The sequence below is a fragment of the Arthrobacter alpinus genome (assembly GCF_900105965.1).
GTDB classification, from domain to species: Bacteria; Actinomycetota; Actinomycetes; order Actinomycetales; family Micrococcaceae; genus Specibacter; species Specibacter alpinus.
In genome coordinates this window covers 169543-283649 of the sequence record NZ_FNTV01000002.1, presented here as the reverse complement: position 1 = coordinate 283649, position 114107 = coordinate 169543, and the positions used below count along the sequence as shown (strand labels likewise).

Genomic DNA, 114107 nt, shown 5'->3' with positions numbered 1-114107 from the left:
CATTCAGCAAGGTGGCAGGGGAGTGGCGACCGCTATCAGCCGAGACCGCAATCGCTTCTGACTGCACTTGGCGAATGGTTTTTTGGATTTTCCGGGCCAGATCCAGTGCCATGGAGTCTTTGAGGCTCTCACCGAGAATCAGCTTGCGCCATCCCCGCTTCGTCCACTGAATGGCATCGTTGGAGAAGAGCGCTCCCTCGGCCCAAGCTCCAGCCGTCTGGGGAAAATCATGGGTGGTTGATCTCGACAGGTGCCATCAGCTCAGGCCCGTCGCCCTTCAGCTGGCCGACTTGGTGAAATTCCAGGGACTCAGCGACCGGCGTAGCTGCAGCAACAGCAGCGTCAATTAACGTCTGGTTCCCGTCCTGGCCGGCATCCAGCCATTCGTCCCAAAGGCTCGGCGGCAGGGTCACCGGTGTGCGGTCATGGAGCTGGCTCACCTGTCCGACCGCTGCGCGTGTCAGGATCGCGGCCGTCAAGGTCCAGTAGTCCTCATGGTCCTCGGGTAGGGACTTGTCCGGCCACCAAATATACAGACCAGCGAACGCCAGAATCTCATCACCAGGGGAGTGGATTGCATACGGGTCTTGGTCTTGCCCTCTGTGTGCCACTCGTAGTAGAAATCGGCTGGCTTATCCGGTACTCGTGCGTCGCTGTCTTTAACGTCTTGGAGTGTGTCATTGGTGAGCCGGACACGATCTTCGTCGACCAGGAAGTTGTCGACCTCGTTGTAGAGCAGCAGCTCTGGCTGAAGGCGCGTTTAGCGAAAACAGGCACCACTCTGGACCCTCCAGACCTATTCGTGCGCACCTACAACAACCTCCGTAGCCAGAATCTGTACCTCACCCACGTCTTGAGGAAACAACTGGAAAAACTTGTTGACCGTTCTCACCTAACGGATGACGCCGGCCGCCCCCTGAATCTGCGCAAGACACATCGCTTCCGCCACACCAAGGCAATCAGTCTGCTCAACGGCGGCGTCCCGCTGCATATAGTACAGCTCTATCTGGGACACACGACACCGGAAATGACTATGCATTACGCCCAAACATTGGACTTCACGGCGAAAGCGGAATTCCTCAAATACAAGGAGATCACCAGCGAAGCAACCCCAGTATCGGTCAACGCGGAGGACCTCTATGACCTGATCCTCTTGGACTCCCGCACTGACAGGGTCCTCCCCAACGGCTGGTGCACCCTGCCCCCAGCGAAAACCTGCGAGAAGGGCAACGCCTGCCTGACCTGCAACCCCTTCGTTACTGACGAACGATTTCTGGACATCCACAAAAGCGAACTCGTCTCCCTGGACTCGCTAATCGACAAACGCCAGGAAGCGCACCGACACCGAACCGGCGAAGCAATGGTCAAAAACCATGTCTGGCTGACCCTGCGGCGCCGGGAGCAACAAGCACTGACCAGCATCATCAATACTCTCGAGAACGACGCTACAACGACCGATGTAGCCGTCGCTGCCCCAGCGGTGAGTGTCCGCACAGCAGGGGACCAGAACACTCGACCAACCCGACAACCTGGGTGGTCCGCATGAGGGGCAACCCAGAAAACCTGCGCCACGCGGCCCGCGCGAAACACGACGCCGCCATACTGCGGGCCGAAAAGGGTCTCAAGGCCGTCCTGCGCGCTCAAGCACCAGTGACGTTTGAAGGTGTCGCCGCCGCCGCTGGCGTATCGAAAGATTTCCTCTACCGGGTTCCGGAACTACGAGCCCGCATAATGAAGTTGCGTGATCAACAATCGCCAATCAGACGTACCGCCATCACCAGCGAGCGGACGGAACTATCGGGTCTCGATACCAGCAGCATCATTCGAACGCTCACAGCCAAACTGGCGTCAGTCACCCACTTGGTATTCGGCGCTGGAGCACTGAACTCCCGTTTGAGATGATTTTCAGCGATCTTACCAACCTGGCCTTTGCAATAGATGTACCGCCGCCGGCTGAGGACCTTACAAATGAGCTTCTCAGCGCGCATCAGTTTCAGCACGGTCTTCTTCGCCACATGCCAGCCTTGGCGCACCAAGACAACGTGAACGCGCCTGTGCCCGTAGCGTATCCGGGCCTGTGTAAGGATCTCAGTGATTCGTTCCCGAAGCTCCGCCTGTGGGTCAGGGCGACGGCGGGCGGTTTGGTGGTAGAAGAATGCGGAGCGGGGCAGCTGGGCTACTTCTAAGAGAAGCTTGAGCGGGTGATAGGCCTTGAGGTCGAGCACGATGGTGGCCTTCAGCGCCGTGCTTGGTTCCTCAAGGCCCGAACTTTTTTAGGTAAGCGTTCTCTGCCTGAAGTCGCTGAATCTCACCACGCAGCTTTTCCGTCTCGTTTCTCTTAACTGGTGGCGGGTTATGGGTATATGGGACGCGGGGCGGCCCATAGGTTTGGGACCCAAGCCCTCCGCACCCTCCTCCCGATAGGTCTTGCCCAATCTGCGCAGAAGCGTCGTAGCACTGAGCTGATGCATCTGGGCCAGCTCAGTCAAAGTCCCTTCGCCCTCGAGGAACTGGTGGACAATCGCTAGCTTGAACTCGAAGGAATACCTCTTCTTAGTCGTCTTATCGATTAATGCTTCCATGCCCCAGATCCGGTACCGGCGTTCAAGCCCGCGAACAGCATGGGCACCTACACCCAGTCTCGCCGATACTGACTTGTGCCCGAAACCCTCCTCGAACAGATCGACAGCAGCCACCCGCTGGTCGGCTGGCATGGAACTTTGTTGCGGCATAGAAAAACTCCCCGAAAGTAAGGAACTGAATTAATCAGTCCAACTTTCGGGGAGCAGTTCAATTCTGTGTGCGCGCCTGTGCGAAGCGTTCTAGCTGGTGCTGATTTCCCCTGCGGGCGGTGCTGAGATGTCGGCAGGAGAGCCGTAGTCGCTGAACGTCATGGTGGTGGAAAGAGCCTGTCCCTGGACCGCCAACTTCTGCGTGAGCTTGACAGGGCGCCCGGACTCGTCAATCCACATTTCGGTGGGGATTGACGTGAGGCCGGCGGCTTCGAGCTGTGTTTTCTCTTGGCTGCCTGCAGGAAGTTTGCTGGGGTCAACGTCAACGATGTAGTGGTTGGTTTTAACCCCGTCCACTACCTCCGCGCCGACGTGAGTTACGGACGATGTAGCCTGGATGAAGTTTGAGTAGGTATCGACGGGTGATGTTTCCAGTGTCGGCTTCAGGCTCGTCCACATCGCGGCTATCGTGGGGTCGCTACTCGCCTCGCTAACTTCAACCCAGGGCTTGCCATCCGTGGTCGCCTTCATGGCTGCGGGGAGCTTGAGGTAGACCTTACTGTCAACAAGGATCATCTCTATCTGCCCTATTTCACCCATAGTTTGGGAGATATTGGCTGCCTCCAACTTCCCGCCGGACATCTTCTGCTGGCCCTTCCCGGAGATGGATTGCCCTGCCGCCGACACCTCCGAAGTGAAGGAAACGGTAGTGATCTTGCTGGCAGCCTCTTGGACTGTTTTAGCCAGGCTGGCAGCGTCTGCTGGAGCCTGCACGGTTGTGGAAGGCGCGGTGGCATTCTGTGATTCAGCTGGCTTGTCTGCTGGTGCGGATGAGCAGCCCCCAATGCCAGCGCGGGTGCTACCAGGAAGATGGCTGCGAACCGAAGGGTTCGACTGTTTGCGAACATGCTTTGAGACTGGGCCATAATTTCACTTTCGGTCAATGGAGACGTGTCAAACAGCTGCCCCTCAGAAATAGGAGAAGCTGCTGCCCTGAACTGCGGGAACACCCCCAACATCGAATGCTCCCTTCATCTATTAAGGAGTATCTTTGCAAAGAATCATGACGTGACAATGCAGGAAGTTGGGTCTGAGGAGCACCGATACGGAAATTCGGGCTTAGAGGATCAAGCCGCCCGGGCCACCGTTGCTCTGAAAGTACCCAGTACCCCAGGAGGAACCTTGACCGGGCTGGACCTCATCAAATGCATCCCGGCTCCATTTTCTTGAGGTGGATCGGTGGTGTATTCCTTTGATCGACAAAGTCGTGGATTCGACGGGCGCCTTTTGGTGCTCTTCACGGGCAACTCTAGGCATAAAAAATGCTCGAAAGTTCGGTTGTATTGCGGTCCAAATATGATTTCTTCAACGGCTTTGCCCCCGTGGGCAGCTTGGGTGGAGGATTCCGACGTCTTTGGCTTGGAGTTCCCTGTAGTCCCAGTTTTTTGAGGACCCAGCCGAACTATCAGGCACAGCGGAACGGTTCCATTGGTAGCCCCGTCAGCGCCGTCAAAGTCTAGGTCCGTCCCGGCGAGGTCGACCGCCCTGCGCCCAATAGTATTCAGTCATTTAGGCCGTCGACCACGATGCCGCGGGATTCGAGCTTTCGTCTTACTGAGGGGCTGAGGAACTCAGCGGGATCTTCAACCGTACGAAGGTTCGGAAATTGATCAAGTTCCTCGTCCGATAGTGTCGTGATGAAGAACTGCTCATCCTCGCCGTCCCATTGCGGTATGAGTTGAAGATAGATGTCGTTTCCACCGTCGAAGGTGAGTTTCTGCACCCTCTCAGCGAGGCGAGCGGGAATAGGGATCCTACGGAACCAGGTGCGAACAGCAGGAATTGGCGAATCGTAAAAAGTATGCGGATCGAAGGAGCGGGCACCCTGGTCTGCGGCGAAATCATTCACGTCGAATCGAGGTTTCAACTCATCCTGCTCGAACATCAGTTCCTGGATGACTGCCAGCCGGAAGGGTAGTTTTGGCAAGGTCAGGACTGGTTCGGTTGCGGCGGGAATCTTCCACTTGCCGCTGGGTTTAGGTATTGGCTTGAAGTACATTGTCACTTCACGGAATGGGGCGAGGCTTGTGAGGAGGGGCGGGACGGTTCCAGCGGCCTCAGTCTTTGCCACTCGATCGCGCCAATCCGTGGCCCCAGGTAGCCGCTGTACGGCGTCGGTGAGTGCGAAACTCACATTCCAGTTCCCTGTTCTTCTTTTTAAGAACAGGTACGCGGCGCGCAGTTTCTCCTCAGGGATCCCATCAAGGGGGGACTTGCCTGCCACGGTAAAAACTCCACTGAAGACTCCACGCGGGCTGTGCTCAGCGAAGTCCCATTTGACGCGGGACTCCCATTCCGGATCTTCTGCCAGCCGAACTGAGATCTCTGTTACCTGCGCTGAACCATTCACCCAGACCATCACACCCGAGGTGTCCCAAATCACCCGAGTCTTTGGTAAGTTTCCGTGAGCATCGGACTCTTTTAAAGCTGGCTCAACCACGCGAGGCTGACCAAGGAAGTGCGTAAACCTAGCAACCGTCATTTCGCCAACCGGGACGCCGTCAATCTTGACCCCGGCGGGCGCTATGTCAATGTCGTGGGAAGCCAGACGGGAAGGGGCCTCCGGGTCTACGGGCGCGCCCACTGGGCGCTGGTGCTGGGGATCTTGCCCAAAATTTTCCACTGATTCGCCGATCTAAAGTTTGGAAATTACTCTTGCGACTCCGCTCATTACGAGGAAGCGCGGTGCGATCGACCTCATATTCCGAGCACGCACAAGCGGCCCATCCGTCATTTTCTCTAACGGTTATTGGCTGATCCGGAGCTAGCGAATAACCGTTAGGAAAGGGCAGCATCGCAATGAAGTTGTGGTTGCCCCTGCCAGCACTAGAGCTGGCAGGGGCAAGGGTGACACAAGTTATTTCAGTGTGACGGTTGTTTCCGCTTTTTCCTTCTTGTCATGATCAAGATCTCCGGTTGCGTCTTGCGGTGTCATGGTCGCCGTGATCTGCGTTTCCTTACCGGCGGTATAGGCAAAGTTCTCAGCGATGTTGAAGGACTCACCTGGCTTCAGGATGAATGGGTCCTTTTCCTTCAACTTCACGCCGGAGCTGCTCAGCCCATGCTTCTTGAACCCGTCACTGCTGGAGTCTGACGGCATGCCGCCAAGGTATTTCCAGTCCGTGTATTCGGCCTTTGGCGTGATCAATGAGTGGCTCAGAGGCACCTCCGCCGATGAGGTGTTGGTGACCACGTAGTTCAGGTACACCACAGGCTCGCCCTTCTTGAGCAGGTTTTCATTAGTTTCCTTGTCCACGAACATGCTGTCCTTAGACGCGACATCCGTGGCTACCTGGTAGATGTCTACGCTAAAACTCTCGCCCTTCAAAGTGCCGAGTTTGTCGCCCGTGTCAGTGATGGGCAGCGCCCAGGCGGCAACCTTATAAGCACCTGAGGAAGTATCTGCTCCCGCCGAGGCTGAAGCGGATGCCGAGGCAGGAGCGGACGCAGATGAGGACGTCGACGGTGAAGAGGCCGACGATGATTCGGAACCACCCGTCGTCGAGTCAGCTGTTGCGCCGCTGCAGGCGGTCAGGGCCAGCAATCCGGCCGCCGCAAGGCCGCTGATCTTCACTACATAATTGATACGCACAATTCCCCCATTGAATGGATTTACCTAGACTTGCAAAGTATTGCATTGTCTATTCAGGACCCGCAATGGGGACAACTCCCCGCAGTTGACCAGTCCGAGGCAAAAGCGGGAAACGCCCGCTCCCTTGCCGAGACGGCACCCGCACGCCTGCCCACCACCGGGATCATCCGTCCGACACTTGGTCGCGCAACGGACGCTCTTTAGCCTGGTGCGAGCCTGCGAGTACCAGGCCGCCCTGAAATACAATGGAAGCTCGCCTCGGATTTGCACCCCCGTGAGGGCAAGAAAAAGGCCCTGCCGGGGTCATAGCGGTCGCCTGGCAGGGCTACGGTTCCAAGCCTACGATGCACGGGACACAGTGCTTGTTATGACATCCTAAACGTGATCGTTTCGGAGTGTTCTGTAGGCTCTTTTTTCATGAATATTTTGGAAATCGATCGAGAATCAGTTATTTCTGACCTGCGGGCCGAGATCGGCCGGCAGCTGGCGTCTCGCGGATACTCGTTCATCGATGAGGCGGACCTGACGGCAACCAGTAACCAATGGCGGCTTGCGGCCCGTGAAAGTGCAGCAGAGCAGGACCGTCCCATGAAAACAACCATCGTGCGTGATCGTGTCTTCGCGGTACTGATGGACTGGCCCCGTGCAGGGGAACTGTGCGCCTATCCGCCAGAGACCGCCGAGGTTCAAAACGGTGACGAGTTCCTGCGCGCGCTGGGCAGGATTAAGGGAAAAAGGAATCGTCAAGCATGGCTTCCCGAGGGCTTACTGGGCTAGAACAATGGAGGCGCGTCAGGATCTGCCCCGCTCATCAACGGACCCAGAATCTCCAAGCCCCAACCGTGTTCCAAGGCAGCGTCCCGCAAGGCACATGAACGGGCGGCAAAGATCTCCCGCCCCACACCTCGCCACCGCCAGGTGGCGCCGTTGGCGTGACGGCCATCCCACACGCGGTCAAGCACGTTCTCCCGCTGCATGCCGGCTATCAAGTGTCCCGGGTCCGGGCGGACACAGATCGGGATATTGCACATATGCCGCAACACCTCACCCTCACCCAAGCGAACACCTATGGCCAGCTCATACGCGTAGCGGTGCGGACGCGCAGAAGTGTCGCACCCGTTCTGACGCAGGAAATAGCGGCCATAACCATCGTCAGCAACGGCCCCAAGGAACAGCCAGTGTGCATCTGGACCAGGACCCTTAAGGACAATGGACCTAAACCGATCTACGGCAGATTGCTGCACATGATCAGCTGGCTACTTGGTGCATCTGCAGGAGCATGTGCACGGCTACACGCACTAGGGCGCTTTCGCTTTCGCCGGTGCGTACTTCGAGCTGTTCCAGGGCGGCATATTCGTGCTCGGCAATGCGTCCGCGCACGGTAGGGGAGGGGCCACGCTTGGCCTTGTCGCTGCCATACTCACCCAACAACATGGCATGTCCGGCGGCTGCCGCTGCGTGTCCGCGCAAGGTTTCCCCTACGCCGGTGATGGGTTCGTCACCGTGTAGGCGTTCTATGAGCGCCTCGTAGTCAATCATTGTTTCAGTCATTTTTGGTTCTCCTCTCGCAGTCGTCGGAATATCGGGCTTGGCTCCATGGCGTGGCAGATCTCCGCCTCAGGACTGGTGCCAGGGTACTCATGGACGAGAATTTCAAGCTCCCTGTCGGTCTGCGCGTGCGCCGGACCAATGTAGAGCATGATGCGGCCCGTCGTCGCTTCGCCAGCGAGTTCCCAAATGAAGTTCGCGCCCAATGCCCCGTTAATCTGTCACCCTTAGGCACCTCATGTCGTGCGCTTGAATCCAACCATATTTTGCGTCGCTAAAGTGTAGCCGCTTTATGAGGCACGTCTTTTTGTCGTTAAAAGTTATTACGTCGACCGAAAATGATTGACTTATAGGCACCGGGACATCCGTTAGTAGGGATTGTCTACGAAGCACAGTAGGGTTTCCAGCCTTGGATCCGGAACCTGCCCTTGGAAGTACGCATCATTCGGGGGCGCAAGAGTCGCAGATGCCGCGACTTGGGGCCGGGCAATCATGGAGGCAATAAACCAGCAACTGGTCTCACTGCGGTCAGTCATGTAGTCGCCACTGGGAAGTGTTGATTTGACAAATATTCGAAGATATTAACGGGAATTGAGAATGAAGTAGAGACCCCGAACGAGCAGCGAAGCATCTCGGCCAGGGCAAACCCCGCCCAGAAGAATCTTGACCGGTGATCGATGAGTTGGCGGACGAACTGTGGGAGGCGGACATCACCGAGCATCCACGCGGGAAGGCAAATCCATTGCTGCGCCCCTATGACTCTGCCTACTACCGCTATGGGCACTGCTACCCATAGCGGGTCTCGCCTGGTTTCCTTAGACTCGCAGGGAGACCCTATTGGACTTTCCCTTTCTTAAACGTCAACAAGGAGTTCCGCATGAAAAATGCATCTTTCAGGCAGCGCCTCTTTTCAATCATCTTGGCTTGTGGCATTCTGCTCGGCCTGAGCGTGGCTGTCGCCCCCGCTTCCTCCGCAACTCCGGCAGGGTTCACCGCCTACGCCAAAGTCTCTTCCAACGCTTGCTATTACTGGAAGGATCAATACGCCAAGAAAGGTTATCTCACCTTGCCCTGCCACCAGTTCCCTAACGGCGACTGGAGTTTCGATTACAAGCGACAACTGGCGTAAAAACCCCATCGACACAGCCCTAAAGTGGCCTTCCGCCACGAAACAGTTTCCTTGATCCGGGCTCGCTACATAAAACGAGCAATATCGTGTCACAAAGCCTCGACCATCGAAAACGACGGGTAGAAACCCAATTCGCGTCTCGTCACTACATCTGGCTCGCTTGGCCGTTAACACACTGCCGAATGCATCGAGGAACTACCAGGAGCAACGACTTTATGACGGCATCTGAGATGAAAACGATCACACGCGATGTCGCGGGAACACGGCTGACGGCGACGGCTGCAGCAGAGCTGCAGCCGATGATCGATGGGCTGCTCGGCGAGTTCGAGCGCCTGCGCGCTGACTGGTTCGATGGTTACGAGCTCTGGCTCGGCTGGGGGCCGCTCTACCTTTCCGAGAGAGACGGCGGTTTCGTTGTCACGTCGCCCGACTACGCCAGAAACCCGCGGACGGACCGTTCGGACGTCATCACGGCGGCTATAGCGCTCACTGTCGGTCAGTCGAGCATAATCACCGCCGCTGAGGTGCAACCCGAGGACGTGGGGTTCGACGATGCCGTCATCTGCGTCAGGGAGTGGGAGGCCGAATCCATGCTGTCGATGTCGCGTATCAGCTCGACCACCCCGGGCGACAGCGGCTGGTTCATCGAGCCCTTCCCGCCGGCGGACCGCGCGAAGTCGTGGCAACCCGACGAACTCGTCCGCCTGCCCGCATGGCGAGTGCTACAGCTTCGGGCAGCGGTCGCACGAGCGCTGCCACTTCCCGTCGGAGTCTCGGCCATCATAGACGGCGACCGAGTGCGCGTCGTCATCCGCGACAGCGAGATCCTGGCGAACGGGCCGCTGTAACCCCGTGCCCGGAATCGATCGAGTATCCACGAAGGAACAGAAATGACGACCATCTCCGGCGATATCGCGACATTCCTCGATGCCCTTAGGCACAGCCTGACCTCGCCCCGGGGCCTCGCCGTCATCGCACTCGTCGGGCCACGGATGGAACGAGAAGACGTCGTTGTCAACGGCGTACCGAGCACCCACATCGCGTTCCCGGACGCCGGAACGACGCTCCTCTATCAGAGAGACAAACTCGTCTCCGCGCTCATCTACACGACACGTACCGACGAGCACGAGCAGTACTGGCAGCTCGGCGACCTGATCGACGGCGTCCAAGTGCGCAGCGACCGCAAGACCGTCGTCGCGGCCCTCGGAGCACCCAGACGCGCCAGCCAAGACTTCGACCTGTACCTCACCGACTACGGCTATATCAGGCTCGACTTCGAGAACAACAAGCTGACTGCCGTCGGCGTCGCGCAGGGTGACGGTGCTGATGTTGATGACTCACCAGACGGCGTCCCTACTGGGCTGACCCTGCCTGAGGCGGCGCCGGTATCCTTGCCCGAAATCGTCACCGACGCGACGGGCGACATTGAGATCTTCGCGGCCGCACTCGGCACCAGCCGCACTTCTCCGGAAAACGCGGCGGTAGCCGCCTTCTTGGGCGGCGAGCCCAAGGTGGATAAGAAAAACTATGGCGATACACCTGCCGAATACCTCATCTTCGCGACATCGGGCGTGACCCAGCTCTTCAAAGACGGCGTCGCAACGTCTATCTTCATCAAGCCTGCGGGCGATAAGAAGAACGCTCCCTACCCCATCCCGGACGCGCTCATCGACGGACTCTCACTCACCGCCACCCGTGAGGAGATCAACGTCTTCTTCGCCAACCGAATCCGTTCTGGGGAGGCTTACAACCTCTTCCGCGTCAACCGACGGATGCTCCACTTCGAGTTCGATGCGACGAATGCGCTGCGATTGATCACCATCATGCTCACGGACGTCCTCCAGAGTGTGGATGACGGGACCCGCCGGAGGGCATCTCTACTAGGCTGACCGTGCCCGAGGCCGCTCCTGGAATTGTCACCGACGCGACGGGCTGCATTGAAATCTTTGCGGCCGCACTTCTCCGGAAAACGCGGCGGTAGCCGCCTTCTTTGGCGGCACTCCTGAAGTCGCCAAGTTCGACAACAGTGGTACGCTCACTGTCTATTTATCCTTTGCAGATGTGGGCACAGAGCTGCTCTTTGAGAATGATATCGCGGTCTAGGCCCCGGTCTTCCCAGTCGGCGGCGACGATGAATACGCCCCATACCCGAAATTGAACTGCAGCCCCCAGGCGTAGGAACTTACCGGTCATTTCGATTTCTCGATCGGATCGGAGCTTGCGATAAGCGTAACCTCGTCCGAATAACACACGTCTGCGCCTATTGTGGGGCGTATGGGGAAAAAATATGATCACCGGGAGCGCCACGTTCGCGAGCTGGCATCCCGGAAGCGCAGACAATTCGCCACGTACATCGGCCTTGGGCTTCTTGTCGTGGCGGCGGGGGTCGTGACGCTCTACGCCTTGGCGTAGTAGATTCCGGAGAACACGCCTCCGGATTGGTAGGTAGGTGCCTCGAGCAATCCAACGGAACTGGATCAGCCGTCTGAAAATCCATCCCTGCGCACCGCCCGCCCGGTGTGTAAACACGCGGCCAGATCCCGGTTCAAGGCACCCCCGCCTGGACATACAAGGACTCGTAGATGGTCTCCGCAGACACTCAAGGGGTTCCCACCCCGACGGGGGAGGGCTAAGGCATGGCGGAACCGGACTGGTTTAGCGTGGACGAGGCCGCACGGGCGTTGAAGGCGTATGACCAAGGCACGGACGTTGAGCCGGAGGTGTGGGAGCACGACACCCCGGATGCCGAGGTCAGGACTACCGGCGCGAAGTTGCACGCATCGCCATTGTTTTAGACATTCTCAGAAAGAAGGAGCAGGCATGAACGCCGCACGAGTTTTAGAAGTAACAGCAGTAAAAGAGGGAAAATGGTGGACGATCACCATCCCCGAACTTAACCAAGTCACGGCCACGAAGAAGGCCAGCGAGGTGCAAGAATACGCCGAGAGTTTGGCCGCTGTCGTCCTTGACGTCCCAGAAGATCAGGTGACGGTCAATGTGAAATTTGATCTTCCACCCGCCGCCGCCGAAGCATGGTCGGCGGCCCGGCTGGACACGCTCAAGGCCAAAGAAGAAACCATGAGCGCAGCGGCAAAAACTAAAGCCGTGATCGAGGATCTACGCGGCAACGGAGCGTCATGGGCCAGGAACTAACGCAGCGCATCAAAGAGATTTTCCCAGATCACGCGCGAGTGATTGAGAGCGCCGAGTCGATTGAAGATCCACGGGACGGCCATTCAATCGTCTTCGTCAAGCTAAGCGGAACACGCGAGCAGTTGGACGCCTTCCATCGCACGTGGGACGTGACAGACACGGGTATGCACATCATGACCAACGAAACCGTTTCGCTTCCTCACTTCAGTTCATAGACGGCAAAGAAAAGACGAATGAGCCACGCCCTAGAGACAATCTCAGAAAGAGGCAGTGATGACACGGTACACAGTGACAGCGGAAAGAATCGATACGTGGTGGTCCCTGCAATGCGTAGAAGTCCCCGGCGCTATTAGCCAGGTGAAGAACCTGGCGGATTCCGCCATCATCTCCGAGGCAATCGCCTATGTGGCAGACGTCAACGAATCCAACGCAACGCTGACCGTCCAACCCGTTCTACCGTTCAGCATCCGATAGGAAATCATGCGCGATATTCCCTATGCCGGGCCGTCGGACACGAACGACTTCGACAGGCTAAGCCCAGACGAAATGGCCAAGGCCATGTACGAATACCAGCTGTTGGGGGAGTGCTTTGAAACGGTTACCGATGAGGACATGATGGGGCGAGGCTGGGCGATTGACAACCCGCTCATTCTTGTAGAAGGCCATGCGGACAATCTGCGTCGCGCACAGCGCGAGCTAGCCGCCGCCGTGGCCCTGGCACGTAACCAAGGTGAGCCATGGGCAGCCATTGCTGACGCCTTGGACGTCACCGAGAGTGACGCGAGAAGCGCCTACGACCTTCGGCCCTAGGCGCTTCATAGGTGCTGGTTTGAGCTGGTGTGAAACTTCTTTTTCCCCGCGCCCACAGGTGCACGGCAAAAGATAAAGCCCTTCAGTCTTTTGCCGCACACAGATGGACGCCGGGACCCAGCTGACCGCCTGCACACATTCACCAGGTCACCGACACTATTAGAGGTCGCCACCGGTTACCGGTGAACATGCACAGCCTCGATCCGCTTGCGGCTTGGGGACCTTGAGGAGGGCCTAGGTGAGCGTGAGGATGGTGTTGTAGAGAGCGGTGAGAACGTCGGATCGCGGATGGTCGATACCGGCAACGCGGCGGCATGGTTTCCCAGGGGAGAATCGACCCCTGATCAAGTCGATGACTACGAGCAGATGAACAAGATCGCCATGGACCAGAAGAAGGGTGTCTATGGACTCTGTGACATTGTGGGCCCCTAAGGGCATTCCACGCGTATCGCTTGAGTGAATAGACCCACCTTCACACGAGCTCGTGCAGCGGATCGGGGACCATCGAGCGGAAAAGTAGCGTGAGTGGACGGCAGTGTTCGAAACTCGCGCCCATTCATTCAAGCTATGCTGGACCTTGGCGAACAGAGAGTGTTGCTGGGGGAGAAACCCCACAGCGAACCCCTAGCAACATGCCTGTTTGGTTAGTTCAATTTCCCGTAAAAAATTGAACGAGCGCCCCGGATTGAGACCATGTCTCTCCGGGGCGCTCACCTTTTAATGCAGGATCGTTCGTGACGATCCTACAAGCACCGGACTCACCGCGGTTTCTAGAAAACATGCCTCCGAGCGACTCCGGTACACAGCCTTGATGGGCCAGAAATCCGAGGGCATCAAGGCTGTGTCCTTTGGGGGAAATCGCGGTCCAGGGACACTAGTACCGGGCCCGTCCAATACCGCGCGGATTCTTATGCCAATTCCTTCTCAGAGGCATCCCCGGCATCTTGTGGACTTGGTAGCAATGGAACGGAATTACACGATAAGCCACTCAAGAGCCTGCTGACGGGCCAGCTGGTGGGTTGATATCAGCTAAATGCCACCCCTCCAAGGACCTCAACTCATCAGAGTGGAGACGACATTGAAGGTTCATCGAGGGACCGCTGCATTGCTAAGGTTTTCGGTTCAAAATGAATCATTAATGCATGATTCCGAAACCGTAAGAGGTTGGGCCACCGTTGTATGCAGGCTTTAGCTTGTAGGCGCAGCCCGCGCGGGTGTCATATCCGGCATTCGAATGGCTGACGTAGGCGGCTTTGCATTGATCTAGTGAAGGATAGTACTTGATCTGATAATAGGACTTCGCGGCTTGAGCAGGAGCCGCGCCCACAATCCCTCCGGTAAGGCATGCTGCCGCAATTGCTGTCGCCAATACTGCCTTTTTAATATTCATCTCGCTAGCCTATCCGAGCGAGCAGAGTTACGCTACCAATTGGATTTAAACCCAAAAGAGCGAAAGAATCTGATTTTCATCCGCCAATTCACGCGATCCCCTTCGCACCCCGTGCCCAGTCGATGCATCGCTCGTGCGGTCCGCCCTGTGGCGCCGGTCGGTCGCTCGGTGCCTTCCAGTGTCCGTTCCCCGTTTCCAGAAATACCCGCCCAGGAACCGCCCGAACGCCTCCCCTTGCTCATCACTCAGAAACTAGACTGGCATGAACCAAACCTACCCAACAGAACAGCATCAGTGGCTTATCATGTAATTTCGCCCCATTACTACCAAGACCCCCCTGTTCACCTGATTCTTCGGGTATCCGCCAGTCTCATCATCGTGACTACTCAAGGAATTTCCCCTTACTACTCACTGTGGTGGGTGGCAGTACTCAGTATTTGTACGGAGCTACTCACCGGTAGCTATCGCGGGAAATCTGTTTGATTCACTTGGAATGTCAGCCAAGCAGATCAAGCGGATTATCGGGGATGTAACATATGGGCCATCGTAAGAACGTTGGGGGCCGGGCGCTCTCACGCCGTCGTGTACGTGGTTTTAGGCGTCTTCGGCTTCTTGTCTTTACTGCGGCGATAGCGCTGGTTGCACCGATTGTCGTTGCCACGAGTGCGCAGGCAGTCACTCACACTTTTACTGTCAATTCCTTGGATGCGTCCGTTAATGCTCGTGATGCCAAAGTTGGGGATGGGGCTTGTGCCACGGCGGCTGGGACCTGCACGCTGCGTGCTGCCTTGGAGGAATCCAACGCGCTGAATCTGTCGAAGGATTCGATCTTGATCACGGTCGCGGACGGTTTCGCGGGTAACATCAACCCGGTCGCCACTACCAGCACTTGGATGTCCACGACAACCTTGACGACTGTCGGGGATACCGGTGCCCACTTCGTGGTCACTGCACCGGTCACCATCGACTTCAAGAACCAGGTGACAATAACGGCCAGTACGGACACCATCGCGGCCGTGTTCCACGTCAATGGTCCAGACATTAGCTTCTTGAACATGTCGCACATTCTTTCGGGCGAGACCTCGATCGTGGCCGGGCCAAACGCCAACGGATTCCTGCTCGACGGCGGCGCAACCTCGACTGACACGAACTATTTCCCGGAGCGGTTTATGGTGTTGCGTGAGGGAGCCAAGAACATTACGGTGCAGAACTACCGCCTTCAAGGCTTCTACTACTATGCCAACCTGACGGCTCTATTCCTCTTCAACGCACAGAACAACACCCCGATCGAGAACGTCACAATCGACAACGTCAAGATCACCTATCCGACCGGCACCACCTGTAACTCGTCCAACGGGTCAGGATGTCAGACCGACATCATCCAGTTCTATCCGCGCAGCCAGAGCTCGGTGCTGAACGGCTTCACGTTCACCAACTCATCCGTTTCCAACTTGACCTCCCGTGACGGCCTCGCCTTCAGCCGCGGCACCGCTGCCACGAGCGTGCGCGCCTCCAACATCAACATCTCCAACAACAGCTTCATTAACATGCAGGGCTCTGGAACAGGCGCGAACAATGCATTCATCACTTTGCCTTATGGTCCTCTTGCTGGCAGCAACCGCATCTCCGGCAATGAGTTCGTGCGCGCCACGTCGGGCCAGACGTACGCCGTAGCGTGGAACGGCAACACGACGAGCGGGAGTGCGGGTGAGCTTAGCATCGAGGATAACTATTTTGACGGCTACTCCTTTACCTCGGTCTACCTGATCAACACAGGGGACGTGAAGGTCCAGAAGAATACCTTCGGCGCCCGCAGCGCAAGCCAGACCCGTCCGGGAACAGCGGAGGAAACCCGCGACCGCACCTCGCTCCTTCTCGATAACGACTTCAACGCCAATGGTCTGGTAAACACTTGGTTCCCTGCGGCGAACGCGCAGGTTCTCGCAGGTGCCATGCCCGCCCAAACCATTCCAACAGTCAGCTCGCTGTCTCCGGAGACCAGCACCTGTGTGGCCACGCTGGATGTGTTGGCACCGACCACAGCTCCCCTCCCGGCCAGCACTGTAGATCTGGATGTCTATTGGACCGCAGATCGTACAGCGGAAGTCTACCTAGGCCGCGCCGAGGCTGTCACTGGCACAGGCGCGAAGCTTGCCCTCAACTTGCCGGTTGGCCCGCAGTCGTTTCCGACCACGGAGGTTGGTGGCAGCCACAACGTCACGATCGTAAACGAAGACACCGGTGCTGCCAGCGGTTACCTGCGTGTACAGACGATTGCACACGGCTCCAAGCAGTCCTCGCAGTATTCCCGTCTCGTTGGTTTCAGCGGAAACTGTCGCCCGGAGCTCACCATCAACCAAGCTGCTGATCAGAACGACCCCACCGTGGCGCGCGATTTACACTACAAGATTGTCTCTTCGCTGCCTCTGAACCCGGAATCAGTGACGGCTGCCGTTGTCGGTGTGAGTGCCGTGGGCACAGCTGCAACCATAGATGCTGCCCGCCTGAATCCCCGCTCAGTCTCAGTGACTCCCATCGAGGGGAGCGCCAATCGCGAATTTGATGTGGTCGCCCGTGTGGATGACTCCGCCGTCGTCACGGCCACTGTTGCTGCTGGAAAGGTCATAGGCTCAGGAGGTCTGACCAACCGCGCCTCCGCGACAAGTACGGACAACAATGTCACCTTCTCCAACCCCGTGTCGGTGAAACCTGACTCCTTTACCCTGGTCAAGGGCGAACCGAGCGGCAAGGATTTCTTCTTCCAGCTGGGTGCCGGCGCACCGTCGCCGAGTTCAGAGTTGCGTTTCGCCTCGACTGTGGACACTGCTGGCGTGCAGATCGGAGTGAAGCTCTCCACAGGCGATTCTGTGATCGGTGCAGGAGAGACCACCTCGGGCAAGGTCAGGGCAACCGCCTCGGCAGGTGACGTCCCGGCGAACACCAAAGCTGTGGTCTCCCACGCGCTCTCCTCCGATGACGTCAACTACGACGGCCTGGTGGTGAGGTCGGTGCAGGTCAAGCTCTTCTCCACCGACCCCTCGATCCAGATTACCAAGCGGGCGTTCGTGGAGGTGAGTGACAGCTCCACGCCCGAGCGGATCATGGCCACGGGCGACGAGGCACTGTCGGGCACCCGTCTCACAGACGGCCAATCGGTCTGTTTCGTTTACACGGTGAAGAACATTTCCTCGGACGACTGGGCCACGGCCCTGACTGACGTCGCAGTCACCGACTCCGACACCAGGCTGGGTACGAACGGCGTGATCGGGTCAATCGGGGCCCTGCCCATAGGGCAGAGTTCCATGCTGTCCGCCTGTGGCGCGTTGATTCCGGGCGACACGACAGTGGGAGGCGGGAAGTGAGCCCGGCAGCAACACGAGTTGCCGCACGTGCCACGGGCCGACGACGCCAGTTCATCGTAGGTGCATCGACCGTGGCCGTGTCTGCCCTGCTGATCGGTGGGGCCACCTGGGCTTTGTGGCAGGCACAGACCGGCTTCTCCGGCGGTCACGTCACGGCTGGAGATTTGAACCTTGAGCGCGGCACCGGAACCTGGCACCAGATCACTCCGGGGGTCACCGCCCCGGCCTACGGGAGCCTGGACACCGCATCGGAACCGTTCGTTTCAATGCCGGGTGATGTCATCGAATTCGTGGTACCCATCACCACAACTCTGCAGGGGGAGAACCTGAATGCGGCACTCTTGGTTGATGTTGGGAGTGCGGCTTCGCAAGAGCTTTCCTCAGGACTCATCACAGCAAGTTACCGGGTCGAGAACGCGCAGGGCGAGCAGCTCGCCCCGGCAACCGGAGGAGCCGAGCTCGGGGAGCCGGTTACGCTGCCCGGATTGATCGGCAGCAACGAGGGAGTCAGCACGGATTGGACGGTGGTGGTCACGGTCAACGTTCACGGCGACTACCGCTGGACGGAGCAGGAACCGCTTCTTGATCTGGGTTCTTGGACGGTGGACGGCATCAAAGTCGGCTTAGATCAGGTTCGCGGCGGGGAAGCATCCGCCAGTGCGAGGAGGGGATCATGAAGACATGGGCACGGGGCACGATCGTTGGCGCAATGGCGCTAGGGCTGGCCGCGGGAGGCTTCGGCATCGCCAACGCGTTGTGGAGCACATCCGTATCGATCTCGGCCCCAGAGATCTCAACAGGTTCCGTACGGTTCGCAGCTCAAACCGGGCACGAGGGTGCTGTGCCGGTCTTTTCCGATGGCGGTACCGCAGTGACACTGGCTCTACCCGGGTCCACTGTCATCGAAGTATTGGGGCAGGAAGCGGTTGACCCTGCACCTGTGATTTGGCGATTCACGGCCAGCGGCTCCGCACTGGGAATCGCGGGCGTGGACTACACAGTCTCGGTGCGTGAACAGAATTCTTCAGGTACTAGCCACGATCTCAGCTCCGGTCACGCCATGGCCGACACAGTATTGAAGGGATCAACCCTCAAGATCTACCGCGCCGCAGCAGGCGGAGACTGCTCGGCGGTACCGGCAACACCGAACCCTGTTGAGGGGGAAGAAGCGCGCAACGTCTATCTCTTTGAGGCTGACGGAGTTCAGCTGCAGGCGCCGGGAACCGCACAAGATGGCCGGGTTAGCGAGCAAGAATGGTGTGTGTCCCTGCAGTGGAATGCGGAGCTGGACGGCTTGTACGTCAATGATGTCCAAGTCACCGGCACTGCCGAGGACGGCAGTACCAATGGTGCGATGGCCAGCTGGCACGCACCCGTCGGGTTCCCACCGTCACTGGACATGCTCGGAACCTACCGCAATCTCGGTCTTGCCGAGGGAACGGCCGAAGACAGTACCTTGGCCAAGGCGAGCTCGGAATGGTTCGCCGATGTGTACCCCGATCCTTCAGGGGAACCGGACATCGTGATTGCCCTCGATCCGATCATCACCAACGCCAATCCCGCGGTTAACGCGCGCGACTGACCTACACAGACCAAAACTTCGGCCCAGAATGGCGAAGATAACCAACCCCGAGCGCTCCAAGTTTTTGGCGCCCACATCTAATTAGGAGTTTTATTATGGCTTCCATGCCTAACCACGATCAGATCATTGTTGTGACTGAGAACAAGCGCCGCAAGGGCCTCATTTGGGCGGCTGCGGGTGCCGTCGTGTTGGTTGCCGGCGGATCAACATTCGCTTTGTGGTCAGCTCAGGACACTTTCTCTGGCGGAACGATCACCGCCGGTGACTTGAACATTACCCAGCTTGCCGAGACCTCATTCTGGGATGTGTCCAATGACCGCAAAGATGCGGTGGACACTGTCGGTGCCAGTGACGGATCGCAGCTGGGCCACTTGGTCGATGATGTCAATACCTGGCGCATTGCCCCCGGTGACAAGCTGGCAGCATCCTTCGAGGCCACGGCCACCCTTGACGGCGACAACCTCGTGGCACGCCTGGGAGTAGACGGCCTAGATCAAGTCACTTCCGCTATTTCTGGCATCAGCTACAGCTACGAGGTCTACTACGGCGATCAACTACTGGTGAGTGAGACAGCCCTGCCGGCCGATGCTGACGCTCCATTGCTATACCTCTCAGCTCCTGGCACCGGCCAGGACGCAGGACTGGAAGACGCAAGCAACGGCATCCTCGGTGACACAGCCACGGTCGTCACTGGTGTTGCCGCGCAGAGCGCAGTCTTCGGCATGCCGAAGACAACGGCCGACCTCAACGTGGTCATCTACGCATCGTTCTACAACGACGCCAACGGTGACTTCCGCTACCAGGCTACCGATGGCACAGTCTCTGACCGGACGGACGTAAAGCTGGCCGACACACTGGCGGACCTCACCGTGTCCCTGGAGCAGGTACGCGACACCGGCGTTCAGTTCAACTAACACCCAAGGGCACGCGCCCCAACCTTTGGCAACACCACCATCCCCAAAAAATTAGGAGTTTTATTATGGCTTCCATGCCTAACCACGATCAGATCATTGTTGTGACTGAGAACAAGCGCCGCAAGGGCCTCATTTGGGCGGCTGCGGGTGCCGTCGTGTTGGTTGCCGGCGGATCAACATTCGCTTTGTGGTCAGCTCAGGACACTTTCTCTGGCGGAACGATCACCGCCGGTGACTTGAACATTACCCAGCTTGCCGAGACCTCATTCTGGGATGTGTCCAATGACCGCAAAGATGCGGTGGACACTGTCGGTGCCAGTGACGGATCGCAGCTGGGCCACTTGGTCGATGATGTCAATACCTGGCGCATTGCCCCCGGTGACAAGCTGGCAGCATCCTTCGAGGCCACGGCCACCCTTGACGGCGACAACCTCGTGGCACGCCTGGGAGTAGACGGCCTAGATCAAGTCACTTCCGCTATTTCTGGCATCAGCTACAGCTACGAGGTCTACTACGGCGATCAACTACTGGTGAGTGAGACAGCCCTGCCGGCCGATGCTGACGCTCCATTGCTATACCTCTCAGCTCCTGGCACCGGCCAGGACGCAGGACTGGAAGACGCAAGCAACGGCATCCTCGGTGACACAGCCACGGTCGTCACTGGTGTTGCCGCGCAGAGCGCAGTCTTCGGCATGCCGAAGACAACGGCCGACCTCAACGTGGTCATCTACGCATCGTTCTACAACGACGCCAACGGTGACTTCCGCTACCAGGCTACCGATGGCACAGTCTCTGACCGGACGGACGTAAAGCTGGCCGACACACTGGCGGACCTCACCGTGTCCCTGGAGCAGGTACGCGACACCGGCGTTCAGTTCAACTAACACCCAAGGACACGCGCCCCTGGGGGCGTGCCCACCGCAAGACTGCGGGCACGCCCCCACCGTCCGCAACACCGCCAGAGACCAGTATGAGGATGCGCTCCCCGCGCACGAGTGAGAAGGAAGAGAGCCATGGATATCCGTCGCATCGCACAGCAGGGCGCACGCCGCAATTCGCGGGGCCTCTGGTTCGAGTCGCCGTGGCGCATCGCTGGGCGCGCCTTCTCAACAGCCCTAGCTGTCCTTGCCGTCGGTGCTCTCCTCGCGCTCGTTGTGGTGCCCCGCATGCTGGGCGGTGATTCACTGACTGTGCTCTCCGGCTCAATGGAGCCTACATTTTCCCCTGGGGACATCGTGGTGGTGAAGGGCCTCGACGAAGCAGGGGTCTGCGCGGACGTGTCCGTGGGCTCCATCGTGACCTTTTTTCCCAAACCGAATGAACCCACCTTGATCACCCACCGCGTTGTGGGCAAGACCATCGGCACATTCGACGACGGTACGCACTGCCGCCTCGTCACCCAAGGTGACAGCAACTCATCCGTCGATGCACCCGTCTCCCCCGCCCAAGTACGAGGGCAATTCATGTTTGGCGTGCCCCAGCTCGGCTGGGTGCGGCAATGGGCCGGAGAAAACACCCAAATTCTTCTGTTCACCGGCGCCGCGATCGTCATCGCCTGGGGACTATGGGGCGCCATCCGGTCCCCCCGCACCACCGTCATGACAGTTCCACGCACTACTGCAGGTTCCCCAGCAGACGTAGCTGCCAGGGATCCGTTCAAAGGTACACCCGATGTTACCGCCGGTACTGGTGAGGACGCGGATTGGGGCGCCAATGAGGGCGAACGTGATCTACGGGAGCGTGAACTTGCCGTTCGGGAACGTGACCTTGAGCTTCGGGAGCGTGAACTGGCCTTCGCTCACCAACGAGGCGCATTGGCCACCATCTACAGTGAATCCGTCACACTCTTGGACTTCCCGGTGCATGTTCCAAACGCACCCCACCCGTCCACCCTAAACGAGGGCCTCCCTGTCCCTCTCATTACCAACCGATTCGAGGCCTGAGCGTGCGCCGTCAGCCAATTCCCAGAGATTCGGTCAGGCAAACCGAAACCCTCTATCTCGATTCGCGGCACGGATTGTCCGGGCGGGGGCGGGCCTTAGTTTGGATTGTCGCAAGCTTCTTACTTATCGGCTGCGCGGTCGGTTTGGTGGCCGCGAATGCTCTGCCGTTCACCGGCAGTCAAACCGTCAACAGGGTAACGAGTGAATTGGATTCGGACAAGGATGCTGGACAACCAGGCATTCGAGGAACGGGGGAGTTCATCGACGCGGTAAATGTTGAGGCCACGGCCATAAAGGCTATGTGGGATGGGCCTGCGATAAACCTCGACTGGTCCGGGGGCGAATATGCTCGCGCCGAGGGCTCATTCATCGGCGACCGGACTGTCTCACCCGGTGATCATGTGGTGCGTTCTCTGAACATCGTGAACGATGGACCTTCCCAGGGTGTTCTCACAGTCGAAATCGACTTTGCTGAAATAGTCCCTGCTGGCGCACTGAACCCCGGTCTGGCCGAGGATGTGACACTTTTTTGGAATGTCAAAGGGGTAACTGGGCAAGAACAGTTTTCTGTTCTTGTTCCCAAAGGCACAGTGAACGTAGCCGAAATCTCCTTACTTAGGGGTGAACAGGTTGCTGTTTCCATCGGCTTCGAAATGGCAAAGAATGTGGAAACGTCCAGGGCATTGGGAGCAGCTTCCACCGTGTTGAACTTCGACGTTGATGTTAAGTTGACTGGGGACACATCTACTCCAGTACTCCCAAAATTGCCCATAACAGGTAGCGCGGGACTTTTGGCATTGCTGGGCATCGCGGTCCTAACCGGACTATTCGGCTGGCTGCTGCTGGCAATTCGGCGCCAACGACGCTGGTGCGATGATTGCGAAGAAGCAATCAAGCGTAAGGACCACTGGGTCAAACACTCCGATTCCCACGGTGCGCGAAAGATCCAGTGCGAACGGTGCTACTTGACTCAGACTGCTCCCACCACAGAAACCTAAAGGCGAGCAGCCGCATCAGGCCTGACAGTAAGAGAAACGGTTCTCGCCTCGGCTGCCCACGTCGCAGGGCCGCTGACAGCCTCGGGCAAGTCGCATGAACCGTCCTAGGCGGGGCCGTTTAGTCTAACTTCTTGCATTCTTGGCCCGCTTCTCGCCGCGGGCCCATGCTGGAATGTCCAACCCGTCTGCGAACAAAAAAGCATTACCTTCGGGGTGCCCTTACCGTCGAACTACGTCCAGAGAGCATAATGAATCTATTCGTGAATGATCGAGCTCCACTGGACCAAGCCCTGGAGTGGGCAGAAGTGGCTGGCGCTCAGATGAGTAGCAATTTGGATCCCGCAATCGTTGCTGCTACGGATTGGGTCAACCTGGGCAGAGACGTCCTTGTCGTCGGGGACGAAGGATCTGGGAAGTCGACCGTACTGGGCAAATTGGCCCAAGAGTCACGTGACCGAAACATCAATGTAGTGACTGTTTCTGGAATTAGAGTGCAGCCCGCCGCACCGCTTGCTCCTTTCCTGTCTCATGAGCTCTTTTATAGAGACCGGCCACAACGTGCGGACCTTGCCAGCATCACCCGAAGATTCAGTCAGGAACTACGGGGACTTAGCAATCTATTGCTTATTGATGATATCGATTGCCTTGACGTAGCGTCGGTGGTGTTAGTGGAACGCATCCTGGCAAATACGGACACCGTATTAATAGCCTCCAGTGGGCGAGGGCTGGGCAGGTCAGCGAACGAGACGGGTCAACCTGCATTGGCACTCTTGGGTATCAGGGCACCTGCTGAGGTCGTGATCGCGCCGTTGGGATATTGGGGGGTGGCAGGACTGATTACCGAACGCCTCGGCGGGGTACCAGATGCTGCTTTGATCGCGTCCATAGTGACCCAGTCCGCTGGAAATCCCAAAACTGCCGGCGCGCTCATTGATGCAGGTCAGTGGAGTCGGGCTCTGGCCATCCGCAACGGGCTGTGGACTGAGATTGGATCCATAGAAGACTCCCCTCACGCTGCCATTGCGCACAGTTTGACAAGCCGAATTAGCCATCCGGCATTTGAAGCGTTGGAGCTATTGTCGTGGACTGGATCCCTGCGATCCAGTGACGTGACAAAACTCGTGGACAGCGAAACGTTGCAGGAACTGAGCACTCTGGAAAGAATCGCATGGCACCGAGGTCGGACTTCCGATGACTATGTCAGCGTGTCACCTCCAGCGCTTTCTCGCGCCTTGCGTGACAGACTCACAGAGCCGCGCCGGCATACGCTCAGGACCCATGTGCAACATGTCTTCGGGGAGGAATTCGTACTTCCACCAGAGTACACAGATGACATCCTAGAGCGTCTGCGTTCCCAACAGCGCTCGGATGTCGATGGATACTGGAAATGGTCTGCAGAACTTACCGGACTGCTCAACGAGCGTGTCGCTGTCCAACAAGCATCCAAACGAGCCACTTGGCATGAAGATCCAAGTGTCGACAACGCATGCCAGTATCTGGAAACTCTTCTGGGGAGCCCGGTTGCCCAACGACTGGAAGAAATATTCCATGGAACCAAATTCGGCGAAAATGACTCCATGGATGTGTGCTCCCAGTTTAAGGTATATGAGTTTCAATGGCGCGTCTGGACAGGGCAGAGCGCCACGCAAATCGAGGATTTCCTCGCTAGGGCTCGCAAAGACATCGGGAAGCACGCCGAGATCACGGAAAAACTCTGGGTTCTCGTTTGCCTCACCAATGATGAACGGCCGCTTAGTCCTGGCCTAGTGAAAGACCTCGTATTCGGCGTTCAAGGTGACTTTCCGTTGGAATGGTCGACGCTTCTAAAAACATACCTCAAGTTAGAAATGGGCCTACCCGAGGAAGCCCTGGAAGTCATCGACGCGCAACCTGTGGATCACTCAAGAAAGCAGACTGCCCAAGCACTGGACTATATCCGCAGCGATGCCCTGATCATGCTTGGACGCCTAAATGACGCGGAACGCTGGTCTAGGCGTCATCTTGAACAGGCATACGACCAGCTGGATAGCAATGGAATCCGAATACATGCACTGGGGCTCGCGGAGGCACTATTCACCCAAGGGAAAACAGCGACAGCATGGCGGGCCATAAGCACCTCGATCAGGCTTGGAAATCCCGGCCCCTTCAACTTTAACTATTCTCGCGTCTTGGCCTTGGGCGCAGTTATTCAAGCCCAAAATGGTCAGACCGAACTCGCCCGGACTCTGCTCCGGGATCTCGAAAAATACCCAGTCCTTTTCAGGCCTGTCCTAGGAACGCTCATCAACCTGGCCAAAGCAGCGATTATGCACGCGGAGGGCGATAGCGTTGAAGCTGATGAACTGCTCTGGTCATCTGGCACGGCAGCCGTTGCGAAGGGCCACTTGGCGACGGCCTTCACCTACTGGACCGCCTATCAAGGTCGCCTAAAGCCACGTCAAGCGGCGGTTGTTCAAGAGATCTTAGACAAGACGGATGCGCCCCACTTTGAAATGATCCTAAACATACATATCGCCTGTGCAAGGGTACAAGAACTACCAATCAAAATCGCACTTGAAGCTGCAACTGTTCCAATACCACCCGGCTTGGCAGCAACGGCGATCAAAGCGATCGAAGCGTCACGTCTCGGCAGCGGAAAACTATCACTGACCTTGGACGAACGCATCGCATTATTTGGAGAAATAGCTAAAACGCTCTCTGCCGACAAGAGAGAACTGCCTATAGACAGTAGTCTCAGCGAACGAGAGCACGAAGTCGCGCTTTTAGCCCGAGCCGGGCTAAGCAACCGGGAAATAGCCACCCGCCTCTTCCTCAGCGTGCGAACCGTTGAGAATCACATGTTTCGAACTCTGCGCAAATTGGGACTCGCAAGCCGAAGCGATCTTGACACCGAGTGGCAACCGGCAGAATAGCCGTCGAGTCCAGACGAAAATTGCAACCAGCTCAGCCCACTGCCGTGAAACTAGGTAAGTCTCACGATGGTGCCGGTCCGCAATTCGCGTCATCAATGAATTTCTGACCCAATTACCATCGACCCCTGACTGAGTATTCGACTTGTTCCATACTCAATCATCTACTCATCGACAGCTGGGGGACCTCCTTCAGTGCGCGAGTACCTGGTCGGTTCCTTCGCAAACCCATGAGATCTTAGTCCGCCAGCGTAAGCGCCTCTGTCGTGGCAGTAACTACTCAATCTATGTCAATGGCATATATTGAGTAGCGGAATTCAACTTCTCAGACGTGAACACGACTATAGTTAATGGAAGTAGAAACATTTTGTGGAAACGATCATTTTTTCATAATGAAAAATTCCGCTAGTCACTGCACAATGTTCGCTACTAAAAGATGCCATCGACAGAAATTTTCTGATATTTATTTTCGATTACTAGTCGATTTCCATAGATGTCGTGTGCTAAGTCCACGACGAGCAGCTTTGCTCCGGGGCAGCACCGGCCCCAGTTCAAGAAATAGTCGGGCCCCACCGCAAGTACGTCGAGCTGTCCACTCGTCTTCTAGCTGGAAAACTAGCCAAATACTGACGGTTCGGCCAATGGAACCGACGAAACTTTCCCCTATGACAGTGCGGCAGGGCGCAGTGATGCGCTTATTGGGGCCCCGAACGCCCCACGATTGATATAGAGCAGAGCGAACTCATCCCGACACGGCGCAGACTTGTCCAAGACTACGGGCCTAACCGTGTCAAGAATCCATCGAAGAAGAGTTGAGGTGACCATAACGATTCGCCACCATCCACGAGATTCAGCGCAAATTGAATTCGCTGCAGGTCAGCCGTCAACCAGTAGGAGATTAGCTAAGTGCTGAGCCATAGCTCTCAAGAGGATCCGACGCAATGCCCCTTGGCAACCTTTTCTCAAACTGGTTCCAGTGACGAAGTTCAAGGCATCCATTTCATCCACTCGGTCGATAAAGCCGTGGCCAATGCAGGCGAAATCCTTACTTTTACAACATGGATCTTGAACGCGACTTCCAAAACCTTGGCAAATGTATGTCTGCACCCACTTTCTTTCACCAATGAGCATATGGAGGCCTTGCGCTACTCCACTGAGCCGCCTAGGGAACATCGTAACGGGCGCGTTCTTGGCCCCCATGGTGCACTAACGTACGCATTCACTTACTTGGTGGCAGAACGTGACATTCATCAATCTGGCTTTATTATCAGCGCTCTTCAAGCGAAGTTGACCGCCCCTGGACTCGGAACTCTCCGCAGTGAATGTGACGCGATCATTTCCACCACCTTGCCTAGGTTCAGTTTGGCATTTCCATCTTCTGCAGTAGAGCCAAGATCTATGACAGTATTTTTCAAGGAATCAGGCCAGCCCATCGACAACACGATGAGACGACAGTGAACAAGCAGATACAGCTTCCCTACAGTGAAGACTTTTTCACCATTGAAACGCAATCGGTGAAGCGACTCTTCAACCTACCGATTGTGCGCCTTTCCGTCCGGGGGCAGACTCTGGCGCTGCCCCCAGACACTGCGAAATTGATCGGTGAGGCCATCTTGACTGTGGTCGGCTCACTTGACGAGTCCGAACCCACCAGTCCCACACCGTGTCGTGGCCGGCGAAGCATTTAGTGCCCCTGCCAGCGTCCTATGTCAGCATTGGACTGCAGTTCGTTCAGCTTCCCGAGTGGTGAAACGAAGTAGATAAGTATTGCTAATGCTGCTGCAATCACTAAACGAGAATTGCTCGGAACGCTATTGGAATTACCAGGAACTTTGATTTCAAGGACCGTTTGAATCCCTCCCAAAATCTTTACTCCCAAGTCACGAAAGAAAACTGAAAGGCAACCTCATGGCATTCGAGCTATCCGACGAACTTGTAGAGATTGGCGCCCGTATTCTAGCCGGCCTCACGAGCGATCAGCTGTGGCCCTTCCCCTTGCCGTCCAGTGACGCACTCGGGCAGGCTCCGGACATGCGCTTCCATGAAGCAATGACCGTGGAATCCACCGCATTTCTGCTTGCAGTCGGACCGCTAATCGCCGCGGCTGGGGGGGCCCCCGGTTTTGTTGAGCCCTTGACCTAGCCGGTCCCACCCAAACTGCTATTCGACACCAGAGTGGTCCCTTATCGGAATGATATTCTCACTGGCATAGAAGTGGCCGTACCGGCTCCAGAGGGGCCAATCTTTGATGATCTGGCGGAGCCGACGGGGTGGCACCGTGACTTTACGAGGGCGGCGTTGCGGTGCGATTCGAACCCTTAGCCGCAGAAGCCTCTGGCATCGCTTCAAGGTGATCTTTTGACTCTGGAACTGATGGAACCGAGCTTGGATCCACCGATACGCAATGGAACGGCCAGCTACGGCCACCACAGCTGACTGGGTAGGACTTTGTCCACGATCAAAGACCTCCCAGAACACGGATTCAACTTCGACGTTGACTTTCAGATGGTGGCGGCCCGTAACCTCACCGACCGCCGCTTCCCATGCAGGGAGCCTGGCAGTGGTGAATCCATTGGACGGCGTTGCCTGCGCGGGACTGGTTCCTTCTTTGGGCCGCTGCAGATAACTTTCATGCACCCAGCGGTAGCCGACTTCCTTATGGATGCCGCAGGCTCGGGCGGAAGAATTGAGACTATTCCCTTGCCGGATTGAAGCAAGAAAACGGACGCCCCCTGGCGACGAAGAACGAAGACACATGTCGAATCACCTTGAAAATTGGTGTTGCTTCAATCGATAGAATCCCGCCACCCCAGCCGGGGAGTGGTCCACGCTACCCAGGCACAGGAACCATTCTTGCGGGGTGGTCATCATACGCAAGTCGATTTCCCGAATTCTGCTGCCCGTTTTGATGCCACGGACACCGGGCGCCATGCAGGCCAAAAACACGTACTTTGGTACATAATCTTGACCCAAGTTCCTTGCAGAATGAGGTAAAAACACCTATTTATTCACGTGAATAAATATTAGAATTGAGACATAGCAACAGCCGAACATAACCAATATTTAATACGAAACGCGGGAGCTGAAACCAATGATTTCTTTCACTATCTACACCAAGCCTGACTGCCCGAACTGCGAGAAAACAAAGGACTACTTCGACCGCAAGGGCATCCTGTACGGCACGGTAGACGTTACTGAGGTTCGCGAAGCGATGGTGTTCATTACCGAGGAGCTGGGCTATTCCCAGGCACCGGTGATTGTCAATGGCTCCGATCCCGAGGATCACTGGTCAGGGCTACGCCTGGACAAGCTGGTCCAGGCGAATATCAACCACCTCAAGGCTCTCGCTGCGATGTCCTTTGAAGACGAGAATGGGGACTTTGACTACGAAGTCCACCACCTGGCAACACAGTCACGAGAGATCGCCGCAAGCCACGAACCCGCCGCGATCGCCTAAGTTCCCACACCATCCTGTGTCCCCGACTTGGGGCGCAGGCACTGTGTCAAAGAAAGAGAGTGCTCTCATGGCTGGCGAAACCACCATTACTGTCATTGGAAACCTAACCTCAGACCCCGAACTCCGATTCACGCCGAGCGGTTCAGCGGTCGCGAACTTCACCATTGCCTCCACACCGAGAACCTTTGATAGTCAATCGAACGAGTGGAAAGACGGAGAAACACTGTTCCTTCGGGCATCGATCTGGCGTGAAGCGGCCGAGAACGTGGCCGAGTCCCTGACCAAGGGCACCCGCGTGATCGTTTCGGGACGGTTGAAGTCCCGGAGCTATGACACTAAGGAAGGCGAGAAGCGCACCGTGATGGAGCTTGAAGTCGATGAAATTGGCCCCTCATTGCGGTACGCCAACGCGAAGGTCAACCGCACCCAACGCTCAAGTAACCAAGGCGGACAAGCGGCACCGGCAGTATCGCCGTCCGCTGGTGGGCAGGGATATGCGGGTTACCAAGCTGCCGGGGCCGGCGCCCAAGGCGGGGGAGGGTATGCACCATCCTCGCCGGCCACCGCCAACGACCCATGGGCCATTCCTTAGGAGCCGAGCAATGGTGGGTGGGGGAGTGGCCCGGACCAGTCCGAACCACCGTTCTAACTGCCATGATTGGTGGTGGCTGCGCTCGTACGTGTAGCCACCACCACTATCTTATCGAGGAACACCCATGACTGTGAAGCCCCGCAAATCACCTAGCTTTAGCTTCCTCGTGCCAGAAGAGACGGCAGACCAGGTGCGGGCAGCGTTTCAAGCTACCGGCGCGTTGGAGGGCTATTCTTCCGTCAATGACCTTCTCGTGGCTGCGACCCTGCGTGAGTTGCGTCGCCTGCAGCGCAAGCACAACGGTGGACGGTCATGGTCCGGGCTCCCTAAGGGTGTGTTGCGGACAGGGATGCGTACCAAGGCTGAGAAGTTATCGACGGTGAAGGGCAAGGGCTGAGTATGCGTCCGCCTTTCCGTACTTCGGAGGCAAACAGAAACTCGCCGCCGAGATTGCTGCGCGCCTGCCCGAGCATTCCTATTATGTGGAGCCTTTCGCTAGTTCTCTCTCGGTATTGTTGGCGCGTGACGTTGTTCCTGTGGTGCGGGAAACGGTGAATGATAACGACAAGGCGTTGATGACGTTTTGGAAGGTGTTGCGGGAACGAACCGATGAACTCGTGTTCCAGTGCTCCCTGACCCCTCATGGTAGGGAGCAACGAGAGGGGGATGCTGTTCTGAATAAGGGGCTTGAAGCGCTATGGCGGGCTTGGGAGTTTCTACGGTTGGAAGGTGCAACTGGGATGAGCGTGTGGTGGCGTGACCACGCGGACCACCACATGTCCGTGCTGCTCTCGGCCGACGGTCCCTTCAAGAGCTGCAGCCCTGACGACGGGCACAAGGCCAAGCTGCTACCGCTGCCCTGCGAAGAACCCCCAGAGGGCCTCTTCTAACGTGCACCTCAGATTCGCTAGACGACATATATGGAAAAAAGTCACGTAGTATCGAAATCTCACAATAGATTGTCTACGTAACATATGCAATAGTTCAACCAGCATGGTATAGGGTATCGACATTGGATGAAATTTGAGAATAACTCGAGAGCGCCTCAAACTGATTGAATCACTGAAAAACTAATTTAGCTACGAATCTCATCCGTAGAATCTTGACGACGTAGAGTCATATGTCTAAATTCGAGTCCTAGAACTTAAACGCCACCAGGGGGAAATTTTGAAAAATCGAAAGATAAATTATCTAAAAAGAAAATCGATTGCTTATTCAAAATCTGTAGCAGTAATCATAAGTCTTGGACTCGCGTTCTCATCATCAACATCGGCGACAGCAGCCAGCGCCGAGTCACCAGGAATTGAATCTAAAGAGATTTCGATGGCAGCACCGCAGGTTCCAGATGGCGGAAGCGGCACCTATGATGAAAGAAATGACCGTCTTTCTGCCATGAACATGAGGATTGATGCTGGCCGAGCAGCAGGATTGGGCTGGAACGAAATCCGGTCTGATCTGGCAAGCTTTGGCCTCCAATTGCCCGCTGAGGATCCTATCCTTACATCCCAGACGATCACGGTACCTGCCCCGACTACCGCTATGCCATCATCGGCGGCTCCAACCTCAGTAAATGAGGCAAATTCCACGGCAGCTGTACCCAATTCCACAGCAGCCGACGTAGATATTTTCGTATTCTCAATTTACGATTCTGCGAGAGGAATTGATATTTTCCAAGGTCAATACAATTGGGAATGGCAGGTCAACAAATGGTACCCCGACACCTCCATCTTTTGTAGATTCGAAGCCGCCCCTTGCGCCATGGGTGGCGAAGAGGCCCTTGGGGTAGCCCTGAGTCACCCTCTTACGATTACTGCTGTTCACGGATGGCAAAGAGGAGACGTGCTCCCCAATCCGGCGGAAGTAAATCAATTTGGAGCAATTTACAAATACCAGGACCATGACTATTACGACCCTGCGGCCACATTAAATAATGGCTACGATGCAACCAGCGCTACTGTCTCAGTAGAAACTGTCCATTCCAGATGCGGGGTGCAAGCTTTTGTAAAGTATGCGCACACTTGGAGTAGTACAGGGATATCTAGCCTGGCTCTGGGCGCTTCTTCTGTGGGAGTAGGTTTCACTACAACAGGTGGTAGTTGGACCGCCGGCGCCTATTCCGCTAGTACAAACTGTTGACCTCAATGAATGAATTACAAGAATTTAATCGAATTAACTCGATTCGAAAATCAAAGACTCTTCTTTTAAAGTCAGCATCATATTTCTTAGCTTTTTTGTGTGCAATATCTTTAGCTTCTTGTACCCCACTACATGGAAATGCTCGATTCGAAGACTCTGGCTACAAAAAGGTTTCGAATGTCGGCGAAGCAAGCATTTGGGTTATTGAGGACAATAAGGATATAAAAATCTCGATTTCCACCGATAAAGAAGAACTGTGTGTCGATGTCGTTGCCCCTCCGCCCGGAACTGAGGTGTGCAATATATCTACACCAAATGGTTCCTTTTTTGCATATTCCGCACCGCGTGATGCGGTAAGCGGAACACTTAATTTCCCTAGTTTCTCAGCATCGGCGACTATAGTTGAAATTGGCTCCGATAATGGCACAAAACTGGCACTGGCATTCTCGTCCGACACGTCGGCGATGACCATGACTTCGGCGATTTACACAACTGAGTCCGGTGTTCTGCTTGATCGAATTGGTAATAAAATAATCTTAGATTAAGATTTCCGAAAATCTTTACTTTTCCGGAGTGATATGTGCAATTTAGTGAAGCCAAATGGTGTCGTTCACTTCCGCATTGCCTTGCTCTTCAGTTGGCCCGGATTTCAAGTCTTCACGCCCATCATCCCGAGAGTCCACGGGAGATCTACCTACTCACGAGAGCAGCAGTCATGTCGGCAACGGCCTGAACATGACTGCTGCTCTCGGCCTACTGTCCCTTCAAGAGCTGCAGCCCCGACAACGGGCACAAGGCCAAGCTACTACCGCTGCCCTAGGAGAAAACCCCCAGAGGGCCTGTTTTAATGCACGCATTAATCTCGCGGTTGCTAATGATGATCCATCCTGACCGGCGCACACTCAGCGAGCTTGCTGACCTTTTGAGCAAGAGAAAAAGGGCTGCAAGCTGGTGGGACCACTCCCACATCACGCGCCGCCTGGCCAGTTTTGAAGACGCCGAAGAATACAGGCGACTACCGGCGGGAAAACGGTACGTGTTACTGCAGGCTGCTCGTTTCTCGGCCCACTATTACTCCGTCGCCACACTCCCGGTGCTGGCCTTGGCTATGGCACTTCTGATACCAACCACCCTCAAACTTGCGGATTCATTGAAGATTGCCGTTGATGTGCAGCTAACTTCTACGGTTGCAATTGTCGTTACGCTGATCGTCTTCGGCATTCTTGATCTGTATGGGGCCAGCCAAAAGGCAGCTCATGCTAAAACATGGGTTTCCGCTTTCGAAGATGCGGAGAAGCACCTACCTCTTTACCCCTCTCGCCCGACTTACCCGGCTCATCCACCAAGAGCGTTAGGCACCGCGTCTGTTGACTCCGGTTTCACCGGCCCACAATAGGAATTATTGGTCGCCGCACCTGGTTATGATTCGGTCATGATAGATGCAAATTTGGCGACACTTCTGGCTGGTCTCATCGGTGCAATTGGTGGTGCTGGCGGTTCGATTGGTGCACAGATTGTCGGCAATCGGTCCTCGGCCAAGCAAGAGAAAACACGCTTGAACTTTGAAGAGGAACGCTTTGATCGAGAAACCTCTGCCCGCTCTAAGGAGCTGGTGTTTGATAGCAAGCGATTGGCCTTTGTCCACGCCTTGAAGCTGACCGGCGAGGCACTTGATTTCATTATGGACGCGCGTCGGAATCTCCAAAATCTCCTCAACGGCAAGCTATCTCAACAGGACCGGCAATACGCCAAACAATGGTTTACCAACTGGCGCACTGCACACGCAGAAGTGTTGTTGCTTGATATAGCCCTCAAACCTGAAATGGAGAACGTTCAGTTGGTTTTCCAGGCATGGATCAGCCAAATGAGTACCGTAAACAATTCAAGGGGCTTGGAACAATATTTGGAAGTCGATAGGGCTATCGAGATCCTGACTGTCTCCATGCAAGCCAGTCTCGCAGGTCCATAACGACACATGCGGTGGTCCTGGGGTTGTTCCTATAGGGCCACGACGAACCACCGAAAACGACCCATATCTTTAGTCCTGCTCCGCCTGAGGCCTCATGGCGCGGCGGATCCCTTGTAGAAAGTGTCCAGAACGTACTTCCGATACCCGGTACCCGAAGGTTGAGGAGGGGAATCGTGATGAACTCGATATTTCGCCGATGACGCTTCCCGAACGGTGCTGACGATAATCAGTACGGAAAATCTCGCGAAAAGTTACGTTGCGGCGCCTGCACGTTTGATGGCGCGGTAGACAGTGGAGCGGGCTACGCCAAAGAGTTCGGCAATCTCAACGGTCGTGTGTGTTCCTGCCTGGTGAACGGAGAACAGGTGAGCCTCCTGCGCCTTGGAGAGCTTGGGCTGCTTTCCGCGTAGGTTGCCCTTTGCTTTGGCGACAGCCATTCCCTCACGGGTTCGTGCACGGATCAGGTCTGCCTCAAATTCGGCCACCATGGCCAGAACATTGAAAAGGAGCCTGCCCACGGGATCGGTGGGGTCGTGGACGGAGCCGCCGATGCTGAGCTTGACCTCGCGACGGGTGAGTTCATCAACGATGTCCTTTGCATCGCGCAGCGACCTGGCCAGTCGGTCGAGCTTGGTTACAACGAGGGTATCCCCGCCTCGGCAGGCTGCTAGCGCTTGCCCAAGCCCAGGCCGAGCCCTGTTGGCACCGGTGAGGCCCTGGTCGGTGAAAGTTTTCTCCTGTGACACCCCGAGGACAAGCAAGGCGTTTTTTTGGGCGGTGAGGTCTTGGTCGTTGGTGGATACGCGCGCGTATCCAATCAGGAGTCCGGTCATGGTTTTGAGTGTAGCGTTTAGCCCCCCATCAACGGGCACTAAGTCGGGCACCCTATACGGGAATCTGACTGCTGCGGAACAACGCTGTTTCAAAAATTTCAGAAGTCGTCTGCACACGCCCCGGTGAGGGACCGGCTTACGGGACAACTGAAGATGCATGCCTGGAACAACCCACTCGGGGGACGGCTCAGAGGAATTGAGGCATAGATTTAAGCTTGAGTCGGTTGATTGTATAGTGGTGAAATGAGTTCTCCCGAAGCATCCAAGGTCGAGCTGCCGGTACGCCAGTAGCTCCAAACACTCCATAGCGTCCCACGCGACGCAAATTTTGGTGAACCCTCCTGTGGGTCCTTGAGCACTGATGTGCCGGTCTATTCCTGACCGCCATTCACTTCGAAGGACTCATAATGCCTTTTCTCATCTTTCTCCTCGCCGCTGCCGTTTTCTCACAAGGCACCTCCGAGTTCATGCTCGCTGGTCTGTTGCCGGACATCGCATCCGATCTCGGGATCGCCATCCCCCAGGCAGGGCTGCTGACCTCAGCTTTCGCTGTCGGAATGGTGGTTGGCGCCCCCTTGATGGCTGCCGTCAGCCGAAGCTGGCCGCCACGCCTGGCCCTCTCCAGTTTCTTGTTCGCATTCATTGCCATGCACGTTGTTGGAGCCCTCACCGAGAGTTTCAGCATTCTCCTGGCCACACGCATCATCGCCGCTTTCACGAACGCTGGGTTTCTGGCCGTGACTCTTTCCACGGTTTCGGCACTCGTTCCGGCAGATCGAACCGCCCGAGCTCTCGCGGTCATCCTTGGAGGCACGACCCTAGCATTGATCGCCGGTGTGCCGGCAGGTGCCACTGTCGGCGCTCTCTATGACTGGCGCGCTGCGCTCTGGGGCGTAGCAATCATCTCAGTGCCCGCGTTGATTGCAGTTGTTCTCGGAACCCCGGCCCGGGCAGCTAGCAATGCTGCAAACGCCGTCTCACTCATGACAGAGCTTCGCGTGTTGCGTCGGCGGGTGCTACTTGCGCCCCTGGCACTCTGTGCACTTGTGAACGCTGCAACCTTCTGCGCCTTTACTTATTTGGCACCCCTGGTCACCGATATTGCCAACCTTCAGGCTGGGTTCGTTCCCGTCGTTCTTGGCGTGTTCGGGATCGGATCGTTCATGGGCGTTTGGATGGCGGGCCGCTTCGGGGATCGCCACGGGTCACGCATACTCATCGTTGGCGGGGCAGGGTTGCTACTTGGCTGGGTAGCATTGGCGGGCCTCTCAACCATTCCGGTTGCGCTCGTTCTCTTGGTGCTGGCGCAGGGTGCACTGTCATTTGCGGTAGGAAGCACACTCATCGCTGCTTCGATCCGGGCAGCCGCTGCCGCGCCCAACATGTCTGGATCGTTCGCCACTGCTTCGCTCAACGTGGGGGCTACTGCTGGCCCAGTACTCGGCGGATTTTCCTACTCATCGGCAGCCGGTGCCACGGGGCCAGTCCTCGTCAGTGCAGGGCTCATACTGGTGGCAGCCATCGGATACATAGTCCTATGCATGGCGAAAGCAAAAATTTGAACATAGAATCAGCCGCATCTTGAACCGACAGCGATACGTCCAGTCGGTAGATCACAGAAGATGCATGCGGTTAAAATTTCGCTTTCAAGCATCGCCCGCAGAGGGTTCCGGTTACGGGCTGGGAAGCTGGCTATGGGATATGACAATCAGTTCGAGGCTTTGTGCGGAACAACAACAACCTGCACCTCATCTTCGTAGATGACCTGGCCGGGGTCATCATTGACGAGTCTCACAACCTGCACGTCATGTCTGATGAGCATTTCCAAGTACGGTTCGATGCGTTCAAGTAAATGCTTTGCAGTGTCCTTGAACCAAGCCGCCGCCTGCGGGTTCACCTGAGGATCATAAACACCGGGATTCGACTTAGATGGATCAGGGTAGGCCAGATTGAACCAGTCATTTCCAGCCCTCCACGCAGCCCGTTCTGTGTCGCTGAGCTTTCCTTCAAGGGCGAGCCCATTGGCAAGCCCAAACACTCCGGTGTGAATCCCCCGGCGGTTGGGAACGCGCGCTTGGTACCTAACAAACACCTGTTACCTCTGTTTTTCATACTCGACTACGTTGGGCACTCTCAGTCAATCAGTTTCATGATTCGAAGCACTGCAGTGGAGCACAACTGCTGACCCAGTTTCAGTTAAGAGCAACAACCTGGCCTCGCCGTCCCAGTGAGCGTTCCCCCTGCGGTCTTGGTATTTGCCCTCGGTGAGTTTTGCGGCAGAACCTGAAACCAGCACCGTGGTCTCTCATCAACCCGCGGTGTTCACCTTCTTGGCGGCAGTCTCGGCGATGCGGCCGCTGATGAGCGTTCCAACGGCAATGACAACAATGCCCGCCAGGGCCGCTGGCTGGCCAAGACGGACCAGGAATTCCGGCCACCCCAGCGCCAGGCAGAGCCCAAACGCCGAGACCACAAGGCCGAGAGGAACAGTAACGCGGGCCGCCGCGGCATGGCCCCTTCTCCACGCCTCGGGACTTAGTTTGGTGGACGGGGTACGAATCCCGATCAGTCCGTTTGGTTTGAGAACGCCAGTGGCAGCCAGAAACGTCATCAGGGCGACGAGAAGGCCTACAGCAACAAGTATCCAAGCAGTGTTCATGATGGTTTTCCCTTGTGTGGTGGTTTGTGGTTCAGTCCGGGTCGGGTGTGAAAATATCCTCGATCGTGCAATCAAACAGGGCGGCGATCCTGAAAGCCAGCGGCAGGCTCGGTGAAAAATGTCCGCGTTCAATGGAAACGATGGTCTGCCGGGAAACGCCCAAGGCGGAAGCCAATGAGGCTTGGGACAGGGCTTTGTCGGCGCGGAGCTGTGGCAGCCGGTTCCGCATCAGAAGCCCTTGCGGCGAAGTGCCAGTAGCCGAAGTGCGCAGTCGCCGAGTGCCGTCAGGAGTAGCGCCACGAGGATGATTCTCATATCGATGGTGCGTAGGACCGAGAAGCTTCCCACTGTCACCAGTGCGAGCACGATGAGGATGTCGGCAAAGGCCGCGGAGGCCGCTTCCCGGAGGCGGTGCCATTCCAGGGATTCCGGATGGTGGGTGGGGCCCGTAGCTTCCGGCGTGCGGGAAAATGCGAGGCGAATCCCGTGGACGAGGAGTACGGCCAGCGCGGTCAGTGCACCGGTGATGGCACCGGCAGTCGCACCGGACCAGCCCGGTTCCTGGTTGGTGATGAGGCCCAACGCGCCGCAAACGGACGTGACGACAATGATCAGGACCAGGAATCCTGAGGTTAGGACAATGCGCTGTGTACCCATGATTGATAGTAAAGGTAACTTGTCTGTAAAGGCAACTTGTCACCACTTTATAGTTATCGTTTGCCGAAGCCTCCAGTCAATCGCGCTTGGTGTCCCAGTGAGGGTTCCCTCGTGCGACGTCATAAACGGTCCTGATATGCCAGCGCGTCACGGAATTTATTCGATCGTTTGCCATGGCTTCGACGACTTTTCACTCGCCTCATCGAGCCAAGACGATCATGGCGGGCTTCTGCACTGGATGAAAAAGTCAGAGACTCATTGGATGGTTCGGTGACGATTTCGTTGCGAAGTCAATACTGTCCTCTAGCGCAAGGGCGCTAATGACGCGCTGCACTGGCTCCACCTTTAGGAGGTGCCAGGAAAGCTCGATCGTAAAGGACTCAATACCCGGGACAGGAACTGGATACTTTAACAGCTGCAAACCGCGCCACACCTTATCCTCAGGTCCACCACTCCATGATCCAGAAGTATGGGGACCGGCATGATGCTCGGGAAAGACGTCGGTATCGTCAAAGTCTTCGAGGCTACCTTTCAAACGCCACCTGCATCGCACCGTCAATGCATCAGGATCTGGAGTTCTAAACGGCATATTGAAGGGCCTACCAGCACTAAGGGCCTCGCCTTGGTTCCTCCAGTCCTCACCGCTGCTAGCAACGACTACTTCCACTTGGAAGCTAATCTCATCAAGCGTTGCAGCCACACCCCTTAAGACAATCCTCACATGATCCTCATCGACAAGGATAGGATCGGAAACCCCCACTGGGTATGGAATGCTAAATCTTTCTACGAAAAGAGCGTTCAAAGCAACTTCCCCTCTGCATCATCTGAAGTGAGAGCCCCAGCCGAAGGCGAGTCCACTAAACCAGACTCTACAGGCACCATCTCACCGCCCAGTGGCCAACCCCACGACGGAACACAGCCACCACCTAACATCGGCAGAGAAGCAATCTGATAGATCTGCAGTGTCCCGCAGACCGTTCCCATAACGAGAATGCTAGCCACGGTCCGGGAAGTCCCCCTCGTAGTCGTTCCACATGCCAGCCAGAGCCTGCATCGCCCACAGCTGCATCTCCACTGAGGCATTCTTACCCTCGAAGTCCATGACGATGTAGTTGACGACGAACCCGTCTTTCACTGAAGATCCATACTCGTCAGCACGCTTTCGGGTATCAAACCGGAAATAGTCTGCTTCTGCAGTGCTGTACGCCTCAACGCAATTACGCGGGGATACACACGCCGTGTCTGTTATGCCTTCCGCCTGTGTCGTGACATCGGGAGCGTCGTACTCGGCGTTCACGACGTCGTGCAGAGTGAGGTCCACCTGTGGATCGAACAGGGAGCACCCGGAGAGACTTGGTGCGGCAAATAGAAGCAAGATGGCAGTGACAGCAACCGAGCGTGAATTCATTCTTCAACTCTGTCAGTCGATGAGGAACTAAGCGCCCCACCCAGGGATGATTTGGCAAACCTCCATGACCGGTGAAGGTTCCCTCTGTCGGGCACCCGTCCGCACACCTCTAACGTCTCGGAGCAACAGGTGCTCTGCCGATCGGCGCCGGATCATTGGGTCAATCGTGAACGATCGCTGCATCGAACCAAATGTCCTCGTAGCCAGGCGCAAGCAGAAACCGCGAACCCGGCGGCAGCGCCAGGTAGTCAATGACTTGCGGGCACCACTTTGCCAAGTGGGAGACATGCAAGGAAACAAAGAAATCACTGTCCTCCGACAGGTCCTCCCCTGCCCAGATATACCAGCCCGTCGTATCACCCACCGGAGCATGCCGCAGGCCATTGATCGGCGCCACGCCGTCTTCCACATTCCGGGAAATTCCGACTTTCAAGTGCACAGGACTAGCCAAGGGTTCTGCACCGACACGACGACAAACTTCGAGCTGCTGGTTGGATATGCCGTTCATCTAATCCCCAAGTTTCGATACAAATACTCGTTTACATTCCTAAGGTTGCCATGTTGATCTCGAACAGAGGCAGGCTCGGTCCGATTCCGCGCAGGAAAGCAGGGCCAGAATGCCATTCGACCACCTAGACCGTTGGACTTGGCCGGCATTGACCCATGCCAAATTGGACGGGATTGGCACTCCAACATGGGACTGTCCCACAGGCCGTTCGTTTTTCGGCGACTGACGAGTGCATGCGCTGCACGCCATGGCTGGGTGTACTGGATTCATTCGAGCCGTGACGCTCATGTCGCAGGGCAGGTGGGCTTAGGTGTTAGCGATTCGCCATTCGGCCCCTGTCATCAAGGGCAGGTATCCCAGGCACTGGTATCTTCTTCGATGAGCAGCCCCTCGGAGGTGTAGAAATCGGCGTTATTTCGATCTACGCCAAGGGCTCGACAATAGTCGTTCAAACGGCTCAGTGGGAATCTTTCTCTAATTTTCTTTGCAGTGTAACTCTCAAGATTCTCGAACGGTAAGGGATCGCCACCGACATCCCACTGCCATCGGGACTGGTAGCTGGCTTGGATGGAACGGAGGGCGTCTTTCCCTGACTTGATCCATAGCGAGGTGTCCCCATAGCTGACGATTTCCTTGTTGCTGGTGATATGACGATCATGAGAACTTCGGAAATGCAGGCAATTCAGCCGGTGTCCGACGACAGTGGCTGTCCCAACATCTCCGTCTTGGCTAAAAACGGCCGTCCACTGATCAGCAGCCGTAGCCACCAACAAGTGTCTCAGCCATCCACTGGCCCCCGTTTCAAAACGGCCGAACATAGTCGGGAGCGGCTCGTCCAAGTGTGTATAGGTGCGGTTCCCGAGCACGTCCAGCCATTCCCTAGTAGCCGTAGCGACTCGGTCGAATGAGGCATTGATGAACCAGATGGGTTCCGTGAACGGCAGGTACGCGCCACCGTAAAGCGATTCCGAGTCGCTAGATTTCGGATCCGATGGTCCAGGGCCTTCGATCTCCGTCAACAGCTCGAAGAGCGCATCGGCCGGCTCTCCGTCCGGAAGTGCTTCAGCCAAAGTCCTAAGTTCCGGCAGCCATTCCGGGGGCGGTCCAATCCAACGTAAGACACCTGCAGCGTCAGCGAGAACATCGTCGTCAGGACCAATGAGCGCACCTTTGATCCAGTCCACCGAAGCTGGGCCGCCGGCCACCAGCCCCCAGCAGGCATACGCGCGTTGGGCGAAATCATTGTTCCGCAACGCTTCTTGATGAAGGCGGATATATCCCTCAACATCATCAGTGAACGTTTTTAGATCAGGGACACCCCGTCTATCCGTTCCAGAAACATCCTGAGGCAATCGAAGCCCCTGAGCGAAGGTCGGCACTGAATTCATAGCCACAGTATGTCACTCCCGGAAACCCGACCCTTGCATTCATCCAACAGGGTTAAGTCAACCCTGTTGATGGACGTAAACGAACGTCCCGCAGAGGGTTCGGCTTGCGGGTAGGCTGCAACCGGCGCGGAAGCCGCCTACCCGGTGCGTATCGATTCGCGAAACTGTGACTCACTGGTGCCGTTGAGTGCTTCTTCGACGGCTTCAGCGAAGAGTCGAATGTGTGGGCTTTCGTGATCGACCCGCCACACGAGCCCTAATGCAGAACTGGGCAAGCCATTCACCGGCACGAACCGTACATCAGAGCGTTGATTGTATGCTGCCGTCGCGGCGCACAAGATGAGGCCACTTCGGCTGGACGCAACCTGGGACAGGCCTTCCTGAACCGTATTTGCCCCGCCTCGCGTTGGAATCCTGATTCCTCCCGGGGTCACTTTTGGCGAGTGTACCTTTCGCCAGTACTGAGGCGCAGGACCGGTGATAGGCACAAGGCTGACCTGTGCCAAATCTTCAGCAGTGACCTTTTCCAACTTCCCAAAGGGGTGGTCAACAGAAACAGCCAATGTCTGGGTCTGTTGAGAGAAAACGAGCCCTACCACCAGTTCGGGTTCTTCGACAGGGAGCAGAACCACCGCCGCATCGACACGACCAGCCAGCACATCACTGAACGGATCACCCAGTGGCAGCTCCTTTATATGAACCAGGGCCCGGGGATGTTGCGACTCGAACTGGGAGATTGCCTTCGCAATCGAATCGTATATTGCGCCCTGGAACCCCACCCGTATCGGAGTCGGTAGATTCCGTGCCCGCATTCGTGTTTCCTCCACCACTCCGGCCAATGCGCGATAGGTAGGAGCCAAGGCGGCCAGAAACTCAGCCCCGAATTCGGTGAGTTGCACCCGGCGACTGGTACGTGCCACCAGAGGCGCACCGATGCGACGCTCCAAGGCGCTGGTCAGCTGGCTCACCCGGCTCTGCGAAATGAACATCCGCTCCGCAGTACGGCCAAAATGCAGTTCCTCAGAGAGAACAAGAAAGCATTCGATCTCACGCATGGGAAGCTCCGACACGTCTCAGTCCACCCTTCTCATCAACTATCGATCAAACCAAATATACCTCATCGATTAATCTGCCTAATAGGTCCATGATCGATTCGCCGTTGATCCGACCCGCTTCGCACGTTTTGCTAGGAGTATGTCTAATTCCACTTCCGTGCCAGAATCACCGCCGCTCAGTTCAATGCACGCCCGCTCGTCAACGCCGTCCGAGCAGCACAGCGAAAACCGGTGGGGCGCGGTTCTCCTCGTGGCACTGGCTACGTTCATCGTCGTTGCCGCCGAGATGATGCCCGTGGGTCTCCTGACACCTATCGGAGTCACACTGGCGCAAAGTGAAGGAACAATCGGGCTTTCGCTGACGATCACCGGTTTGGTGGCGGCTGCTACCGCCCCCTTTGTCCCAGTCCTCACCAGCCGCATCGACAGACGAACGACACTCGTTGTCCTGATGTTCCTCGTTGCTGTTGCGAATTCCCTGACAGCGGTTTCACCGAATTTCGCCGTCATGGCTGCCGCACGCATTCTCCTCGGAATGAGCATGGGCGGGGTCTGGGCTCTCGCAGCCAGCTTGGCCCCCAAGCTGGTCAAGCCTCGATCCGTCGGGCTGGGGACCACCATCATCTTTAGCGGAATCGCCGTAGCCTCAGTTCTCGGTGTACCTGCCGGCGCCTACATTGGCGCCGCTTTTGGATGGAACGCCGCCTTCTGGGTTCTCGCCGCAGCCGCGACCATGATCACTCTGGCAATGATCGTCGTTTTACCGAAAATGCCCCCTGGCGCCGGCGTTCCACTGAGCAGTCTCTCGGCAGCTTACCGGAATCCAGGAGTACGCGTCGGTCTTGCGATCACCGCGTTCATCGTCACGGCTCACTTTGCCGCCTACACCTATGTTCGTCCGGCGTTGGAATCCTTCGCCGGCCTGAACGCGTCCCTCATTGGCACGATGCTCTTGATCTACGGCATTCTCGGTATCATCGGAAATTTCATTGCCGGGCCAACAGCAGCCAAGACCCCAAAGGCTGTGGTCACCATCCTTAGCCTGGGAATCGCTGCTACGCTCGCACTTTTCCCATCCCTGGCAACCAGCACAATCGCAGCCGCCCTGCTCATGGCTGCCTGGGGATTGTTCTACGGAGGCATATCGGTCAGCACTCAAGCCTGGACTGCCCAAGCAGAACCCGCACACCGGGAAGCCGTCGCCGCACTCTGGGTCAGCATCTTCAACGCCAGCATCGCCCTAGGCTCATTCACTGGCGGACAAATCTACGACGGTGCCGGCCCCAACATCGTCTTCTGGATCACCGCGGGAACCGCCACACTCGCGTTTCTCCTTGCGATCTATCCGAAAGTGGGGCCCGGCAAGTAGCGCCACGAACTCCACAACACTGAGGCCCGCCACTCAACACTTCAACGCCCGGCCCACCTGCCGACAACTCATTCACCGAACCCACTGCCTCACAGAGGGTTCCCCATCGGGCAGATGCGGACGTACACACTTCATTGGAAAATGACTCTCGGCGTATAAGTATGGACAATGGCACCATGCGCCTCTATCTGTCTTCATACCAGCTTGGTGACCGTCCCGAAACTTTCACGAGCCTGGTTCGGGGTAAAAGGAACGGGTGGATCATCATGAACGCTCTTGATGGTGCTGACCCTGAGACGCGGCGAGTAGAAACTGAACGCCAGCTCACGAATCTCGCGGGCATTGGACTCACTGCACATGAGCTCGACCTGCGGTTGTACGATGCCGAGAGTCTTTCCGTGAAGTTTGGTCAACCGGACTTTGTCTGGGTCCGGGGCGGCAACGTCTTCACGCTCCGGGCTGCGATGGCCCGATCAGGAGCCGACGCGATCATTGTGGATCACCTCAGGGCCGATTCCTTGGTCTACGCCGGTTTCAGTGCTGGGGGTTGCGTCCTCGCCCCGAGCCTGTTGGGTCTCGAAGAGTGCGATTCAACGGACGATGCTTTGCTCCAATATGGAGCAGTCAAGTACGACGGCCTCAATATTCTCGACCGCCCCTTTGTGCCGCATCTCGGAACCTCGGATCACCCGGAACGCGAGATCCTGACTCAGGTGGCTGCCGCTTACGCTCAAGATGGCAAACAGTACTGGGCGCTTCGAGACGGCCAGGCGTTGGTGGTTGATGGCAGCAGCGTTGCGCTGCAATGAGTGAACACTGGATTGAGTGTTCCGATCAAGGTTCGGCTTATGGGGCGTCCGCAACTGAAACTATGCGTTGCGCTGGAAGAATCCAGTAATACGACGCCGGTCCCTGAACATCAGCAAGGCTGCGATCGCATACTCTGTGACCGACGCTCCACCCATCAACGGAAAAGAAAGCACGAACCATGCCGAACCCTCACCTCTCACTCGACACCCTGCCGCCCCTTTCGTGGATCCCCCTCGAGGGTGAAGCCACGATCGACCAATCCACCCAAACACTCACTATGCGGAGCGCGGGCGGGGTCGATTGGACCAACGACGCGACCGGAGGCGAGCAGCAGCACGCAGCAGCGAGCCTGGCGTTCGTCGCACCACCGACGCCCTTCACTCTCTCGGCCAAAGTGACCGTAGCCAGCGACCGAACCACCTTTGATGCCGGCGCCCTGTCGATCTGGGCGGATAAAGACCATTGGGCGAAGCTCTGCTTCGAGAACTCACCCGATGGCGACACTATGGTCGTCAGCGTCGTCACCAACACGTACTCGGACGACGTGAACTCACACCTCGTAACCGACACCAGCGTCTACCTGCGCCTCGCCTCCCTCGGCAACAACGCCTGGGCCTTCCACTCGTCGCTCGATGGCAAGCGGTGGAACTTCGTCCGGCTGTTCAACCTCCCAACGCCCGCACACACGCCTACGTACATCGGTTTCCTCAGCCAGGCGCCGTTCGGGGAACACTGCGAGGCCGTCTTCAGCGACATCCATCTCAACCACGGACCACTCAACGACACCCGAAACGGCAGTTGACAGCACACTTTGCGCCCAAACCTCGCAGATGCGGCGACATTGGCGATCGTCGCTATGAGGCCACCGGAGTGGATAGCCGCAGCTCCGGTGGCCTCGACCTGGACCAGGAAATATCTATGAGCTTCTTCTGTATCTCGGCGATCTCCGCCGGTCTGATCAGCCAGGTGCACCATATGACTATCACAGAACACCGCCTTCTAGCACTTAGAGCTACTCGATTCCGCACTGTCGGCCTTGCGCAGTTTCATCGCCGGCATGCCGGAATGGGCTGGCGACCGCCGGACGGAGAGTCCCAGCGACGGGTTTCGTCGGCTAATCGTAGAAAGGCGGTCTCTGCAGGCCCACCGCAGTCTGATGTTCGCGTAGTGGGTGAGATAGCTCGCCGCGGTGCTGACTAAGGCGAAAGGATCGGATCCGGGTGCCGCGGAGCCTTTCGTTGCTGCGGCCGCATTGATCACAGTGCTCAGGGCCCGGTTCGAGGCGTTCTTGAACGCGTCCGGTTCCACGTTCGTGATGAACATCCCCCGAATCCTTCGATCAGACACGACCCAAACCCGGCTTGCAGCCAAACATGAACAAACCCTCAGCGGTGTCCCGCGGAGGGTTCGTTCTACGGGCTGCTAAGCGCTTTCAAGGTGGTGGCTACTTCAACACCGCCATCAGGTTTGTTGACCTGCCGGACATTGTCCAGCTTCGTACTCAGCCCGCTTCTTTCGAGCTCTTCAAAGATTTTCATTACCGCTGGGTGCAGGACACCCTCGACAAGTTCTGATTGATCACCCAGCCAGGCCGTGACAATCTCGCGCCGGTGCGGAAGCTCGCCGAGCTCGTAAATAGAATCAACAGAATCTTTGCCTAGCGGTCCACCGACGGCCAGACACAACACCATATCAATCGACTCGCGTTCACCGGATCGGAGGGTCGTCCACAATTCACCAGTCGGCTGCACGCCTAGCTCGTTTGCCGCGGCATACAGCGCACCGAACTCATCGTTCATTTCGGAGTCGCCATTCTCATCGGAATCGTCGATTCGTATGACTGCCCCAATAAATGGTTGTGCCCGAGCCTCACGGACCTGCACTTGTGCCTTCGCTCCAAGCGTCCGGATAACGGCGCTTGCCCGCTCGTGTGCGCGGTCTTGGGCCTCCCGCACTGCTTGTTGATTGGCGTGGTGTCGTTCGAGCGCGACAGTGGCAGTCTCTTCATCCACGACGTCGGCCAGTTCTTTTAGTGGAACGTCTACATCACGAAGTGCTCGAATCAGCAGTGCAGGTCTTAGCTGAGCGGCTGCATAACTTCGATACCGGCTGGAAGGGTCGATTTCTGCGGGCCGAAGCAATCCCACCTCGTCATAGTGGTGGAGGGCTTTGACCGTGATGTTAGTTAGCTGGGCGAACTCGCCGATGGTGAACATACTTCTATCATTGCCCCTCCTCCAACCGGAGGGTCAAAAGCCCAGCTGCCACCTCACCCGAACGATGATTCTCCGGACCGTCGAGACGCGGGCTGGCCCGGCATTTGTGGTGCCCGCAGGACGTTCCCCACCGGGCACAGCGGCAGGTCCGTTAGTATGAGCCGATGATCGTTTGGCTAAACGGCACTCATGGCGTCGGAAAAACGACGACGGCTGCCCTCGTGCAGCAGCTGATCCCTGATTCACGTGTGTTCGACGCCGAGAAGGTCGGCGAGACGCTGATGGATGTCAACCCGGGACTACCGGAGACCGACAACTTCCAGAATTGGCCACCGTGGAGGTCACTCGTCGTCGAGACGGCTCATCGCATCCTCGATTACACCGGAGGCACACTTGTTATGCCGATGACCGTTTTGATCGAGCCCTATTGGCGGGAGATCAGCCAAGGCCTAGCTTCCTACGGCATTCCGGTGCGCCATTTCGTGCTTCACGCCGATCAGGAAACCCTCAGGAAACGGATCCAGGATGACACTATGATGGGTCCCTCGGTATTTCGATACAACTACCTCACTCCCTATGACGAAGCCTTCCACGGCTGGTTGGGGAGGGAAGCACATGTCATCGATACCAGTGCACTCACGCCTGGACGGGCCGCATCCGAAGTCGTAAATTCCCTCAGCGCCGCGTAGCTCCCCAACGTTGGTTGTGGCCCACACCGTTACACGACCGTCCGCTCAGGGTTCCGTATGCGGGCAGGTCCGGACGAGACGCGCTACTGAGCCAGCTCGTGCACCATTTGCCAGCAATGTTGACGTGGCCATGCTCGAGGGCCAGCAACCGGACAGAATCTCAACTGACTTGGCCCACTAGATCGAAGTGCTCACAAATGCTCTCTGCCACTGCTGCCGGACTCAATAACGACGTATCGATGACAAGCTCATCTAGCCCAGCTTGCGCTATGCTCTCGCTCAACTCCTGGAACCGCTCAAGATGCCAATCGAGACTCAGGCCCTGGTCGTTGCTGTATCGAGCAGCAAGACGCATACGAGTAACTTCCTCAGAAGCTACCAGCCGGACCGAGCGGATTCGCAGATCGAATGCTTCCGCATACCTAGCCTGGTCCCTTATTGAGGCGATGACACCAGATACAACCAGATTTCGGGTCCCGGTCGCGCGATAGTTCTGCCAAACCGCCGACATATTCTTCGCTTCAGTAAGAACGTTTGCAGGATCTTCGGCTGCAGGCGGCCACGATCGATGGAACCAGTCGACATCCATCACACTGAACGGCCGCCTAGCAGCTGCCATGAGATCCGCGACATGATCCAAGGCTGAAGATTTCCCAACGCCGTAACTACCGTTGATAAAGACTGCAAACTCATTCCTCGACATACCGACCATCCTCCCCTAACTATTGCTGGGGGGTGGCTAGCTCGAGCGCCCCTGTCCGTGCCATGGATTCCAAATCCCTAGATCTTGCCAACCCAGATCGACAACGCGTCGGACGAGTTCGATGGACACTGCCCAAATCTTCACCATGCGACGCCGCAAAACTGTCCCATGGGAGGTTCCCGCTACGGACAGGCGGTCTACGAGCCGGTTACTTCCAAATGGACGTTGAGAATCAGCGTTTTTCGCGAGTCGCAAGTCCAGGCCGCTTCGAACCTGTGGCCATTCCGAGGCAACGATCGAGAAGATGACGGTATCTCGGAGCGAACCATCGGCCATGCGACTTGTCGCACGCAGCACCCCGTCCTGCTTCGCACCCAATCGGGCAATCGCTTCGCGGGACTGCATATTCATCCAATGCGTACTGAACTCCACGGCAACGCAATTAAGTGTTTCAAACGCATGACCGAGCAGAAGCCTTTTGCTGTCCGGATTCGTTCCGGTTCCCTGCGCACTGGCTGCGTTCCAGGTGTAACCAATTTCCAGGCGTGGCAGATCGGCGTTGATGTCGCAGTACGTGGTCATGCCAATGATCGTGCCTGGATCACCGGTAGCAAGGTCGTTCAAACGAGTCGTAAACGGAACCATCGAGCCATCTTCCTGCATGGCCAATCGACGCTGAATCTCATCACGCATTCCCTCGGGGCGCGGTACCGCGGTGTACCAAAGATTCCACAGTTCGCCATCGGATGCCGCTTCGACGAGTCCGTCGTGGTGGTCCTCGACCAGGGGTTCGAGAGTGACGTATTTTCCACGGAGCGTTATTGGGGAGATCCTAGTCATGTGGAAACTTTATCTTCCTGGCAGCCAACTTCTGCGTAAAGGGATCCCGCCCGCAAGTCGGCCAACAGTTGCGTGACATTTCAGCATCCGGCCAACGAGCCTGGCATGTGTCCCGCAGAATCCGCCGTTCCCCAAAGGGGCTGCGGTGCCGTTTCGTGTGTCCTTTTGTGGTTGACCGCACTGGGGCTTCGGCAATACTTGAAAAAGGCTGAGCATGAGGGGTGAATTGAAGGATGACAGGTAGCGGATTTGCTGAATACCTACCCATCCGACGTCAACATGAAGCAGTGTTAGATGGCCCCGTTGACGTCAGGATGGCCACGAGTGGTGACATCCATGCGATACGTGACATTGACACCAAAGCGGGTCGCTCACCAGCAGATATAGCGGCCATGGCCACGGCAATTCTTGACGAAAACCGACTGGTTGTTGTCGCCTCCGCCGATGGCAACATTGTTGGGTGGGGCAAGACCCACTTCTGGTCTTACGCCAATGGACAGGCACCTGGCGGGCACTACTTGGGCGGAGTGACAGTGCTCCCCGAGTTCAGGCGACACGGGATAGCCAGGGCCTTGACCCAGGTGAGATTGAACTGGATCTGGGCAAGAGCGGACTCGGCCTGGTACATCGTCAACCCATCCAACCAGGCATCGATCGATCTCCATCGTGAGTGGGGGTTCGCTGAGGTTGCCAGGGCTGCGAAGCTTCATACGACCAGCTTCACCGGTTGTGTCGGGCTGCTGTTGCAAGCGAAACGACCACTAGAAGACTAAGAAGTACGATTCACCTGAATCTGTCCCGCAGGAGGTTCCCACATGTGGAACGGCCAAAACCGCCAATCTGAGTTGTGATTTAGCCGCCAACGGAAGCCAACAGTCACAGGGCTGTCACGGAATCCACCTTCCATGTCGCACTTCTCGCGGAACGGGCAGTCGGAATACCTGGGGTTGTAGCCGGTGAGCGTGAGGTTGCCGAGGGTGTGCAGGTAGCGGTCGTGAACAGTTTTCCAGTCCGCGCCCAACGCGTCCTGCCAAGCCGGTGTAAGCGCACTTGACATCGTTTAGAAACGGGGCCCTGATGCGCGGTGATCCCACGATTCTGAGCACGTAGACGGCGGCCGAGTCGGCGGGGGCTGTGGGTGAAGTCAATCCAGACGAGGTACTCGATACGGATCGAGCCACCGCTGACAACGATCGGCAACTGAGCGCCCTGCTCAGCCGAGCGTCAGAGCTCGGCGCGACCATGCCGAAACTTAGCCTTCTTGGCGCGGTTGCCACAGATGTTCATCGAGCACCAGCGCCGGTTGCGCGCTTGGCTCGTATCGACATACAGCCCGCCGCAGTCCGGGTTCTCGCAGGTCTTAACTCGGCTTCGCCGCTCGCCTCCGAGGGCCATGATCGCGTCACGCGCGATGAGTCCGAGACTGGCACGTACCTGATCGCCGCCCTCGGCCTCCCAACGCATGCCGTCCACGTTGAGCACCGGGAAGGTCTGCGTTTCCTGGGCGAGCGTATTGATGAGCGTCATATCGGAGTGCTTGGTCGGGGACCCTGCCGCGATATCAGCTCCAGCGCGGTGGATGGCCTCGCGCAGCCGTCGCGCCAGCGTTAGATCTGAATCGGTGGCGTTATCTGCGCCGAGTCGCAGGTTGTTCATCGCAAACCAGTCGTCCAGACGTCCGCGGTCTGGCAACCGCTCCACGGACTGACCACTGCGGTCACTGAGGGTAGCAGTGAAGCGGAACGCGAGCTGTTCGTTGTCAAGCCGAAAAGCCGGAACCTCAGCCACGTGCGCACCGCTCCGCACATCCTCAACCTTGGCCATGGAACCACTTTAGACGGTTCCACCTAGATAGTCGATGCTACGATGGAACCGCTTGAACAGGTTCCAATGGGAAGGTGGAGGAAATGGTTGTTGATGTGACCGTGGTCGGTACCGGAGGGATGGGCGCGGCGATCGCGCGCAACCTCATTAATGCTGGGTACAGGGTGGCGGTATGGAACCGCGACCACGCCAAGCTCGCTTCGCTGCTAGAAGCCGGCGCTGTCGACGTAGTTCATGCTCGAGAGGTGTTCGTCTCCTCGCCGGTCGTGTTCTCTGTGCTGGCCGACGACCAGGCGGTGCGTGAGGTGATCCTCGACAGCGGGGCACTCGCGGCAGCCCCTGCGGGAGCGGTGCACGTGAATTTCGCCACGATAAGCCCTGCCCTGGCCGAGGAGGCCGCCGCACGGCATGCCGAAAAGCGCGTCGGTTATGTCGCGGCACCGATGTTCGGCGGTGTGCCGGTGGCCCAGGCGGGAAACCTCAACATCGTCACAGCCGGCGAGGCCGAGCTCGTGGAGCGGGTGCAGCCGTTGTTGGACGCGATCAGCGCACGCACGTGGCCGGTCGGGACCGAGCCGCAGCGAGCGAACGTAGTCAAGGTCGCCGGGCAGGTGCTCATCGCCTCAGCGATCCAATCCATGTCTGAGGCGGTCAGCATCGCCGAGCGTGGGGGCATCGATGCCAGCACCGTGGTGGAGCTGTTCACGTCGACCATCACACCCGGCCCTGTCTACAAGAACTACGGCGGGCTCATCGCCGCAGAGAAGTACACACCCGCGGGGTTCACCCCAGTACTTGGACGTAAGGACGTCGACCTCGCCCGCGCGCAGGCCGCATCGACCGCACTGCGACTGCCCGTGGCCGATCTACTCTCCGAGCTGCTGACTGAGGCTGTCGATACGGGGCACGAACGCGATGACTGGGCCTCACTCGCCTACCTCCAGCGCCGCCGCGACCTCTCCGAGACCGACAAGTGAGCGCGGCCATCGACACGACAGTCGTCGTCTCTCCACCCCGGCTGCCCTGGGCGGCATTGCTCGCACTCTCGGCGGCCGGATTCCTAGCGATCTTCACCGAGACAATCCCTGCGGGCCTGCTCCCGCAGCTCGCCGCAGGCCTCGGCATCTCCGAGTCCGCCGCAGGCCAGCTGGTCACCCTCTATGCGATCGGATCGGTCGTGGCTGCGATCCCGCTGGTCGCCGCAACACGACGAATGAGCCGCAAGAAGGTGCTGCTGGCGGCAGTGGCAGGGCTACTGGTTTTCAATACCATCACCGCGATCGCACCGTGGTATCCGCTCATCCTCATCGCACGCGTCGTCGCCGGAGCGGCAGCCGCCCTGACATGGGGGGTGCTACCTGGGTATGCTCGCCAGATGGTGAACCCCGCCCAGCAGGGGCGGGCGCTGACCGCCATGGGGATCGGGCAGCCCATCGCGCTGGCTGCTGGGGTGCCGCTTGGTGCGCTGGCCGGATCGCTGGTCGATTGGCGATGGGTGTTCGTCGCGATCTCCGTCGCCGCGGTCGCGCTGACGATCTGGATCGCCGCGTCGGTTCCCGATGTTCCCGGCCAGGCAGTGGCAATCCGCACCCCGCTGAGTCGCGTCGTGATGCTACCGGGCATTCGTGCCGTACTGGCCGTCGGCCTGGTGTGGGTGCTCGCCCACAACATCCTCTACACCTACATCGCCCCGCTGCTCGACGGAACTGGGCTGCGCCTAGAAATCGGGCTTGCGATCTTCGGCGTTGCCTCATTCCTCGGCATCACAGCGACCGGCGTCATCATCGACCGAGCCTTGCGCTCCGCTGCCCTCGGCGCGCTCGTCTTAATGACGATCGCGAGCCTCACCCTCACCGGTCCCGCTCTCGGAGTGCTCGTCATTGGAGCGGCCGTGGCCGTCTGGGGGTTCAGCTTCGGCGGTGCACCCGCTCTCCTGCAGACCGCACTAGCCGACCGCGCGGGTGATCACACCGATGCAGCACAGTCGGTGTTCGTGACCGTGTTCAACCTCGCGGTCGCCGGCGGCGGAGTCGTCGGTGGAATCATGCTCGCCGCGACCACTACCCCGACCCTGGCATGGACCGCGGCTGCGCTGGCGGCACTCGCCCTGCTCATCGTGATCGCGCGACGCGCCGCATTCCCCAGCGGACACCGCAGGCCCGGAAGCTGATACTAGGGTCGATGAGCTGGATCGGACGCGGACTGCGTGATTCGCGGAGGAAGCATTTCCGCGTCGGGCATCCCAGCTACCTACGTTGAATGCGCCCAGGTACGAGGCTGTGTTCAAAGACCCGATCTCCAGCAATTGCTGGAAACCGAGGCAAGAGCCCTGTGGATCATCCGCGGGGTTCTTTGCTTTCCTTGGCGGGCTGGATCAATCTGAAGGACCGCCAATAAAATTGACAGGCAGAGCAGAAAGAAGCCCCGTCCTGACGCAGCTACTTTTCGCGTTAGTTGAAAGGCAGGGATACGACCTGCGCCTATGGGCATGCTCCTTCACTGAGCACCCATCCAAGCGCGTGAGCCGTCCCGTAGAGCGTTCCGCTTTCGGGCAAGGAACTTTCCATGGATCGTCCGGCTGGTGCGGACTTCCTCACCTCAATTGTTCTTGTTGCTATTACAGTGTTCCTGCCGCGACCGGGACCGTGTCCGTCAGCGGCCGACCAAGAAGTTGTTCCAGATCGCTGCCCGTACCTTTCAGGAATCCGTGTGCAGCGGATGAGTACAGCGAGAGCAGCATGCTTGGCTGAAACGGCAGCAAGCCGCTGGTATTTAGGGTCTTTCGTCGTACATCCAGGGATTCAGGCTTGTAGGGAAGTCCTGCGTACCGGGCAACCTCCTCGGCCGTGACCGCGTGGGATCCCACCAGGTCGTAGATCCTTCCAGCGTGTTCCTTGGGGTTACTCGCCACAATAGCGGCCGCCGCTGCCAGATCGCCCCGGGTCACAACGGCCACACCATGCTTGCCCAGCGGTGAGGTGATGACGCCGTCATCCGGTGCCATCAAAGCACCGAACAGATCGGCGTAGATCCCATTGCGTAGGATCGTCCACTGCACGCCGCTTTCCTGGATACGGCGCTCGGTCCAACGGTGTGCCAGCGCAAAGCCCAGATGGTCACCAGCGGTGGCCAGACTCGTATAAATCAGGTGCTGCACCCCGTCGCGCTGAGCGGCCGTGACAACACGTTCATGGCGGGCAATGACAACGTCATCCTCTGCATAGCCTGCAGAAACGAGCACTAAAGTTTCAACGCCAGTGAAATCAAGGGTGCCAGGGTCGTCAAAATCCACATATCGATCACTGGACCCAACAACAGGACTGCGTGTCCCCGAAATCAAAGGCACGCCTGCCACTTTCAGGGATTCGACGATGGCACTGCCAAGCTGGCCCGAAGCACCGGTAACTAAGATCATGAAGCATTCCTTACCGTGGTTCTGAAAAGTAACTAAGATCATCATCAGCAACCACTGGAGAACGCACAAGGAGGCACTTTGATGTCACAGGGGCACATGGAAGTAACCGCACTGCTCGAACCTTGCGGAAAGGAAGACCATCCGGACTGCGGCATTAGGGACGTGCTGACCCGAGTTGGTGACAAATGGTCGGTCCTGGTGATTGTCGAACTCGCCTCAGGCATCCGGCGGTTCAGGGAACTGCAACGCGCCATCGACGGCATCTCTCAACGAATGCTCACCCTCACGGTCCGCCGACTCGAACGTGACGGGCTGGTCACCAGGACCGTTTTCCCGACCGTCCCGGCACAAGTCAGCTATGAACTCACCGACCTCGGGTCCAGCCTCACCCACCTGGTGAAGCAACTTGCAGACTGGTCTCTCGCACACCGCGACGATATCGCGACCTCCCGCGCCGACTACGATGCCGCCAACCCGGACCATACGATCCACTAGCTCCAATTGCCGATGGACAGCAGGCAGCCGAAATCAGTCCCGGTAAGCGTTCCACATACGGACGCACCGGAGTTGTGCAGACGAGTATTGAAATTTGTGCAGACGACTTCTGAAAACGACACCTGGCGACAACATGCCGCTGAAACAATGTCGAAAACCCGTGCCGAGATTCAACGTCGTCAAACCATGCAGCACCGATATTATCGACACATGTTGATCGGATACGCGCGGGTCTCCACCGCGGACCAAAACCCTGACCACCAAACGGATGCCCTGGCCCGCGCCGGTGTCGACCCGACAAACATCTACCTCGACCATGCCAGCGGTGCCAAGGCCAGCAGGCCCGAGCTCGACAAGGCCCTCGCCTCGGCCAACCGCGCCGGCGACCAGCTGGTCATCACCCGCCTGGACAGGCTCGGACGCTCGGTGCTCCACCTGGTGACCCTCGGTGCGGCCCTCCGGGAGCGTGGTGTGGGATTACGTGTCCTTGAGCAAGGCATCGACACCACGACCGCGGAAGGGCGTGCGATGTTCGGAATGCTCTCCGTCCTGGCCGAACTCCAACGAGAACTCATCGTCGCCAACACCCGCGACGGACTCGCCGCCGCCCGCGCCCGCGGGCGAGCAGGGGGAAGACGCCCGAAGCTGACGCCCGACCAGGCCCACCACGCCCAGCAGCTCTACGACGCAGGGACCCATACTGTCCAACGCATCGCCGACCTCCTCCAGGTCCCGCGCTCCACCATCTACGGGCACCTCGACAAGCCAAGCATCGGACGGCGCCCCACTGCCAAAGCGACCCTGGAGGCTTAGCGCTCAATCCGTCCCCATTACTACCAAGACCCCTTGATGGCCGTTGGAATGGCTCGGCGTCCGCGACGAGTCGGTAGTCCCCTCAGCCGGCTAAACGCATGATGAGCCACACCGCAACTGGCGAACCCGCGGACGGCCCCCGTTTTCTCGATAGTGAGCGAGCGGCGTGATCTATTCGTGGGTGTCTTGCATTCAAGTACCTTAAGTCATTAAGTTACTTATATGGATCTGGCGTATGAATTGCACGACCTCGTCCGCACACTCGACAAGTGGGCGGAGCGGAAGCTGCGGCCCAAGGGGCTGAGCTACAACAAGTACGTCGCGCTCGTCATCGTCTCCGAGCACCCAGGACTCACGGGTCGGAACCTGGCCAAGGCTCTCGGGGTGACGGAGGCCGCAGGCAGCGGAATCGTCCGCTCGCTGCTTGCCGCTGGGCTGATCGTGGACGGAGCGCCATCCGGTGCAGGCAACGTCCGGAGCCTGAGTATCACCGAGCCCGGCGCCACGGTACTCGCCGGGTGCAGCGTGATGCTCGGGTCGTCCCTGGATGACAACGCGGTGGCTATCGGGCTCGATCCGCACCATCTCGCCGAGACGATTCGTGCTCTGCACGACGAGGTCCGCACCGTGCGGCCCACCATCCCGACTTCAAGGAAAGAAGAATCATGATTACTGGTCTTGCCATCACAGCACTTGTCCTCGGCGTGGCGCGCCTGGTGGTGTTCGTCGCCCTGCATCTGGTGCGCAGCGACTACAACATCGTCGAGCACGCGGTCAGCGACTACGCCGTAGGACGCACGCGAACCCTCAGCAGTGTGATGACGTGGATCACCGCCGCCTTCTGGGGCGTGCTCGCCCTCGCGACGCTGGTAGCGTTCCCCGACTGGAAGGATCTCACGGGAGTTGTCGCCTGCCTGCTCGCTCTCGCCGCGATCTTCATCGTGCTGCCGTTTCTCCCCACCGATGTCGAGGGGACACATGCCACTACAATCGGGCGGTTGCACATGCTGGCCGCGATCGCGTGGTTTGCGCTCAGCTACGCCTGCATGGGCAACTTCGGCCGGCTCTTCCAGGATGCGAGCCCGCAACCCTGGGGCACCACCCTGGTCGCCCTGTCGTGGATTGCCCTGGTGTCGCTCATCGTTCTCGTGGCCGCCCTCGTCATCCGACAGGCTCGGCGCTACGTCTTTGGCATCGCGGAGCGAATCTTCATCCTGTCCGTGACGCTCTTCTACATCACCGTCGCCATCGCAATGCTCGCCACGTCGTGACTACGAATCGATAGAGGCAAAGATGCTGAGTAGAGCTTCGGATCGACTCCAATCCACACCGGCGCGGGCCGATCGTTGATCGATGTCCTGAACACCGTGAATCTGCTACGCGACCGCGGCGTGAACCTCCGATCCATTGCGGACGGGATCGACCCCGCGACCACGACCGGTCGAAGGAAGCCTCAGACGATTAGGCGTTGAAACGATCGATCTCTACTACCTGCACCATCGCAGTGACGATACACCGATCGAGGAGACCATCGGCGCGATGGCGGAGCTTCGGCAGGCCGGGAAGATTCGATTATTGGGCTTGTCGAACGTGACCGCCGAGGACATTCGACGAGCTCAGGCGACGCATCCCTTCGCAGCAGTCCAAGAGGCATGGTCGCTGTCGGGACGTATGGTCGAGTCGATCCTGCCGTTGCTCCAACAGCACGACATTACTCTCGTGGCCCACTCTCCAATGGGTCACGGTGACATGGGAACGGATTGGGCAGCGCGCCTGTTCGCGGCGTCTGAGTGGATCGGCATAACGCCCGCCCAGATCGCTCTCGCATGTGTCCACAACCGCGGACGCCAGCTCGGCCACCTCTACGACAACATCGCCGCAAGTCAGGTCACACTCGACGACGCGACAATGGCCGAACTGACCACCTCGGACCCCGACCCAGCTGGCCGTGACATTTAGTGCCACTAGATGGCAGCCAGATACCGCCGCAAGTCACAGACGTGTTTCCACCGCAGCCCAGAACCCGGACCATCAGGTAGACGCCCTGATACGTGCGGGGGTCTCCCTGACAATATCTACATCGACCATGCCAGCGGCGCCAAAGCATCTCTACGATGCAGGGGAATCACACTGTTCAGCGAATCGCTCCCTGCTGCAGGTCCCGCTCCCCACGATCTACGGCCACCTCAACAAAGAAAGTACCGGAAGGCGCCCCACCGGCAAAGGGCCAATGCAGGCTTAGCGCTCAATCCGTCTCCATTACTACCAAGACCCCGCGACTACGACGCAATTTTCATTGACTGCCCCCCCGGGCAATGAACCCCTGCAAGTGGCGGCCCTGGGCGCCGCAGCATTCGTCATTGTTCCCACGAAGACTGATAAAGGCGGACGTGAAGGTCTTCTTGGTGTAGCGAAGCGCTTGGATACAGTCCTTGACGTGAACCCTGACCTCGATCTGCTTGGCGTCGTCGTCACGGCCACCACTTCCTCAGCGACAAATGTCCAACGCGTCGCAAGGGAGGCGATTGCGGAGGCCTTTGGTACCCATGATGTGCTTTTCAGTGGCACAGTCCGCTACGCAGAGGCAACGGCTCAGGCAGCCCGCGAGAAGGGCGTCTTGGTCCACGAGCTTGAGCAACAGGTCAAGGCCGGACCTAAATGGTATGACGTGCTCAATGGCACGGCCCAGGGTGTTGCCAACCAGCCTCGCTCCGCCGGCAATGTCGCAGAAGATCTTCACCAGATAACGCAAGAACTGGTAGCCAGGCTTTTGAAGGCCGAGGAAAGGAACGCATCATGACCGATTCAGTACGAGAACCGATTGGTCTTCCTCCTCGGCGGCCAACCCCCGTTCAGAGCCTTGTGAAAGCTAACAGGACGGCTCAGCCGGCACCAACAACCCGAGAGGCATCCACTCCGGCAAAGTTGGAGCGACCCGCAACGGTGGCTCAGTCCTCGGGCCCAACGCAGGCCACAGTTCCCAAAGGGGACGCTGAGGCCAAACCTCAGCAGGTCACGTTCTACATGGATCCAACTGATCTTGGTCGAGCAAAGGCTGCATTTAAGGCAACAGGAGGGCTGGAAGGCGACCGCACATGGTCAAATTTCATTGCAAACGCGGTCCTATCTGAGGCCAACAAACGGCAGAAGAAATACAACGACGGAGAGCCTTTCAAGACCAGCAATGAGAAACTGCCCCCTGGCCGAAAGGTATGATTACTAGCTTTACAGGCAAAGACAGTAAAGACTGTAAAGCTAGTAATCATTCACAATCCTGCTGATTTTCAATGTCGGGGGTCGGGCCTACACTAGCGTTATAAGATTTTTGTTCTAGTAAATGGTGTGTCATGGCTCATGTTTCGAATTTTGTTGCGGTAGGGTTGCCCTCTACGGTTGCGGCGCAACACCCTTTGATGGTGGGCGAATCGGTGGCATGTGGGTATCCATCGCCCGCACAGGACTACTTCGACGGCCGGATCAACCTCAACGAACACCTAATCAAGGACGTCACCAGCACCTTCGTGGTGAGGGTGAGTGGGGATTCCATGGAGGGTGCCGGTATCAGTGATGGTGACGAGCTGATCGTCAATCGGGCTCTGACTCCTCGGGATGGGTCAATCGTGATTGCCATCCTGGACGGTGAGCTGACCGTCAAGCGCCTGCAGCTGAAAGCTGGGGGAGTGGTCCTCCATGCGGAGAACCCCAAATACCCGGACATTCAAGTGCCCGACGAATCCGCCCTGCAGATTTGGGCAGTGGCTGAGACCTGCCTGCACGACCTCCGGCACTAGGCCAGGTGCTTCGATGCGTATCCGCATCGCTGACCCCTCAGGCCCGGCCCTGATGCCCGGCAGTGACTACATTGCTCACGTCGATGTGAACTCCTTCTACGCCAGCGCAGAGAGAGCCTTCAACCCGTCCCTTGAAGGCGTCCCCGTCGTGGTGTTGTCCAACAATGACGGCTGCGTGGTCAGCCGCACCGCCGAGGCGAAAGCGCTGGGGATCCCCATGGGGGAGCCCTGGTTCAAGCTCGCACCCCGCGCCAAAGCCTGGGGGCTGGTGGCACTCTCCAGCAACTACGAGCTCTACGGTGACATCAGCTCTAGGGTCATGGAACTGTTGGGACGCTACAGTGCGTGGGTCGAGGTGTACTCGATAGATGAGGCCTTCCTGGGTGTGAACGGCACACCGGTGCAGATGCGCCAGCTTGGACGCACCATCAAGGATGCTGTCCGCCGGCACGTCGGCGTCCCCGTATGCGTCGGAATCGCGCGAACGAAAGGCCTGGCCAAGCTTGCAAACCGTCTCGCTAAAAATAATTCTGACTTCGGTGGTGTGTGTCACTGGGAATCCATCCCCGAAGGCGTGCGGGACGGGCTGATGTCCAGGCTTTCGGTGGTGGAGCTGTGGGGAGTGGCCGCGCGCTTAACTCGCCGGTTGAATGCCATGGGCATCCACACCATTCTGGATTTGAAGAACGCCAACGCCGTGATGATCCGTGATCGCTTCTCGGTTGTGTTGATGCGTACCGTGTTGGAGCTTCAGGGCACTCCCTGCATTCCCATGGAAGAGGAACGAGTGGGTCGGGACCAACTCATTTTCTCCCGTTCCTTCTCAACCCCCGTGACCACGGCCGCGGACATGGGACAGGTCATGAGCGTCTACGCCCAACAAGCCAGTGCCCGCCTGGCAAAGCACGGCCTCCAAGCCAAGGTGCTCACCGCCTTTGCCGGAACATCCCACTACAACCAGGACAACATCTCCTATCCCTCGGTGTGTGTTCCGCTGCCGATGCCCACCGCGGATCCCGTACTGCTCCACAAGGCCGCCAACAGCCTGTGCGAACGGATCTATGAAGGTGTGAAATACGTCCGGGCCGGGATCATGGTCACCGACCTGCGCCCCACCGGTAACCAATCACCGCTGGAGTTGTTTGAGAACCTGCACGAGGAACGCGGCATCGGCACGCTGCTTGAATCCGTGTCCAAGAAGTACGGGCGGGGGAGTATCGGCCTTGGAAGTGCCGGCGTCCGGGGAGGGCCAGACTGGTCCATGAAACGCGACATGCTCTCACCGCGATACACCACCCACTGGGACGAGCTCCTACTCGTCAAAGCCTCGTGAAGGATAAAAATTGCCCATGATCATCATCGCCACCGTCGAAACCCTCGACGGCAACACCTTTGCCACCACTGAAGTTGAGGCAAAGGACTACGCCGCGGGCTTCGCCCAGCTGCGCAGCAATGCGCCGGAAGGGCAGAGCATCATCAACGTACGAGTACAGCGCTAATGTTCCGTGTGGGGCCGAATGGAAGTCTCAGAAACCAAGGTAGTTACGCCAAGGAAAGGAATCATGAAGTGACCACCGTAAGGACGTTGTAAGGCTGTACACATCTCTCGCAAACCCCTGGTGATCCTCCACGCCCAAGATGATGTGAGCGTTGTGTGCAGCCGCCCTTTGGGTCCCGCTGTCCATCCTGTGTGCGGGAAAAGACCGGAGGAATATCTTTTGCCGTGCACCTGTGGACAGGGGGCCAAGAACGAAACCACCCAGGCTTACGAGCTAAGAGGCTCCACCAGTTCGGGCCCGTCACCCTTGAGGGGGCCCACCTGGTGAAACTGCAGGGCCTCGGCCACTGGCGTAGCCGCAGCCACGGCGGCGTCCATCAATGTCTGGTCCCCGTCCTGGTCAGCGTCCAACCATTCGTCCCAGAAACTGGGTGGCAACGTCACGGGGGTGCGGTCATGGAGCTGGCTCACTTCTCCGACCGCTGCGCGTGTCAGGATCGTGGCCGTCAGCGTCCAGTAGTCCTCATGGTCCTCTGGCAGGGACTTGTCCGGCCACCAGGTGTACAAGCCGGCGAACGCCAGGATCTCATCCCCAGGGGAGTGGATCGCATACGGAGTCTTGGTCTTGCCCTCTGTGTGCCACTCATAGTAGAAATCGGCCGGGTTATCCGGTACTCGTTTGGCGCAGTCTTTAGCGTCTTAGAGTGCGTCATTGGTTCGTTCGGCGCTTGTGGAGCCGTGGTTATCTTCTCCTGTTCTTCAAAGTCGTTGACGTCGCCAAGGGGTGAAACTGGGCGCTGCCGTGGGCAGCATCCAGGGGCATGCCGGATGGGAACAGCGTCTGGAGGGGCAGGAAACGAGCTACTATGAGTGCATAAGTACGCACCTATGCACTCGATTGGTTACTGTGATGCTTTCTGTTCTGAAAAATACGACGTACCGGCGACTGTTTTCCGCCCAAGTAGTGGCCTTGGTAGGCACCGGGTTGTTGACGGTGGCGCTGGGTTTGCTGGCGTTTGACCTGGCCGGCAAGGATGCCGGCGCCGTGATGGGCACGGCGTTGACGGTGAAGATGGCCGCCTATGTCGGATTCGCCCCGGTCATCAATGCGCTGGTGGCCAGGCTGCCGAAGAAGCCGGTGTTGATCGGTGCCGACCTGCTCCGTGCGGGCATGGCCTTGTGCCTGCCGTTCATTACCGAAACATGGCAGATCTATGTGTTGATCTTCGTGCTGCAGTCCGCCTCCGCCACGTTCACCCCGGCGTTCCAATCCTTGATTCCCCAGGTGTTGAAGGACGAGCGAGACTACACGCGAGCATTGTCCCTGTCACGGTTGGCCTATGACATGGAAGCCTTGGTCAGCCCGGCCTTGGCGGCCTTGCTGTTGACGGTGATCAGTTACAACAACCTGTTCCTCGGGACCGTGGTCGGATTCCTGTTCTCCGCCTCGATGGTGATGTTCACCCGGTTGCCAAGAACCGAGCAAGCTGCAGGGGTGCAGACCTCGTTGTGGCACCGGACCACGCTGGGAACCCGCATTTTCTGGCGGAACCGGCGCCTTCGGTCCTTGCTGGCCCTCAATCTTGTGGTCGCAGCCCCCACCGCCTTGGTGCTGGTCAACACGGTTGTCTATGTCCGTGAAACCCTGCACCGTCCCGCAACCGATCTTGCCCTGGCACTGGCCTGCTTCGGGGTTGGCTCGATGATCGTCGCACTCTGCGCGCCCAAGTTCTTGGATAGCTTCGGTGACCGGGTGGTCATGCTCACCGGCGCCGCTTTGCTGCCTGTTGTGTTGGCTGGGGCCACCGTCCTGACGTTCCTGCCGCCCGGGCCTGGGCAGTGGTGGTGGTTGTTGGGGTTGTGGTTCCTGCTCGGTGCAGGCAATTCCACGATCCTGACGCCGTCCTCCCGGCTTTTGCGCAATGCCTCCACGGAGGAAACCGCACCGTACGTTTTCACGGCCCAGTTTTCCCTCTCACACGCCTGCTACATCATCACCTACCCGCTGGCCGGGTGGATCGGTGCCGCCTTTGGATTGGGGCCGGCTGCGCTGGCACTGACTTTTATTGCGATGATAGGTAGTGCAGGTGCATTCCTGTCCTGGCCCCGCCATTCCCTGACGGATGCCCCAGCTGTAGAAACTGAGGAAGTGACCATTGAGCAGTCAACCGGAGAGCGTGCGCAGCGCGGCCACTGAATCCCCCTCGCTCGTCCATGAAGTCGAGCCCGGCCCCGAACTCCTGGACGCCGCAGCAGCGACGTTGCGGATGCTGGCCGAACCGACGCGCCTGCACCTGCTCTGGCAACTCTCCGATGGACCCAAGACTGTTTCAGAACTGACCGCCGCTGCCGGTGTGCCCCGCACCGTGGCCAGCCAGCATCTGGCCAAGCTGCGCCATAGCGGCCTGGTAGATACCCGCAAAGAGGGCCGCAACGTGATCTACTCCCTGCGTGATGGTCACCTGGTGCGGTTGATCCGGGAAACCATCAACCACGCCGACCACCAATTGACCGGCGAACCCCTCCACAACTAACACCCACCACGTACTAGCACCGGCACACAGGAAGACGGGATCATGGCAGCTCATGCACCCCTGCGTCTTCCGCGTGCCCTGCTCGTCACCACGGCAGTTCTGGGCCTGGCCGTCGCCGCCCACCCAGCTGCAGGCGGCTCACTGCCCCCGCTAGCCGTCCTGGCTCTGCTGGCCGCACTGATCCTGGTCCCGGTCACACTTCTATCCCGTCGCCGCATCACCCTGCCCGCCATGGCCCTGACCCTGGGCGCAGGTCAAGGCCTGCTGCATAGCGTGTTCAGCCTGTTCCACGGCGTCACCGGACACTGCACAGCCTCGGGCATGGCCACACACCACGGCCACCACACCAATGTCGTCCCGGACTGCAGCTCACTGGGTGCCGTTGCCGGTGCCACCCACCACATGGGCCAAGACCTCGGTGGCGCACTCATGGTCTCCGCCCACATCCTGGCCGTGTTTTTGACCGCCCTAATTCTGGCCCATGGTGAGGCGGCGCTGTGGCAACTCCTTGCCTGGCTACGCCCCCTCGCCGCGCAGATACAGCCCCGGCCACTTCCTGTGCACACTCGGCTTGTAGTCCTGAGTGCGGTGGCTTGTGAAAAAGTGGAATATCCGACGCTAAGCTTTTGACCGATGAAATGTGGTGAGCGACGCTTGGCGTACAGCGACGCGATCAAGTTCGTTCACATACTTGGAAATTGCTGATGCGATCCACATCGGTGATTCGGCCGTGCGGGTCCAGATCGCTCGAATGGCGGGCTTCATTGCCCAACGGGGTGTGTTCAAGTAGTTCAACACTTCAGTCTTCCGCACTCGATCGCTCTTCAGGGCTCCCAGCGATTGCCGGGCGGAACGCGCAACGTCTCGAGCGTCGTCGCAGCGTCCATAACGTTAGACGTTAAACCGGAACTCCACCACGTCGCCGTCGGCCATTCCGTATTCTTTGCCTTCGATGCGGACCTTGCCGCGGGACTTCGCCTCAGCCATGGAACCGGCGTCGATGAGATCCTCAAAGGATACTACCTCGGCCTTGATGAATCCGCGCTGGAAGTCTGTGTGGATGACGCCTGCAGCCCGAGGAGCCGTGTCTCCGCGGTGGATGGTCCAGACACGAGTTTCTTTGGGACCGGCGGTGAGGTAAGTCTGCAGGCCCAGGGTATCGAAACCTACTCGGGGTGGCTTGTGAAAAAATAACATATCCGACGTTAGGTTTTGTCGGGCGCCGTAGCGGCCTGTATTTGCCGGGGTTGATCTTGTTGGTGCGTGGCCGGTGAAATCGCCGGTGAGGTTGATGTGTTCCCATCCCAGGGGTGAGAGGAACCGCAGCAGGTCGGGGTCCGTCTTCTTCGCGATAGCGCGGACAAGCTCAAGACGGGCCACCACCGATCGCTCGTGGAGGAGGTGCAGGAACCGAGCTTGGTCATCGGCGCTCAGCGCTGCGAACCCGGCAGCGATGTCTTTCGCATCGGCCGGAACCGTTTTCTCGCCGTCGGGCAAGGCATCCGCCTTCTCAACCCACGCGAGCAATGCATCACTTGACTTCGACATGATCCCCCAGACATGGACACGGTCCAGGCGTCTGTATCAAAACCCCCAAGCGAGAGTCGTGGTCGCCCAAGGCCGGCCATTCCTAGGATCAGAAACTGATGCCGGCTGGATCGGCGCCGCTCCGATCCAGCGGAACGAAACGCACTGCCTCGGCCCCCTCAAGCTCAAGGAGAGGCCACGCGCGAGTGCCGTCCTGATCGGTGCGGATGATGGTGAAATACACCTTCTGCGCTTTGTCGTCCAGATAGCCTCTGAGCTTGATCGGTCCGCGGAGCCCACCTTGCACATACGGTGGGGTCCCGCGGTGGCGAACCTTCGCGAACCGGTTCCAGAGGGCGTCCGCGTCGACCTCGGATCCAGGCTGCGGGCAGCGGCGGCACACCAGCCGCTCGCCTGTCGCCCTCACAATCCAACGGGCTCGTTCGGCTCGAACGGTATTGAGACCAGCGAACAGCAACCACGCGCCGACGATCATAACGACGACGGGTACGGCGACGCGACCGGTCTCATCTCCGCCCGACGCGGCCCAGGCGCCGATGATCCGAAACCCGAACGCACCGAACAACACCATCGCCGCGCCGAGAGCTGCGACAATCCAGTAGATCAGGACCGAGCGGCGTTCGTACACAAACCGTTCATCCGCTGCCAACACCGGATCGTCGCGGACCGCATCGCTGACGTGTGTTTCCATGCACCCAGCCTACGGGTGGCCGAGCTGGTCAGCCAAGACTCACGACATGCACCGCGCTTGTCTCGACAGCCAGCTTGTGATCGTGAAGTCTCCGGCGTTCACGGCTTCTCCGTTCGGTCAACACGCCGGCTCGTGGCCAGGCGGCGAGGATCGTAGTCCGGGGTTGAGTAGGAACTGAACAGCCGTTAGCGCTAAGCACTTTTGTGGGTCTGTACGATCTGTTGTATGGCTTCAGATTTCCTGACAGAGGCTCAGGTGACTGGGTATGGTCGTTTTCAAGGTGTGCCGGCGAGGCCTGATTTGGAGCGGTACTTCTTTCTGGATGATGAAGACCCGGTTTTGATTGCTAAGCGTCGTGGGGACAACAACAGGCTTGGATTCGCTTTGCAGATCACGACAGTACGTTTTCTTGGGGTGTTTCTTGAGGATCCGTTGGATGTTCCGTGGCCGGTGGTCGAGCACTTGGCTGAGCAGATCGGGGTTGGTGATCCCTCGTGTGTTAAGAACTACAAGCGAAGATCAATGACGGCGTTCGAGCATGCTTGGGAAATCCAGGAGGCTTATGGATTTTCTGCCCTTGATGATGACGGACCGATGAGTGATTTTCGTCGATATTTGGAGGATCGTGCTTGGGTTCATGCAGAGGGCCCGGCTGCGTTGTTTGATCATGCAGTGGGGTGGCTGCGAAGCCATCAGGTGTTACTCCCGGGTATTACGGTGCTGAGCCGGATGGTCTTGAAGGTCAGGGCTGATGTTGCCGACATGGTCTGCGGGCTTCTGGCAGGCGCGGCCGACAATGTTGACCCGCAGCTGCCGGGACGTTTACTCAGGTCCTTAAGAGTGCCGGAAGGGAGCCGTTTTTCGGAGCTGGAAAGATGGAAACAATCACCGACCCGCGTGACGGGTCCTGCGTTGGTGTCTGCTTTGGGTCGGGCCATGGAGTTGGAAGCTCTGCGTGCCAGGGATGCTGATTGTTCTGGCGTTCCCTCGAACCGGATTGCTGCTCTGGCGAGGTATGGGATGGCGAGTAAGGCTGCGACGTTGCAGGGTTTGTCCGAGCCTCGGCGTACGGGAACACTTCTGGCTCTGGTGCGGCATCTGGATGCGGTGGCGGTGGATGATGTTCTTGATTTATTCGCATTGTTGATGTCCACCAAGTTGATTAATCCTTCACGGAAGGCTGCCGATAGCAATCGGCTGGCATCGTTGCCTCGATTGGAACGTGCCTCCCGACTATTGGCATTGGTTAACCAGGAGTTGTTGTTGGTGCTGGATGCTGTGGCCGCCAGCGACCTCGAACTGGATGTGGGAGTGGTGCGGGCTTCTCTGGGCAAGGTCGCCTCAAGAGCCCAGATTTTGGACGCCGTGACGATCGTGACGGGCTTGGTCCCTGACGATCGTGACGGGCTTGGTCCCTGACGATGACGGCAGCGCAGAGACGGCTATTCGCGTCGCTTTGGCGGAGAAGTACCGCACGGTTCGACCGTTCTTGACGTTACTGGCAGCAACAGCCTCACTTGCGGCCGCCCCCGCCGGCGAGACCGTCTTGGAAGCGGTCAAGGTGTTGCCGGAGCTGGCCGCGCGTAGGACCCGAATCAAACCGTTGTTTCCAGAAGAAATCGATCCATCGTTGGTCCCGCAAGCCTGGCGTAGAGCCGTTCTTTGCAATCCTGATCTGCCGCCCGGGACGGTAGATCGAGATGCTTACGTTGTTTGTGTACTCGAGCAACTCTACAAAGCGTTGCGGGTACGCGATGTTTTTGCGACGTGTTCACATCGCTGGGGTGATCCACGGGCACAGCTACTTGAAGGCGCCGCCTGGGCCAAGTCCAAGCCGAAGATTCTGGGCAGTTTGGGCCTGGGTACTCCGGTCAAAACGCACCTTTCTACTCTGGTGGACGCACTCGATGCAACTTGGCGTCAGACAGCAGACCGGCTTCATGAAGCAGGAACCGACTCATCGATCAGCCTTGTTCCTGGCGCCGAAGGAAGGATGCGCCTCTCGGTCGAGCGGCTCGATGCACTCGATATCCCTGCGAGCCTGCTCGCACTACGGGCTGTGACTGCGGCGATGCTCCCACGGATCGACTTGCCAGATTTGTTGTTGGAAGTCCATTCCTGGACTGGTTTTCTCGATGCCTATGTCCATGTCTCCGGTGCCGGTACGCGGGTGCGGGACTTAGCAATGTCGGTAGCTGCTCTCCTGATCGCTGAAGGGTGCAACGTCGGTCTGGTTCCGGTCACGGACCCGGCCAGGGAGGCTTTGACTCGCGCCAGGCTCTCTCATGTTGATCAGAACTATGTGCGGGCCGAGACGCATGCAGCCGCGAACGCTGCCCTCATCGAAGCCCAGAGAAAAGTGTCGATCGTCCAACACTGGGGTGGTGGGCTGCTGGCCTCCGTCGATGGGCTCAGGTTCGTTGTCCCGGTCCGGACGATAAGCTCTGGCCCGTCACCGAAGTACTTCGGCTACAAACGCGGTATCACCTGACTGAACGCGGTCAACGACCAGGTCGTCGGGATCGGGGCGCAAATCGTCACCGGCACACCCAGAGATAGCCTTCACATCCTCGACGTGTTGCTGAATCTTGACGGCGGCCCGAAACCAGACATCATCGCCACGGACGAGGCATCGTACTCCGACATGGTCTTCGGACTGTTCAGCATGCTCGGATACCGCTTCTCTCCGCGGATCTCAGACATCGGCGACACAAGATATTGGCGCGCACAATGGCCGGCCGAACCCGTCTCCGATTATGGTCCCCTCAATGATATCGCCCGGCACAAGGTCAACCTGGGCAAGGTCGAAACTCACTGGCCAGACATGCTTCGTGTTGTTGGAGCACTCGTGACCCACCAGGTCCGGGCCTATGACGTGCTGAAAATGCTTGGACGCGACGGAAGGCCCACCCCGTTGGGCCAGGCCTTCGCCGAGTATGGGCGGATACCAAAGACTCTTCACCTTCTAGCCATGGTCGACCCCATTGATGACACCCACAGGCGCGGCGTCAATACCCAGACAACGGTTCAGGAATCTAGACACAGGCTGGCCCGGAAGGTCTTCCGCGGCAAACGAGGCCAACTTCACCAGCGCTACCGAGAAGGCCAGGAAGATCAACTTGGCGCACTTGGCCTCGTGGTGAACGCGATTGCACTGTGGAACACCCGCTACCTCAACGCGGCCATCGACGAGCTGCGCACACAGGGGCGGCAGATTCGCGATGAAGACATCGCCAGGCTCTCACCCCTCGGGCACGCCCACGTCAATGAACTCGGCCGTTACACCTTCTCAACGACCAATACACCCAAGACTCTTCGACCGTTCAGAGACCCAACACATGATGTCGACGAGGAGTCCACGAAATGGGTCCCATAAACGATCAATAGTCATCGACACGGCACGAACACGGGATTCAAGGAGAAATTGCTTAGGCATAGTCACTATCTTTCTCACAGAAGATAGCGGCATCAAAGCCGGGACGGTTCAGTCTGCGGCCCTTACGTGACCCGAACACGGAAACCGCAGCGGATGAGTAGCCGAACTATGGCAATGGCACTCTATTGCAAACGATCGTGTGCGATAGACCAGAGATGCATTCAGGACAAGCCAGACCCCGCCTAGCGCCAATGGCAGCACGGATCCTACTCAAACCCCAATACGTGCTGGACGTACTGAGCGGAATTTTCGGTGAGGCCTGCGGCGGTTACCCGGCCCACGCCAGTGAGGAAGAACCCGGGGAGGTAGCTCATGCCGACCCGCTTGGCGGTCACCTCGAAGGGGCTGGTGAGCTCGTCGAGGGTTCGGTTGTAGGGACCGGGAACTTCGTAATCGCTCCGCGTGGACCAGGTGGAGACGGCCACGCCGAGCTCTTTATGTTGCAGAGCCGTGCCGCCTGGCCCATAGGCCCACCCGCGCTCCAGCACGACATCCAGCCAGAACTTCAGCAGGGAAGGGCTGCTGTACCACCGGAACGGAAACTGGAGAATGATGCGGTCGTGCTGTTCCAGTAGTCGCTGCTCCCGGGCTACGTCAATCTGCCCGGTGGGGTACTCCTCGTAGAGGGCGTGAACGGTGACCTGGCCACTCTCGCGCAGGGCCTCAACCCAGGCCGCGTTGATGGTGGAGGTTGACAGGTCGGGGTGGGCAATGATCACGAGGGTGTTCATATGATGGTGCTTTCTGGGTGAGTGGTGTGGGGCGTGCACCAGATACACTAGTGCGCTGTCCGAGTTTTTTCGAACTTCTGGTAGGCTGCATCCATGTTACCGATATCCAGTTTCCGGGCGGATGCTTTTGACGCGCCAGAGTTCTTGCCTGAGCCGCTTCCGGAACCGTCACTTGATGACATTCGTCTTGAAGCTATTTTCGGTGCGCTATCGCAGCCGCTACGGCTGACCATTATCCAGAAACTCCTCTTGGAGTCCGAGAGCTACGATCACTCCTGTAGCTGGTTCGGGTTCAATCGCCCGAAGTCATCGCTCACTCACCACTTCAAGGCCCTCCGTGAGGCAGGCCTGATCCGGCAGCGCCAGTACGGATTGGAACGGCGTAGCCGGGTGCGCACCGCGGACCTCAACGCTCGTTTCCCTGGGCTGCTCGATTTGGTCGTGGCCTGGATAGCTCGGTCCTAGGCTTTGGGTAGTTCTCGGGCGACGAACATGAATGCTGCTGCGGCGGCCGCAACAAGCACCATGGCGAACCCGGTGGCGCCGGCCCCCAGACCGATGCCGTCGATGAGGAATCCGGTGGCCACTGGGATGATCCCGGCCGGGATGTAGCCACCGATGTTTAGCAGTGAGTTTGCCTGGGCGCGGTGGACGCCGGGCACTCGGGTGCCGATAAGGGTCAATCCGCCCAGTTGCCCGAGCCCTTGGCCGATTCCGGCCAAGACCGCTGAGAGGACAAGGATTGCCGATAGCGAGGCCGTAACAGCGAGGATCAATGAGCCCATTGCCAGCATCGTGGCCGACGCTCCGAGCAGGAAGATCGTGCGAATGGAGAACCGTGCAACCGCAAATTGCACACCGGTCGCGGCGAGGAACATGGCGCAGGCCATGCCGCCGGCAATGAGGGGGCTCGTGATGCCGAGCAGGGTCGACAGAACCGAGGGTCCCAGTGACAATACGAACGAGGTTGCGGTAATGCCGGGCGCGAATACCGCAATGCCGAGCAAGACGTGAATCTGGTACTCCCGAGGCACGCTAGGTAGTCGCCAGCGCCGGTCTCTAGTGGCTGGTTGCGTGGTGTGATGCTGTTTCAACGGCAAGACGATCGCGATGACCAGGGCCACCGTGAGCACAATGAGTTCGGTGACAAAGAGCGGTACGACCGGATTGGGCAGCAGCTGCGCGTAGATCCCGGCCAACAATGGGCCGAGGCCGGCGCCTAGAACCATGGCGACGGAGGCTGCGAGCGATGCTTGCCTCTTGCGCTCATTGGCGGCCAGGTCGACCACAGCGGCCATCCCGGCCGACACAATGACGCCCACGGAGACGCCAGTGAGGAAACGAGCAATGCCAAGTACCAGAACTGTCTCGGCCGTGGCGAAGAGAACGCAGGCCACAATTGCCAACACCAGGCCGGGGATAAGTACGGGCTTGCGACCAATCTGGTCGGCGAGTTGTCCAGCCACCAGGAGGGTCAACAGCAGGCCGACGATGTAGGCCGCAAAAACCAGTGTCAGGGTGCCAGCGGAGAACCCTAGTTGAGCCTGCCATCGCACATAGAGCGGTGTTGGCGAGTTTGATAGTGCGAAGACCGCTGTCACGAGCGAAGCCGCGAGGAGCATCGCCAGGTTCTGGCGCTTCGGGGCACGGGTGTGGGGAGTTGTCGGTTTGGCTGTTTGGGGATTTTGTGGCGTATGTGTTTGGTGCGCGATGTTGTTCATGCGTCCTCAGATCTTGTACGAGTATTATCGAACATATCACGTTACGAAAATAGTCGAACTCGTACGATTTAATACGAACTACTGATAAGTTGAGTCCCTCAGCTCCGGGGGAAATCCTTCGGGCCTGAAACGTCGAATGGTGCACCGTCGCGCCTGGCCCACTGGCCACCGGGCAGCTAAAAATTCTGTCCGTTGCACGAAACAACAGCGGGAGATCATATGTCGGTTGCTTTCTCGACGTCTGAAGAGACGACTTCTTATGCGGTTCCTGAGCTGCTGGAACCTATCAGCACACTCGATGACATTGACATCCGTCATATTCGCTATTTTCTGGCCGTGGTGCGCTGCGGTTCTGTTTCCGCCGCTGCGGCCGAGCTGAATGTGTCGCAGCCCAGTCTCAGCCAACAAATCATTCGCCTGGAGCAACGGGTTGGCTTCTGTCTGTTCGAGCGCAAACCCCGCGGTGTAGAAGTCACATCGGCCGGTCTGGCCTTTCTCAAAGGGGTGGAGCACATCCCGCACGCGGTTCGGGCGGCTATCGTCGCGGCGTCCCCGCACCGCAACACGATAACAATAGGGATCTGTTCCGGTATCTCCTACCCGACGATCTCGGATGTCTCGGAGATGATCCGCAAATCGATCATCTCCGAGGGAAGCTGGTGTGACATGCCACGCTTTCAGTTGAAATCCATTTCGTCGAGCAGTCAGGGCGCCTCGCTCCGTTTAGGGGACATTGACATAGGTATAGTTCGGATTCCGCTGACCGATCCGAGTCTGACCATGGTTCCGTTCAACGTGGAGGAACTTGGTGTCTTGATGGCCGCTGGACACCCGCTAGCTGAATTCAATGCCTTGAGTTGGGCCGATCTGCGAGGGCAGCGGTTGCTTTGGGGCAATTCCTCTGACGATCAGGAATACTCCCGCGCGCTGCTCATGGCATTCCGGCATAGGGGTTGGGATCCAATGCTGGAAAACGTGGACATTCATCGTCCGGAACTGACCATTCATGCCCTGAACCACGCCCTACGGGATACGGTTGCCGTATATCCAAGAAGTTCCTTTCAGAGCTCTCCTGATGTTCAGTGGCGGCCACTGGCCGAGTCTCCGGTCACCGAGACCCTGGCCTTTGCTGCGGTCACCGGCACCCGGTACGCCACGCTGATCGACCATCTCGCCGACAATATTTAGCGTGGTCAGCTCCCGGCGAGGAGTTGGTGTGGGATGGACACGGTCATGGCCTCCCTATCGATGCCGAGGTCACCTAACCAGGTGTCGATCGTTGCCCAGGCCTCTGGAACGTCGGGTTGGGTTGGCTGTCCGAGGTCGGAGGACAGTAGCACCCGTGGGTGCGAGGCGACCAGCCTTGCCAGGTGATCGAGGTGGCGATGACCCATCAGTACCATCAGTGCCGTGATTTCCACCCAGACGTGCCCGGCGGAGGACAATAGCCCGACATCCGATTCCGAAAACCCGGAGAGAGGATGGGTGGCATGAGTCAGTAGCAGCCGATCGAGACCGATATCGGCGGCTGCATCGACGATGGCGAGTGCTTCATCGCGTCGGCAATGCCCAGTCGCTACGACAAGATCGAGGTCACGGGCGCAGCGCAGAACATCGAGTACTTCCGGTCGCAGGTGGCCGGAGTCATCCATTACCCGGGCGTGGGACCATTTCTCCCGGTAGAACTGCGGATGAAATGGCTCGGCCGTCAGCGCCGACGCATGGGGGTGTGGGGTGAGGGTGGGTAGATAGACGACTAGTCGAGCAGGACTGTCAACGCCGTGGGCGAACGCGGCTCGCTGCACCACTCGGTGGTCCACACCCCCAGCGAGAGCATTCAGTACAACCGATCCGGACACTGGGAACCCTTCTTGACGAGCTTCCCAGGCTGCGGCCGCGGTGGAATCCAGGTGACTCTTCACAACCACCCATCCTGATGCGGCGAGGTAGTGTCGACCCGCCTGAACTACGGAGTGACGACGCCTGGTGATGTCAGGGCCCGCGTGATAGTGGACATCGATCATTCGACTCGCGAGTGCACCACTCGGCGAAATCATGACTGGGGGCGGTCCGGGCCGTCCCACGGTCGGTCGTAACGGAACTGACGGCGTGCCTCATCGAGGCGAAGCCCAGAATCGGACGCCAGAGATATGAGTTCTTCGGTACGTTCGACTTGTTCGGCCCGTGTGATTACTTCGATGACGTTGTTATGCGGAATAACGATGGCCCCGTTGTCGTCGGCCACGACAAAGTCACCGGCCTGCACTCGGACGGCCCCGATGAGGACGTCTTCGCCGGTACTGGCGAGCTCTACACGGTTCTTACCGCTGACCATGTGCACCGCCGTACTGAATAGCGGGTAGTTGTGTTCACGGATCTCCCGAACGTCCCGGGCAGACCCGTGAATGACCGTGCCAGCGATCTCACGTCGTCTCGCGACCGAGGTCAGAAGGCCGCCCCAGGTAGTACATTCGGTCGATCCGCCATTGTCGACAACGATGACGGCGCCGGGAGGTACATCGTCGATGTAGTTCGCTGCGTTCCGAAACCCGGTCACGGCCGGGTTGATGGGGCGGTAGGTCACTGTGAACGCGATGCCGGCGACGGTTGCGCCGGGAACCTGAGCCTGAATACCAGAGAGTACGCACGGCACCTCGAGACTGTCCATAGCATCGGATAGAGAGGCTGTGTCGAGGGCCTTCAATCGAGCCAACGCCTCTTCATTACTCACAGTGGCTGGCGGGGTAGTGTGCGATGTGGAGGCGGACATCAGAGCACCGCCAGGACAGCGTTAGCGGCTTCGCGGGTAGTTGAACGGCCGCCAAGGTCGTAGGTGAGTGCTGTACCATCGCGAACGACGGTGCGTACCGCTTTCCGGATACGTTCGGCTTCCTCGGCGTTTCCTAGGTGATCGGCGAGCTGTGAGATGGTGAGGATCATAGCGAGTGGGTTCGCCTTGGACTGCTTGGCCATTCCCGGTGCGCTGCCATGTACTGGCTCGAAATAGCTCCCGTGGTCGCCGAGGTTTGCACTAGAAGCTAGTCCCAGCCCTCCCATCACTCCGGCGCCGAGGTCAGAAAGGATGTCACCGAACATGTTCTCGGCAACGATCACACCGAAGCGCTCCGGTCGGCGCACCATCCACAGTGCCACTGCGTCTACGTTGAGGATCTCGGTCTCAATACCGGGGTACTCCTCGGCCATGATTTCGAGTCGGCTCCTCAGAAAATTGCTGCTGGATCTCAGCACGTTCGGTTTGTCCGCGAGGGTGAGCAGCTGATGATGTTGTGAGACTGCGTATTCGAAACCGAATCGAAGCAGCCGGTCGATGCCGGCGCGGGTTTGGAGCCGTAACGTGACACTGCTGTTGTCGGCACCAGATTGGGCCGCGTTGGGGTGGTCCTTGACCAGTTCCCACAAGGGGTTACTTAACCCGTGGTAGTCGAATCCGGCATAGAGCCCCTCGGTGTTCTCCCGAATGACAGCGAAATTGAAGCGTCCTTCGTGAATGTCGGCCACGGGGCGGACGTTCGCGTAGAGACCCAGCCGTTGCCGCAGCTGGATTACCGGTGAGATGAATTTGCGGTCGAGCCCCTGCAGAGCAAACGGAAGCTCAGATTCGGCCTCACGCGCCGGCTTGCTTGTTATTGCCCCGAGCAGGCAGCTGTCCGTGCGTTCGAGAAGTTTCCATGTGGCGTCGGGTACGGGGTCCCCGTCCGACAGCCAGAACGGCCACCCTACGTCGCCGAACTGCAGGTTCCAGTCCAGCCCAACCTTGCCTATTACGGGCAATGCGGCCTCGACAACTTCAGGTCCAATCCCGTCGCCAGGAAGCACAGCTATGTCCATTACACAGTCTCCAATTCTTTGATCAATGTGGCTACAACTGAGTCCAATATCTCCGGACGGTCATGATGCGGGCGCATCCCGGCCCTATCGAAGACAAATGTCTCGGACCTCGGTGCCGGGACTACATGCCTCGCGGTCACCAGCTGGGAGTCGGCCCCAACTACCGTGGTGATCATCCCGTGGTAGTTTGAAAGCGCCTCCGCCAGGTCAAGATCGCACAGCATCCGCAACCCGAGTGTGAGACGTTGGGCAGCAGTCCGGCGGCCTGTCGTCCCGGGGGCTGTAGATCCTCGGTGGATCGACGCAGGAGACACCGCTGTATTGGCCGCAGAGGATTCCTCGCTACGTGCAGAGACTCTGGCTGTGGATGGGTGTATGACCGGCGAATTTGGCTGCTGCGCAGCCTTGGCGTTGCATGCACTGACCCGGCGGTGTAGCAAGGCCAGTGCCTCGTCGATCAGACCCCGATTGGCAAGATCCGCAATCTCCTCTAGACGCTGCGAGAGAAGCTGATCGCTGCGGCCCGGGCCGGACACCGACAGCACTGGCACTGAGGCATCCATATGTGTCGCATAGGCCTGGGCAACAGCACCACCAAGAGCATTGCCACACACCAGATCCACATGCTCGAGGTGTCCGAGGCGAGTGAACCACAGTGCAGCGAGCTCCTCTACTGTCATGGTGGCCTCGACTAAGGCAACGGTATCGATCAACTGCACGGTGAAGCCCTGGGACCGCAGCCGCTCGGTAATGGGAGCGAAAAATTCCCCATTGTCCCAGGCGGGCTGAACTGGTCCAAAGACAATGGCAGTGCGCTGGCTCATTGAGCCGCCACTCGGGCCAGCTCGCGTGCCACATGAACTTGGGCCCGGCAGTCACCAGACACCCGGTCGCGATGTTCAACCGAAAGATCAAACCGTCCCAGTATCAGATCGGTATGCGGCAAAACAGGCCCAGATTCCTCAACCGAATCCCGAAGGAGCGCGGAGAGATCCAGCAGCGCGCCTAGATTGAAGCGTTCGGGGTCGACATGATGGCTTTCCAAGTGAGCGATCCACTGTTCGGAGATCAGGTTCCCTGAACCCTTACCCATCCCAAGGACCGAGGAATCCATCCATTCAGCACCTGCCTGGGCAGCTGCGAGAGAATTTGCAAGTGCCAGACCCAAGTTGTTGTGAGCGTGAAAACCTACCTCGATGCCGCTTACTTCCCGGACAAGTGTCACCTTCCGGGACACCTCTCCCGGCTGCATACTGCCATTAGAGTCAGCAAGGTAGATCGCATTCGCTCCCGCATCCGCGCTGCGGCTCGATAGCTCCACAAGTAAGCGCGTATCAAGGCGGCTGGCACGGGTGAAGTTAACGCAGACGGTGAAGCCTCTGTCCCTCGCTTCACTCACGTAGCGTAGGCCGCGATCCGGGTCGGAAATCGGTAAGCAGATACGTACCAAGCGGGCCCCTGCCGCATAACATTCCTGTAAATCTGTGGAATCGATGTTTGATGGGTGCAGGATCAATCCGGTGTGCTCAGGACCGATAATGTCGGCCATTTCACTAATGTATGCGTTGGGTCCGAGTCCCGAAATTCCCTGGCTGGTAGCAGGGTTGAACGAGCCATTTCTATAGGCGATTTCAACCCAGTCAAATCCGGCCTCCACACTTAGGCGGGCATGTTCAACCGCATAACCAGCGGGGAAACTGAAACCATTTCGATAGCCTCCGTCGCGTAGCGTGACATCGATATTCGTTATCGACATAAAATCCTCCTGAAAACGATTGTGCCCGTAAATGGAAAATAGCTAATTCGAAGTGGCTGCGTCATTACCAATGACTGAGCCTGCGAGCTAAGAAGCTGATGCTCCGGCGGCGACGTGTGACCCTGCACGACGACCAAAGATGATCGACCGCAATACCGAAGTCGCGGGCGGATATTCGTTGTGGAACAGGCCGGTTGCTTCCCCCGCCGCATAGAGGCCAGGAATCGGTTGGTCAGCAGCCGTGAGGACACGAGCGGACAAGTCTGTCCGCACTCCGCCATAGGTGAAGCAGATTGCTGCTGTGACGGGGATACCGACAAATGGGGGCTCCTCGATCGGCGTGGCCCAATTCGATTTCGGCGGGGTTATCCCATGTGTGGATTTTCCATCCATGAGGGTGTGATCAAACGGTTCGGGACCGGTCGCGGCATTAAAGTCGTGGACGGTTCGCGAGAGTGCTTCCGGATCGATGCCGAGCTTGTCTGCCAAGCCGGCGAGACTCTCCGATTGCTCTGGTGGAACGTCACTCAGGAAGGAATTCATGAACCCTTCGATCTGCATCGACCGGGCGTCACCGACCCAGTAAGCCTCCTGATTCTGGTTCTTCCAGATCTCGTATCCGATGTGCTCGAAGGTGTTGTCCCATGTGTCTTGGCCCTCATCGAAGAACCGCTCGACAGCCGCGTTGACGAAGATTCCGGCCGGATACCCATAGAGAACAGCGTCGGCAGCCGAGCTGCGCCGATCGACGGGTTCTGAATGGATGCCATCGAACTGCCCGGCGGTATCACCGCCCACTTCCAGAACCATGCGTAGGGCGTCGCCCCGATTGTTGGAAATTCCAGGCGCAATGGGCGGCAAATCCTTTGCTCGCGGTCCGACATGCTGGGTGAGCATGTCATAGTTGCCCTCGAACCCGCCGCAGGCCAAGATGACTGCGGGTGCCGTGAGGGTCGTCATCCGCCCATCGCTTTCCCGAATAGTGATTCCCGTGATCGCACCATCAGCGGACCGTGTCAGCGTCACCGCTTCGGTGTCGTATCGCAGATCTACCCGAGAGTCAGATTCGAGAATGGCGGACAGCGTTGAAACGATCGATGCCCCACCTCCTTCTGGGCTGGCAGGGGGAAGCATAGACGGGACTCCTCCACTAAATGTGTGGGGGAAGGGAAAGGGTGCGAAATTGATGCCAACCCCGCCTTGTTGGAGGAATCTGATCGCATCGGGAGTGTCGGCTTCTATGGCACGGCAGTAGTCGAGGTCGGCGCGGCCGCCAGAGGCCCGATCCATTCGGTCTGTCCAGTCGGTGTCTAGCTGCAAATCCTGGGTAATTCGGAGGAATGCGCCGGTCCACTGCGTAGCACCTCCACGTTCCTCAATTGGGGAGCGTTCGAGTACTGCAATCCTCTTGCTCTTGTCGGCCGTCGTTTCTTGTGCGTAAGTGACGGCAGCGGCCAGGCCAGCAGCGCCGTGGCCTACCACGATGAGGTCATAGATATCAGTCATGAAGTCTCCAAGTCGGTCGGGTTGGTCGATTTGATGCTGGTTAGCGAGCGGGGCTGATCACGCGCTTGGTACGGTACAAGCGGTATCGGGAGGACTCCGTAGTCTCGGCAAACGCCGCATAGCGTGAAGTAAAGTCTGGGTCATTGAAGATCGCATTGAATTGGTCCTCGCTGTCCCAATGCGCGAGGTTGATGACCGTGTCGTTCTGCACACTCGTCAGAAGGCGAGATCCACGGAAGCCCTCGGCGGCACCGGCAACATAGTCGACCGCATCGCTGAGCAGGTCGATCGAGGCCTCAGGATCCTTAGTGAGCGCTACATTGATCAGTGTTACCGAATCGTCGTTCGCAGGGTTGGTGAACAAACCCGGGGCGAGGTACTTGGCATCGACGCTGGTGCGGTCGTAGGAAACGAGTCCTGCTCCTACCCACGGATCGGTCGCGATCAGCTCACAGACTTGTGCTTCTGACAGATTTGCCGTGACGATTAAGCCTCCCTGACCGGAAGGTTGCGGCCCCGCGATAATCACACGGCCAGCGTTAAGCTGCTCATGCAGCCACGCAACGTGGCCCTCTTTGTGGAGAGTCATGGTTTCGGGGTCCTGCAGGTAGGAAAGAGTCAGAATGTGCAGCATGGGATCCTCCGGATTGTTGAATGAATGCACACCTGACGTGCACATTCGCAAATGGGTATGGGGGCGAATTGGTTGGGGTTAGGACGTGTGGCTGACGCGTTGATTGAGAGATCGAAGGGCCTCGGAAGCCCCGTCGGCAATAAGCCGAACGATGTCACCGGCAGGCAGAATTTCTTTGACGATGTCGACGACCTCCCCAGCGAACATCGCTCGCTGGGTCACATCGTCATGGCCCGCGGCTGAAGCCCAGATCGGTTCGATTTCACGAGCGCGGGCGGCGAGTTCTTCATCCCGTCCGTGCCAGTCAACGGTGAAAGCATTGGCGATGGCTCGTGCCTGGTAAGCCGGACTCCACGGGATTTCTCGCACAATATCGAAGGCGCGAGTATTCATGGTGTCCGCAGTTGTTGCAGCGACTAACTGGTCTCGGAAACCTTTTGAGGTCAACGATTCAGAGCTCGCCGCGAAACGTGTTCCAACCATCACTCCATCGGCACCGAGTGCTAGGGCCGCCGCGAGTCCGCGGCCATCACCAATTCCCCCGGCGGCGATTACCGGCACGCGACCACCTACCAAGTCAGCGACTGCAGGAAGGAAGGGGAACGTAGCCCTATCTGCATGGTGTCCACCAGCTTCTGAGCCTTGAGCGATTATGCCGCTGGCTCCGACGTCCACAGCGAGCCGGGCTTGTTCTAGGTCGTGCACCTGCACGAACACATGGGCGCCACCCTCTCGACAAGTTTCGACGTAGCGAGTCGTCTGGTCGGCGTTGCCGAAAGACAGGGCAACTACCGGAGGCGCATAGCTCAGCACCTGTTCGAGAAGCCCCGGGCGTTCATCGAATGTGAACATGACCATGCCCGCACCCCAAACCCCGCCGTCTCTCGCTGCTTCCGGCAGGTGGGTCGAAATGAACTCTCCGTCTCCGTAACTCACACCGACCAAGCCGAGCCCGCCAGCCGCAGTCACTGCAGCTGCTAGCGCTCCACCCGAGACGCCCCCCATAGGAGCTGACACGATGGGATGAGTGATTCCCAGGAGTTCCGTCAATGCAGTCTTTATCACTTATGCCTCCGCCTCAGAATTCAGTGGGACGAACCGAGAGTGGCCATTTTTCTTTCAACCGGCAGTCAGAGCGTCATATGAAAAAGGTATTGGACAAGCAAAACAAAGGTCAAAGTAACAAAATCAGTGCCTGACATAGGCAAATGCAATAGCAGTCGCATGGGAAAAGCCAGCCCCATATATAGATACCTTCTTCGCCAGCAATGCAAGCATTGATTGCCAAACAAACTCGGGGTTGAGTAGGATCCGTGTCAACATTGGCGCTAGGTGCGTTGGTCAGTAGTCGATTTTCACGATTTTTTATGTCGATAACCTACATGAATTCAGGATAAATTGACTCAGTCAGACGCTAGATTTGTAGGTTTCATCAACGAGTGCCGACTACTGACCCACGCACCTAGGCGGGGTCTGGCTTGTCCTGAATGCATCTCAGGTCTATCGCAAACGATCGTCTGCGATAGAGTCGGCGCCGCCTCGCATAGTGAGGGCTTGGCCCGCGCTTTTCTCCAACAAAAGCCACCACGAAATCAAACCAACGAAACAGCTCGTCCGTTATGGGTTTTGTTAGACTACGTTGCATGGGACACAAAATTGGGTACGCCCGAGTAAGCACCACCGACCAGGATCCGCAGCTGCAACTCGACGCGTTGAACGCCGAAGGCTGCCTGAGAATCTACAAAGACACGGCGACCGGGACCAAAGCCGACCGTCCTCAGTGGATCCTATGCCTTGATAATCTCCACCCAGGAGACACCCTGCTTATCTGGAAAATCGACAGGCTCGGACGCAACCTGCGCGACCTCATCGACATCGTCACCACACTGGACGAACGCGGAGTCGGGGTGCAGTCATTGACCAACGGAATCGTGGACACCACCACTGCACACGGCAAGCTCGTCTTTGGCATGTTCGCGCTGATGGCCGAGTATGAAGCCGCGTTGATCCGTGAACGCACCCAAGCCGGGCTGATAGCTGCGCGGTCCAGGGGCCGCAAGGGCGGACGCAAACCGAAGATGACTCCCGATCTCATCGGCAAAGCCCAGCGTATGTACGATGCGAGGCAATTCACCATGGCCGAGATCGCCGCATCCTGCGCCGTGACACCCATGACCATCTACCGCAACATCCAGACCACCAAAACACGGCCGGAACATCCCTAGCGCTAACGGCTGCACGGATCCTACTCAACCCCCTAGTCACCAACCGTCCCTGCCCGCGCGGCGTGCTATGTCGCGGGACTTCTGCGTGACGTCAACCTCCACGGTGAGGTACGCCAGAACCGACGGCGGCTCATTGCCGGATGACGCCTTGGTAGTCAACCATGACCTGGATCGCTTCAATCGTCTTGCCGACTTTCAGGTTCTCCACCATCTTCTGACCGTCGAGGGAGAGGAACGCACGTAGGTGAAGTACTCGTCGAAGGCTGGGGCACCGTGGGCCTCGACAGCCTTCGGAACATGTCCCAGTCGAGTGCAGTTGAGAGGTGGTCGGCACCGTTGAGCACTGTGAGACCAATGAATGTAGAGAGCTTTGGGCCGAGTCCGGACCGTTGGTCGTTTCTGTAGATGTTGGCGATGATGCCGGTACCGTCCCAGGTGATGAGGTCGGCGAGGCCGAGGACCTTGATGGGGAGCGCCGTGTTTCTGCCGGTGACTTTGCCGATGCATTCGGCGAGTTCTGTCTCGTACTCTTTGGGGTTGATGACGCGGATGAATCCGTTGCCAAAGGTGCCGTAGCCGTACTGCTTCCAGAACTCGATGATCTCGTCGGAGACGCGGTCGTGGTACTCCTCGATGATCTCCGGCTCGACAGGTGCGTGCTGGACGAAGTCGGCAATCTCGAGCATGGCAACGATCCTAGGCTCCGTCAGCGGGGAGTCAGCCCAGGAATCTGGAGTCGTTGAGGTGGGGTGAAGGCGATCGGATCTGGCGTCCCGGCGTCGGCGAGGGCGTCGTCGACATACTTTCCCCAGATGCCGCGGATGATATGTGGTGAGTTTTTTGGCATCGCCATGGCGTTCTCGATGACCTCTTGCCATGAGCTTCCAGGTGCCTTGAGTGCGGTCGAGAGTCGAGCCACGTTGCCGGAGTACACCCCTTCTGCGTCTGCTCATCGAGTGCTCCGATGGCGTCGAGGACGTAAGTATCGAGCAGCCGCAGCATCGGCTTCCCCGCGTAGCGATCATTGACCTCAGTGATGCTCAGGCCACCCAAGGTCGGGCTCGGAGAGCGTCGACGCTGCCCCGAGGAACTCGCGCGCAATGGCGATTGCCTCCTCGCGGGAGGTGAGAGGTAGATCCCCGAGGTGCTCACCTCCCACTTCGGCTTGGCCGAGCGTCACCGTCGTACGACTGAACTCGACGTACCAATCTGTGCTGTCGCAGATGTCGACCACGCAATGCTCAGCGTCGTCAACTGCTGCCACGACATCGTCGAACATTTCGATGAAAGCCTCAACTGTGACGTCGTCGTCGAACTCCCGACCAAAGCGGTCGATGAACCAGATCCTGCGTTCTATGCGCATGGCTACTTCCTTCATTTTCAGATCACGGGCGATTACGCCCGAGGTGGCGGAACGGGGCCCAAGCCCGGGCCGCCGTCGACGTCGTGGCCGTAGAAGTACTTGTGGCCCGGCTGCCAGGCAAGCTGCGAGATGCGAATGACGTAGGCGATAAGCGCCTGGACGTCAACGGCGGTGAGCCTCTCCGTGTCGATCGCTGGGCAGAGGTCTCCTGTCCAGACCGACAGCAACGGAGCGTAGCCCACGTTCGAGAATGGCTTGCCTTGTTCGAGGGCTCCGGTAACAGAAGCGATCATTGAGTCGGTGATGGCCGTGATTTCGAACGGCTTTCCACGGAGCAGATACTGCGATCTCTGCCGTCCAAGGATGGTGTGAGCAGCGGCGGCGATCTCGTCTGGATCGTTAGTCTCGAAGACCGACTCGCTTGCGAGATCGAGGAGTGTGTCGAGGCTCGAATACGCTTGCTCCCACGTTTCGTGCAGCGTCGACTCCTCCTCGAGAATGGCGAGCAGTTGGGGGATGAAAGCACGGGCGAGGAGGTCGAGTCCCGACCCCGCGATGTGGAAGTATGCGCTGTCGTGAGTTTCCAGGAATGTCCAGAAACCTGTCCGTTCGAAGTCACTGTCTCGTCCGATGGCGGCACTCACGAAGAAGGCGTCAAGGGCGTCCCTCTCCTCCGCCGCTCCCTGCAGCGTGTCGAACACGGTCTGTCGATGCGTGAAATCGCCCATCTTGCATAGCTCAAGCGCGTCGCGGAACTGAGTCTCGGGGCCTGCGGTCGATACCTGAAGCGAGGCTAAGATCGCGTCGCGCTCCGAGCCAGGCTGTGCAGGACCAAACCAAGCCCCGCCTGACAGCTGAGCGCTGGGCGGAGCAGTGGCACTGGACGCGCTCACCGCAGTAGGCAAACTCGCGGAGGTCGTCGGCCTTCGAGCGGGCGACAGCGCTTCGAACGCTGGTTCCACCGATCGCAGGCCCGGACCGCCCTCGACGTCGTGACCATAGAAGTATTTATGTCCCGGCTTCCAGTCGAGCTGCGAGATGCGGGATACGTAGTCGGCGAGGCCCTGGACGTCAGCGGCGGTGAGGTGATGGTCGGTGAAGACCGGGCAGAGATCGCCCGTCCAGATGGACAGACAGGAAGCCGCGTCACGGTTTGAGAAGGGCTCGCCGCTCTCAAGTGCTCGCTCAGCGGAGGCGATCATCACGTTCATTGTGCCGGCGGCCTCGAAGCGTTTGCCGTTGATGATGTACTTCGGCTTCAGCCCGTCCAGGACGGCGAAGACCGCGTCGCCGATCTCGTCGTAGCTTGACTGTGCCGTGACCGACCCGCTTTCGAGGTCAAGGAGCGAATCGAGGCTCGCATACGCACGCCCCCATCGTTCGCGTGGTGTCGACTCATCCTTGAGCATCCGGAGGCACTCCGGGGCGATGTGGCGTGCGAGCATGACGGTGCCAAGACCTGCGAGGCGCTCGTGCACTTCATCGGCTGCGTGAGTGGTGAAGCTCCAGAAGCGATCCTTCTTGAAATCACGCTCTCGTCCAACCGCGGCGCCGGCGGCAAGTGCGTCTAGGGCCTCGAAGCTATCGCTCGTTGACTGCAGTGTGTCAAACACGAGCTGACGCTTCGAGAAATCACCCATCTTGCAGAACTCGATGCAACCCCTGAGAACCCCGTGGAACGACACCCGCCCCTCTTCGTGGAATCTCGCGTGAACGGCATCCTTCTCAGATAGCGCCTTTGGCGGTCCAAACCACACCCCGTCGAACAACTGGTCGCTTGTCATGACCGCAAGACCACGTACGGAGAGACCGCTCCGAGACCGCCCCTAGGACGCATCACTCGGACCACCAGATCGACTCGGCAACTGGTTCCACACCACCGACATTCACTTTGGACGCCACAACCTCGAACACGTCATTCTTCCGTTGCCTGATGAGCAACTGGTAGGTGCCAAGCTCCAACGGGATGCTTTGGTCCTTAGTTTCTGAGGCCAGCGACATCTCAGGATCATCCGTCGTCATGGTGAGCTGGCCGTACGTGAGCAGGCTGAGCGTTCCGGCGATCACCACCGCCCCCGAGGCCGCGAGGGCGCGTTGCACCGCACCGTCGATCACCCCAGGCCGGTACTTACGCCCGAGCAACGCCACCGTATCCATGGCACCACTGTACCGGTTTCAGGAGCACCGGACCTACGCGATGGCCGCGGTGAGCAGTGTCAGTCCAGAGGCCCGGTAGTTCTGCTGTTCGAAGGCACGGCCTCGGCCAAAATGCTGGCCAAATTCAAGGAATACAGAGTTCTTCAAAACCGCTACTACTAGTCGCAACCCCGCTACGTTTGGTCTTGTTCGTTGCTGAGAAAATGTGCAGACACATAATCGAGAATTCGACTGTCGGGCCCCAGCGCTTCGGCAGGGGAGGGGCGGTAACACTGGTTAGGAGCCAAAGCTCAGATGTCACAGTGGAGGGTCTCGGGCTAGATATACATCAGGAGACCATCGTGGAAGGGAGCGATTACGCTTGCAATTTCAACACCAGACCGCAGAATTGCGGGGAGTTGTCCCCATTGCGGGTCCTGAATAGACAATGCAATACTTTGCAAGTCTAGGTAAATCCATTCAATGGGGGAATTGTGCGTATCAATTATGTAGTGAAGATCAGCGGCCTTGCGGCGGCCGGATTGCTGGCCCTGACCGCCTGCAGCGGCGCAACAGCTGACTCGACGACGGGTGGTTCCGAATCATCGTCGGCCTCTTCACCGTCGACGTCCTCATCTGCGTCCGCTCCTGCCTCGGCATCCGCTTCAGCCTCGGCGGGAGCAGATACTTCCTCAGGTGCTTATAAGGTTGCCGCCTGGGCGCTGCCCATCACTGACACGGGCGACAAACTCGGCACTTTGAAGGGCGAGAGTTTTAGCGTAGACATCTACCAGGTAGCCACGGATGTCGCGTCTAAGGACAGCATGTTCGTGGACAAGGAAACTAATGAAAACCTGCTCAAGAAGGGCGAGCCTGTGGTGTACCTGAACTACGTGGTCACCAACACCTCATCGGCGGAGGTGCCTCTGAGCCACTCATTGATCACGCCAAAGGCCGAATACACGGACTGGAAATACCTTGGCGGCATGCCGTCAGACTCCAGCAGTGACGGGTTCAAGAAGCATGGGCTGAGCAGCTCCGGCGTGAAGTTGAAGGAAAAGGACCCATTCATCCTGAAGCCAGGTGAGTCCTTCAACATCGCTGAGAACTTTGCCTATACCGCCGGTAAGGAAACGCAGATCACGGCGACCATGACACCGCAAGACGCAACCGGAGATCTTGATCATGACAAGAAGGAAAAAGCGGAAACAACCGTCACACTGAAATAACTTGTGTCACCCTTGCCCCTGCCAGCTCTAGTGCTGGCAGGGGCAACCACAACTTCATTGCGATGCTGCCCTTTCCTAACGGTTATTCGCTAGCTCCGGATCAGCCAATAACCGTTAGAGAAAATGACGGATGGGCCGCTTGTGCGTGCTCGGAATATGAGGTCGATCGCACCGCGCTTCCTCGTAATGAGCGGAGTCGCAAGAGTAATTTCCAAACTTTAGATCGGCGAATCAGTGGAAAATTTTGGGCAAGATCCCCAGCACCAGCGCCCAGTGGGCGCGCCCGTAGACCCGGAGGCCCCTTCCCGTCTGGCTTCCCACGACATTGACATAGCGCCCGCCGGGGTCAAGATTGACGGCGTCCCGGTTGGCGAAATGACGGTTGCTAGGTTTACGCACTTCCTTGGTCAGCCTCGCGTGGTTGAGCCAGCTTTAAAAGAGTCCGATGCTCACGGAAACTTACCAAAGACTCGGGTGATTTGGGACACCTCGGGTGTGATGCTCTGCACCGAGCATGACCAGATGGAGCCCTGAACTCTCGAGCCTGTCCAGACGATTAATGACAAGCTGGTCGCCATCTCGGTTGGCAGAGGCAAGTGCCTTATCGAGCTCGGGCCGGCTGGCTTTGACGCCGCTGGCATGGTCGATGTTATTGTCAGGGCCCCCCCTTATGCCAGAGGGCGTCTACCGGATAGTCCGGGTACTGGACTGCGGCGGCTAGCATTCAAGCAACGATGACAGCGAGGATTCAGACATGGCACATGGCAAAGAAGGCGACAAATACGCACTCGTGCGCGAGTTCGAAGCCGCGATGGACCCCGAGGTCCTCCGCGAACTCCGGGAGCAGTCGGGTGGCATGTATTACTCCGGAACGGCTAACACGGATTCCACCGAGATCGACCTCATGGCGCTCCGCGTTGTCCTAGTAGGGAACGTCGATCTAGCGAGTAAATTTCTGCTTCACGTGGACGAACTCAGTGGCAGTGATTCATTGAGAGACGCACTGGCCTACTTTCATAGAATCTCGAACTTTTCCAACGTCCCCAACATGATTAAGGGCACCTACAAGGTGCCAGCGGGCGACCTCCTACACTCCGTGGCCCTAGATGTTCTGGACGATGCTCGTGCTACGAAGAGTTTCACTGATAGGTCGGATAAGGCGTCCTTCGAACGACCCCTTTTCGAGGCGTGGGCCCTGGCGGCGCTGGCCGCACGTGCCGACGAGCACTTTATCGATCGACTTGCCGATGCGTTGACGAGCGAATCTGCTCCCCAACGCATCCGCTGGCTCCGGGCCTCGCACAAGAAGTTCCGCGCAGCCTCCGACTGATGGTTCAGAGGCTGCTACCTAAACATCACTAGTTGTTGCGCGTCGCAGTGGATGACCATGGGTTGTCGTGTTGCCTGACAACGAGGCGTTTTCATCATCGTTTCCAGATTTGTCCCCTGACCTTCTTCGTCGGCGGCGTCAGGCTGACGACAGACCCTAGTTCTTGGATTTTTGGATCCAGATCTTAAAGACGAACGACCCGGTGCCAGCGGTGAACGGCCGAGTTCTACCAAGCGGGGCCCACTGACACGATGGAGAGCCTCCAAGGTGGGTGGTATCGGCTCATCTTGCTGAGCAGCACCATGTCAAATGGAGTCGTGGTGGTTCTTTGCTCACAGTACTCCCGCCCCCACCACGCCTGCTTTTTAGCGTCTGCGTGCCCCCAGGATGGTCCCTACGGAAATTCACGCTAAGAGGTTCAGTCCATGCCAGTGATTCTGGACGGCGTTACTGGCAGGAATCCCCGGGCAACGTTTTCTCCTCAATCTAGGCCCGATCGCTTCTAGAGGCAGTCCCCACAATTCCGTTGGAGAAGCTGGCTATTCGGCCAGAGGCTACTCGACAACCTTTGGCGAGGTCCCGCGGATTTTCCGTTTAGCTGCCGTGCTGAGCTTCATAGGCAAGTACACGCTCGCGCATGATGACTCGTCGAAAGCCACCACTTGCGAAGATCCGCTCCCGGACGGTTTTCTCGGACGTATTCTTGGGCATTTCGGGTCGGTCAAGATCCAGGCCGGGACGCGCGAAAATGACGTCGTAGTACGGCACCATTTCCGCATCATTCAATGTCGCCATGCGCAAGATCTGCAGCAGTGGCACCGCACCCCTTCGATCCGGGTGGTTGATGTCTGCACCACCGTCAATGAGTCGCTGAAGTACCGCAGCTTCGCCTTCGACCTCGTGGTCCCGCTGTCCCAGGAGCACGTTGATCGCGTTGTTGCCATTGCTAACGACAGTCGCATCGGCACCATCGTCGAGCAGGCGAATAGCCTTCACGACACGACTCGCAGCATCAGAGTGCGAGAGCGCGTCGAGCAGCAGAGACGTCGGAGCGGCACCGCTTCCTTCATACGCCGCGAGAAACTCGTCCGCCGTTCCCGCCATGGCGAGGTAAACCAGTGTCGTCATCAGGCATTTCCACCGCTCTATCATCTTGATGCCTAGTAGGCACCGTCGCGCGCATCAGTCTGCGCCTCTTCCTGAGTCTCCTCGTTCACTGTGCATCCGTCAACCGGCGAGAACGCAGGGAAGACGACATACATCCAGTTTCACCGCACAATCACCCTGCATATGAGAGACACGCCCTAGATCCACAGCTAGAGCTGGGTCCTGTTCGAGATGCGATAAACCCAAAGTGGGCTCAAAACAGATTGCTACTCTCATATCCCCTTAGCGTGAATTCCCGTACGGTTCGTCCTCAGACGCCGGTATGCCCCAGACCCTCACTTTCGAGTCTCATCCTCGGTGTTGTTAGTCGTGAGCTCAAGAGTGAGGAGGCGTTTAGTTGCTCGGGTTTGTGCGACGTAGAGGTCGCGGAGACCTGCTTCGTTTGCCGATTGGATCCCGTCCGGGTCGATGATGATTACGGTGTCGAATTCCAGGCCACGAGCGTCGGGTGCGGCGATGATTGTGGCTTCGGTCTCGCTGATTTCAGCATCCAGTGTGGCGGAGCGTTGTGCGGTGGCGATGACGCCGATTAGTTCTCCGGGATGTGTCGCCTGGGTGTGTGTGATCAGCTCGTTGAGCACGGAAGCGGTGTCTTCTTCAGCTACCGTGATGAGGGCGGGTTGTTCGCCGCGTCGAATGGAGCGGGAGAGTCGTTGTTCGGGAGCAATGCGGGCGAGTAAGGGCTTTGTCGCCTGCAGGATCTCCGCGGTGGTGCGGTAGTTAACGGTTAGAGTGTGATGCGCGAACCGTTCGTCAACGAAAGGTTCCAGTGCCTGACCCCAGGTACGGATGGTCGTCGTGGGACCGGCTTGGGCGAGGTCTCCCACAATGGTCATTGAGCGTTGCGGGCAGCGGCGCATCAGCATACGCCATTGCATCTCGGACAGCTGCTGGGCTTCGTCGATAACGATGTGCCCGTAAATGGTCTCGGGAAGGCCGTCGACGAGTGCGCGTGCTTCATCGAGCAGTGCAAGATCGGCGTTACTCCACCCCGTCTGGCCGGAACCAACCATGAGTGTCAGATCCTGCTCTGAGACGTCTGGAAGTGTGTGGGCGAGTGCAGCACGATCCCTGAGAAGACCCCGGACGGCTTCCTCTGCGCGAAGCCGTGGCCAGACTCGGGTCACAATCCGGTCGATACCTGAATCGTCGAGAAGTTCTTCACGGATCAGATCCCAATCGATGTCCAGACCATCCCCGGGCACGTCAGAGCCGTCGGAACTAACCGGCCTGCGATCCCCGGCGAACATGCGATCGAGGTCGATGCCCAGGAACTCTTTGATCTCTGCTTCGAAGTCTGAGAGTTCTGTTGAGGTCTGCTGTTCCAGTTCGTTCACCAGCTCATCAACGACGTGTTCGGTGAACAGTTCCCGTGCGGAGTTGTGTCCGAGGCCTCCCTGCAGTGCGCTGCGTCGCGCGGCGTCAACTCGGTCGGAATCCAGGACAACCGTCCCGTGCGCGGTCTGCAATTCGAGCGGTACGCCGTGGGGCTGACGGGCCTGTACCCAGCGTGCGAGCCCGTCCGCGAACTGCGCACAGCCTTTGAGGCGTGCGGGTTGGTCTGGCTCGGTATTCGTTGCCTCCACGCCGATAAGATCGGGCAGCGTCGCCAGCTGAACATCATTCTCACCGAGCGAGGGCAGTACGTCGGAGATGTAGGTGAGGAACCGTCTGTTCGGGCCGAACACGAGGACCCCTCGATCGGCGATCGGCGGGAACGCGTACAGCACGTACGCCGCGCGATGCAGGGCGACAATCGTCTTGCCCGTTCCTGGTCCGCCATCGACCACCATGATTCCTCGATGCGGTGACCTGACGATTTCGTCCTGTTCCGTCTGGAGAGTCGCCGCGGCCTCGCGCATCCGCCCCGTCCGTGCGCCCCTCAGCGCCGAGACGAGAGGGCCATCGCCGACGATGTCCTCGGAGGTCGGTGCTGTTCCGTCAAGGATCTCATCACTGACATCGAGGACCGTGCGATCACCTAAGCGCAGGTGGCGTCGTCGGCGCAAGCCCAATGGCGAGGCCATTGTGGCCGAGTAGAACGGCCGGGCGGCCTCAGCCCGCCAGTCCACGAGCAACAGCTCCCCCGCGTCCGTGCGCAGCCCGATTCGGCCAACATGCAACGATTGTCTCTGCTCGGCGTCATCGATGCGTCCGAAGCACAAGGACCTCTCTGCTGAACGAAGCTGGCGAATGTTCTCGGCCAACCGTGAGACTTCAAGGTCCCTGCCATAGTGGTTTTCCGGTCCTTCAACGGGCGTAGCCATCGCCCGCGCCTGGTCGGAGAGTCTCCCGCTCAGGTCTGTGTCAAGATGCTGGTACATCTCATCGATCGAACACTGTTCTTCTTCGATCTGCCTAGCTTTGCCAGTATCCACGTCCATGCGCATCGTTCTCCCTTATCCGGGGTCAACTATGCGGCGCAGATTAGGCAAAAACAACTTTGACTAGTCGGGAAAAATTTGGCCTTCCCGCAACTCTGAATCAAACGGAACTACAAGCGCACCGAGATTCAAATCGGCTAGAAAAACGGCATAATTCGCCGCCATTCACAACTTGGCGAACTGGTGACCATTTGCATTCAGACCACACCTGCGGCTAGCAACGGCAGATACATCGCTCTCCAAAACCTTAGCGTTGGATATTTTACTTTTTCACAAGCGACCCCTGAGTCGTCGCGCCACGGCCCCGGTGCCCTTTGTCGGTTTGGATCTGCTCGCACCCCGGGGACCGCCACTGCCGGCTGACCTGTAGGGCCTGGGACCTGAGAGTCTGATGCCCCGTAGAAGAAGCCACGACCTCACACAATTTTTCGCTGCCCCCGTGCGCAGTTTGTCCTGAAAGGACACCCCTCATGAAGCTCTCCTTCCGTCATGCCCAAAAAATTGGTGCACTCGCCACAGCCCTGGCCCTCGCCTCACTCCTGGCAGCAGAGCCGGCCCAGGCACATGATGCCTTGGCACCATCGAGCCCCAGTAACGGGGACACCGTGACCACCAACCCCGGCAAGGTGTCCATCACCTTGACCAAGGCACCGAACACCGAACTGCCCGACACCAGCCTGATCAAGGTCACCGCCCCAGACGGGCACGTCATCAGCACCGGAGAAGTCACCGCTGACGGCCCCACACTCAGCATCGCTGCAGACATCGACCACCCGGGCGAGCACACCGTGTAATGGCGCACCGTCTCCGCCGACGGACACCCCATCGACGGAAAATTCACCTTCACCTACGCAGAACCCGGCGCAGCCGCCTCAACGACAACACCGGCAGCCGAGTCGACAGATCAAGCAACAGTCGCCGTCACTGACGAAGGAAACGACATGACGATCCTGTGGCTGTTTGCTGGCGGTGTCGTCATCCTAGCTGGCATCGTTCTTGGCGCCTACCCTCTGGGACGAGGCAAGAAAGCAACAGCAGGCCACACCGACTAACCAGAGGGACGACGAATTCCAGGCACCCCATACTTCGGGGTTGCCGACACCAAGTAGGGCCGTAGAGACTTATCTCTACGGCCCTACTTGTCTCTGTTACGACTGGGTTGAAGCGTCCTTGATTTGAGGCCTCTGGGGCGCCAAGCAGGAGGACTTTTGGCCTGAGGAGTCCTCCCCAAGAGTCATCACATAACGACGGAACTTCAAGTGATGGACCTGCACCTTCGCCACTTTTTGCGCTGCCAGCTACAGATAAGCCGGCAGGATCGCGCGCTTGCTCTTGACCGACCCGCGGAACGTTGCCTTTTCTGCGGCCGTCTCGGAGCGGGCGTTGAAGGTGGCGAACTTCGTTTTGAGCTCCTTGGAGTATGACGGAGTGAGTGACCACCGGCCAGCCTCCAGCCGACGTACTGGCTCATCCTCACCCTTGGCAGACTCCAACACCACCGGAACCCGGTTCGTGGGCTTGATGTTCCATGCCGGCTCCGGCAGGTTGTCACCTGCTGCCATCACATCAAACATGCTCACCAGGTCGCCTACTGCCCGCGCAATTACGTATCGTCCACACATGACCCCATTCTGTACCGGAACCCAAAAATCCGGAAGGCGAACTAGGACCAGAGTGCGAACTTAGCCCGGACGCCGACCAAAAGAAGGGGTCGTTCAACGACACAAAACCAGATTTCACCACGAAACACGAACGGCCCTTGACATCATCGAGAGTCCATAATATTTGTGTTTTCTTTCTGGGCGCCCTTTTTTGATTCTTGCGTTATTAATGAGTGTAAGAATCAAGGCGAATGCAAGAAAGAATGGAAGCAATATTTGTGGATAACGATCAAAGGTGGCGAAAAAGCTTGCAATCATCACGAGGGTGACAAGAATGATGGTAATTTTAGGGGTTTCCGTATTCCAAAAATTGCATTATGAACAACCAATAATTTGCACGCCTCCGGTCATTCAACCTTGAAAGTGAGCGAAAAACAACAATTACGACGCTGTTATGACATAGTTCACTGGATGGGCTTTTCAGTGCTATTCGTACCGTCTTGTCCGCTCGCCAATGTCGGTGGGGTAGGACCTTCCTGCCCATTTGGCGCCCTACGGTCTATTATGATAAACGCAACCAGATTGGCGATGGCGTAACCGAAAAGCAATACAATCAATACAATTTTTACTGCGAATGATAGAGGCGTCGACCCGGGCAAGAAGCAGGCACCAAGCCCGGCAATCGAACAAGTAATTGTTTCAATTACAGATGGAAAACGTAGCTTTATCAAATTTCACCTCCTTGTCTTTCGTAGGTGTATTAATGACTGTCTTTCATCATAGGCCGAAACATGAGAGAAATGTTATGAAACCATTACCAAGAAACCCCAAACTGGCGGCTCCTCCTGTAAGGAACAAGGAAATCCCCATACCGGTTACACCGAGTTTGCAGCTGAGTAAGACTTGGGTTGCAGGCGGTCCGTACCAGCCGCAAGCAGGTGTGTCTTTGTTGAAGGAATAGCAGACATCGAGTCCCAGCGGGTCGGTATTGTTGACCGGATTGGACCCAGCGTAGAGGTAGCGGTTGTTTTCTTGTCCACTGGGATCGACCTGGGTGAAGCGGCCGCGGAAGGGGTTGTAGTAGCGTGCACCGAACTTGATACGGCTACTGGCGGTGTCGTTGTACCCGCCGGCGTAGGTCCAGGGATTCACTGCTGATTGGGTTCCGCTGCTGGTGGTCACGCCCCAGGAGTCGCAGCTGTAGGTGGCTGCTGCGGCCTGGGCGGAGTCTGTGAGCAGTGTGATCGAGCCGAGGGCGTCGGTGGTGTAGTAGAAACTCGCTCCGGTGCTGGTGCGCATACTGATGAGAGTACCGCCGGGGTCACGGATAAAGGAAGTAGTTACCCCTGCCGTTGCTTGGCGGGTGAGGCCTAGGGAGCCGTTGAGGAACGCGGTGCCGCCGGCGGTGAGGCGTTCATCGTTACGCGGCCCGGTGTAGCTGTACGCGGTGGTGGTTGCCCCGTTGGTGTTGGAGGTGAATTGATCAAAGACGTTATAGGTCTGGGTCGTTGCCCCTGCCAGGGTGGTGTTCCCGTTCGCGTCGTAACTATAAGGGACTGCCCCGGTGGGTGGTGCGGTGCAGGCGGCTGCGCTGGGTCCGGCCCAGCAGAGCTGGTCGGCGGCGTTGAAGGCGGAGTACACGTTCGCGGTGCCGGTTTTGGTGTCCAGTGTGCGGTTGCCGTTTTTGTCATACGCCCAGGTTTCGGTGCTGGCCCCGGTGATCGCGGAGGTCAGCCGGTTCACCGGGTCATAGGAGTAGGTGGTGACGGCCCCGGTGTCGGTGGTCATAGTTTTACGCAGGGCCCCGTCCTTGGTCCCGTTCACCGTGTACGTGTACGAACGCTTGGTCAGGATGGTGGAGCTGGTGTTGGTGGCGGTGATCGAGGCGGTTCTGCCGGGCCCGTCGTAGACGGTGGTGTTTTTGACCCCGTTAGGGTATTTCGTCACGGTGCGGCGGTCGGCGTTGTCGTAGTCAAAGCCGGTGCACTTGGTGCTGTTCGGAAAAGCCGGTGTTGCCGGGCATGATCCGCCGGGCTCGGCCAGGGTGATGCCCCGGTTCGCCGCGTCGTAGCCGTAGTTCACGTCCCGGTCGGGTCAATGAAGGAGAGCACGTTCGAGGCGCCGTCGTAGCTGACGGTGGTCGTGACTCCACCAATGGTTTTCGTGGTGGGCCTGTTTTGCGCGTCGTAACCGTAAGTGCTGAAGCCGGTGTCGTCTTCGCGGCTGGTGAGGTTCCCTCGGGTGTCGTAGAGATAGGACACGCAGTGGGTGGCGCAGTTGATGCCTTTATCGATTTGCACGAGCCGGTCGTTGTCGTCGTAGTCGTAATGGGTGATCTGCCCTTTGCCGTCGGTGGAGGTGATGAGCCGGGACGCGTCGTCATAGACGTTGGTGACGGCCCCGAGCGGGGCAGGAGCGGTGATCGTGGTCGGCATGCCCAGCGCCCCATAACTGTAAGAGGTGATGTTGCCATTGCCATCGGTGGACTTGCACACCTGGCCCTTCTTCGCCCCACAGGTGGTTCCGGCCGCATCGCCTTGGTAGTTCAGCTTCGGTGTTCCTCCGGCGCCTCCGCCGGTGCCGGGGGTGGTGGTCTGGTATTTGTTATTGGTGTTCGCGTCGTAGCTGTACCCGGTGCTCTGATTCTCACTACTGACAGAAGCAGTGGGTTGGTAGTTCGAGAGCGGATTCCCCGTTGTCGAGGGGTAGCTGAAGGTGGTCTCCGCCCCCGCGGTCCCGCCGGCGGGGTTGGTGATCTTGGTCAGGGAGTTGTTCGCGTTGTACGCGTAGGTGGTGGTGTTGCCAAGCCCGTTAAGGGACGTCAGCCGGTTGTCGTGGCCGTCGAAGGTACCCTGACCGGTGTGACCGAGCGGGTCGGTGACCTTCGTGACCTGGTTGGAGGCGTTGTATTCGTAGCTGGTGACGGCGGCGTTCGGGTCAGTGCCCGTGGTGAGTGTCCCAGAGGGGTAGCTGTAGGAGTAGACACTTTGCACCGGCTTGCCCGTGGCGTAGGTGGCTTGGGTGAGTTTCTTGGACGTTCCGTTATAGGCCAGGGTCGTGACAGTGCCGGCGTCATCGGTGATGGTCGTGATGCGGTTGCTGGGGGAGCCGTAGCCGAAGGACATTTCTGCTCCGGTGGCGTCGGTGATCTTTGACATCGCCCCGCTGGGCCCGTCGTATTCCAGTGAGATGGTCCTGGACAGGGCGTCATCGTGGATGGCTGAGGGCTGCTCGGCATTGTTCGGATCCGCATAGGTGAAGGTGACGGGCCTGCCGCCGATGCTGTCATTGATCGTGGTCAGCAGTCCGGCACCGTTATAGGTGTAGGTGATCTTATTCGGTGTCGTAGCGTTCTGATCGTCCTCGGACACCAGCCGGAAGACGGAACCAACTTTCTGGTACTGATTGCTGTAGCCGGTGTCATTGAACCTTATGGTCACGGCCGTGGTGGTGAAGTTCGTAATAGACGCGTTCAGCCCAGGCGGCATGGACCAGGCACCGGCACCGGTGGATACGAATGTGTAGGTACCCCCATCCGGGGCCGTGAAAATTACCGAATTATCCGTACCGACGGTGATCGAGCCCTCGGCCCCACCGACAGATAGGGTGGGACGGGTGTCATTGAGCGAGTTGTACCTCCACCCAATCCCCAGGTCATGCCCGGCTCCCTTGACGTGCAGGAGCTGCCCTGTCAGGACGACATTGCCGTTCGTGGGGTTGAACGAGATGGCGGTCATATCGGTCAGATGTCGGGTGACCATCGCCGCCGCGCCCCGGTTTCCGGACTTGATCCCGTCCGGCCCCGTTGCCGGTGGCAACACCATCGGTGCAAAGCCCCGGAACGGCAACGCCCGGATTGCCGCAGGAGCAGGTACCTGTTTTTGTACGGGTTTAGTCGTTTTGAGTGCACCAGGTGGGTGGGTTGTCGCCGGTGCTGTGGTCGCCTGTGCGGGCACACTCAACCCCGTGAGAACCACGGAGGAAAGGACAAGAGCAGAGAAAAGAGACCGAACAGCACTCACGCTGTACCCCCAATAATGGTGTGCTCGCCAGTGAGCACGTTAGCGCCCCCAGCGAGCACAAGCTGAGTATGCGCCCCACCTCGCTAGGAAGACAATAGATACAGCGAAAATGAGGAGACAAGCTCATGAAAAGGTGGTCGCGAATCTTCGTCCAGAAATACCCTACTGGCTAACGAATATGAGGTCCGGAGTCTCGCTCAGGGGTGTTCCACTTCCTTGGTAGTGGGACCCTATGCGGGAAGTAAAGGATGGAGGCTGGGGTCCCGTCGTTCACATTGGTCAAGGTATAGCCTGTCATTTCAGCTCGATAGATTGATTGCTTGCCGATCTAGATCCATTACGGGTTACATGACTCACACTTGTCGAATGGACATTGTTCTGAAAAGTGAAGTCCCAAAATGGGAAGGGGAGTGGCAATGCGAACAACGTACTCTGCTTCAGTAACTGTCCGAATACTGTGTGCCGTTGCAGTACTGCTGGCAACTTTGGGGGCATTCTATGGCAGCGGGGTGCTGGGTGGGACGCCCATTGCCGAGGCTGCAGGTGGTCGCCTCGGCGCGGACTCAACGTTGCTGGCGCCGGGAACCGGAGCCTTTTCCATCTGGAGCTTCATCTACACAGCTTTGTTGGTCTACGCTGCATGGCAGGTGAGTGCGAAAGCTGGTGAAAGTCGGGCCCAGCGAAAGATGCGTCCGTGGGCGGCCGCTTCTGCCGTCCTTAACGCGCTTTGGATTGGCACTGTTCAGCTCGGATGGCTTGGTCTCAGTGTCCTTGTGATTTTACTTCTCCTGGCCGTGCTGGTCAGGATCTTTCTGCTACTGATCCCAGTAGCGGAATCTGCGGTGGAGCGGTGGATTACCGCCGTGGCTTTTGGCCCGTACTTGGGGTGGGTCAGTGTTGCGACGGTGGCAAACATCGCTGCCTGGCTATCCTCGTTTGGCTTGGGCGAGGGGGCAGCATGGACAATCCCGCTTGCGATACTTCTGCTGGTGGTTGCGGCACTTATAGGTGCCGGCACGGTCCACTTCTCCGGTGGCCGCATATCTGCCGCCTTGGCTATGGCGTGGGGTATCGCATGGATCGGCGTGGGCCGCAGCGACGGTGGTCTGGAATCGGCCCCAGTGGCAATTGCGGCTTTTTGCGCCGCCGGCCTGCTGGTTGTTTACGCCGTTCTGGCCGCCCTGCAGCGGCGGGTCAGGTTCAACCGCGGAGCGGAGAATACCGCGTGAGCATCATCGCCGTGACCGGAGCAAGCGGGTATATCGATGGTCGGCTTGTCCCGCTCTTGCTGGACCAAGACCATGATGTGAGGTTCCTGACCCGGCGGCGAGATGCGTTGCGCGATGTCCCTTGGAGTAAGAAGGTCCGCGTTCTCGTGGGCGAATGGGACAGGTCAGAGAGTCAATGAAACCGGGGGCAGACCCGTCTGTCAGTGATGTGAGTCACGGGCCAGACCGTCGCTGCTAATGACTGCTCCTTTGGAGTGTTTTTACTAAGGTGTTCTCTGCTGGTGCTTGCTATTTTGGGTCGCTTTCTGACGGGCCCGGTTGGACGATGGATGAGTTTCCTGAAGTATTCGAGGGTGGGGGAGCGGGGTTGAATAGGGCGATAGGCAAAATGATGTTCTCGCAGCCCGGATCTACTGGCAGGCTCGTGCGGGCCGTGATTCTCATCTGACCGCTATCGAGTTGCTCCATGAAGAGATCCACTCGTGTCGCTTTCGGGTCTGCTGGTACTGCCCCCTCCTCAGAGGACCACTCAAGGGCCTCGCAACCATGCACCACCATTCTGTTCTCACCGTTCTGGTCGTCCTTGGTCACGGCTATGGGGGCGAAAGGGACTGGGCCAGGCAAGATCATTGACCGCTTGTTTTGTTGCATGTATCGAGTCGTGTGGCTCGCCAGTCGGCTACGCAGATGAACCCCTGTTGTCTGTTCCAATTCCGGCAACTTGAAATCTCGGGTGTTCTGAGCGACAGCTTGGGCTTCCAAGGACTGGCGGACAGCCTGGACCCACGGGTTTTCTTCCAACGGACTTACCGGCACGCCATCTTGCCACTCAACAGCAGGGTAAGGCGGTGCAGGGCTTTTCTCGACCCAGCAACCCGTAACGCCCCCAGCTAGAAGGAACGCTGCGGCTGCAGCTGTCATGGAACGCCGTCGACTAGATGGACGCATAGTGATGCTCACGAATGATCCCCCTAAGAAACCAGTTCAACTCCGGTACGCCTCATCCTAGAACCAGATCAACCCACACCACGATGGGTACTACAACCCAGGACTGCCTGGACAGTCAGACAGTGCAGGGATACTTGCTCCGAGCCGTCGGAGGAATTCCGTTGAATTCCTCCGACACGTCACCATCCCGCCGTGGCGGCCTTCCTCAGTGGCATGAGTGCTACTGGGAGTTTGAGGGAAACCGGATGGGTTGTCGTGCCCATCGTGGCCCGTGCCCGTGCCCGTGGCAGATAGTGTTAAAGCTGCTCGAAACTGCAAAAACCTTTCTTGGGGGAAACCTATGCGCGTCACAGTCCTGCCACGACGACGTCAGCGTTTTCTACGAGCGACCGCGGTGTTGGTGCTCGCTGTGGTTACAGTAGGTGGCCTTGCCGGATGCCGGGTGGAGAAGCGGCCGGCACCGCCCTACCCGGCCGTTGAGTGGCAGGGCCCTGCGCCGACGGGGAAATTTGAATCCGATCCTTGGGTGCAGGCAACACGAAAATACCTTGAGGCTGAGGCCGTGGCCCGTAACATCAACGACTTCACCCTGCCCGAGCTGGTCCAAACAGCGGGAAGGGACGTGCGTAGCCGTGCCGCGCGACCGGCCATCGAGGACGTCAAACAAAAGCGCCGCCCCGACATTCTTCCCGGGCCTACACCGTTCTTACCCCTTTCTGTAGAAACCAGCTTTTGGGGAGACCCGAATCTGGCCGCAGTGAGAGGTTGCACGGTAGGTAACTGGGCGTCGGAAACCGGAGAAGTACCTGCCGAATTCAAGGCCTATGAACGCGAGTACAGACTCGAACGCTTACCCGGAGGAACGATACGAGTCGTCGGGACCGCAGGGGTCTCAAGCCAAAAATGCTCCGACGCCACCGTGCCTACTGCCCTGTTCGTGCCAGCTCCAGAACCTTCAGATGTCACCAACCGCGAAGACATTGTGATAGCCGAACATGACGACCTCGACCCTCAATAGAAAACCACTCCCGCAGAGAGTTGTCGCCCGGAGAGCATCCACAAGAACGGCCGTCGCGCTCATTCTGATCTGCACTGCTCTACTCTCTGGGTGTTCTTTGGCTGGCGATCGTAGCGCACCTCACCGCAGTACTGCAGCAGCCGAGGCTGACCTCGCCGAAATACCCGGCGTTACGGCGCGCATAGGCCGGGCGTACAACGGGACAACACCGTTCCTTTCCGTGAACGTGGAACTCACCGCTGCCTTCACCGGAGATGAATCCGCATTTCTGGACCATCTCTTAGCGCAAGTCTGGTCCCAGGACGAGCATTCGCCACAAAAATTTGTCACGCTAGGCGTCACCGGCACTGGCCACACACAAGCAACAACCTCAGCAGCCCTTAACCGCCTTGGCATCAGCTCTTCGGAATACGCCAGCTCCTCACTCCTACTAAAAGTAGCCGACCTCACGACCCGGTACGGCGACTGGCCCGGCCCGGTCCCACCTAGCACCCCTTCGCCACGGTGAACAGGCCACGTCCTCGCTGCGGTGATTATGGCAGTTTGATTGGGTACCGCTTTCCCCGTTTGTTTGGGGCCCGCCTTGTGGCCCGCCCACGCTAAATACCAACAAAACATCGACGCCTAAGAAGGGACCTAGGCATAATAAGTTTTATGCAGAGTGGCCATCGGCCAGGTAAGAGTTTCAGGGGGCTTGAATCCGCCCTCATTGACGCCGATATAGTCGGAACCGCCACCCTGTCGCACAACACTTCTTATGGCCGGATAAATTGGGGTTCCTCTGGACCTGTTCAAGCGCCAGGTAGCAGCGTGGGCAACGCCCATAATTGGGGATTCAGTTCCTACTCACCCCTGTTTAGAATACCGACCGAATAGAGGCGCAACCCATAGCTAAAAATGGTGCGGGGCGGGCAAGGAGTGCATATGAAAGCACTTTCCTTACCCGCCCCATAAGGTGCGTTGCTGTGACCGTCTCAAGCTGTCGACGATCACCTACTGCTGGTGTTGCTGATGTTGCTGTGGTCGTCTCAAGCTGTCGAAGACCGCTTACTGCTGGTACTGCTGTTGTTACTGGTGTTGCTGTATCCGTCTCCTACTGCTTGACGGCCAGGTACTACGGGTACTGCCATTACTCGTGTTGCTGTGGTCGTCTCAAGCTGTCCGACGACCATGCCTTCCGGGTCCTGCCGTGTCCGTCTCCTACTGCTTGACGGTCCGGTACTACTGGTGCTGCGGCGGTCGTCTCAAGCTCTTCCGACGACCACGCCTTCCGGGTCCTGCCGTGGTCGTCTCAAGCTGTCGACAACCACGTACTGCTGGTGTTGCGTGAGTCCGTCTCCTACTGCTTGACGGCCACGTTCACTGCAACGGTGCTTCCCCTCAACAAGCAAATACAACTACTTTGAGCGGGGGAACTTCCGTTCTCTTTTTCTTACGAGAAAAAATATAACCACTCTCTGAAATCCCGTCAAATCGCCTTCGGACGGACTGAGTTTCGTCGCCTTTTGCGGTGGCTCGGGATGTTGTGCAGCTTGTTGTGTGTGTCTCTGCTCTGCTGTGGTGTCAGTCGGTCAGAGAACCCTGCATCGAGGTTGCCTGGTTGTGGCCAGCGCGTTTGATGGCGCGGCAGCCCATTCCACCGTGTAACGGGCCATCAAACGCGCAGACACTCCGACATAACCCATTAGCACGAATTTCCTACCGATCCTCCGAAGCCCCCAGTTCTGAAGAATTACGGTTTGCGCAGAGGACTGTTCATCAGAACGCCGTACCGCGTAGTGCACTTCTGGAATTTCTATGTCGAAAGTCGTCTGCACAGCCCCTGAATTCCGTGGGAGCGTGTGCAGAGGAGTACTGAAAATGACAGTGTTTTCACAGCCGGCAGTGTCTCACTGGGGGGTGTCCCGGTTCCTTGGAACTGGGACACTCCGGCGGCGCGGACAGTCAGGCTTAGTGCTGCCTCCCTCCCAAGACCCCTCTATGGGCAGGGTAAGTAGCCGAATAATCAATTGACCGGCATCAAAAGATTCATTCAAATACTTGAAACGTGTAGTGAAATTCATATTATTTTTGGGCACAATAAAAGCCCAATCAAATGGGGAAGTTTAGCCCATTTGATTAAGTACCGATACTCGAAAAATTGCAATTGATGGACGTTTTCAAATAGGTGCAGTTAGACGCGTCGATGCCAAAATGCGTTAACTTACTTAACGATCCGGAGACGACCATCTTGATGTTTTTCGAGGTACAACTCTCTGCTACGATATTTCTGGCGGTTAACTTGATCTTCGGCTAAAACATTTAGAACTGACTAAAAGGACAACATGAAAAATTTGGGGAAGCACCTACTAGCGTTACCGTTGGTAGTTGCCATGCTATTTACTTTTGGAATTGCTTCAGCTTCAGCAGCTGCGCCCGACGTGGCGCCTGCGGCTCAGACTGTGAGCCTTCCGTCTTCTGCGAATGGGGAACTCACGCCAGCACAGGTTGCCCAAGCCCTACTGGAGCTAAAAGCATCTTCACTGCCAAGGGTTTCTGAGACGGTTGGTTCAACTGTTCAAACGCGTTTTCAGCTCACTGCCGACTTTGGGATGACTTTTGTTGAACCAGCTGTCGGAGTCATAGCTCCCCGTATTGGGGGAGGCTTTGATGGTGGCGGTCCCTACATTTTGCTCAACCAGTTTGACCAAGATGCAATTATCAGCGGCGCCGGGCTTGCTCTCGGAGCGGCGATTTGTGCTATTCCTGCTGTTGGCTGGGCCGCATGCACGGCTGTTGGTGTGATTATTGCCGCTGCTGTTATTTACTTGAGCTACAACGGTAAATGCAATAACAACAAGCAGCTCAAGGTCTATGTTTCAGGTCGAATTGCTGGTTGTGTCTAACAACTCAGAGGGGTGAGGATTTGGGGTCGGATAACTCCGGCCCCAAATCTTCGTCAATAAAAAGATCCTCAATCGTAGTGTTAAATACCCGGGCAAGACGGAACGCCAGCGGAAGACTGGGATTATATTTGCCACGTTCTAAGGCTATGACAGTCTGTCGAGAGACGGACAGCATCGTAGCTAGATATTGTTGCGACCACTTGGCCGCTTTTCGGGAGTCAGCTATGGTATTTTTCATCGACTGTCTCCGAAAGAAATGCAATCTTCGCTTTTTGGTATCGAATCCAAAAAGACAATATGATAAGTGCGATCGCGCCCAGTACCACCAATGTGGCAAGGAGCGAGTTCCCGAAGACTGCCACTACGGCAAGCGCCAGGACCAAAATGACCAAGGCATCGATATAAGCTTCGGACTGGGCTCTCACCGACATCTCCCTCTCGAAGCTCCCCTCCGTTTGCTCAAATGTTTGCTGCTGGCGCTTCTTCTTTATCGTTTGGATCGCCAGAAAAAGTCCAACAATCCAAACTGCCATTAGTACTCGAGCGAGCAATTCCCAAGGCGGCCCCGCAGTGTTCGCCCAAGCCAGAAGGGTGGCTAGTACCGCAGCGCCTATAACCAAGACTCCCGCAATCTGCTTCTTCATCTCTTTGTGGTGCCTCTTTCTCGTGCCGTACATCTAGTATGTAAACCAACCTTTACATTGTCTTCAGGGAATGTCAAGGTCACTTTACTCAACTGGCTACTTGTCAATGGGAACTATTTGCAGGTCCGACCGACGTTGGAGTGTCCGCCCCGGGGTGTTGGGCCCATTCCTCTTGTAGAGGTGAAGGGAGATTCGAATTCTTCCGCGCACACGATCTGGGGTCTTGGTGGTTTCTGTGGGGAGATACTTGTTGGACAGGGCGCGGGGCCGGGGTGCTGTTAGGCGGTCATGGAACCTTGCCCTGTGGTTGCCTGGTTGCCTGGTTGTTGCTGGCAAATGAGGTCCTAAGCTGATTGTCAGAGTGTCCTTGTAGTGTTTAGAACGAAGTGGCCAGCCGTCCCCCAAGAGGCTGGCCACTTCATTTTTTATGCCCTTAGTCAGGAGCCGGCTATCGGAGAAGTTCCCCATGGTCTGCAAGACAACCCAGCTAGCGCGGCAGTTCACGTGATGGGGTTCCACGTCCGGCCAACGATCTCTTACCGCCGGATACTGTTCCGTTGTTCGTAACGGGCAGAGCCGTGCACCTAGGCGCGAGCATTTCGCACGTCCTCGACCGATCGGGACCGCTTTGTTGATTTCTAGGCGTTAGTTCTACTCGTAGACTTGAGGTAGCGGGCAAAAGCCCGTCGCAGTGTTAAAGAACAAAAGACCCGAATTAGGCCTCGGGTCTTAGTTCTGAGCTCTGGGCTCATTTGGTGCGAAAACAGGAACAATACTCCTGCTGCTCACACCTCAAGAGTATTGTTCCCTGCCTAAGATTGCAAACATGCTGGCTTGTTTCCGGCATGTTTGCAATTAGCTGGCATCGCGCCTGTTCCTTCGGGAGGAGGTGCTGACATGTCTCCCAAGCGAAAGCGAGAGAAGCCATGGGGCGCCATGAACTTGGTGGTGAATCTCAGCCGATTGTTGGCTGAGCTGATCCGCATGTTCTGGCACTTGACCCGCTAGCGGGTCGCAGTGGCCGCAGAGGAATCTCTGTGGCCACTGTTGTTCCAACGGCAGCCGTTGAGACGCATCAGAGTTATTTGGGATCCGCGTAGTCATTGGTCATAAGGACGATTCCAGATCATGGTTGGTATCCAGCTTTTTCAAAACGTTGGGTCTCTGGGCTTCCCCTCTTGACTAGATGTCTAACCCGGCGGCATTGTCTTGCCCTGGCAACTGCAGGGTTGGATCAAACTGATCAGCATCGGTTTCCCTTGCGCTCCCTGCAACGATATTGGGGTGCAGTGTTTGGTCCAATAGATCGAGATAGCCTTGGTCTGCCAGGCGTTCTTTGAGGTCTTCTTCAGTGTTCCAAGGTTGGTCGATCATCTCGGGGATGGGAGCTGTGAGGTCGGGCAGCTGCTCCTTAAGGTGTTTGTAGTAGCGACTGAGTCGCCAGTCGCTTTTGGGTGGTGTCCTGCCCAAGATTGTGTCGCTGGGTGATTGCTCGGAGACTTCGGTCCAGATGGCGTCTAGACGTGCGACTTCGTACCGGTAGCCCAGAGGAATGGTTTCGTACTTTTTGCTCTCGCTGAGGGCTGTTTTGGTGAGGTAGTCGATGCGTGTGGTGATCCGTCTGTCCAGGTCATTCAGGATCTGCTGGTCGCTGCTGTTGGCTGCCGTGCTTTTTGGGAGCAGGGAATCTATCAGTTCAGCATCGGCAGACCCGTTGGCGGGGAGGGAACGGAGATGAGTCAGTAACTCTGGAGGGGGAAGTTCCGCCGTTTCAGATGTGAGCCCGTTATGGTCGGCTTGAGACCATGCGCTAATGAGTCGGGCCCATTCTGGTGCGCGTTGTATTTGGTGGAGAATGTCCTGTCCGCCATTGGCAGTCAACCAGGTGGTGAAGGATTCTGTGGCTATTGCGGTTGTGGCGTATTCATATTCACTGACCATGGTGGCCAAGTCGTTCGCTTTGCCTTCTTCGATAGCGAGCGTTTCATGGGCAGTGAGCGCAGCGTTTCTGTTGTTCAGGACTCCTTCGAGGATTTCTCGTCCTTGGGTGGGAACCATCTGGTGGAAGAGGTTCCATTCGTCGGGGCTGTGGAGTTCATCGTCGGGGGTGACGTCGATGTATGCATGGTTTCCTTCGCGGCCTCGTGTCATGGAGACGTAGAATAGCTCTCTGCTGAGGCCGTCTTTAACGAGGCAGTGGCCCGTGTCCACGGTGACTCCTTGGGCGCGGTGGGCTGTGACTGCGTATCCCAACTCAGTGTTGGCAGCGAGGTAGTCGGGGCCCAGCTGAATGGTTGCTCCTGTTTCCTCTCGAGTGGCGGCGATGGTTCCATCGAGGTTGATTTCTGTGATGACCAGGCGGCTGCCGTTTTTGATGAAGGCGCCGTTGGCATCCTTGAGTTTGCGGTCGTTTTGTCGGGCCAAGAGAACATCGCCGACGCCGGCTGTGGCGTTTCTGACGTCCACTGTCACATCGAGATTGATCCGGCCGAGGGCGGTTAGATCTGCTTGAGCTTGAAGGTTGAGTTCGCCCACTGATTCATTGTCAGCGGCAATGAGGATGCTGCTCTTTCCTGGTTCTCCGGTGGTGTCTGTCAGCCATGCTTTGTAGGCGGCACCGGCGGCGGTACCTTGTTCGCTGTAGTGGAGTCGTTGTTCTTCCTCGTAGTCATCGAGTACATCGATGATTCCTTCTCGGAGCTGGAGGGAGGCCTTCTTTTCCCAGTCTGCTTTGAAGCGAAAGACCTGGTTGAGGTGTGAGGCGTTGTGGTCGCGTTCCATCCATCCAAGGATTCCTCCGGCTTCCACGGATTCCAGTTGGGCTGGATCCCCGACGAGAAGAACCTTTGCTCCTGCACGGTCAGCCTGTGCGCCGAGTTCTGCCAGGGTCGTGGTTCCTGCCATGGATGCTTCATCGACAATGAGTAGTTGGCCCTGGCGAAGGGTGTATTTGGATTGTTCGGCCACACATTTGGCCACGGTCGCAGCGTGGGCTTGGCGTTTTCGTGTGAGCTGTCGGATCTTCTCTGCCTGGGCGGTACGTTGTGCTGGGGTTGAGGTGGCGCTTTGGGATCTTGCCGCCTTGATGCTGTTTTCCGTGGCAGTGATTGCGGCGGTGGCTTGAAAGTAGCGTTGGGTCCTGCGAGCTGCACCGTCCCCGACCGACTCATACAGCCACTTGGCTGTGTTGTCCGTAGCGATACCGACTTCTTCACCTAGCACTGCGGCCGCCACAGCTGAAGGGGCAAGGCCGACGATGGATCCGGGGGAGTGGTGGGCTTCCCACAGCTCCTTGATCCCGCGCATCGTGGTGGTCTTTCCTGTTCCGGCAGGACCAATGATTGCTGTGAGTGTTTGCTTGCTGGTCAGAACCTCCAGGGCAGCTCGCGCTTGGTCTGAACTGAGATGGTGGTTATCTCCGACGAGGACGTTACCCAATGCTTCTTGCACCTTGGACGGATCTGGGAGAGAGGGGCCGGCCTCGTTGGCGGCAAGGCCCATCAGGAATGCTTCATCATTCATCAGCTGCTTGCTGGCGAAGATTGCCGTTTCGGGGGAGTCGAAGATGGAATGGCCGCGGTTGGTCAGCACGGCATCAGCATCGTCCATGTACCGGGAAGCTCTTGGAGTGAGGGAGGCTGCCATGCCGGTTGCCGCCTCTACGATCTGATGAGTGATCTCGTTTCGTTCCGAAGCGCTGGCGCAACGGATAGTGGTCAGTAGCTTCTCTGTCGTGGCAATGAGATTGGCCTGATTGAAGGTTGCTCGTTTATGGGCAGTTTGGGCAAGGACGTGGCCGGCAATCTCCAGTACAGCTGAGTACGTGATTGCGCCGGACTCAAAGACAGTTGTTTCGTGGCCTATGGCTGCGGCCACAACCTGCTTCGGGTTGAGCCCGAGGGCCCGGGTGCGTTCGCGCCAGTTGGTCATCTTGACCGCCAAGGGTTGTGCATCACTGACTTTGGCAGTTCGTGTACTCAGCGTTGCTTGTTGCCGAAGACGGATGATCACCTCTGTTGGTGCTGGCCTTCCGTTAGAGTCTTCCCACTCTTTGAGGAGCCGGTTCTTTTCATTTTCTATGGCTCGTGACCTGGTGGAGAACTCTTCGATTAACTCGTTGGGGACGCCTGCCAGCTCGACTCGAATCTTTCCTGATTCCTCCACGGCATCGCTGACAGCAAGATTGCCCTCAGGGGAGGGGACGATGGTTGGTTCTTGTCCACGTTGTTCAGCCACGGCACCTGTTTCGCGGTAGACGGCATCGAAGAGTAAGTTGTTGTATTTTTCGCTGGTCGCCACGACGTACTTGTGCAGTGTGTAGGAATCTAAGGTTGCCCATTGGCCGTCTGAAACTCTTTGGACGCGGTTGGCAATCACTGCGTGGGTGTGGAGCTGGGGATCCCCTGCCCGTGAGTCCCAATGGTCAAAGGAACTGCCAATCAGGCCTGTGACTTCGACCTTCGCAACACCGCCGTGACCGGTCCTCGTCTGGATGACGTTCTCTTCCAACCAGGCCAATGATTCTGCCATGGCCTGGCGGTGAGCTGCCAAGAGCTTGGCCTGGACCTCTGGGGTGGAAATGGCCCACAGGACGGAGACGGATTTGGGGACTGAGAAGGTGATGTCGAACCCTGCCACGGCCTCACGGGTTTTCTTCACAGTCTGTCCGCTAGGGCTTTGTGCTCCTTCCGGTGCGGTCGTTGCCTTGATCTGCGATCGCCCTAGAAGTTCACCAGTGAGTGGGTCTTTGGAGTCCTGGAATAGTCGCTTGGCCTGAAACTTTTCTACTCTGTCGCCAGCGTTCAAAGAAAGTCCTGCAAGGCCTGCACCAAACCATTTTCCTGCAGGGTCTCCGCTATCTGTGTAATAGGCGGTTAAATCTCGGACTCCTTTTATTTGACCATCGCTATTTGAGATCGTTGAGAAGTAGTAGTCGATACTCATCTTAGAAATTGATGCCGTCATCGGTTAGGTCCTTTAGATGTTGTACTTGCGTTATTGTTTTTGGTCGTCCAGTTGGTCCACGTGTTGATAATTTCGGCTTCGTGATCGACCAGTGGCAGGCCTCGTTTGCGGCGGGCAAAGTCCCTTGCCAGGTCCTGCCAGTGGTTCAGGATCTTCCGCAGCTCCTTATCTTCGGCAAGCCGCGCCGGCGCCCGGCGCTTGAGTGCGGCGTTCGTTTTCTGCAGTCCCAGATACGCCGCACGTGCGTTGCCGAGTTGCTTCGTTAGTTCCGCGAAAAGCGCCGCATCGGCGGCGGGGTGTTCCGGCGCCGTCCTCAGCTGCACGTTGCGGGGCGCATCACTTTGCGCTGCGGCAGCACGCAGTTCTGCCGCAGCGGCACGCACCTGCGCCTCGGCGTCTTGCCTCAATGACGCCATCGCCATGGTTGTGGATCTGGCGGTGGCCACTGCATTGTCTCGGGACCGGCGCACTCTCCCTAACGCCGCGACAAGCCGTTTGTACTTGGCCAATTCGCGAAGGACAACCGTATGTTGTTCGGCTGAAACCATGGCGTCGCCAATGGGCTTGTCGTGGAGACGTCGTTGCCTAGCGATGGAGCTGCATGTTGTGTTGCAATACTGCCGATCGCTACGGCCCCCTTCGAGGGGGCCGTGGCACTTTCGGCAGAGCTTGGAAGCTCTTGGAAGTTCATTCATGCGAAGGACTTCGCTGGATGGACAAAATCTGTGTGTCGTAAAGCGTTAGCTATCTAACGCACTATGCACCGTGGTGCCAGACGTGTGTTCCTGTTTTGGTTCCTGAGCCGTCCTTGGCTCAGTGCAGGCCTCCGGTCTGCATATCTTGTGGCCCTGCCGCTCTTTGGCTGGGCTAGCTCCCGCCCCTGGGCGGGGTTATGTTCTGTTACCTGCCACTCACCCTCAGCCCCCTGGGCCCGGTGCCAAATCCCCCTCTCTTCGCCGGGTCCCGGCATCCACCTGTGTGCGGGAAAAGACCGTAGGAGAATCTTTTGCCGTGCACCTGTGGAAGCGGGGTAGTCCTCCTGTGGGCGGGAAAAGACCGGAGGAAAATCTTTTGCCGTCCACAGGGGCGCTGGGCGAAGAGAATGAGCATTAGCGGCGGCAGCGACCCAAACGCACGCCACGACGAAGGCGGAAGCAACGACAGCTGGCGAACAGAGACAGGGGCAGACGAGGGTGCTCGCGGTAGCGTCGTCTGCGGAAGCAGCGGCAGCGGCAGCGGCGCAAGCGCACGGCGGCGGAAGCGACGACGGTGGGCGAACAGCAACAAGGGCAGATGACGGTGCTCGCGGTAGCTACGCCAGCGCATGCGGCGTGCGACGATGCCGGTCCTAGCTGAAATCAGAATATTGATAAAGCCGACCGGTAGTCATGAATCGATTTAGAGAATATGTGACTGGAAATCCCAAAGAATTTATCTTCTGAAATTATGGGTGTTGTAGCCAGCGTTTGTAACTAATCTTTTCTCGGCCATACCAATAGAAAATGAGGGTGGGTCCCAATCCTGTTGGATTGGGACCCACCCTCATTTTCTATACTTCTGAATGGTACTTGCAGTTATGAAGCGTGCTTGGGCTTGCTGCGTCGTTTAGCGACCAGCATGGCCCCTGAACCCAGTGCGATTCCTCCGGCACCGAGGATTGCAATTGCTGTTCCGTCAGCCCCCGTATTGGCGAGCTGCTGGCCAGCCTGGGTCTGGGTGGTGTTGGCCACCGGAACGTAGGCGCCTTCCACCGGGTAGCTTCGCACAGGTACTTGCACCTGGTTCCCTGGTAACTGGATAGCCGGCTGCTGAGGAAGCTCGGGGCTGACGTTGGTGGGAACAGTCGGAACCACCACAGGAGCGACGCGAGGTGTAACTGGGGGAGTTACTGGAGGGTCAACCGGTGGAGTGACCGGAGGGTCCGTTGGATCAATGGGCGGATCCACCGGAGGAATCACTGGCGGGTCTGTGGGGTCAATAGGAGGATCGACGGGCGGGATAACAGGCGGGTCTGTTTCTTCCCCCTCAAGTGGTTCAGCGAGTGTGGAATCCTCAACAGATACCTCGGCTGTGATGGCTGCTTCGACAGCGGGAAGAGCATCTGTATCTGCCGACTTTTGAGCTGCTTCAAGCGCGGGTGCATTGGAGGCTTCTGGCAACTGCAGGGCGGAGACTTCGAAGGCCTGCTCGACTGGTTTTACTTCGGTGCCGGTGTCGGCGAGGGAGGCCGCGGCTGATCCCAACCCGATCAGGGGGATTGCGATGGCTACTCCTGCTGTCCGGTAGAGCTTGGGGAAGTTTCGAGTTTTTTGGAGTGTGTGTTTTCCCATGAGTGGGTCCTTTCGGTTGTTAGCTAACGGCTAGTTCTTCGGTGCCGCTGTCGGGTTGCGTGTGTCAGTGCGGGCATGAGAGTGAACGCTGCCACCGGAGACAGCGATGAGGTTCCCTTGGCTGTCTGTCCCTAGGGGAACGACGCCGCTGTTGATGGTGATGGGGTCTTTGCCTGGTTGAAGAAGGATTGATTCTTTGCCTTCCTTGGCCAGGAGGTACGGGCCGAAGATAGACATTGGTTGTTGATTCTCGGCTAAGGCAGTGATGGTCCCTTTGGTGTTGTCGATGAGGTGGCCAGAGAAGGTCATCAACACCGATGTGGCAGATGAGGTGAGCACTGCCTTTGGAGTGAGTTTCGGATCGGCGGCCGAGCTGGTGGTGAACTTTCCTGTGGTCAGGTTGTTCAGGGCTAAAAGGTTGTTGTCCCAAACGGTGAGAACGGTGGTTCCGTTGACGGATACGATTCGGGTGAGTTGGCTTGCCTTGGGCGGTGTTTCCAGAGTGACTTCAAGGGGATCCTTCCCCTCTGGTGCGGTTGTGATGAGCCTGTTGTTCGTTCCTGCCCACACCATCTGGTTCGTATCAGTGAGAGCGATAGGGACTGCTTGTGGATTTGGAGGGGTGTAGGCCTGAGTGTTAGCCACGGTAATCGCCACGGGGCTTGCCGAGCCATCGATGGGGGACATAAAAGGCCGGCCACTGCGAATGACGAGTTTTTGGTCCTTGGGAAGGGTGGTGGGTCGGAGTTCGTTTGACCCTTCTACCCAAAGCTGAAGCGTGCCTTCAGTTCCAGAGATGAATCCTGCTTTGCCGTCGATGATGACAGTGAGAGGAGATCCTTGGGCTTTGCCTGATGCAACTTTTGTAGCTTTGGTACCCATGGAGTAGATCGTGAGTATTCCTGCTTCATCGTGAACGGCAACGAACCGTCCGTCGTGAGAAAGCGCAGGTAGTGAGTCGCTCGTGACGGGCAAGGTCCAGAGAGGCGGTTGAGACCAGCCGGTAATGATGTCGGCCGAAGAGTTCGTTGTTGTCGCTGAGCCGGGAACTTGACCATTGTTCAAGATATTGCTGAGGGCAATGCCTCCCGTGCACAGCAGCCCGACCACTACCAATCCAGCGATGACACCTGCCCGGATCTTCCTGCGTCGGATTCCCTTCCGCGGCTCTGTTGCCGGGAGAGCTACCTCCTCCTGTGCTACTTCCAATTCTGTTTCAGTCTCAAGGGATGTTTCTGGGACGGGGACGGCTGTTGGGGGAGAGGTTGGTCGTTTGGGAATAGTGATTGCGGGGGCCAGCTCTTCCAGAGGGGCGACAACGAGTGCAACCTGGGGAAGTACGGCCACAGGTTCTATTGAACGAACCTCAGTAGGGAGTTCTCTCCGAGAAATCAAAGCAGCTACGGCGGCTTCAATATCTGTCCGGGGTGTAGCAATGAGCGACAGGGGTGTCCGCGCAACGTTAACGATGGTGAAGCAGACATCATGTTGAGTATCGGTGACTACCTGCTGTGCATAGCGAACTATCGCTTCCAGTCCGCGTATCGTCCGAGGCACCCCGGAATCAATTTCAACGACCCACTCAACAACCTCCAACTGCATGCCCACCGGAGATCCTGAGCTTGTTTGAACAACGCTGTCATGACCTTCTGCGTCCACGCTGATGAACATATCGAGCAGCGATGAGCGCGTTGATTGAGTCGAGTCCTTGAAGGCCACGGAAAAGGAACGGCGTTCTGAGGCTGCAGATTGGGCAACATCACGGATGGCATCCGTGTAGCTCTGGTACAACGCACCGACTTGAATACGCGGATCCGAAAGTCTTAATCGTGCGGACGCCTTGATGGTTCTACCTGGCATTTCAGTGTTCAACGAGCTGCCTCTTTCTGCCTGGATTTTGATGGATTCTTTGGTCAGTAATTGTCGACATCTAGGGACATTTGTGTGTCAAAAAACCCTGACACGCGACCTGTTGAAAGGGGCCGAATATCTCGTTGTTAATCCGATCCATGCTTTGGGGCCTCCCAACCGTGGCTAGGAATCATTCCCGAGAGGAACAACATGGAATTTCAGGGCAACTCAACAAAAGGCGCCAGGACTGTGGCTCCAAGCAAGAAGAAGAATGGTTGGGCTCGTTCGGCAGCGGCTACGGTCATGGCCACAGCAATTTTGACCAGTGGCGGAATCTCAGCAGCCACCATGGCCACTGCATCACCGGCACCCGACGCGGCGGCCGTCAATCCCGGGGCATGCAGTATGGATCTGGGAGTAGTGCTGGACTCTACTTACTCCTTCACCCAGGCGGAGTACGACAATACAAAACAGCAGGCCGCCAACTTCGTTACTGCCCTGGGCCAAGGACCAGGAATGAACCTTTCCGGATCAGCCTTTGGCTATACCGCTCCCTTGTGGGGCAATGGCACGAGCACTGACGTCGGACATATGAACGAGGCCAACACCAAGGAAGAAAACAAAAGCTTCTACGGAACGGACATTTCCTCCTCAGCCGGTGCTACCGATGCGAGCAATCGCTTCCTCGGATTCACCCGGGAAAGTTACGCCTCATCAAACACCAACTGGGAAGCAGGACTCCGGTCCATGCAGGGCAAGGGCCTGAAGAAGATCGTTTTCATCACCGATGGTGTGCCCAATGCTTGGGGATCTACCGAAGCTGATCTGGGCTCGATCCCCGGCAATGTATTCATCAACCAGCAGGCAATGGATGGGGCATCTCGTGCAATTGCTGACCTGAAGGCCGAAGGCGTGGAAATCATTCCACTGTTCATCAAAACCTCAGAGCCTCGCATGCACGGTATTAACGATCCGGTAAGTCCCTCCTCGACCGCCGACATCGAGAAGGCGATGCGACTCATCGACCCAAACTTCACCGTCAGTAAGGCCCTGGACGTCGATCAGATCGCAGCGAAAATGCTCGCTGACGTCACCGCTAGCTGTGAGCCCGGGTTGGCTCTGGATAA

General features: G+C 57.9%; 117 protein-coding genes and 9 pseudogenes (1 of these 126 running past the window's edge). 68 read left to right on the top strand and 58 right to left on the bottom strand.

From position 1 onward, the window contains the following. Positions 1–227: 227 nt before the first annotated feature. Complete coding sequence (locus BLV41_RS20885) at positions 228–611, bottom strand: SOS response-associated peptidase family protein (protein WP_074713769.1); 384 nt, start codon at positions 609–611, stop codon at positions 228–230. Between BLV41_RS20885 and BLV41_RS20880 the strand changes: the two genes are divergently transcribed. Both BLV41_RS20880 and BLV41_RS23130 read left to right on the top strand, forming a co-directional pair. Then, entirely contained in the window at positions 605–1546 is a 942-nt protein-coding gene (locus BLV41_RS20880) for a tyrosine-type recombinase/integrase (protein WP_170835552.1), read from the top strand. The genes BLV41_RS20885 and BLV41_RS20880 overlap by 7 nt on opposite strands. Continuing rightward, positions 1543–1701 (top strand): annotated as a pseudogene (locus BLV41_RS23130) (DUF6262 family protein); the annotation flags it as partial. The gene BLV41_RS20880 and the pseudogene BLV41_RS23130, both read left to right, overlap by 4 nt. Positions 1702–1745: 44 nt before the next feature. On the opposite strand, the gene BLV41_RS20875 reads toward BLV41_RS23130, so the two are convergent. From BLV41_RS20875 to BLV41_RS20855, 5 genes are all read right to left on the bottom strand, one after another. After that, positions 1746–2225 (bottom strand): IS3 family transposase, encoded by a 480-nt coding sequence (locus BLV41_RS20875; RefSeq protein WP_074713765.1) that lies wholly within the window; start codon positions 2223–2225, stop codon positions 1746–1748. A 48-nt stretch (positions 2226–2273) separates the two neighbouring features. Continuing rightward, positions 2274–2582 (bottom strand): helix-turn-helix domain-containing protein, encoded by a 309-nt coding sequence (locus BLV41_RS23125; RefSeq protein ID WP_425284304.1) that lies wholly within the window; start codon positions 2580–2582, stop codon positions 2274–2276. Positions 2583–2822: 240 nt separating this feature from the next. Continuing rightward, positions 2823–3578, bottom strand: coding sequence for an SCO4651 family lipoprotein (locus tag BLV41_RS20865; RefSeq protein WP_483073317.1), 756 nt, complete (start codon positions 3576–3578; stop codon positions 2823–2825). Positions 3579–4293: 715 nt separating this feature from the next. Next, positions 4294–5376: a DUF6892 domain-containing protein gene (locus tag BLV41_RS20860; protein ID WP_074713761.1), complete on the bottom strand. Its 1083-nt coding sequence runs from the start codon at positions 5374–5376 to the stop codon at positions 4294–4296. A 273-nt stretch (positions 5377–5649) separates the two neighbouring features. After that, positions 5650–6384 carry a hypothetical protein gene (locus tag BLV41_RS20855; RefSeq protein WP_074713626.1) on the bottom strand — a complete coding sequence of 245 codons (735 nt, stop codon included), beginning with the start codon at positions 6382–6384 and terminating at the stop codon, positions 5650–5652. A gap of 45 nt (positions 6385–6429) precedes the next feature. Here BLV41_RS20855 and BLV41_RS22240 point away from each other — a divergent pair, with 45 nt between their 5' ends. Next, entirely contained in the window at positions 6430–6588 is a 159-nt protein-coding gene (locus BLV41_RS22240) for a hypothetical protein (RefSeq protein ID WP_170835550.1), read from the top strand. A gap of 213 nt (positions 6589–6801) precedes the next feature. Further along, positions 6802–7161, top strand: coding sequence for a hypothetical protein (locus BLV41_RS20850; RefSeq protein WP_074713759.1), 360 nt, complete (start codon positions 6802–6804; stop codon positions 7159–7161). Here BLV41_RS20850 and BLV41_RS21895 read toward each other — a convergent pair. Further along, complete coding sequence (locus BLV41_RS21895; RefSeq protein WP_074713757.1) at positions 7158–7628, bottom strand: hypothetical protein; 471 nt, start codon at positions 7626–7628, stop codon at positions 7158–7160. The two genes, BLV41_RS20850 and BLV41_RS21895, sit on opposite strands and share 4 nt — an antisense overlap. A gap of 4 nt (positions 7629–7632) precedes the next feature. Beyond that, positions 7633–7935, bottom strand: coding sequence for a hypothetical protein (locus BLV41_RS20840; RefSeq protein WP_074713755.1), 303 nt, complete (start codon positions 7933–7935; stop codon positions 7633–7635). A gap of 874 nt (positions 7936–8809) precedes the next feature. Here BLV41_RS20840 and BLV41_RS20825 point away from each other — a divergent pair. From BLV41_RS20825 to BLV41_RS20785, 10 genes are all read left to right on the top strand, one after another. Then, positions 8810–9061 (top strand): hypothetical protein, encoded by a 252-nt coding sequence (locus BLV41_RS20825; protein ID WP_074713749.1) that lies wholly within the window; start codon positions 8810–8812, stop codon positions 9059–9061. A gap of 215 nt (positions 9062–9276) precedes the next feature. After that, positions 9277–9909 (top strand): immunity protein Imm33 domain-containing protein, encoded by a 633-nt coding sequence (locus tag BLV41_RS20820; protein WP_074713748.1) that lies wholly within the window; start codon positions 9277–9279, stop codon positions 9907–9909. 42 nt (positions 9910–9951) lie between these two features. Next, the gene (locus tag BLV41_RS20815) at positions 9952–10950 is read left to right on the top strand and encodes a hypothetical protein (protein WP_074713747.1); all 999 of its coding nucleotides are present in this window, start codon (positions 9952–9954) and stop codon (positions 10948–10950) included. Between the two features lie 385 nt (positions 10951–11335). Next, positions 11336–11473 (top strand): hypothetical protein, encoded by a 138-nt coding sequence (locus BLV41_RS22235; RefSeq protein ID WP_170835549.1) that lies wholly within the window; start codon positions 11336–11338, stop codon positions 11471–11473. A gap of 224 nt (positions 11474–11697) precedes the next feature. Continuing rightward, positions 11698–11856 carry a hypothetical protein gene (locus BLV41_RS22230; RefSeq protein ID WP_170835548.1) on the top strand — a complete coding sequence of 53 codons (159 nt, stop codon included), beginning with the start codon at positions 11698–11700 and terminating at the stop codon, positions 11854–11856. Positions 11857–11881: 25 nt separating this feature from the next. Beyond that, a complete protein-coding gene (locus BLV41_RS20805; RefSeq protein WP_074713744.1) occupies positions 11882–12214 on the top strand; it encodes a hypothetical protein in 333 nt (110 codons plus the stop codon). Continuing rightward, positions 12199–12429: a hypothetical protein gene (locus tag BLV41_RS20800; RefSeq protein WP_074713742.1), complete on the top strand. Its 231-nt coding sequence runs from the start codon at positions 12199–12201 to the stop codon at positions 12427–12429. The genes BLV41_RS20805 and BLV41_RS20800 overlap by 16 nt, the downstream gene beginning before the upstream one ends. Before the next feature lie 58 nt (positions 12430–12487). After that, a complete protein-coding gene (locus BLV41_RS20795; protein WP_074713740.1) occupies positions 12488–12688 on the top strand; it encodes a hypothetical protein in 201 nt (66 codons plus the stop codon). A 6-nt stretch (positions 12689–12694) separates the two neighbouring features. Further along, positions 12695–13024 (top strand): hypothetical protein, encoded by a 330-nt coding sequence (locus BLV41_RS20790; RefSeq protein WP_074713738.1) that lies wholly within the window; start codon positions 12695–12697, stop codon positions 13022–13024. Between the two features lie 207 nt (positions 13025–13231). Further along, entirely contained in the window at positions 13232–13456 is a 225-nt protein-coding gene (locus BLV41_RS20785; RefSeq protein ID WP_074713737.1) for a hypothetical protein, read from the top strand. Between the two features lie 703 nt (positions 13457–14159). On the opposite strand, the gene BLV41_RS21890 is transcribed toward BLV41_RS20785, so the two are convergent. Then, on the bottom strand, positions 14160–14414 hold the full coding sequence (locus tag BLV41_RS21890; RefSeq protein WP_139244541.1) for a hypothetical protein: 255 nt from the start codon (positions 14412–14414) through the stop codon (positions 14160–14162). A gap of 679 nt (positions 14415–15093) precedes the next feature. After that, positions 15094–15471 (bottom strand): hypothetical protein, encoded by a 378-nt coding sequence (locus BLV41_RS21885; RefSeq protein WP_139244540.1) that lies wholly within the window; start codon positions 15469–15471, stop codon positions 15094–15096. On the opposite strand from BLV41_RS21885, the gene BLV41_RS20780 reads away from it, so the two are divergent. From BLV41_RS20780 to BLV41_RS20690, 19 genes and pseudogenes are all read left to right on the top strand, one after another. Further along, positions 15470–17776, top strand: coding sequence for a hypothetical protein (locus tag BLV41_RS20780; RefSeq protein ID WP_139244539.1), 2307 nt, complete (start codon positions 15470–15472; stop codon positions 17774–17776). The two genes, BLV41_RS21885 and BLV41_RS20780, sit on opposite strands and share 2 nt — an antisense overlap. Then, positions 17773–18453 carry an alternate-type signal peptide domain-containing protein gene (locus BLV41_RS20775; protein ID WP_074713733.1) on the top strand — a complete coding sequence of 227 codons (681 nt, stop codon included), beginning with the start codon at positions 17773–17775 and terminating at the stop codon, positions 18451–18453. Before BLV41_RS20780 ends, BLV41_RS20775 begins: the two co-directional genes overlap by 4 nt. After that, a complete protein-coding gene (locus BLV41_RS20770) occupies positions 18450–19358 on the top strand; it encodes a hypothetical protein (protein ID WP_074713731.1) in 909 nt (302 codons plus the stop codon). Before BLV41_RS20775 ends, BLV41_RS20770 begins: the two co-directional genes overlap by 4 nt. Positions 19359–19453: 95 nt before the next feature. After that, positions 19454–20272 carry an alternate-type signal peptide domain-containing protein gene (locus BLV41_RS20765; protein WP_074713729.1) on the top strand — a complete coding sequence of 273 codons (819 nt, stop codon included), beginning with the start codon at positions 19454–19456 and terminating at the stop codon, positions 20270–20272. Between the two features lie 65 nt (positions 20273–20337). Continuing rightward, positions 20338–21156, top strand: coding sequence for an alternate-type signal peptide domain-containing protein (locus BLV41_RS20760; protein ID WP_074713729.1), 819 nt, complete (start codon positions 20338–20340; stop codon positions 21154–21156). 129 nt (positions 21157–21285) lie between these two features. Then, positions 21286–22215, top strand: coding sequence for a signal peptidase I (locus BLV41_RS20755; protein WP_074713727.1), 930 nt, complete (start codon positions 21286–21288; stop codon positions 22213–22215). Positions 22216–22217: 2 nt separating this feature from the next. Then, positions 22218–23213: a hypothetical protein gene (locus BLV41_RS20750; RefSeq protein ID WP_139244538.1), complete on the top strand. Its 996-nt coding sequence runs from the start codon at positions 22218–22220 to the stop codon at positions 23211–23213. A 260-nt stretch (positions 23214–23473) separates the two neighbouring features. Continuing rightward, positions 23474–26125 (top strand): LuxR C-terminal-related transcriptional regulator, encoded by a 2652-nt coding sequence (locus BLV41_RS20745; RefSeq protein WP_170835547.1) that lies wholly within the window; start codon positions 23474–23476, stop codon positions 26123–26125. 903 nt (positions 26126–27028) lie between these two features. Further along, the gene (locus BLV41_RS21880; protein ID WP_139244536.1) at positions 27029–27580 is read left to right on the top strand and encodes a hypothetical protein; all 552 of its coding nucleotides are present in this window, start codon (positions 27029–27031) and stop codon (positions 27578–27580) included. A 450-nt stretch (positions 27581–28030) separates the two neighbouring features. Continuing rightward, complete coding sequence (locus tag BLV41_RS20735; RefSeq protein ID WP_074713720.1) at positions 28031–28264, top strand: hypothetical protein; 234 nt, start codon at positions 28031–28033, stop codon at positions 28262–28264. 949 nt (positions 28265–29213) lie between these two features. Continuing rightward, a complete protein-coding gene (locus BLV41_RS20720; protein ID WP_074713714.1) occupies positions 29214–29579 on the top strand; it encodes a glutaredoxin family protein in 366 nt (121 codons plus the stop codon). A 67-nt stretch (positions 29580–29646) separates the two neighbouring features. Then, a complete protein-coding gene (locus BLV41_RS20715) occupies positions 29647–30171 on the top strand; it encodes a single-stranded DNA-binding protein (RefSeq protein WP_074713712.1) in 525 nt (174 codons plus the stop codon). Between the two features lie 124 nt (positions 30172–30295). After that, positions 30296–30568 (top strand): ParB family protein, encoded by a 273-nt coding sequence (locus BLV41_RS20710; RefSeq protein ID WP_074713711.1) that lies wholly within the window; start codon positions 30296–30298, stop codon positions 30566–30568. A gap of 31 nt (positions 30569–30599) precedes the next feature. Further along, positions 30600–30812: pseudogene (locus BLV41_RS22965) on the top strand (DNA adenine methylase); the annotation flags it as partial. A gap of 45 nt (positions 30813–30857) precedes the next feature. Continuing rightward, positions 30858–31061, top strand: a pseudogene (locus tag BLV41_RS22710) (DUF4913 domain-containing protein); the annotation flags it as partial. A 277-nt stretch (positions 31062–31338) separates the two neighbouring features. After that, positions 31339–32307, top strand: coding sequence for a hypothetical protein (locus BLV41_RS21870; protein ID WP_139244535.1), 969 nt, complete (start codon positions 31339–31341; stop codon positions 32305–32307). Positions 32308–32312: 5 nt separating this feature from the next. Then, positions 32313–32852, top strand: a complete 540-nt coding sequence (locus BLV41_RS21865) for a hypothetical protein (RefSeq protein ID WP_139244534.1) — start codon at positions 32313–32315, stop codon at positions 32850–32852. Positions 32853–33181: 329 nt separating this feature from the next. Then, entirely contained in the window at positions 33182–33703 is a 522-nt protein-coding gene (locus BLV41_RS20695) for a hypothetical protein (protein ID WP_170835546.1), read from the top strand. 36 nt (positions 33704–33739) lie between these two features. Continuing rightward, complete coding sequence (locus BLV41_RS20690; RefSeq protein ID WP_139244533.1) at positions 33740–34276, top strand: hypothetical protein; 537 nt, start codon at positions 33740–33742, stop codon at positions 34274–34276. Between the two features lie 251 nt (positions 34277–34527). Here the strand turns inward: BLV41_RS20690 and BLV41_RS20685 are convergent, their stop codons facing one another. Then, positions 34528–35109 (bottom strand): recombinase family protein, encoded by a 582-nt coding sequence (locus BLV41_RS20685; RefSeq protein WP_074713706.1) that lies wholly within the window; start codon positions 35107–35109, stop codon positions 34528–34530. Positions 35110–35516: 407 nt separating this feature from the next. On the opposite strand from BLV41_RS20685, the gene BLV41_RS20680 reads away from it, so the two are divergent. Then, complete coding sequence (locus BLV41_RS20680) at positions 35517–36671, top strand: Cmx/CmrA family chloramphenicol efflux MFS transporter (protein ID WP_074713704.1); 1155 nt, start codon at positions 35517–35519, stop codon at positions 36669–36671. Between the two features lie 146 nt (positions 36672–36817). Here the strand turns inward: BLV41_RS20680 and BLV41_RS22705 are convergent, their stop codons facing one another. The 9 genes from BLV41_RS22705 to BLV41_RS20635 all read right to left on the bottom strand — a co-directional run bounded on the left by BLV41_RS22705 (position 36818) and on the right by BLV41_RS20635 (position 42784). Next, entirely contained in the window at positions 36818–37006 is a 189-nt protein-coding gene (locus BLV41_RS22705; RefSeq protein ID WP_244517056.1) for a hypothetical protein, read from the bottom strand. Between the two features lie 411 nt (positions 37007–37417). Next, positions 37418–37768: an SdpI family protein gene (locus tag BLV41_RS20670; protein WP_074713700.1), complete on the bottom strand. Its 351-nt coding sequence runs from the start codon at positions 37766–37768 to the stop codon at positions 37418–37420. Positions 37769–37799: 31 nt separating this feature from the next. Next, positions 37800–37997, bottom strand: coding sequence for a helix-turn-helix transcriptional regulator (locus BLV41_RS20665; RefSeq protein WP_074713698.1), 198 nt, complete (start codon positions 37995–37997; stop codon positions 37800–37802). Then, positions 37997–38425, bottom strand: coding sequence for a hypothetical protein (locus BLV41_RS20660; protein WP_074713696.1), 429 nt, complete (start codon positions 38423–38425; stop codon positions 37997–37999). Before BLV41_RS20660 ends, BLV41_RS20665 begins: the two co-directional genes overlap by 1 nt. A 247-nt stretch (positions 38426–38672) precedes the next feature. Beyond that, entirely contained in the window at positions 38673–39227 is a 555-nt protein-coding gene (locus tag BLV41_RS20655; RefSeq protein WP_139244532.1) for a hypothetical protein, read from the bottom strand. A gap of 192 nt (positions 39228–39419) precedes the next feature. Continuing rightward, entirely contained in the window at positions 39420–39833 is a 414-nt protein-coding gene (locus tag BLV41_RS20650) for a hypothetical protein (RefSeq protein WP_074713693.1), read from the bottom strand. A 160-nt stretch (positions 39834–39993) separates the two neighbouring features. Then, positions 39994–40341: an immunity protein Imm33 domain-containing protein gene (locus BLV41_RS20645; protein WP_074713691.1), complete on the bottom strand. Its 348-nt coding sequence runs from the start codon at positions 40339–40341 to the stop codon at positions 39994–39996. 341 nt (positions 40342–40682) lie between these two features. Beyond that, entirely contained in the window at positions 40683–41729 is a 1047-nt protein-coding gene (locus tag BLV41_RS20640) for a HEAT repeat domain-containing protein (RefSeq protein ID WP_139244531.1), read from the bottom strand. A gap of 137 nt (positions 41730–41866) precedes the next feature. Further along, positions 41867–42784 (bottom strand): LysR family transcriptional regulator, encoded by a 918-nt coding sequence (locus BLV41_RS20635; RefSeq protein WP_074713688.1) that lies wholly within the window; start codon positions 42782–42784, stop codon positions 41867–41869. 139 nt (positions 42785–42923) lie between these two features. On the opposite strand from BLV41_RS20635, the gene BLV41_RS20630 reads away from it, so the two are divergent. The 3 genes from BLV41_RS20630 to BLV41_RS20620 all read left to right on the top strand — a co-directional run bounded on the left by BLV41_RS20630 (position 42924) and on the right by BLV41_RS20620 (position 45765). After that, complete coding sequence (locus BLV41_RS20630) at positions 42924–44153, top strand: MFS transporter (RefSeq protein WP_074713687.1); 1230 nt, start codon at positions 42924–42926, stop codon at positions 44151–44153. A gap of 266 nt (positions 44154–44419) precedes the next feature. Beyond that, positions 44420–44962 carry a Type 1 glutamine amidotransferase-like domain-containing protein gene (locus BLV41_RS20625; protein ID WP_170835545.1) on the top strand — a complete coding sequence of 181 codons (543 nt, stop codon included), beginning with the start codon at positions 44420–44422 and terminating at the stop codon, positions 44960–44962. A gap of 179 nt (positions 44963–45141) precedes the next feature. Then, complete coding sequence (locus tag BLV41_RS20620; protein ID WP_074713685.1) at positions 45142–45765, top strand: DUF1349 domain-containing protein; 624 nt, start codon at positions 45142–45144, stop codon at positions 45763–45765. 610 nt (positions 45766–46375) lie between these two features. Here the strand turns inward: BLV41_RS20620 and BLV41_RS20610 are convergent. Next, the gene (locus BLV41_RS20610; RefSeq protein WP_074713682.1) at positions 46376–47179 is read right to left on the bottom strand and encodes a MerR family transcriptional regulator; all 804 of its coding nucleotides are present in this window, start codon (positions 47177–47179) and stop codon (positions 46376–46378) included. A gap of 164 nt (positions 47180–47343) precedes the next feature. On the opposite strand from BLV41_RS20610, the gene BLV41_RS20605 reads away from it, so the two are divergent. Then, the gene (locus tag BLV41_RS20605) at positions 47344–47868 is read left to right on the top strand and encodes an AAA family ATPase (protein WP_074713680.1); all 525 of its coding nucleotides are present in this window, start codon (positions 47344–47346) and stop codon (positions 47866–47868) included. A gap of 160 nt (positions 47869–48028) precedes the next feature. On the opposite strand, the gene BLV41_RS20600 is transcribed toward BLV41_RS20605, so the two are convergent. Further along, positions 48029–48571, bottom strand: coding sequence for a zeta toxin family protein (locus tag BLV41_RS20600; protein WP_074713678.1), 543 nt, complete (start codon positions 48569–48571; stop codon positions 48029–48031). A 240-nt stretch (positions 48572–48811) separates the two neighbouring features. Further along, a pseudogene (locus tag BLV41_RS20595) lies at positions 48812–49411 on the bottom strand (GNAT family N-acetyltransferase); the annotation flags it as partial. A 287-nt stretch (positions 49412–49698) separates the two neighbouring features. On the opposite strand from BLV41_RS20595, the gene BLV41_RS20590 reads away from it, so the two are divergent. Beyond that, positions 49699–50184, top strand: a complete 486-nt coding sequence (locus tag BLV41_RS20590) for a GNAT family N-acetyltransferase (protein WP_244517055.1) — start codon at positions 49699–49701, stop codon at positions 50182–50184. Here the strand turns inward: BLV41_RS20590 and BLV41_RS20585 are convergent. Continuing rightward, positions 50181–50468 (bottom strand): HNH endonuclease family protein, encoded by a 288-nt coding sequence (locus BLV41_RS20585; RefSeq protein ID WP_083361029.1) that lies wholly within the window; start codon positions 50466–50468, stop codon positions 50181–50183. The genes BLV41_RS20590 and BLV41_RS20585 overlap by 4 nt on opposite strands. 167 nt (positions 50469–50635) lie before the next feature. Continuing rightward, positions 50636–51235, bottom strand: coding sequence for a CGNR zinc finger domain-containing protein (locus BLV41_RS20580; RefSeq protein ID WP_083361028.1), 600 nt, complete (start codon positions 51233–51235; stop codon positions 50636–50638). Between the two features lie 83 nt (positions 51236–51318). Between BLV41_RS20580 and BLV41_RS20575 the strand changes: the two genes are divergently transcribed. Further along, complete coding sequence (locus BLV41_RS20575) at positions 51319–52212, top strand: NAD(P)-dependent oxidoreductase (protein ID WP_074713864.1); 894 nt, start codon at positions 51319–51321, stop codon at positions 52210–52212. After that, on the top strand, positions 52209–53405 hold the full coding sequence (locus tag BLV41_RS20570) for an MFS transporter (RefSeq protein WP_074713674.1): 1197 nt from the start codon (positions 52209–52211) through the stop codon (positions 53403–53405). Before BLV41_RS20575 ends, BLV41_RS20570 begins: the two co-directional genes overlap by 4 nt. 447 nt (positions 53406–53852) lie before the next feature. Here BLV41_RS20570 and BLV41_RS20565 read toward each other — a convergent pair whose 3' ends face one another. Beyond that, a complete protein-coding gene (locus BLV41_RS20565) occupies positions 53853–54650 on the bottom strand; it encodes an NAD(P)H-binding protein (protein ID WP_074713672.1) in 798 nt (265 codons plus the stop codon). 81 nt (positions 54651–54731) lie between these two features. Here BLV41_RS20565 and BLV41_RS20560 point away from each other — a divergent pair, with 81 nt between their 5' ends. The 11 genes and pseudogenes from BLV41_RS20560 to BLV41_RS22220 all read left to right on the top strand — a co-directional run bounded on the left by BLV41_RS20560 (position 54732) and on the right by BLV41_RS22220 (position 61248). Then, the gene (locus BLV41_RS20560; protein WP_074713671.1) at positions 54732–55145 is read left to right on the top strand and encodes a winged helix-turn-helix transcriptional regulator; all 414 of its coding nucleotides are present in this window, start codon (positions 54732–54734) and stop codon (positions 55143–55145) included. 210 nt (positions 55146–55355) lie between these two features. Next, positions 55356–55958, top strand: a complete 603-nt coding sequence (locus tag BLV41_RS20555) for a recombinase family protein (protein WP_074713669.1) — start codon at positions 55356–55358, stop codon at positions 55956–55958. Positions 55959–56180: 222 nt separating this feature from the next. After that, positions 56181–56627, top strand: coding sequence for a MarR family winged helix-turn-helix transcriptional regulator (locus BLV41_RS20550; protein WP_074713668.1), 447 nt, complete (start codon positions 56181–56183; stop codon positions 56625–56627). Further along, on the top strand, positions 56624–57229 hold the full coding sequence (locus BLV41_RS20545) for a DUF998 domain-containing protein (protein WP_074713667.1): 606 nt from the start codon (positions 56624–56626) through the stop codon (positions 57227–57229). The genes BLV41_RS20550 and BLV41_RS20545 overlap by 4 nt, the downstream gene beginning before the upstream one ends. Before the next feature lie 66 nt (positions 57230–57295). After that, positions 57296–57403, top strand: a pseudogene (locus BLV41_RS21860) (recombinase family protein); the annotation flags it as partial. Then, complete coding sequence (locus BLV41_RS20540) at positions 57366–57917, top strand: aldo/keto reductase (RefSeq protein ID WP_074713665.1); 552 nt, start codon at positions 57366–57368, stop codon at positions 57915–57917. The pseudogene BLV41_RS21860 and the gene BLV41_RS20540, both read left to right, overlap by 38 nt. A gap of 337 nt (positions 57918–58254) precedes the next feature. Next, positions 58255–58758: a ParA family protein gene (locus BLV41_RS20535; protein ID WP_139244527.1), complete on the top strand. Its 504-nt coding sequence runs from the start codon at positions 58255–58257 to the stop codon at positions 58756–58758. Next, positions 58755–59174, top strand: coding sequence for a ParB family protein (locus BLV41_RS23120; protein WP_170835544.1), 420 nt, complete (start codon positions 58755–58757; stop codon positions 59172–59174). The genes BLV41_RS20535 and BLV41_RS23120 overlap by 4 nt, the downstream gene beginning before the upstream one ends. 197 nt (positions 59175–59371) lie before the next feature. Continuing rightward, positions 59372–59749, top strand: coding sequence for a LexA family protein (locus tag BLV41_RS20525; RefSeq protein ID WP_074713662.1), 378 nt, complete (start codon positions 59372–59374; stop codon positions 59747–59749). A gap of 13 nt (positions 59750–59762) precedes the next feature. Beyond that, positions 59763–61082 carry a Y-family DNA polymerase gene (locus tag BLV41_RS20520; RefSeq protein WP_170835543.1) on the top strand — a complete coding sequence of 440 codons (1320 nt, stop codon included), beginning with the start codon at positions 59763–59765 and terminating at the stop codon, positions 61080–61082. Between the two features lie 16 nt (positions 61083–61098). After that, positions 61099–61248, top strand: a complete 150-nt coding sequence (locus BLV41_RS22220) for a hypothetical protein (RefSeq protein WP_170835542.1) — start codon at positions 61099–61101, stop codon at positions 61246–61248. A 266-nt stretch (positions 61249–61514) separates the two neighbouring features. Here BLV41_RS22220 and BLV41_RS20515 read toward each other — a convergent pair. Beyond that, positions 61515–61898, bottom strand: a pseudogene (locus tag BLV41_RS20515) (SOS response-associated peptidase); the annotation flags it as partial. 259 nt (positions 61899–62157) lie between these two features. On the opposite strand from BLV41_RS20515, the gene BLV41_RS20510 reads away from it, so the two are divergent. From BLV41_RS20510 to BLV41_RS20500, 3 genes are read left to right on the top strand one after another with little or no spacing between them, the layout of a single operon-like run. After that, positions 62158–63444, top strand: coding sequence for an MFS transporter (locus BLV41_RS20510; RefSeq protein ID WP_074713659.1), 1287 nt, complete (start codon positions 62158–62160; stop codon positions 63442–63444). Next, positions 63404–63781, top strand: a complete 378-nt coding sequence (locus BLV41_RS20505; protein WP_211481679.1) for an ArsR/SmtB family transcription factor — start codon at positions 63404–63406, stop codon at positions 63779–63781. Before BLV41_RS20510 ends, BLV41_RS20505 begins: the two co-directional genes overlap by 41 nt. Positions 63782–63823: 42 nt before the next feature. Next, positions 63824–64411, top strand: coding sequence for a hypothetical protein (locus tag BLV41_RS20500; protein WP_074713656.1), 588 nt, complete (start codon positions 63824–63826; stop codon positions 64409–64411). A 261-nt stretch (positions 64412–64672) separates the two neighbouring features. Here BLV41_RS20500 and BLV41_RS20495 read toward each other — a convergent pair. Beyond that, positions 64673–64954: pseudogene (locus BLV41_RS20495) on the bottom strand (DUF933 domain-containing protein); the annotation flags it as partial. Positions 64955–65417: 463 nt separating this feature from the next. After that, entirely contained in the window at positions 65418–66020 is a 603-nt protein-coding gene (locus tag BLV41_RS20490) for a hypothetical protein (RefSeq protein ID WP_074713654.1), read from the bottom strand. A gap of 225 nt (positions 66021–66245) precedes the next feature. On the opposite strand from BLV41_RS20490, the pseudogene BLV41_RS20485 reads away from it, so the two are divergent. Further along, positions 66246–69396 (top strand): annotated as a pseudogene (locus BLV41_RS20485) (Tn3 family transposase). A gap of 266 nt (positions 69397–69662) precedes the next feature. On the opposite strand, the gene BLV41_RS20480 reads toward BLV41_RS20485, so the two are convergent. Continuing rightward, on the bottom strand, positions 69663–70187 hold the full coding sequence (locus tag BLV41_RS20480) for an NAD(P)H-dependent oxidoreductase (RefSeq protein ID WP_074713652.1): 525 nt from the start codon (positions 70185–70187) through the stop codon (positions 69663–69665). Between the two features lie 93 nt (positions 70188–70280). Here BLV41_RS20480 and BLV41_RS20475 point away from each other — a divergent pair, with 93 nt between their 5' ends. Continuing rightward, complete coding sequence (locus BLV41_RS20475; protein WP_074713650.1) at positions 70281–70652, top strand: ArsR/SmtB family transcription factor; 372 nt, start codon at positions 70281–70283, stop codon at positions 70650–70652. Here the strand turns inward: BLV41_RS20475 and BLV41_RS20470 are convergent. Next, a complete protein-coding gene (locus BLV41_RS20470) occupies positions 70649–71908 on the bottom strand; it encodes an MFS transporter (RefSeq protein ID WP_211481678.1) in 1260 nt (419 codons plus the stop codon). The two genes, BLV41_RS20475 and BLV41_RS20470, sit on opposite strands and share 4 nt — an antisense overlap. 219 nt (positions 71909–72127) lie before the next feature. Here BLV41_RS20470 and BLV41_RS20465 point away from each other — a divergent pair, with 219 nt between their 5' ends. Then, positions 72128–73096, top strand: coding sequence for a LysR family transcriptional regulator (locus tag BLV41_RS20465; RefSeq protein ID WP_074713648.1), 969 nt, complete (start codon positions 72128–72130; stop codon positions 73094–73096). Between the two features lie 5 nt (positions 73097–73101). Here the strand turns inward: BLV41_RS20465 and BLV41_RS20460 are convergent, their stop codons facing one another. The 8 genes from BLV41_RS20460 to BLV41_RS20425 form a co-directional block, all read right to left on the bottom strand. Next, complete coding sequence (locus BLV41_RS20460; protein ID WP_244517068.1) at positions 73102–73932, bottom strand: DUF6282 family protein; 831 nt, start codon at positions 73930–73932, stop codon at positions 73102–73104. A 29-nt stretch (positions 73933–73961) separates the two neighbouring features. Continuing rightward, complete coding sequence (locus BLV41_RS20455) at positions 73962–74678, bottom strand: RraA family protein (protein ID WP_074713645.1); 717 nt, start codon at positions 74676–74678, stop codon at positions 73962–73964. Next, the gene (locus tag BLV41_RS20450; protein ID WP_074713643.1) at positions 74678–75757 is read right to left on the bottom strand and encodes an isocitrate/isopropylmalate dehydrogenase family protein; all 1080 of its coding nucleotides are present in this window, start codon (positions 75755–75757) and stop codon (positions 74678–74680) included. Before BLV41_RS20450 ends, BLV41_RS20455 begins: the two co-directional genes overlap by 1 nt. Beyond that, positions 75757–76581 (bottom strand): hypothetical protein, encoded by an 825-nt coding sequence (locus tag BLV41_RS20445; RefSeq protein WP_074713641.1) that lies wholly within the window; start codon positions 76579–76581, stop codon positions 75757–75759. The genes BLV41_RS20450 and BLV41_RS20445 overlap by 1 nt, the downstream gene beginning before the upstream one ends. Next, positions 76578–77513, bottom strand: coding sequence for a beta/alpha barrel domain-containing protein (locus BLV41_RS20440; RefSeq protein WP_074713639.1), 936 nt, complete (start codon positions 77511–77513; stop codon positions 76578–76580). The genes BLV41_RS20445 and BLV41_RS20440 overlap by 4 nt, the downstream gene beginning before the upstream one ends. 87 nt (positions 77514–77600) lie before the next feature. Next, the gene (locus tag BLV41_RS20435; protein WP_074713637.1) at positions 77601–79019 is read right to left on the bottom strand and encodes an FAD-binding protein; all 1419 of its coding nucleotides are present in this window, start codon (positions 79017–79019) and stop codon (positions 77601–77603) included. A 40-nt stretch (positions 79020–79059) separates the two neighbouring features. Beyond that, a complete protein-coding gene (locus BLV41_RS21485) occupies positions 79060–79653 on the bottom strand; it encodes a YciI family protein (RefSeq protein ID WP_170835541.1) in 594 nt (197 codons plus the stop codon). 78 nt (positions 79654–79731) lie between these two features. Beyond that, positions 79732–80718: an NAD(P)H-dependent flavin oxidoreductase gene (locus BLV41_RS20425; protein WP_074713636.1), complete on the bottom strand. Its 987-nt coding sequence runs from the start codon at positions 80716–80718 to the stop codon at positions 79732–79734. A 578-nt stretch (positions 80719–81296) separates the two neighbouring features. On the opposite strand from BLV41_RS20425, the gene BLV41_RS20420 reads away from it, so the two are divergent. Then, positions 81297–81878: a recombinase family protein gene (locus BLV41_RS20420; protein ID WP_074713635.1), complete on the top strand. Its 582-nt coding sequence runs from the start codon at positions 81297–81299 to the stop codon at positions 81876–81878. 36 nt (positions 81879–81914) lie between these two features. On the opposite strand, the gene BLV41_RS22890 is transcribed toward BLV41_RS20420, so the two are convergent. The 6 genes from BLV41_RS22890 to BLV41_RS20395 form a co-directional block, all read right to left on the bottom strand. After that, positions 81915–82037, bottom strand: a complete 123-nt coding sequence (locus BLV41_RS22890) for a hypothetical protein (protein WP_280138652.1) — start codon at positions 82035–82037, stop codon at positions 81915–81917. 17 nt (positions 82038–82054) lie between these two features. Next, positions 82055–82564, bottom strand: coding sequence for a GAD-like domain-containing protein (locus BLV41_RS20415; RefSeq protein ID WP_244517054.1), 510 nt, complete (start codon positions 82562–82564; stop codon positions 82055–82057). A 20-nt stretch (positions 82565–82584) separates the two neighbouring features. After that, positions 82585–82797, bottom strand: a complete 213-nt coding sequence (locus BLV41_RS20410; RefSeq protein ID WP_139244525.1) for a hypothetical protein — start codon at positions 82795–82797, stop codon at positions 82585–82587. Between the two features lie 111 nt (positions 82798–82908). Beyond that, entirely contained in the window at positions 82909–83241 is a 333-nt protein-coding gene (locus BLV41_RS20405) for a hypothetical protein (protein ID WP_074713631.1), read from the bottom strand. A gap of 32 nt (positions 83242–83273) precedes the next feature. Then, the gene (gene imm47, locus BLV41_RS20400; RefSeq protein ID WP_074713629.1) at positions 83274–85025 is read right to left on the bottom strand and encodes an Imm47 family immunity protein; all 1752 of its coding nucleotides are present in this window, start codon (positions 85023–85025) and stop codon (positions 83274–83276) included. Between the two features lie 52 nt (positions 85026–85077). Continuing rightward, complete coding sequence (locus BLV41_RS20395) at positions 85078–85398, bottom strand: hypothetical protein (protein WP_139244524.1); 321 nt, start codon at positions 85396–85398, stop codon at positions 85078–85080. Between the two features lie 473 nt (positions 85399–85871). Between BLV41_RS20395 and BLV41_RS20390 the strand changes: the two genes are divergently transcribed. Then, the gene (locus BLV41_RS20390; protein WP_074713626.1) at positions 85872–86606 is read left to right on the top strand and encodes a hypothetical protein; all 735 of its coding nucleotides are present in this window, start codon (positions 85872–85874) and stop codon (positions 86604–86606) included. Positions 86607–87065: 459 nt separating this feature from the next. On the opposite strand, the gene BLV41_RS22885 is transcribed toward BLV41_RS20390, so the two are convergent. After that, positions 87066–87254, bottom strand: coding sequence for a recombinase family protein (locus tag BLV41_RS22885; protein WP_425284303.1), 189 nt, complete (start codon positions 87252–87254; stop codon positions 87066–87068). Positions 87255–87360: 106 nt separating this feature from the next. Between BLV41_RS22885 and BLV41_RS20375 the strand changes: the two genes are divergently transcribed. Next, positions 87361–87936, top strand: coding sequence for a hypothetical protein (locus BLV41_RS20375; RefSeq protein WP_074713624.1), 576 nt, complete (start codon positions 87361–87363; stop codon positions 87934–87936). A 226-nt stretch (positions 87937–88162) separates the two neighbouring features. Here BLV41_RS20375 and BLV41_RS23115 read toward each other — a convergent pair. The 3 genes and pseudogenes from BLV41_RS23115 to BLV41_RS20360 form a co-directional block, all read right to left on the bottom strand. Next, positions 88163–88249, bottom strand: a pseudogene (locus BLV41_RS23115) (hypothetical protein); the annotation flags it as partial. A 281-nt stretch (positions 88250–88530) separates the two neighbouring features. Next, entirely contained in the window at positions 88531–89064 is a 534-nt protein-coding gene (locus tag BLV41_RS20365; protein ID WP_074713622.1) for a hypothetical protein, read from the bottom strand. Positions 89065–89378: 314 nt separating this feature from the next. Further along, entirely contained in the window at positions 89379–91487 is a 2109-nt protein-coding gene (locus tag BLV41_RS20360) for a HelD family protein (protein WP_083361052.1), read from the bottom strand. Between the two features lie 470 nt (positions 91488–91957). Between BLV41_RS20360 and BLV41_RS20350 the strand changes: the two genes are divergently transcribed. Continuing rightward, positions 91958–92281, top strand: coding sequence for a copper resistance protein CopC (locus tag BLV41_RS20350; protein ID WP_074713619.1), 324 nt, complete (start codon positions 91958–91960; stop codon positions 92279–92281). A 504-nt stretch (positions 92282–92785) separates the two neighbouring features. Here the strand turns inward: BLV41_RS20350 and BLV41_RS20345 are convergent. From BLV41_RS20345 to BLV41_RS22690, 3 genes are all read right to left on the bottom strand, one after another. Then, positions 92786–93109 carry an SOS response-associated peptidase gene (locus BLV41_RS20345; RefSeq protein ID WP_074713618.1) on the bottom strand — a complete coding sequence of 108 codons (324 nt, stop codon included), beginning with the start codon at positions 93107–93109 and terminating at the stop codon, positions 92786–92788. A gap of 756 nt (positions 93110–93865) precedes the next feature. Next, entirely contained in the window at positions 93866–95170 is a 1305-nt protein-coding gene (locus BLV41_RS22695) for an RHS repeat-associated core domain-containing protein (protein ID WP_074713616.1), read from the bottom strand. Further along, on the bottom strand, positions 95167–96912 hold the full coding sequence (locus tag BLV41_RS22690) for an RHS repeat domain-containing protein (RefSeq protein ID WP_074713614.1): 1746 nt from the start codon (positions 96910–96912) through the stop codon (positions 95167–95169). Before BLV41_RS22690 ends, BLV41_RS22695 begins: the two co-directional genes overlap by 4 nt. A 614-nt stretch (positions 96913–97526) precedes the next feature. Between BLV41_RS22690 and BLV41_RS20330 the strand changes: the two genes are divergently transcribed. The 5 genes from BLV41_RS20330 to BLV41_RS20310 all read left to right on the top strand — a co-directional run bounded on the left by BLV41_RS20330 (position 97527) and on the right by BLV41_RS20310 (position 103190). Next, positions 97527–98339 carry a tryptophan-rich sensory protein gene (locus BLV41_RS20330; protein WP_074713613.1) on the top strand — a complete coding sequence of 271 codons (813 nt, stop codon included), beginning with the start codon at positions 97527–97529 and terminating at the stop codon, positions 98337–98339. Then, positions 98336–98518 (top strand): hypothetical protein, encoded by a 183-nt coding sequence (locus BLV41_RS20325; protein ID WP_074713612.1) that lies wholly within the window; start codon positions 98336–98338, stop codon positions 98516–98518. The genes BLV41_RS20330 and BLV41_RS20325 overlap by 4 nt, the downstream gene beginning before the upstream one ends. Positions 98519–99696: 1178 nt before the next feature. Continuing rightward, positions 99697–100305 (top strand): hypothetical protein, encoded by a 609-nt coding sequence (locus tag BLV41_RS20315; RefSeq protein ID WP_244517053.1) that lies wholly within the window; start codon positions 99697–99699, stop codon positions 100303–100305. Positions 100306–100402: 97 nt separating this feature from the next. Further along, positions 100403–100813 (top strand): hypothetical protein, encoded by a 411-nt coding sequence (locus BLV41_RS21845; protein ID WP_139244523.1) that lies wholly within the window; start codon positions 100403–100405, stop codon positions 100811–100813. A 1816-nt stretch (positions 100814–102629) separates the two neighbouring features. Continuing rightward, positions 102630–103190 carry a hypothetical protein gene (locus tag BLV41_RS20310; RefSeq protein WP_139244522.1) on the top strand — a complete coding sequence of 187 codons (561 nt, stop codon included), beginning with the start codon at positions 102630–102632 and terminating at the stop codon, positions 103188–103190. A gap of 4 nt (positions 103191–103194) precedes the next feature. Here BLV41_RS20310 and BLV41_RS20305 read toward each other — a convergent pair whose 3' ends face one another. The 6 genes from BLV41_RS20305 to BLV41_RS20280 form a co-directional block, all read right to left on the bottom strand. Beyond that, positions 103195–103428, bottom strand: coding sequence for a helix-turn-helix transcriptional regulator (locus tag BLV41_RS20305; RefSeq protein ID WP_074713607.1), 234 nt, complete (start codon positions 103426–103428; stop codon positions 103195–103197). After that, a complete protein-coding gene (locus BLV41_RS20300; RefSeq protein WP_074713605.1) occupies positions 103409–103834 on the bottom strand; it encodes a hypothetical protein in 426 nt (141 codons plus the stop codon). The genes BLV41_RS20305 and BLV41_RS20300 overlap by 20 nt, the downstream gene beginning before the upstream one ends. 1182 nt (positions 103835–105016) lie before the next feature. Beyond that, positions 105017–108778, bottom strand: a complete 3762-nt coding sequence (gene mobF / locus BLV41_RS20295; RefSeq protein WP_244517066.1) for a MobF family relaxase — start codon at positions 108776–108778, stop codon at positions 105017–105019. 17 nt (positions 108779–108795) lie between these two features. Continuing rightward, positions 108796–109347, bottom strand: coding sequence for a hypothetical protein (locus BLV41_RS22215; RefSeq protein ID WP_074713601.1), 552 nt, complete (start codon positions 109345–109347; stop codon positions 108796–108798). A 1026-nt stretch (positions 109348–110373) separates the two neighbouring features. Further along, positions 110374–111129, bottom strand: a complete 756-nt coding sequence (locus BLV41_RS22210; protein WP_074713600.1) for an LPXTG cell wall anchor domain-containing protein — start codon at positions 111127–111129, stop codon at positions 110374–110376. Positions 111130–111159: 30 nt separating this feature from the next. Next, entirely contained in the window at positions 111160–112989 is a 1830-nt protein-coding gene (locus BLV41_RS20280) for a hypothetical protein (RefSeq protein ID WP_139244520.1), read from the bottom strand. 201 nt (positions 112990–113190) lie between these two features. Between BLV41_RS20280 and BLV41_RS20275 the strand changes: the two genes are divergently transcribed. After that, positions 113191–114107, top strand: the start of a protein-coding gene (locus tag BLV41_RS20275) for a vWA domain-containing protein (protein ID WP_074713597.1). The gene runs 1306 nt beyond the window's last position; 917 of the gene's 2223 nt are visible here — the first part of the coding sequence; its start codon is at positions 113191–113193; the stop codon falls past the right edge of the window.

Coding starts and splice junctions, on each gene's coding strand:
- BLV41_RS20360 (WP_083361052.1), bottom strand. CDS start 91,487: ATGGACGTGGATACTGGCAAAGCTAGGCAGATCGAAGAAGAACAGTGT.
- BLV41_RS20350 (WP_074713619.1), top strand. CDS start 91,958: ATGAAGCTCTCCTTCCGTCATGCCCAAAAAATTGGTGCACTCGCCACA.
- BLV41_RS20555 (WP_074713669.1), top strand. CDS start 55,356: ATGTTGATCGGATACGCGCGGGTCTCCACCGCGGACCAAAACCCTGAC.
- mobF (WP_244517066.1), bottom strand. CDS start 108,778: ATGAGTATCGACTACTACTTCTCAACGATCTCAAATAGCGATGGTCAA.
- BLV41_RS20695 (WP_170835546.1), top strand. CDS start 33,182: ATGATGATCCATCCTGACCGGCGCACACTCAGCGAGCTTGCTGACCTT.
- BLV41_RS20635 (WP_074713688.1), bottom strand. CDS start 42,784: ATGCGTGAGATCGAATGCTTTCTTGTTCTCTCTGAGGAACTGCATTTT.
- BLV41_RS20415 (WP_244517054.1), bottom strand. CDS start 82,564: ATGCTCGAGATTGCCGACTTCGTCCAGCACGCACCTGTCGAGCCGGAG.
- BLV41_RS20710 (WP_074713711.1), top strand. CDS start 30,296: ATGACTGTGAAGCCCCGCAAATCACCTAGCTTTAGCTTCCTCGTGCCA.
- BLV41_RS20805 (WP_074713744.1), top strand. CDS start 11,882: ATGAACGCCGCACGAGTTTTAGAAGTAACAGCAGTAAAAGAGGGAAAA.
- BLV41_RS20305 (WP_074713607.1), bottom strand. CDS start 103,428: ATGAAAAATACCATAGCTGACTCCCGAAAAGCGGCCAAGTGGTCGCAA.
- BLV41_RS20625 (WP_170835545.1), top strand. CDS start 44,420: ATGAACGCTCTTGATGGTGCTGACCCTGAGACGCGGCGAGTAGAAACT.
- BLV41_RS20680 (WP_074713704.1), top strand. CDS start 35,517: ATGCCTTTTCTCATCTTTCTCCTCGCCGCTGCCGTTTTCTCACAAGGC.
- BLV41_RS21485 (WP_170835541.1), bottom strand. CDS start 79,653: ATGCTGCACATTCTGACTCTTTCCTACCTGCAGGACCCCGAAACCATG.
- BLV41_RS20720 (WP_074713714.1), top strand. CDS start 29,214: ATGATTTCTTTCACTATCTACACCAAGCCTGACTGCCCGAACTGCGAG.
- BLV41_RS20630 (WP_074713687.1), top strand. CDS start 42,924: ATGTCTAATTCCACTTCCGTGCCAGAATCACCGCCGCTCAGTTCAATG.
- BLV41_RS20310 (WP_139244522.1), top strand. CDS start 102,630: ATGAAAAATTTGGGGAAGCACCTACTAGCGTTACCGTTGGTAGTTGCC.
- BLV41_RS20520 (WP_170835543.1), top strand. CDS start 59,763: ATGCGTATCCGCATCGCTGACCCCTCAGGCCCGGCCCTGATGCCCGGC.
- BLV41_RS20470 (WP_211481678.1), bottom strand. CDS start 71,908: ATGAACAACATCGCGCACCAAACACATACGCCACAAAATCCCCAAACA.
- BLV41_RS20820 (WP_074713748.1), top strand. CDS start 9,277: ATGACGGCATCTGAGATGAAAACGATCACACGCGATGTCGCGGGAACA.
- BLV41_RS20460 (WP_244517068.1), bottom strand. CDS start 73,932: ATGATCGATGTCCACTATCACGCGGGCCCTGACATCACCAGGCGTCGT.
- BLV41_RS23125 (WP_425284304.1), bottom strand. CDS start 2,582: ATGGAAGCATTAATCGATAAGACGACTAAGAAGAGGTATTCCTTCGAG.
- BLV41_RS20565 (WP_074713672.1), bottom strand. CDS start 54,650: ATGATCTTAGTTACCGGTGCTTCGGGCCAGCTTGGCAGTGCCATCGTC.
- BLV41_RS20510 (WP_074713659.1), top strand. CDS start 62,158: ATGCTTTCTGTTCTGAAAAATACGACGTACCGGCGACTGTTTTCCGCC.
- BLV41_RS20645 (WP_074713691.1), bottom strand. CDS start 40,341: ATGAACGGCATATCCAACCAGCAGCTCGAAGTTTGTCGTCGTGTCGGT.
- BLV41_RS20560 (WP_074713671.1), top strand. CDS start 54,732: ATGTCACAGGGGCACATGGAAGTAACCGCACTGCTCGAACCTTGCGGA.
- BLV41_RS20640 (WP_139244531.1), bottom strand. CDS start 41,729: ATGAATTCAGTGCCGACCTTCGCTCAGGGGCTTCGATTGCCTCAGGAT.
- BLV41_RS20580 (WP_083361028.1), bottom strand. CDS start 51,235: ATGGCCAAGGTTGAGGATGTGCGGAGCGGTGCGCACGTGGCTGAGGTT.
- BLV41_RS22230 (WP_170835548.1), top strand. CDS start 11,698: ATGGCGGAACCGGACTGGTTTAGCGTGGACGAGGCCGCACGGGCGTTG.
- BLV41_RS20375 (WP_074713624.1), top strand. CDS start 87,361: ATGGCACATGGCAAAGAAGGCGACAAATACGCACTCGTGCGCGAGTTC.
- BLV41_RS20280 (WP_139244520.1), bottom strand. CDS start 112,989: ATGCCAGGTAGAACCATCAAGGCGTCCGCACGATTAAGACTTTCGGAT.
- BLV41_RS20665 (WP_074713698.1), bottom strand. CDS start 37,997: ATGCGGAACCGGCTGCCACAGCTCCGCGCCGACAAAGCCCTGTCCCAA.
- BLV41_RS20365 (WP_074713622.1), bottom strand. CDS start 89,064: ATGACGACACTGGTTTACCTCGCCATGGCGGGAACGGCGGACGAGTTT.
- BLV41_RS21890 (WP_139244541.1), bottom strand. CDS start 14,414: ATGAATATTAAAAAGGCAGTATTGGCGACAGCAATTGCGGCAGCATGC.
- BLV41_RS20600 (WP_074713678.1), bottom strand. CDS start 48,571: ATGTCGAGGAATGAGTTTGCAGTCTTTATCAACGGTAGTTACGGCGTT.
- BLV41_RS20435 (WP_074713637.1), bottom strand. CDS start 79,019: ATGACTGATATCTATGACCTCATCGTGGTAGGCCACGGCGCTGCTGGC.
- BLV41_RS21885 (WP_139244540.1), bottom strand. CDS start 15,471: ATGTTCAAGAAGCTAATGTCTGGACCATTGACGTGGAACACGGCCGCG.
- BLV41_RS20480 (WP_074713652.1), bottom strand. CDS start 70,187: ATGAACACCCTCGTGATCATTGCCCACCCCGACCTGTCAACCTCCACC.
- BLV41_RS20765 (WP_074713729.1), top strand. CDS start 19,454: ATGGCTTCCATGCCTAACCACGATCAGATCATTGTTGTGACTGAGAAC.
- BLV41_RS20395 (WP_139244524.1), bottom strand. CDS start 85,398: ATGGATACGGTGGCGTTGCTCGGGCGTAAGTACCGGCCTGGGGTGATC.
- BLV41_RS20585 (WP_083361029.1), bottom strand. CDS start 50,468: ATGTCAAGTGCGCTTACACCGGCTTGGCAGGACGCGTTGGGCGCGGAC.
- BLV41_RS20405 (WP_074713631.1), bottom strand. CDS start 83,241: ATGCGCATAGAACGCAGGATCTGGTTCATCGACCGCTTTGGTCGGGAG.
- BLV41_RS20345 (WP_074713618.1), bottom strand. CDS start 93,109: ATGTGTGGACGATACGTAATTGCGCGGGCAGTAGGCGACCTGGTGAGC.
- BLV41_RS20850 (WP_074713759.1), top strand. CDS start 6,802: ATGAATATTTTGGAAATCGATCGAGAATCAGTTATTTCTGACCTGCGG.
- BLV41_RS22690 (WP_074713614.1), bottom strand. CDS start 96,912: ATGGTGTTGCCACCGGCAACGGGGCCGGACGGGATCAAGTCCGGAAAC.
- BLV41_RS20690 (WP_139244533.1), top strand. CDS start 33,740: ATGATAGATGCAAATTTGGCGACACTTCTGGCTGGTCTCATCGGTGCA.
- BLV41_RS20500 (WP_074713656.1), top strand. CDS start 63,824: ATGGCAGCTCATGCACCCCTGCGTCTTCCGCGTGCCCTGCTCGTCACC.
- BLV41_RS20660 (WP_074713696.1), bottom strand. CDS start 38,425: ATGGGTACACAGCGCATTGTCCTAACCTCAGGATTCCTGGTCCTGATC.
- BLV41_RS20790 (WP_074713738.1), top strand. CDS start 12,695: ATGCGCGATATTCCCTATGCCGGGCCGTCGGACACGAACGACTTCGAC.
- BLV41_RS20525 (WP_074713662.1), top strand. CDS start 59,372: ATGGTGGGCGAATCGGTGGCATGTGGGTATCCATCGCCCGCACAGGAC.
- BLV41_RS20455 (WP_074713645.1), bottom strand. CDS start 74,678: ATGTCCGCCTCCACATCGCACACTACCCCGCCAGCCACTGTGAGTAAT.
- BLV41_RS22210 (WP_074713600.1), bottom strand. CDS start 111,129: ATGGGAAAACACACACTCCAAAAAACTCGAAACTTCCCCAAGCTCTAC.
- BLV41_RS20840 (WP_074713755.1), bottom strand. CDS start 7,935: ATGACTGAAACAATGATTGACTACGAGGCGCTCATAGAACGCCTACAC.
- BLV41_RS20465 (WP_074713648.1), top strand. CDS start 72,128: ATGTCGGTTGCTTTCTCGACGTCTGAAGAGACGACTTCTTATGCGGTT.
- BLV41_RS20760 (WP_074713729.1), top strand. CDS start 20,338: ATGGCTTCCATGCCTAACCACGATCAGATCATTGTTGTGACTGAGAAC.
- BLV41_RS22215 (WP_074713601.1), bottom strand. CDS start 109,347: ATGGTTTCAGCCGAACAACATACGGTTGTCCTTCGCGAATTGGCCAAG.
- BLV41_RS20475 (WP_074713650.1), top strand. CDS start 70,281: ATGTTACCGATATCCAGTTTCCGGGCGGATGCTTTTGACGCGCCAGAG.
- BLV41_RS20545 (WP_074713667.1), top strand. CDS start 56,624: ATGATTACTGGTCTTGCCATCACAGCACTTGTCCTCGGCGTGGCGCGC.
- BLV41_RS20550 (WP_074713668.1), top strand. CDS start 56,181: ATGGATCTGGCGTATGAATTGCACGACCTCGTCCGCACACTCGACAAG.
- BLV41_RS20770 (WP_074713731.1), top strand. CDS start 18,450: ATGAAGACATGGGCACGGGGCACGATCGTTGGCGCAATGGCGCTAGGG.
- BLV41_RS20605 (WP_074713680.1), top strand. CDS start 47,344: ATGATCGTTTGGCTAAACGGCACTCATGGCGTCGGAAAAACGACGACG.
- BLV41_RS23120 (WP_170835544.1), top strand. CDS start 58,755: ATGACCGATTCAGTACGAGAACCGATTGGTCTTCCTCCTCGGCGGCCA.
- BLV41_RS20620 (WP_074713685.1), top strand. CDS start 45,142: ATGCCGAACCCTCACCTCTCACTCGACACCCTGCCGCCCCTTTCGTGG.
- BLV41_RS20735 (WP_074713720.1), top strand. CDS start 28,031: ATGGCATTCGAGCTATCCGACGAACTTGTAGAGATTGGCGCCCGTATT.
- BLV41_RS20685 (WP_074713706.1), bottom strand. CDS start 35,109: ATGACCGGACTCCTGATTGGATACGCGCGCGTATCCACCAACGACCAA.
- BLV41_RS20650 (WP_074713693.1), bottom strand. CDS start 39,833: ATGAATTCACGCTCGGTTGCTGTCACTGCCATCTTGCTTCTATTTGCC.
- BLV41_RS22235 (WP_170835549.1), top strand. CDS start 11,336: ATGGGGAAAAAATATGATCACCGGGAGCGCCACGTTCGCGAGCTGGCA.
- BLV41_RS20755 (WP_074713727.1), top strand. CDS start 21,286: ATGGATATCCGTCGCATCGCACAGCAGGGCGCACGCCGCAATTCGCGG.
- BLV41_RS20330 (WP_074713613.1), top strand. CDS start 97,527: ATGCGAACAACGTACTCTGCTTCAGTAACTGTCCGAATACTGTGTGCC.
- BLV41_RS20815 (WP_074713747.1), top strand. CDS start 9,952: ATGACGACCATCTCCGGCGATATCGCGACATTCCTCGATGCCCTTAGG.
- BLV41_RS22220 (WP_170835542.1), top strand. CDS start 61,099: ATGATCATCATCGCCACCGTCGAAACCCTCGACGGCAACACCTTTGCC.
- BLV41_RS20670 (WP_074713700.1), bottom strand. CDS start 37,768: ATGAACACTGCTTGGATACTTGTTGCTGTAGGCCTTCTCGTCGCCCTG.
- BLV41_RS20440 (WP_074713639.1), bottom strand. CDS start 77,513: ATGTCGATAACGAATATCGATGTCACGCTACGCGACGGAGGCTATCGA.
- BLV41_RS20800 (WP_074713742.1), top strand. CDS start 12,199: ATGGGCCAGGAACTAACGCAGCGCATCAAAGAGATTTTCCCAGATCAC.
- BLV41_RS20610 (WP_074713682.1), bottom strand. CDS start 47,179: ATGTTCACCATCGGCGAGTTCGCCCAGCTAACTAACATCACGGTCAAA.
- BLV41_RS20715 (WP_074713712.1), top strand. CDS start 29,647: ATGGCTGGCGAAACCACCATTACTGTCATTGGAAACCTAACCTCAGAC.
- BLV41_RS20825 (WP_074713749.1), top strand. CDS start 8,810: ATGAAAAATGCATCTTTCAGGCAGCGCCTCTTTTCAATCATCTTGGCT.
- BLV41_RS20450 (WP_074713643.1), bottom strand. CDS start 75,757: ATGGACATAGCTGTGCTTCCTGGCGACGGGATTGGACCTGAAGTTGTC.
- BLV41_RS20490 (WP_074713654.1), bottom strand. CDS start 66,020: ATGGAAACACACGTCAGCGATGCGGTCCGCGACGATCCGGTGTTGGCA.
- BLV41_RS21865 (WP_139244534.1), top strand. CDS start 32,313: ATGAATGAATTACAAGAATTTAATCGAATTAACTCGATTCGAAAATCA.
- BLV41_RS20575 (WP_074713864.1), top strand. CDS start 51,319: ATGGTTGTTGATGTGACCGTGGTCGGTACCGGAGGGATGGGCGCGGCG.
- imm47 (WP_074713629.1), bottom strand. CDS start 85,025: ATGACAAGCGACCAGTTGTTCGACGGGGTGTGGTTTGGACCGCCAAAG.
- BLV41_RS20445 (WP_074713641.1), bottom strand. CDS start 76,581: ATGAGCCAGCGCACTGCCATTGTCTTTGGACCAGTTCAGCCCGCCTGG.
- BLV41_RS20420 (WP_074713635.1), top strand. CDS start 81,297: ATGGGACACAAAATTGGGTACGCCCGAGTAAGCACCACCGACCAGGAT.
- BLV41_RS20795 (WP_074713740.1), top strand. CDS start 12,488: ATGACACGGTACACAGTGACAGCGGAAAGAATCGATACGTGGTGGTCC.
- BLV41_RS20300 (WP_074713605.1), bottom strand. CDS start 103,834: ATGAAGAAGCAGATTGCGGGAGTCTTGGTTATAGGCGCTGCGGTACTA.
- BLV41_RS20780 (WP_139244539.1), top strand. CDS start 15,470: ATGTCGCACATTCTTTCGGGCGAGACCTCGATCGTGGCCGGGCCAAAC.